Annotated in this window: 107 protein-coding genes and 1 pseudogene (2 of these 108 running past the window's edge); 68 read left to right on the top strand and 40 right to left on the bottom strand. The window is 62.8% G+C overall.

The window, feature by feature from the left end:
* From AC1Q5W_RS01585 to AC1Q5W_RS01605, 5 genes are all read left to right on the top strand, one after another.
* Nucleotides 1-88, top strand: the 3' end of a protein-coding gene (locus AC1Q5W_RS01585) for an adenylosuccinate synthase (RefSeq protein WP_492645971.1). The gene continues 1,289 nt to the left of window position 1, outside the view; 88 of the gene's 1,377 nt are visible here — the last part of the coding sequence; the start codon falls outside the window, past its left edge; it ends in the stop codon at nt 86-88.
* A gap of 79 nt (nt 89-167) precedes the next feature.
* Entirely contained in the window at nt 168-692 is a 525-nt protein-coding gene (locus AC1Q5W_RS01590; RefSeq protein ID WP_492645972.1) for a phosphoribosyltransferase, read from the top strand.
* A 15-nt stretch (nt 693-707) separates the two neighbouring features.
* Complete coding sequence (locus AC1Q5W_RS01595) at nt 708-1,916, top strand: aminotransferase class V-fold PLP-dependent enzyme (RefSeq protein WP_492645973.1); 1,209 nt, start codon at nt 708-710, stop codon at nt 1,914-1,916.
* A 48-nt stretch (nt 1,917-1,964) separates the two neighbouring features.
* Nucleotides 1,965-2,792, top strand: coding sequence for a DUF2189 domain-containing protein (locus AC1Q5W_RS01600; protein WP_492645974.1), 828 nt, complete (start codon nt 1,965-1,967; stop codon nt 2,790-2,792).
* 35 nt (nt 2,793-2,827) lie between these two features.
* The gene (locus AC1Q5W_RS01605; protein WP_492645975.1) at nt 2,828-3,016 is read left to right on the top strand and encodes a hypothetical protein; all 189 of its coding nucleotides are present in this window, start codon (nt 2,828-2,830) and stop codon (nt 3,014-3,016) included.
* 21 nt (nt 3,017-3,037) lie between these two features.
* On the opposite strand, the gene mnmH is transcribed toward AC1Q5W_RS01605, so the two are convergent.
* Both mnmH and AC1Q5W_RS01615 read right to left on the bottom strand, forming a co-directional pair.
* Nucleotides 3,038-4,096 (bottom strand): tRNA 2-selenouridine(34) synthase MnmH, encoded by a 1,059-nt coding sequence (mnmH, locus tag AC1Q5W_RS01610; RefSeq protein WP_492645976.1) that lies wholly within the window; start codon nt 4,094-4,096, stop codon nt 3,038-3,040.
* The gene (locus tag AC1Q5W_RS01615; RefSeq protein ID WP_492645977.1) at nt 4,093-4,752 is read right to left on the bottom strand and encodes an arylesterase; all 660 of its coding nucleotides are present in this window, start codon (nt 4,750-4,752) and stop codon (nt 4,093-4,095) included. Before AC1Q5W_RS01615 ends, mnmH begins: the two co-directional genes overlap by 4 nt.
* Here AC1Q5W_RS01615 and AC1Q5W_RS01620 point away from each other — a divergent pair.
* The 3 genes from AC1Q5W_RS01620 to AC1Q5W_RS01630 are packed head-to-tail and all read left to right on the top strand — an operon-like array spanning nt 4,751 to nt 6,650.
* Nucleotides 4,751-5,425 carry an ABC transporter ATP-binding protein gene (locus AC1Q5W_RS01620; RefSeq protein WP_492645978.1) on the top strand — a complete coding sequence of 225 codons (675 nt, stop codon included), beginning with the start codon at nt 4,751-4,753 and terminating at the stop codon, nt 5,423-5,425. The genes AC1Q5W_RS01615 and AC1Q5W_RS01620 overlap by 2 nt on opposite strands.
* A 48-nt stretch (nt 5,426-5,473) precedes the next feature.
* The gene (gene rlmB / locus AC1Q5W_RS01625) at nt 5,474-6,247 is read left to right on the top strand and encodes a 23S rRNA (guanosine(2251)-2'-O)-methyltransferase RlmB (protein ID WP_492645979.1); all 774 of its coding nucleotides are present in this window, start codon (nt 5,474-5,476) and stop codon (nt 6,245-6,247) included.
* Between the two features lie 22 nt (nt 6,248-6,269).
* Nucleotides 6,270-6,650: a DUF8785 domain-containing protein gene (locus tag AC1Q5W_RS01630; RefSeq protein ID WP_492645980.1), complete on the top strand. Its 381-nt coding sequence runs from the start codon at nt 6,270-6,272 to the stop codon at nt 6,648-6,650.
* A 2-nt stretch (nt 6,651-6,652) separates the two neighbouring features.
* Here AC1Q5W_RS01630 and AC1Q5W_RS01635 read toward each other — a convergent pair whose 3' ends face one another.
* The 8 genes from AC1Q5W_RS01635 to AC1Q5W_RS01670 all read right to left on the bottom strand — a co-directional run bounded on the left by AC1Q5W_RS01635 (nt 6,653) and on the right by AC1Q5W_RS01670 (nt 14,940).
* Nucleotides 6,653-7,249 carry a chromate transporter gene (locus AC1Q5W_RS01635; protein ID WP_492645981.1) on the bottom strand — a complete coding sequence of 199 codons (597 nt, stop codon included), beginning with the start codon at nt 7,247-7,249 and terminating at the stop codon, nt 6,653-6,655.
* Nucleotides 7,246-7,851, bottom strand: coding sequence for a chromate transporter (locus AC1Q5W_RS01640; protein WP_492645982.1), 606 nt, complete (start codon nt 7,849-7,851; stop codon nt 7,246-7,248). Before AC1Q5W_RS01640 ends, AC1Q5W_RS01635 begins: the two co-directional genes overlap by 4 nt.
* Nucleotides 7,852-7,854: 3 nt before the next feature.
* The gene (locus AC1Q5W_RS01645; RefSeq protein ID WP_492645983.1) at nt 7,855-9,291 is read right to left on the bottom strand and encodes a WS/DGAT/MGAT family O-acyltransferase; all 1,437 of its coding nucleotides are present in this window, start codon (nt 9,289-9,291) and stop codon (nt 7,855-7,857) included.
* A gap of 16 nt (nt 9,292-9,307) precedes the next feature.
* Entirely contained in the window at nt 9,308-10,198 is an 891-nt protein-coding gene (locus tag AC1Q5W_RS01650) for a lipase family alpha/beta hydrolase (RefSeq protein WP_492645984.1), read from the bottom strand.
* A 13-nt stretch (nt 10,199-10,211) separates the two neighbouring features.
* On the bottom strand, nt 10,212-10,775 hold the full coding sequence (locus AC1Q5W_RS01655; RefSeq protein WP_492645985.1) for a DUF1254 domain-containing protein: 564 nt from the start codon (nt 10,773-10,775) through the stop codon (nt 10,212-10,214).
* Nucleotides 10,772-11,386, bottom strand: a complete 615-nt coding sequence (locus AC1Q5W_RS01660; protein WP_492645986.1) for a DUF1214 domain-containing protein — start codon at nt 11,384-11,386, stop codon at nt 10,772-10,774. Before AC1Q5W_RS01660 ends, AC1Q5W_RS01655 begins: the two co-directional genes overlap by 4 nt.
* A gap of 121 nt (nt 11,387-11,507) precedes the next feature.
* Nucleotides 11,508-13,667 (bottom strand): 3-hydroxyacyl-CoA dehydrogenase NAD-binding domain-containing protein, encoded by a 2,160-nt coding sequence (locus AC1Q5W_RS01665; protein ID WP_492645987.1) that lies wholly within the window; start codon nt 13,665-13,667, stop codon nt 11,508-11,510.
* A 67-nt stretch (nt 13,668-13,734) separates the two neighbouring features.
* On the bottom strand, nt 13,735-14,940 hold the full coding sequence (locus tag AC1Q5W_RS01670) for an acetyl-CoA C-acetyltransferase (RefSeq protein WP_492645988.1): 1,206 nt from the start codon (nt 14,938-14,940) through the stop codon (nt 13,735-13,737).
* A 134-nt stretch (nt 14,941-15,074) separates the two neighbouring features.
* Here AC1Q5W_RS01670 and AC1Q5W_RS01675 point away from each other — a divergent pair, with 134 nt between their 5' ends.
* Nucleotides 15,075-16,238 carry an acyl-CoA dehydrogenase family protein gene (locus AC1Q5W_RS01675; protein ID WP_492645989.1) on the top strand — a complete coding sequence of 388 codons (1,164 nt, stop codon included), beginning with the start codon at nt 15,075-15,077 and terminating at the stop codon, nt 16,236-16,238.
* A gap of 51 nt (nt 16,239-16,289) precedes the next feature.
* Here AC1Q5W_RS01675 and AC1Q5W_RS01680 read toward each other — a convergent pair whose 3' ends face one another.
* The gene (locus tag AC1Q5W_RS01680) at nt 16,290-16,760 is read right to left on the bottom strand and encodes a bacteriohemerythrin (protein WP_492645990.1); all 471 of its coding nucleotides are present in this window, start codon (nt 16,758-16,760) and stop codon (nt 16,290-16,292) included.
* A gap of 250 nt (nt 16,761-17,010) precedes the next feature.
* Nucleotides 17,011-17,553: an RNA 2',3'-cyclic phosphodiesterase gene (gene thpR, locus AC1Q5W_RS01685; protein WP_492645991.1), complete on the bottom strand. Its 543-nt coding sequence runs from the start codon at nt 17,551-17,553 to the stop codon at nt 17,011-17,013.
* Between the two features lie 145 nt (nt 17,554-17,698).
* Between thpR and AC1Q5W_RS01690 the strand changes: the two genes are divergently transcribed.
* From AC1Q5W_RS01690 to AC1Q5W_RS01700, 3 genes are all read left to right on the top strand, one after another.
* The gene (locus AC1Q5W_RS01690; RefSeq protein WP_492645992.1) at nt 17,699-18,853 is read left to right on the top strand and encodes an aminotransferase class V-fold PLP-dependent enzyme; all 1,155 of its coding nucleotides are present in this window, start codon (nt 17,699-17,701) and stop codon (nt 18,851-18,853) included.
* Nucleotides 18,854-19,051: 198 nt separating this feature from the next.
* Nucleotides 19,052-19,765, top strand: a complete 714-nt coding sequence (locus tag AC1Q5W_RS01695) for a YebC/PmpR family DNA-binding transcriptional regulator (protein WP_492645993.1) — start codon at nt 19,052-19,054, stop codon at nt 19,763-19,765.
* A 129-nt stretch (nt 19,766-19,894) separates the two neighbouring features.
* Nucleotides 19,895-20,215: a hypothetical protein gene (locus AC1Q5W_RS01700; protein ID WP_492645994.1), complete on the top strand. Its 321-nt coding sequence runs from the start codon at nt 19,895-19,897 to the stop codon at nt 20,213-20,215.
* A 76-nt stretch (nt 20,216-20,291) separates the two neighbouring features.
* Here AC1Q5W_RS01700 and AC1Q5W_RS01705 read toward each other — a convergent pair whose 3' ends face one another.
* From AC1Q5W_RS01705 to AC1Q5W_RS01735, 7 genes are all read right to left on the bottom strand, one after another.
* Nucleotides 20,292-21,224 (bottom strand): DMT family transporter, encoded by a 933-nt coding sequence (locus tag AC1Q5W_RS01705; protein ID WP_492645995.1) that lies wholly within the window; start codon nt 21,222-21,224, stop codon nt 20,292-20,294.
* An 18-nt stretch (nt 21,225-21,242) separates the two neighbouring features.
* Complete coding sequence (yihG, locus tag AC1Q5W_RS01710) at nt 21,243-22,163, bottom strand: 1-acylglycerol-3-phosphate O-acyltransferase, YihG family (protein WP_492645996.1); 921 nt, start codon at nt 22,161-22,163, stop codon at nt 21,243-21,245.
* A 96-nt stretch (nt 22,164-22,259) separates the two neighbouring features.
* Complete coding sequence (locus AC1Q5W_RS01715; RefSeq protein ID WP_492645997.1) at nt 22,260-23,036, bottom strand: ABC transporter ATP-binding protein; 777 nt, start codon at nt 23,034-23,036, stop codon at nt 22,260-22,262.
* A gap of 39 nt (nt 23,037-23,075) precedes the next feature.
* Nucleotides 23,076-24,206 carry a M14 family metallopeptidase gene (locus AC1Q5W_RS01720; RefSeq protein ID WP_492645998.1) on the bottom strand — a complete coding sequence of 377 codons (1,131 nt, stop codon included), beginning with the start codon at nt 24,204-24,206 and terminating at the stop codon, nt 23,076-23,078.
* A 7-nt stretch (nt 24,207-24,213) separates the two neighbouring features.
* Nucleotides 24,214-24,927: an ABC transporter permease gene (locus tag AC1Q5W_RS01725; RefSeq protein ID WP_492645999.1), complete on the bottom strand. Its 714-nt coding sequence runs from the start codon at nt 24,925-24,927 to the stop codon at nt 24,214-24,216.
* Complete coding sequence (locus AC1Q5W_RS01730; RefSeq protein WP_492646000.1) at nt 24,928-25,614, bottom strand: ABC transporter permease; 687 nt, start codon at nt 25,612-25,614, stop codon at nt 24,928-24,930.
* A gap of 75 nt (nt 25,615-25,689) precedes the next feature.
* Nucleotides 25,690-26,457: a lysine/arginine/ornithine ABC transporter substrate-binding protein gene (locus AC1Q5W_RS01735; protein WP_492646001.1), complete on the bottom strand. Its 768-nt coding sequence runs from the start codon at nt 26,455-26,457 to the stop codon at nt 25,690-25,692.
* 164 nt (nt 26,458-26,621) lie between these two features.
* Here AC1Q5W_RS01735 and AC1Q5W_RS01740 point away from each other — a divergent pair, with 164 nt between their 5' ends.
* Genes AC1Q5W_RS01740 through AC1Q5W_RS01750 form a run of 3 tightly spaced genes read left to right on the top strand, consistent with a single transcriptional unit; the run spans nt 26,622 to nt 31,179 of the window.
* Nucleotides 26,622-27,746, top strand: a complete 1,125-nt coding sequence (locus tag AC1Q5W_RS01740; protein ID WP_492646002.1) for an oxidoreductase — start codon at nt 26,622-26,624, stop codon at nt 27,744-27,746.
* A gap of 51 nt (nt 27,747-27,797) precedes the next feature.
* Nucleotides 27,798-30,179: a YgiQ family radical SAM protein gene (locus tag AC1Q5W_RS01745; RefSeq protein ID WP_492646003.1), complete on the top strand. Its 2,382-nt coding sequence runs from the start codon at nt 27,798-27,800 to the stop codon at nt 30,177-30,179.
* A 52-nt stretch (nt 30,180-30,231) separates the two neighbouring features.
* Nucleotides 30,232-31,179: a TraB/GumN family protein gene (locus tag AC1Q5W_RS01750; protein WP_492646004.1), complete on the top strand. Its 948-nt coding sequence runs from the start codon at nt 30,232-30,234 to the stop codon at nt 31,177-31,179.
* 73 nt (nt 31,180-31,252) lie between these two features.
* Here AC1Q5W_RS01750 and AC1Q5W_RS01755 read toward each other — a convergent pair whose 3' ends face one another.
* Complete coding sequence (locus tag AC1Q5W_RS01755; protein ID WP_492646005.1) at nt 31,253-32,173, bottom strand: CoA transferase; 921 nt, start codon at nt 32,171-32,173, stop codon at nt 31,253-31,255.
* A gap of 91 nt (nt 32,174-32,264) precedes the next feature.
* Between AC1Q5W_RS01755 and AC1Q5W_RS01760 the strand changes: the two genes are divergently transcribed.
* Nucleotides 32,265-33,293, top strand: a complete 1,029-nt coding sequence (locus tag AC1Q5W_RS01760) for a 3'-5' exonuclease (RefSeq protein ID WP_492646006.1) — start codon at nt 32,265-32,267, stop codon at nt 33,291-33,293.
* Between the two features lie 11 nt (nt 33,294-33,304).
* Nucleotides 33,305-33,895 (top strand): MOSC domain-containing protein, encoded by a 591-nt coding sequence (locus tag AC1Q5W_RS01765; protein WP_492646007.1) that lies wholly within the window; start codon nt 33,305-33,307, stop codon nt 33,893-33,895.
* On the opposite strand, the gene AC1Q5W_RS01770 is transcribed toward AC1Q5W_RS01765, so the two are convergent.
* The 9 genes from AC1Q5W_RS01770 to AC1Q5W_RS01810 all read right to left on the bottom strand — a co-directional run bounded on the left by AC1Q5W_RS01770 (nt 33,879) and on the right by AC1Q5W_RS01810 (nt 42,787).
* Nucleotides 33,879-34,619: a YoaK family protein gene (locus tag AC1Q5W_RS01770; RefSeq protein WP_492646008.1), complete on the bottom strand. Its 741-nt coding sequence runs from the start codon at nt 34,617-34,619 to the stop codon at nt 33,879-33,881. The two genes, AC1Q5W_RS01765 and AC1Q5W_RS01770, sit on opposite strands and share 17 nt — an antisense overlap.
* A 41-nt stretch (nt 34,620-34,660) precedes the next feature.
* Nucleotides 34,661-36,679, bottom strand: a complete 2,019-nt coding sequence (locus tag AC1Q5W_RS01775) for a peptidase U32 family protein (RefSeq protein ID WP_492646009.1) — start codon at nt 36,677-36,679, stop codon at nt 34,661-34,663.
* A 32-nt stretch (nt 36,680-36,711) separates the two neighbouring features.
* On the bottom strand, nt 36,712-38,313 hold the full coding sequence (locus AC1Q5W_RS01780) for a flagellar assembly protein A (protein ID WP_492646010.1): 1,602 nt from the start codon (nt 38,311-38,313) through the stop codon (nt 36,712-36,714).
* 133 nt (nt 38,314-38,446) lie between these two features.
* Complete coding sequence (locus AC1Q5W_RS01785; RefSeq protein ID WP_492646011.1) at nt 38,447-39,232, bottom strand: peptidylprolyl isomerase; 786 nt, start codon at nt 39,230-39,232, stop codon at nt 38,447-38,449.
* Nucleotides 39,233-39,261: 29 nt separating this feature from the next.
* Complete coding sequence (locus AC1Q5W_RS01790) at nt 39,262-39,555, bottom strand: BolA family protein (protein ID WP_492646012.1); 294 nt, start codon at nt 39,553-39,555, stop codon at nt 39,262-39,264.
* Nucleotides 39,552-40,106, bottom strand: a complete 555-nt coding sequence (locus AC1Q5W_RS01795) for a septation protein A (RefSeq protein ID WP_492646013.1) — start codon at nt 40,104-40,106, stop codon at nt 39,552-39,554. Before AC1Q5W_RS01795 ends, AC1Q5W_RS01790 begins: the two co-directional genes overlap by 4 nt.
* Nucleotides 40,103-40,510 (bottom strand): peptide-methionine (R)-S-oxide reductase MsrB, encoded by a 408-nt coding sequence (msrB, locus tag AC1Q5W_RS01800; RefSeq protein WP_492646014.1) that lies wholly within the window; start codon nt 40,508-40,510, stop codon nt 40,103-40,105. Before msrB ends, AC1Q5W_RS01795 begins: the two co-directional genes overlap by 4 nt.
* A gap of 23 nt (nt 40,511-40,533) precedes the next feature.
* The gene (locus AC1Q5W_RS01805) at nt 40,534-42,042 is read right to left on the bottom strand and encodes a protein adenylyltransferase SelO (RefSeq protein WP_492646015.1); all 1,509 of its coding nucleotides are present in this window, start codon (nt 42,040-42,042) and stop codon (nt 40,534-40,536) included.
* Between the two features lie 58 nt (nt 42,043-42,100).
* Nucleotides 42,101-42,787 carry a Crp/Fnr family transcriptional regulator gene (locus AC1Q5W_RS01810; protein ID WP_492646016.1) on the bottom strand — a complete coding sequence of 229 codons (687 nt, stop codon included), beginning with the start codon at nt 42,785-42,787 and terminating at the stop codon, nt 42,101-42,103.
* 114 nt (nt 42,788-42,901) lie between these two features.
* On the opposite strand from AC1Q5W_RS01810, the gene AC1Q5W_RS01815 reads away from it, so the two are divergent.
* The 9 genes from AC1Q5W_RS01815 to AC1Q5W_RS01855 all read left to right on the top strand — a co-directional run bounded on the left by AC1Q5W_RS01815 (nt 42,902) and on the right by AC1Q5W_RS01855 (nt 54,418).
* Complete coding sequence (locus AC1Q5W_RS01815; protein WP_492646017.1) at nt 42,902-44,053, top strand: ABC transporter substrate-binding protein; 1,152 nt, start codon at nt 42,902-42,904, stop codon at nt 44,051-44,053.
* A gap of 71 nt (nt 44,054-44,124) precedes the next feature.
* Nucleotides 44,125-45,753, top strand: coding sequence for a 3-(methylthio)propionyl-CoA ligase (locus AC1Q5W_RS01820; protein WP_492646018.1), 1,629 nt, complete (start codon nt 44,125-44,127; stop codon nt 45,751-45,753).
* Nucleotides 45,754-45,862: 109 nt separating this feature from the next.
* Nucleotides 45,863-47,098: a branched-chain amino acid ABC transporter substrate-binding protein gene (locus tag AC1Q5W_RS01825; protein ID WP_492646019.1), complete on the top strand. Its 1,236-nt coding sequence runs from the start codon at nt 45,863-45,865 to the stop codon at nt 47,096-47,098.
* A gap of 83 nt (nt 47,099-47,181) precedes the next feature.
* Entirely contained in the window at nt 47,182-48,216 is a 1,035-nt protein-coding gene (locus AC1Q5W_RS01830; protein ID WP_492646020.1) for a branched-chain amino acid ABC transporter permease, read from the top strand.
* A gap of 3 nt (nt 48,217-48,219) precedes the next feature.
* A complete protein-coding gene (locus AC1Q5W_RS01835) occupies nt 48,220-49,509 on the top strand; it encodes a branched-chain amino acid ABC transporter permease (protein ID WP_492646021.1) in 1,290 nt (429 codons plus the stop codon).
* Nucleotides 49,506-50,288, top strand: coding sequence for an ABC transporter ATP-binding protein (locus AC1Q5W_RS01840; RefSeq protein ID WP_492646022.1), 783 nt, complete (start codon nt 49,506-49,508; stop codon nt 50,286-50,288). The genes AC1Q5W_RS01835 and AC1Q5W_RS01840 overlap by 4 nt, the downstream gene beginning before the upstream one ends.
* Nucleotides 50,289-50,290: 2 nt before the next feature.
* A complete protein-coding gene (locus AC1Q5W_RS01845) occupies nt 50,291-50,986 on the top strand; it encodes an ABC transporter ATP-binding protein (RefSeq protein ID WP_492646023.1) in 696 nt (231 codons plus the stop codon).
* A 123-nt stretch (nt 50,987-51,109) separates the two neighbouring features.
* Nucleotides 51,110-53,209: a 3-hydroxyacyl-CoA dehydrogenase NAD-binding domain-containing protein gene (locus AC1Q5W_RS01850; protein ID WP_492646024.1), complete on the top strand. Its 2,100-nt coding sequence runs from the start codon at nt 51,110-51,112 to the stop codon at nt 53,207-53,209.
* Nucleotides 53,210-53,242: 33 nt separating this feature from the next.
* Complete coding sequence (locus AC1Q5W_RS01855) at nt 53,243-54,418, top strand: acetyl-CoA C-acyltransferase (protein ID WP_492646025.1); 1,176 nt, start codon at nt 53,243-53,245, stop codon at nt 54,416-54,418.
* A 394-nt stretch (nt 54,419-54,812) separates the two neighbouring features.
* Here the strand turns inward: AC1Q5W_RS01855 and AC1Q5W_RS01860 are convergent, their stop codons facing one another.
* Nucleotides 54,813-55,211 carry a hypothetical protein gene (locus AC1Q5W_RS01860; RefSeq protein WP_492646026.1) on the bottom strand — a complete coding sequence of 133 codons (399 nt, stop codon included), beginning with the start codon at nt 55,209-55,211 and terminating at the stop codon, nt 54,813-54,815.
* 438 nt (nt 55,212-55,649) lie between these two features.
* On the opposite strand from AC1Q5W_RS01860, the gene AC1Q5W_RS01865 reads away from it, so the two are divergent.
* The 6 genes from AC1Q5W_RS01865 to AC1Q5W_RS01890 all read left to right on the top strand — a co-directional run bounded on the left by AC1Q5W_RS01865 (nt 55,650) and on the right by AC1Q5W_RS01890 (nt 61,865).
* Nucleotides 55,650-57,515 carry an acyl-CoA dehydrogenase gene (locus AC1Q5W_RS01865; protein ID WP_492646027.1) on the top strand — a complete coding sequence of 622 codons (1,866 nt, stop codon included), beginning with the start codon at nt 55,650-55,652 and terminating at the stop codon, nt 57,513-57,515.
* A 98-nt stretch (nt 57,516-57,613) separates the two neighbouring features.
* Nucleotides 57,614-58,408, top strand: a complete 795-nt coding sequence (locus AC1Q5W_RS01870) for an SDR family oxidoreductase (protein WP_492646028.1) — start codon at nt 57,614-57,616, stop codon at nt 58,406-58,408.
* A 4-nt stretch (nt 58,409-58,412) separates the two neighbouring features.
* On the top strand, nt 58,413-58,868 hold the full coding sequence (locus AC1Q5W_RS01875; protein WP_492646029.1) for a PaaI family thioesterase: 456 nt from the start codon (nt 58,413-58,415) through the stop codon (nt 58,866-58,868).
* Nucleotides 58,869-58,966: 98 nt separating this feature from the next.
* Entirely contained in the window at nt 58,967-59,983 is a 1,017-nt protein-coding gene (locus AC1Q5W_RS01880; protein ID WP_492646030.1) for an NADP-dependent oxidoreductase, read from the top strand.
* A gap of 8 nt (nt 59,984-59,991) precedes the next feature.
* Nucleotides 59,992-60,930, top strand: coding sequence for a glutathione S-transferase family protein (locus AC1Q5W_RS01885; protein WP_492646031.1), 939 nt, complete (start codon nt 59,992-59,994; stop codon nt 60,928-60,930).
* Nucleotides 60,931-60,959: 29 nt separating this feature from the next.
* Nucleotides 60,960-61,865 (top strand): SDR family oxidoreductase, encoded by a 906-nt coding sequence (locus AC1Q5W_RS01890; protein WP_492646032.1) that lies wholly within the window; start codon nt 60,960-60,962, stop codon nt 61,863-61,865.
* Here the strand turns inward: AC1Q5W_RS01890 and AC1Q5W_RS01895 are convergent, their stop codons facing one another.
* Nucleotides 61,866-63,053 carry a GGDEF domain-containing protein gene (locus AC1Q5W_RS01895; RefSeq protein WP_492646033.1) on the bottom strand — a complete coding sequence of 396 codons (1,188 nt, stop codon included), beginning with the start codon at nt 63,051-63,053 and terminating at the stop codon, nt 61,866-61,868. It abuts the gene before it with no gap.
* Nucleotides 63,054-63,122: 69 nt separating this feature from the next.
* Nucleotides 63,123-64,292, bottom strand: a complete 1,170-nt coding sequence (locus tag AC1Q5W_RS01900) for a GGDEF domain-containing protein (RefSeq protein WP_492646034.1) — start codon at nt 64,290-64,292, stop codon at nt 63,123-63,125.
* Between the two features lie 252 nt (nt 64,293-64,544).
* On the opposite strand from AC1Q5W_RS01900, the gene AC1Q5W_RS01905 reads away from it, so the two are divergent.
* The 4 genes from AC1Q5W_RS01905 to AC1Q5W_RS01920 all read left to right on the top strand — a co-directional run bounded on the left by AC1Q5W_RS01905 (nt 64,545) and on the right by AC1Q5W_RS01920 (nt 70,034).
* Nucleotides 64,545-66,938 carry a Tex family protein gene (locus AC1Q5W_RS01905; RefSeq protein ID WP_492646035.1) on the top strand — a complete coding sequence of 798 codons (2,394 nt, stop codon included), beginning with the start codon at nt 64,545-64,547 and terminating at the stop codon, nt 66,936-66,938.
* A gap of 95 nt (nt 66,939-67,033) precedes the next feature.
* On the top strand, nt 67,034-67,840 hold the full coding sequence (locus AC1Q5W_RS01910; protein WP_492646036.1) for an HDOD domain-containing protein: 807 nt from the start codon (nt 67,034-67,036) through the stop codon (nt 67,838-67,840).
* A gap of 23 nt (nt 67,841-67,863) precedes the next feature.
* Nucleotides 67,864-69,018 carry a patatin-like phospholipase family protein gene (locus tag AC1Q5W_RS01915; protein ID WP_492646037.1) on the top strand — a complete coding sequence of 385 codons (1,155 nt, stop codon included), beginning with the start codon at nt 67,864-67,866 and terminating at the stop codon, nt 69,016-69,018.
* A 20-nt stretch (nt 69,019-69,038) separates the two neighbouring features.
* Nucleotides 69,039-70,034 carry an alpha/beta hydrolase gene (locus tag AC1Q5W_RS01920; RefSeq protein WP_492646038.1) on the top strand — a complete coding sequence of 332 codons (996 nt, stop codon included), beginning with the start codon at nt 69,039-69,041 and terminating at the stop codon, nt 70,032-70,034.
* A 9-nt stretch (nt 70,035-70,043) separates the two neighbouring features.
* Here AC1Q5W_RS01920 and gbd read toward each other — a convergent pair whose 3' ends face one another.
* Nucleotides 70,044-71,180 carry a 4-hydroxybutyrate dehydrogenase gene (gene gbd, locus AC1Q5W_RS01925; protein WP_492646039.1) on the bottom strand — a complete coding sequence of 379 codons (1,137 nt, stop codon included), beginning with the start codon at nt 71,178-71,180 and terminating at the stop codon, nt 70,044-70,046.
* A 55-nt stretch (nt 71,181-71,235) separates the two neighbouring features.
* Between gbd and AC1Q5W_RS01930 the strand changes: the two genes are divergently transcribed.
* Both AC1Q5W_RS01930 and AC1Q5W_RS01935 read left to right on the top strand, forming a co-directional pair.
* Entirely contained in the window at nt 71,236-72,213 is a 978-nt protein-coding gene (locus AC1Q5W_RS01930) for an alpha/beta hydrolase (RefSeq protein WP_492646040.1), read from the top strand.
* 2 nt (nt 72,214-72,215) lie between these two features.
* Nucleotides 72,216-73,073 (top strand): YbgC/FadM family acyl-CoA thioesterase, encoded by an 858-nt coding sequence (locus AC1Q5W_RS01935; protein WP_492646193.1) that lies wholly within the window; start codon nt 72,216-72,218, stop codon nt 73,071-73,073.
* A gap of 30 nt (nt 73,074-73,103) precedes the next feature.
* Here AC1Q5W_RS01935 and ygfZ read toward each other — a convergent pair whose 3' ends face one another.
* Nucleotides 73,104-74,060 carry a CAF17-like 4Fe-4S cluster assembly/insertion protein YgfZ gene (gene ygfZ / locus AC1Q5W_RS01940; RefSeq protein ID WP_492646041.1) on the bottom strand — a complete coding sequence of 319 codons (957 nt, stop codon included), beginning with the start codon at nt 74,058-74,060 and terminating at the stop codon, nt 73,104-73,106.
* A 68-nt stretch (nt 74,061-74,128) separates the two neighbouring features.
* On the opposite strand from ygfZ, the gene mltG reads away from it, so the two are divergent.
* Genes mltG through AC1Q5W_RS01970 form a run of 6 tightly spaced genes read left to right on the top strand, consistent with a single transcriptional unit; the run spans nt 74,129 to nt 78,651 of the window.
* Nucleotides 74,129-75,091 carry an endolytic transglycosylase MltG gene (gene mltG, locus AC1Q5W_RS01945; RefSeq protein ID WP_492646194.1) on the top strand — a complete coding sequence of 321 codons (963 nt, stop codon included), beginning with the start codon at nt 74,129-74,131 and terminating at the stop codon, nt 75,089-75,091.
* An 18-nt stretch (nt 75,092-75,109) separates the two neighbouring features.
* Nucleotides 75,110-75,766 carry a dTMP kinase gene (gene tmk / locus AC1Q5W_RS01950; protein ID WP_492646042.1) on the top strand — a complete coding sequence of 219 codons (657 nt, stop codon included), beginning with the start codon at nt 75,110-75,112 and terminating at the stop codon, nt 75,764-75,766.
* Complete coding sequence (locus AC1Q5W_RS01955; RefSeq protein ID WP_492646043.1) at nt 75,760-76,773, top strand: DNA polymerase III delta subunit-related protein; 1,014 nt, start codon at nt 75,760-75,762, stop codon at nt 76,771-76,773. Before tmk ends, AC1Q5W_RS01955 begins: the two co-directional genes overlap by 7 nt.
* A gap of 11 nt (nt 76,774-76,784) precedes the next feature.
* Nucleotides 76,785-77,153: a PilZ domain-containing protein gene (locus AC1Q5W_RS01960; RefSeq protein ID WP_492646044.1), complete on the top strand. Its 369-nt coding sequence runs from the start codon at nt 76,785-76,787 to the stop codon at nt 77,151-77,153.
* Between the two features lie 47 nt (nt 77,154-77,200).
* Complete coding sequence (locus tag AC1Q5W_RS01965; RefSeq protein ID WP_492646045.1) at nt 77,201-77,995, top strand: TatD family hydrolase; 795 nt, start codon at nt 77,201-77,203, stop codon at nt 77,993-77,995.
* On the top strand, nt 77,992-78,651 hold the full coding sequence (locus tag AC1Q5W_RS01970) for an ankyrin repeat domain-containing protein (protein ID WP_492646046.1): 660 nt from the start codon (nt 77,992-77,994) through the stop codon (nt 78,649-78,651). Before AC1Q5W_RS01965 ends, AC1Q5W_RS01970 begins: the two co-directional genes overlap by 4 nt.
* Nucleotides 78,652-78,980: 329 nt before the next feature.
* Here the strand turns inward: AC1Q5W_RS01970 and AC1Q5W_RS01975 are convergent, their stop codons facing one another.
* Nucleotides 78,981-80,120 (bottom strand): SH3 domain-containing protein, encoded by a 1,140-nt coding sequence (locus tag AC1Q5W_RS01975; RefSeq protein WP_492646047.1) that lies wholly within the window; start codon nt 80,118-80,120, stop codon nt 78,981-78,983.
* Nucleotides 80,121-80,774: 654 nt separating this feature from the next.
* Here AC1Q5W_RS01975 and AC1Q5W_RS01980 point away from each other — a divergent pair.
* A complete protein-coding gene (locus tag AC1Q5W_RS01980) occupies nt 80,775-83,705 on the top strand; it encodes a Tn3 family transposase (RefSeq protein ID WP_492646048.1) in 2,931 nt (976 codons plus the stop codon).
* Here the strand turns inward: AC1Q5W_RS01980 and AC1Q5W_RS01985 are convergent.
* Nucleotides 83,702-84,247: an HNH endonuclease gene (locus AC1Q5W_RS01985; RefSeq protein ID WP_492646049.1), complete on the bottom strand. Its 546-nt coding sequence runs from the start codon at nt 84,245-84,247 to the stop codon at nt 83,702-83,704. The two genes, AC1Q5W_RS01980 and AC1Q5W_RS01985, sit on opposite strands and share 4 nt — an antisense overlap.
* A complete protein-coding gene (locus AC1Q5W_RS01990) occupies nt 84,244-85,299 on the bottom strand; it encodes a site-specific integrase (protein WP_492646050.1) in 1,056 nt (351 codons plus the stop codon). The genes AC1Q5W_RS01985 and AC1Q5W_RS01990 overlap by 4 nt, the downstream gene beginning before the upstream one ends.
* A gap of 169 nt (nt 85,300-85,468) precedes the next feature.
* Between AC1Q5W_RS01990 and AC1Q5W_RS01995 the strand changes: the two genes are divergently transcribed.
* The 5 genes from AC1Q5W_RS01995 (at nt 85,469) to AC1Q5W_RS02015 (ending at nt 92,342) form a co-directional block, all read left to right on the top strand.
* A complete protein-coding gene (locus AC1Q5W_RS01995) occupies nt 85,469-85,942 on the top strand; it encodes a hypothetical protein (protein ID WP_492704014.1) in 474 nt (157 codons plus the stop codon).
* Nucleotides 85,943-86,028: 86 nt separating this feature from the next.
* Complete coding sequence (locus AC1Q5W_RS02000) at nt 86,029-87,309, top strand: TolC family protein (protein ID WP_492646052.1); 1,281 nt, start codon at nt 86,029-86,031, stop codon at nt 87,307-87,309.
* Nucleotides 87,306-88,805, top strand: coding sequence for an efflux RND transporter periplasmic adaptor subunit (locus AC1Q5W_RS02005; protein ID WP_492646053.1), 1,500 nt, complete (start codon nt 87,306-87,308; stop codon nt 88,803-88,805). The genes AC1Q5W_RS02000 and AC1Q5W_RS02005 overlap by 4 nt, the downstream gene beginning before the upstream one ends.
* Nucleotides 88,802-91,942, top strand: a complete 3,141-nt coding sequence (locus AC1Q5W_RS02010) for an efflux RND transporter permease subunit (RefSeq protein WP_492646054.1) — start codon at nt 88,802-88,804, stop codon at nt 91,940-91,942. Before AC1Q5W_RS02005 ends, AC1Q5W_RS02010 begins: the two co-directional genes overlap by 4 nt.
* A 55-nt stretch (nt 91,943-91,997) precedes the next feature.
* Nucleotides 91,998-92,342 (top strand): copper-binding protein, encoded by a 345-nt coding sequence (locus AC1Q5W_RS02015; protein WP_492646055.1) that lies wholly within the window; start codon nt 91,998-92,000, stop codon nt 92,340-92,342.
* 39 nt (nt 92,343-92,381) lie between these two features.
* Here AC1Q5W_RS02015 and AC1Q5W_RS02020 read toward each other — a convergent pair whose 3' ends face one another.
* Both AC1Q5W_RS02020 and AC1Q5W_RS02025 read right to left on the bottom strand, forming a co-directional pair.
* Nucleotides 92,382-93,812 carry a heavy metal sensor histidine kinase gene (locus tag AC1Q5W_RS02020; RefSeq protein WP_492646056.1) on the bottom strand — a complete coding sequence of 477 codons (1,431 nt, stop codon included), beginning with the start codon at nt 93,810-93,812 and terminating at the stop codon, nt 92,382-92,384.
* Nucleotides 93,809-94,492: a heavy metal response regulator transcription factor gene (locus tag AC1Q5W_RS02025; protein WP_492646057.1), complete on the bottom strand. Its 684-nt coding sequence runs from the start codon at nt 94,490-94,492 to the stop codon at nt 93,809-93,811. The genes AC1Q5W_RS02020 and AC1Q5W_RS02025 overlap by 4 nt, the downstream gene beginning before the upstream one ends.
* Nucleotides 94,493-94,647: 155 nt before the next feature.
* On the opposite strand from AC1Q5W_RS02025, the gene AC1Q5W_RS02030 reads away from it, so the two are divergent.
* The 6 genes and pseudogenes from AC1Q5W_RS02030 to AC1Q5W_RS02055 form a co-directional block, all read left to right on the top strand.
* On the top strand, nt 94,648-95,850 hold the full coding sequence (locus tag AC1Q5W_RS02030) for a TolC family protein (RefSeq protein WP_492704016.1): 1,203 nt from the start codon (nt 94,648-94,650) through the stop codon (nt 95,848-95,850).
* A gap of 8 nt (nt 95,851-95,858) precedes the next feature.
* A complete protein-coding gene (locus AC1Q5W_RS02035; protein ID WP_492646059.1) occupies nt 95,859-96,425 on the top strand; it encodes a hypothetical protein in 567 nt (188 codons plus the stop codon).
* A gap of 67 nt (nt 96,426-96,492) precedes the next feature.
* Entirely contained in the window at nt 96,493-97,641 is a 1,149-nt protein-coding gene (locus AC1Q5W_RS02040) for an efflux RND transporter periplasmic adaptor subunit (RefSeq protein WP_492646060.1), read from the top strand.
* A gap of 15 nt (nt 97,642-97,656) precedes the next feature.
* On the top strand, nt 97,657-100,773 hold the full coding sequence (locus AC1Q5W_RS02045) for an efflux RND transporter permease subunit (protein ID WP_492646061.1): 3,117 nt from the start codon (nt 97,657-97,659) through the stop codon (nt 100,771-100,773).
* 20 nt (nt 100,774-100,793) lie between these two features.
* Nucleotides 100,794-101,249 (top strand): hypothetical protein, encoded by a 456-nt coding sequence (locus AC1Q5W_RS02050; protein ID WP_492646062.1) that lies wholly within the window; start codon nt 100,794-100,796, stop codon nt 101,247-101,249.
* 26 nt (nt 101,250-101,275) lie between these two features.
* Nucleotides 101,276-101,667: pseudogene (locus AC1Q5W_RS02055) on the top strand (MotA/TolQ/ExbB proton channel family protein); the annotation flags it as partial.
* A gap of 230 nt (nt 101,668-101,897) precedes the next feature.
* On the opposite strand, the gene AC1Q5W_RS02060 reads toward AC1Q5W_RS02055, so the two are convergent.
* Nucleotides 101,898-102,185 carry a CopK family periplasmic copper-binding protein gene (locus tag AC1Q5W_RS02060; protein ID WP_492646063.1) on the bottom strand — a complete coding sequence of 96 codons (288 nt, stop codon included), beginning with the start codon at nt 102,183-102,185 and terminating at the stop codon, nt 101,898-101,900.
* Between the two features lie 715 nt (nt 102,186-102,900).
* Between AC1Q5W_RS02060 and AC1Q5W_RS02065 the strand changes: the two genes are divergently transcribed.
* The 12 genes from AC1Q5W_RS02065 to AC1Q5W_RS02120 all read left to right on the top strand — a co-directional run.
* Nucleotides 102,901-104,007, top strand: a complete 1,107-nt coding sequence (locus tag AC1Q5W_RS02065) for a TolC family protein (protein WP_492646064.1) — start codon at nt 102,901-102,903, stop codon at nt 104,005-104,007.
* Between the two features lie 13 nt (nt 104,008-104,020).
* Nucleotides 104,021-105,406, top strand: a complete 1,386-nt coding sequence (locus AC1Q5W_RS02070) for a multicopper oxidase family protein (protein WP_492646065.1) — start codon at nt 104,021-104,023, stop codon at nt 105,404-105,406.
* Between the two features lie 52 nt (nt 105,407-105,458).
* The gene (locus tag AC1Q5W_RS02075) at nt 105,459-105,950 is read left to right on the top strand and encodes a cupredoxin domain-containing protein (protein WP_492646066.1); all 492 of its coding nucleotides are present in this window, start codon (nt 105,459-105,461) and stop codon (nt 105,948-105,950) included.
* A 34-nt stretch (nt 105,951-105,984) separates the two neighbouring features.
* Nucleotides 105,985-106,320, top strand: a complete 336-nt coding sequence (locus tag AC1Q5W_RS02080) for a copper-binding protein (protein WP_492646067.1) — start codon at nt 105,985-105,987, stop codon at nt 106,318-106,320.
* 221 nt (nt 106,321-106,541) lie between these two features.
* Complete coding sequence (locus AC1Q5W_RS02085; RefSeq protein WP_492646068.1) at nt 106,542-107,009, top strand: DUF411 domain-containing protein; 468 nt, start codon at nt 106,542-106,544, stop codon at nt 107,007-107,009.
* A 10-nt stretch (nt 107,010-107,019) separates the two neighbouring features.
* Nucleotides 107,020-107,835, top strand: a complete 816-nt coding sequence (locus tag AC1Q5W_RS02090) for a cupredoxin domain-containing protein (protein WP_492646069.1) — start codon at nt 107,020-107,022, stop codon at nt 107,833-107,835.
* A 2-nt stretch (nt 107,836-107,837) separates the two neighbouring features.
* Nucleotides 107,838-109,499 carry a cbb3-type cytochrome c oxidase subunit I gene (locus AC1Q5W_RS02095; protein ID WP_492646070.1) on the top strand — a complete coding sequence of 554 codons (1,662 nt, stop codon included), beginning with the start codon at nt 107,838-107,840 and terminating at the stop codon, nt 109,497-109,499.
* Between the two features lie 22 nt (nt 109,500-109,521).
* Nucleotides 109,522-109,707: a hypothetical protein gene (locus AC1Q5W_RS02100; RefSeq protein WP_492646071.1), complete on the top strand. Its 186-nt coding sequence runs from the start codon at nt 109,522-109,524 to the stop codon at nt 109,705-109,707.
* Between the two features lie 80 nt (nt 109,708-109,787).
* Complete coding sequence (locus AC1Q5W_RS02105; RefSeq protein ID WP_492646072.1) at nt 109,788-110,381, top strand: hypothetical protein; 594 nt, start codon at nt 109,788-109,790, stop codon at nt 110,379-110,381.
* A gap of 10 nt (nt 110,382-110,391) precedes the next feature.
* Complete coding sequence (locus tag AC1Q5W_RS02110; RefSeq protein WP_492646073.1) at nt 110,392-110,667, top strand: DUF2933 domain-containing protein; 276 nt, start codon at nt 110,392-110,394, stop codon at nt 110,665-110,667.
* The gene (locus tag AC1Q5W_RS02115) at nt 110,664-111,314 is read left to right on the top strand and encodes a methyltransferase family protein (protein WP_492646074.1); all 651 of its coding nucleotides are present in this window, start codon (nt 110,664-110,666) and stop codon (nt 111,312-111,314) included. Before AC1Q5W_RS02110 ends, AC1Q5W_RS02115 begins: the two co-directional genes overlap by 4 nt.
* Nucleotides 111,315-111,371: 57 nt before the next feature.
* On the top strand, nt 111,372-111,610 hold the 5' portion of the coding sequence (locus AC1Q5W_RS02120) for a heavy-metal-associated domain-containing protein (RefSeq protein ID WP_492646075.1). The gene runs 55 nt beyond the window's last position; 239 of the gene's 294 nt are visible here — the first part of the coding sequence; the start codon lies at nt 111,372-111,374; its stop codon lies beyond the right edge, outside the window.

The raw sequence follows: 111,610 nt of genomic DNA on the forward strand, positions 1-111,610 counted from the left end.
GGTCACCGGCGTGCCGATCCATATGGTCTCCACCAGCCCGGATCGCGATCACACCATCCTGATGCGCCACCCGTACCTGGCAGATTGAATATCGGATTTTCAGTGAAGAATAGCACTCCAGCCACCGTAAGCGCTGCGTGCGTAGCTACAAATATAGGAGCACTTGAATGCTGACAGAAGACGGAAAACACCTGTATGTGAGCTACGACGAGTACCACAACCTGATTGAAAAACTGGCGATCAAGATTCACCAGTCCAACTGGGAGTTCGACACCATCCTGTGCCTGGCACGCGGTGGCATGCGGCCTGGCGACATCCTGTCGCGCGTGTTCGACAAGCCGCTGGCCATCATGTCCACCAGCTCCTACCGCTCCGATGCGGGTACGGTGCAGGGCAACCTCGACCTGGCACGCTACATCACCACGCCCAAGGGCGAGATCGCCGGCAAGGTCCTGCTGGTGGACGACCTGGCCGACTCCGGCCACACGCTGCACGCAGTGATGACCATGCTCAAGAACAACTACGCCCCCATCAGCGAGTTGCGCAGCGCCGTCATCTGGACCAAGGCGCTGTCCACGTTCACGCCCGACTATTCGGTGGAGTTCCTGCCCACCAACCCCTGGATCCACCAGCCGTTCGAGAGTTACGACGCTCTGCGCCCGCAACAGCTGATCCAGAAGTGGAGCGTTTGACACGTTCTGTTTGCCATGGCGCATCGCACGACCGAGCTGATTCACCACGCCTACACCCCGCCAGCGGGGTTTGAAGCACCGCAGCCCGGCGTTTTCAAGGCGTCCACGGTGTTCTTTCCGTCGGTGGCGGCCATGCGCAGCCGCGAGTGGAAAGACAAGACCGCCTACACCTACGGCCTTCACGGCACCCCCACCACCTACGCCCTGGAAGAGCGCCTGTGCACGCTGGAGGGTGGCGCCCAGTGCGTGCTGGTGCCCAGTGGCCTGGCCGCTCTGGCTCTGGTGGCGCTGTCGCTGCTCAAGTCGGGTGACGAGGTCCTGATCCCCGACAACGCCTATGGGCCCAGCAAGGCGCTGGCCGAAGGGGAACTGCGGGGCTGGGGCATCACGCACCAGTACTACGACCCGTTGGACCCGCAGGACCTGGAGGCCAAGCTCTCCAGCCGCACCCGTCTGGTGTGGGTGGAAGCGGCCGGTTCCGTGACACTCGAGTTTCCCGACGTGCCGACCCTGGTGCGCCTGTGCAAGCGCCGCGGGGTGCTGGTGGCGCTGGACAACACCTGGGGAGCCGGGCTGGCCTTTGCGCCGTTCGATTTGCTGCCGGACGCGGAACCCGGTCTGGGGGTGGACATTTCTGCCCACGCGCTGACCAAATACCCCAGCGGCGGCGGCGATGTGCTGATGGGCAGCGTCATCACGCGTGACGCCGGTTTGCACCTGCGCCTGAAGCTGACCCACATGCGCCTGGGGCTGGGTATTGGCGCCAACGACGCCGAGGCGGTCCTGCGGGCCTTGCCCAGCATGGCGCTGCGTTACCGTGCGCACGACGCGGCCGCGCGCACCCTGGCGCAGTGGTGTCAGGGCCGGCCGGAATTCGCGCAGGTGCTGCACCCCGCCTTGAACGACTCGCCCGGGCATGCCCACTGGAAGGCCCTGTGCGAAAACGGCTCCGGTGGCGCGGCTGGCCTGTTCAGCGTGGTGCTGAGTGCCCGGTACGACCAAAGCCAGGTGGACGCGTTCTGTGATGCCCTGCGCCTGTTCCGCCTGGGCTATAGCTGGGGCGGCCCCATCAGTCTGGTGGTTCCCTACGACCTGGCCTCCATGCGCAGCGGCTGGCCGGCCCATATCGCACCGGGCACGCTGGTGCGGTTTTCGGTCGGACTGGAGGCCCAGGACGACCTGCAGGCCGATCTGGCCCAGGCTTTGCAGGTGCTGCGCGGTTAGGGTGTTTCCTAGGTAGGCAGGGCAGAGGGCGGTGACTAGACTCTTGATATGAGTCAAATTCAACCTGCGCACGCCGAGCACCCTTACACGCCTCCGCCCACGGACGCCCCGCGCAAAACCATTGCGCCATTGCATGCGGGCGATGTCTTGCGCTGGCTGGCAGCCGGTGTGCGCGACCTGGTGGCACACCCCGGCATCGGTGCTTTTTATGGCGGCGCGTTCTGGCTGATGGCACTGGTGCTCGGTGCTGTCTTTCGCTCCAGTCCCCAGTACGCCATGTCTATGGCGTCGGGCTGCCTGCTGGTCGGCCCTTTCCTGGCCATGGGGCTGTACGACGTGAGTCGCCAGCGCGAGCAGGGCCTGCAGCCGGAACTGGGGGTGTCCCTGACGTGCTGGGACGCCAACCTGCGCAGCATGGGCATGCTGGTGCTGCTGCTCATCGTGCTGGAGCTCTTGTGGGGCCGGGCATCGCTGGTGGTGTTTGCCGTGTTCTTCAATACCGGCATGCCCTCTACCACCGGAGTGGTGCAGGCGGTGTTCAATCCGGACAACTGGGAATTCATTGCGGTCTATGCCTTGGTAGGCGGTGGCTTTGCCGGCCTGGTCTTCTCCATTGCAGTGGTGTCCATCCCCCTGATTCTGGACCGGGATGTCGATGCCATCACCGCAGCGATCACCAGCCTGGAGGTGGTCTACAGCAACCCCGGTGTCATGCTGCTGTGGGGGGCACTCATCACCCTGCTGGTGGGTGGGGCACTGCTTCTGCCCTGGGGGGCTGGCCTGTTGGTTGTGGGGCCCTTGCTGGGGCATGCCAGCTGGCACGCCTACCGTGGCGCCGTCCAGTGGCCTCTGCTGGAGCCGGGGGATGCGCCCTGAGGTGGTACAGTGTCGGCAACTACTGAAAGCACACCTTGGCAACACCCAATTACGGATACGAGAAACGTCAGAAAGAACTGGCGAAAAAGCGTAAAAAAGAAGAAAAACTCAAAGAGAAGAACGAGCGCAAGGCCCATGGCCACGGTGATGCCGGCCACTCCGATGAGCCGTTTGCACCAGCGCCGGAGAATGCGTCCGACAACCCCGCTCCGGATACCCCCTGACCCTGCGGGGCAATTCCCCAATCAAAGCGTGTTGAGCAGCTGCTGCGCCAGCTGATCCATGGCCTGCGTCGACCGGTCGGCCGGAGCGATGGGGCGGGCATGCGGGTACTGGCTGAAATTGCGCTGCATGGACTGCAGGTAGACCGGGTCGTAATGCTGGGTCAGCAGGTCCTGCACCACCGGCTCGAAATGGCCCTGCAGGACCTGGGCTTTCCACGCCTCCACCACGGCTTTGCCGCGGAAGGTTGCCAGCACGTCCAGACGCTCGCAGAAGTGCTGGCTGTCCTTGACAAAGAATGCGTAGTCTTCCAGCAGCAAGGCCACCCGCTCCTCTATGGGCAGGGTCAGGTCCAGACAGGGGCTGGCGCGCATGCGCTCCACCAGTGTGGTGGGCACCGCCACGTTGCCCACTTTCTTGCTTTCGCTCTCGACAAAAACCGGGCGCTCCGGATCAAACTGGCGCAGGGTGTCCCAGATCAGGGTGTCAAAACGCTTTTGCGTCGGCTGGGGCTGCCCGGGAATGGCGCCCAGCACCGAACTGCGGTGGTTGGCCAGTGCCTCCAGGTCCAGCACCTGCGCACCGGCCGCCGCCAGGGCGTGCAGCAGGCGGGTCTTGCCGGAGCCCGTGGTGCCGCACACGACCCGAAAATTCAATGCCGCGACCTTGGCCTGCATGTCCAGCAGCATGGCAGCCCGGAAAGCCTTGTAACCGCCTTCCACCAGCGTTACGCGAAAGCCGATCTGGTCCAGGATGAGGGACAGCGCACCGCTGCGCTTGCCGCCGCGCCAGCAATATGCCAGCGGCTTCCATTCCTTGGGTTTGTCCAGCACCTCGCGCTCGATGTGCATGGCAATGTTGCGCGCGGCAATGGCCGCCCCGCGTTTCTTGGCCTCGAACTGGTTGACCTGCACGTACAGCGTGCCGATCATCTTGCGTTCTTCGTTGTTGAGGGTCGGCCAATTTTCGGCACCGGGCAGGTGGTCTTCGGCGTATTCGCCCTCGCTGCGCGCGTCAATGACGGTGTCGAAGGTGTTCAGCCGGGCCACGGCCTCGGCTGCGTTCAGGATAGTCAGGCTCATGCAATCAGTTTCTTCACGGTGGGCCACACGTTGTTGAGGATGCGGGGGTGCGCCGCTTCCACGGGGTGGATGCGGTCGCTTTGGAACATGCGTGCTGCATCGGGGCCGTCGGCCACGCCCTTGAGCAGGAACGGTACCAGCGCCGCCTTGTTGACCTTGGCCACCTTGGCAAAGGTGGCGGCAAACTGCCGCGTGTAATCGGCCCCGTAGTTGGGCGGCACTTCCATGCCCAGCAGCAGCACCTTGGCGCCTGCAGCCTGTGCCGCCTGGGTCATGGCTTGCAGGTTGTCCTGCGTCATTTGCAGCGGCAGGCCGCGCAGGGCATCGTTGCCGCCCAGTTCAATGATCACCAGCGTAGGCTGGTGCTGCGCCAACAGGGCCGCCAGCCGGGAACGCCCGCCCGATGTGGTGTCGCCGCTGATGCTGGCGTTGACCACCTTGGCGGGGATTTTGTCGCGGGCCAGCTGCTGTTCCATCAGGGCCACCCAGCCGCTACCCCGCTTCAGGCCATACTCGGCGCTCAGGGAATCGCCCACCACCAGCAGGGTTGGGGTGCGTTTGCCCACTGGTGCTGCGGCATGGGCCGGGAAAAACCCCGCCATGCCGGCCAGGAGGCCAAGCGCGATACAGTGTCGTCTAAGCAAAGAGAGCCCCATGAGTGATTCAATTATTTCTGTTGAGCATGTATGCAAATCGGTGAGTGACTCCACCGGCACCTTGCAAATTCTGCGTGACATCGATTTTGCGCTAAAAGCGAAGGAGACCGCGGCCATTGTCGGAGCGTCCGGTTCCGGCAAAAGCACTTTGCTGTCCATCATTGCCGGACTGGATACTCCCACCAGCGGCACCGTGCGCCTGGCCGGGGTCGACCTGTTTGCCATGGACGAGGACGCCCGGGCCGGCCTGCGGGCCAGCCAGGTAGGCTTTGTGTTCCAGAGCTTTCAGTTGCTGGGCAACCTGACCGCGCTGGAAAACGTGATGCTGCCGCTGGAGCTGGCCGGGCGCAAGGATGCGCGCAAGGCCGCCTCGGACATGCTGCAGCGGGTAGGGCTGTCGGCGCGACTGACGGCGTACCCCAAGGTGCTCAGCGGCGGGGAACAGCAGCGCGTGGCGCTGGCCCGTGCCTTCGTGGTGCACCCGGCGGTGTTGCTGGCCGACGAGCCCACGGGCAGCCTGGACTTCGCGACCGGCGAGAAAATCATGGAACTGATGTTTGAACTCAACCGGGAACAGGGCACGACCCTGGTGCTGGTGACGCACGACCGGGGCATTGCCGAGCGCTGTCAGCGGCGCATCACCATTGAAGCGGGGCAGGTGGTGGAGGTCTGACATCCGGTATTTTCCGGACGCCACCGGCGAACCCGCGATAATTGCCGCATGTCTTCACCCAAAGTTCTCTTCGGCTTTCACGCCCTGGGCGTGCGCCTCAAAACGGCGCCCCAATCCATCATCGAAATCTATTTCGAACCGACCCGGCGCGATGCGCGCATGCGCCAGTTCCTGGACCGCGCCACGGAGGCGGGCGTCAAGCTGATCGAGTCCGATGGCCAGCGCCTGTCCAAGATGTGCGGCAGCCACGGGCACCAGGGTGTGGCGGCCCGCGTGCAGCCCGTCGCACAGGTGCATTCGCTGGACGAGTTGCTGGAAGACCTGGAAGCCGCCAACGCCGATTTGCCCCCGGAGCAGCGCACGCAACCCCTGATCCTGGTGCTCGACGGTGTGACCGACCCCCATAACCTGGGTGCCTGCCTGCGTGTGGCGGACGGCGCCGGCGCCCATGCCGTGATTGCCCCCAAGGACCATGCGGCCGGCATCAACGCCACGGTGGCCAAGGTAGCCAGTGGCGCGGCAGAGACCGTGCCGTATTTCATGGTGACCAACCTGGCGCGTACCCTGAACGAACTCAAAGAGCGCAACATCTGGGTCATCGGCACCAGTGATGCTGCGCCCGGCACGCTCTACCAGGCGGATCTGAAAGGCCCTGTGGCACTGGTGCTCGGCGCCGAGGGCGCAGGCATGCGGCAGCTGACGGCCAAGACCTGCGACCAGCTGGTGAGCATTCCCATGCGTGGCGCGGTGGAGAGCCTGAACGTATCGGTTGCCAGCGGTGTGTGTCTGTACGAGGCCTTGCGCCAGCGCACGGCTTCCTGAACGGAGCGAAGGACTGAAGACGATGGATGTATCCGCAAAGAAAAGCGTTGCCAGCTATGCCGCCGGCCTGGTGGTCGCGGTACTGGCCCTGGGTGCCCTGTATCTCTGGGGTGCCCTGAGCTGGAGCTACTCCAGCGGTGAGCGTGCCGGCTACTTGCAGAAAATGTCGAACAAAGGCTGGATCTGCAAGACCTGGGAAGGGGAGTTGTCCATGGTTTCCATGCCGGGTGCGACGCCGGAAAAATTCCTCTTCACGGTGCGGGATGCGGGCGTGGCCGAGCAAATCAACAAGACCATGGGTAAACGCGTGACCTTGCTGTACGAGCAGCACAAGGGCTTGCCCACCTCCTGCTTTGGTGAAACCGAATATTTTGTCGTGCAGGTGCGCGACGTGATGCCCTAGCGCTACACCCAGCCCAAGGCGCCCAGCAGTGCGCCCGCACCCAGCAGCCACAGCAGGTGCAATCGGGTGCGCCAGACCAGCACGGCCATGACGGCGGCAAGCAGCCACCCGCGCCAGTGTTCGGTCGGGCTGCCCAGGCTGGTGGCCAGAATCCAGCCAGTGGCAATGAGCAGGGCAATGATGATGGGCGCCATGCCCTGCTTGAAGGCCCGCACCGCGCGCAATTCCCGGTTCTGGTGGCCCCAGCGCGCGGCCAGGAACGTGAGCGTGGTGCTGGGCAGCAGAATGCCGACCATGGCCACCCCCACACCGGCCGCAGCCATGCCCCACGCGTGCGGGCCTGCCGCCATGCCACCGCCTGCGTTCATGCCCACGTTCCAGCCCAGCAAGGCGATGAAGAGCACGTTGGGGCCGGGGGCTGCCTGGGCCAGAGCAATGGATGACGTGAATTGGACGTCGGTCAGCCAGGCCTTGTCGTTGACGAGGTAGCCGTGCATGGCCGGCGCCGTGGTGATGGCGCCACCAATGGCCAGCAGCGACAGCGACAGGAAATGCGTGAACAACGCCAGCCAGTCGCCAGCGGAGAAAGGGGCGCTCATTCGGTGTCTCCCGTAGCAGACGGTCGCCCCAGTTGGCGATAGGCCCATACGCAGGCCAGTCCCCCCAGGACGAACAAGACGCCGGCCAGTGGCAGGCGCAACAGGGCAATGGCCACAAAACTCATGATGGCTAGGCTCCAGCAAACGACCAGACCCATGGCGTTGTGCTTGAGCGCAGCCATCAGCTTGAGGCCCGTGGCGGCAATCATGCCGGCGGATACGGCGCCCATGCCGCGCAGGGCACCCTGGGCGACCGGGTTGTCGGCGACGCCGCCAAACACGATGGCCAGCGCCAGCACGATGAGCAGCGGAAAAGTCAGCATCCCCGCCAGGGCGGCCAGGGCTCCGGGCACGCCGAAGTAGCGGTCCCCGATCATCAGCGAGATGTTGACCACGTTGGGTCCGGGCAGGATCTGGGCCACGGCCCAGTCATCCAGGAACTCCTCGCGGGTCAGCCATTTCTTGTTCTCCACCAGCTCACGCTGCACGATGGCCACCACTCCGCCAAAGCCCTGCAGGGCGAGCAGGGAAAACGACAGGAACAGGTCGGTTTTGGAGCGGGGGCGGGGTGTTGGGGGCGGGTTGCCTGCGGTTGCGGTCATAGCTCAGTCGGTTGCAACCCGGGATTTTAGGGGCTTGCGCTTGACCGCCGCGCGCTTGCGCAGGGGCGTGGCGTGCGCGCCGATGCCGAGTGCCGTTTCCAGCTCCACAATGGCATTGCGGGTGTAGTCCAGCATGCGCTGCAGGGCCGGCACCGAACGCCGGCAGGCGATGTAGCCGAAACCCAGGTGGTCCCCGTAGCCACTGATGGTGATGTTCAGCGCCAGGTAGTGGGTGGGTATGGACACCGGGTACATCTCGTCGAGCCGGGCGCCGTTGAGGTATAGCGTCTGCGCTGAACCCGGCACGTTGGAGATGACCAGGTTGAACAGCGGGTGCTGCTCGGCCGAACCTGTCACCATGCCGGCGCCCAGCGGGGCGATGGAGGTGATGCCATGCGCCAGTTTCTGCAGGCGGGGCATTGCCGTCAGGCGCTTCTTGGCCTGCGCGGTGGATTCGACAATGCGCTTGAGGCGCTTGACCGGGTCGGCAATGTGCGTGGCCAGGTTGGCCAGCAGCAGCGAGACCTGGTTGCCACCGGCGGTGGTTTCGCCGTGCAGGGATACCGGCACCATGGCCACCAGCGGCTTGCGGGGCAAGCGCCCTTGCGCCAGCAGGTACTCGCGCAGGGCGCCGGCGCAAATGGCCAGCGTGACGTCGTTCACGGTGGCGCCGGCGGCTTCGCCAATGTGCTTGAGTCGCGCCAGGGAATAGGACTGGGCCGCAAAGCGCCGGGAGCCGGAAATCTCCACATTGAAGGGTGAGGGCGGGGCCTGAAAGGGCAGGGCCGCCGCGTCGTCGGCATAGGCGGAGCGCACCATGTCCCACAGGCCGCTGCCGATGCCGGGCAGTATGTCCTTGCCCGCGCGCGCCATGCCGCTGATCTGCTGGAGCAGGCCCGGGGACGGCGTCGCGGGCTGGGCCGCCGGATGCACGTCAAAGTGCTGCGCCCACAGCGGCGGCTTGTGCTCCTGGGCGTTCTGGCACAGGCCCCGGGCGGTGATCTTGGCGCCGGTCACGCCGTCAACCAGCGCGTGGTGGATCTTGGTGTACGTGGCAAACCGGCCCCCTGGCAGACCTTCGATGACATAGGTTTCCCAGAGCGGGCGGTTGCGGTCCATCAGGTTGGCGTGCAACCGGGAGACCATGGCCAGCAACTCGCGGATGCGCCCCGGGTGTGGCAGCGCCAGGTGGCGCAGGTGGTAGTCCAGCTCGAACTCGGTGTCTTCTTCCCAGTACCACAGGCCCAGGCGCAGCACCGGACGCAGATTGAACGGGGCCACCGCGGCGGGGTACTTGCTCCAGTCGGCCAGCAGCTTGCTGACGTAGTCGGGCCCGCTGCCGGGCGGCGGTGTGTGGATGTTCAGGCCCGCCACGTGCATGGGCTGGTTGCGGGTCTCCATCCACAGGAAAGCCGAGTCGGTGGGACTGAGTGCGTGCATGGTCGGGTGTTTCGGGTCAGCGTGCGGGGAGGTCTGCGAGTTGGCCTGCAACCCAGCGGATGACCTGGGCGTCCAGGCACATCTGGAGGTGGCCTATGCCCTCAAAGACAGTGGGGGTGATGCCCTCCAGGCTTTGCGCACGTTGCGGGTACACGATGTTGTCCTGCAGGGTGATGGCAACGCGCAGCAGCGCCCGCACGGCATCGGACTCGCTGGCCGCCAGCTCCGCCAGCCACGGGCTGTGCCAGACCATCTGCCGGCCATTGGAGGTCTGGCTGTGGGCCGCAATGCGCGTTCCGGCGTGGGGCGTACCCAGGGTCAGGACGCGGGCCGCCCGCTGCGGACCATGGGCGCGCAGCCAGGCGCGGATCGCCAACCCGCCCATGCTGTGCCCGACCAGCGCCACCCGAGATGCCCCGGTTTGCTGGCACAACGCTGTGACGGCCGCTTCGACGATGGGGGCGTAGTCGTCGATGGAGCCAAACACGGGTTCCAGGTCCACGGTGAGCACGGCGTGCCCCTGGGTGCGCAGGGCCTGCGCCATGGTGTCCCAGATGCGGCCGTTGCACAGGTAGCCGTGCACCAGCACCACTGGAATCCGGGTGCTGCCGGCTGTGGATGGGCCGACTGACCGTGCAGCCGACCAGGGCTGGCGCAGGACAAAAATCCGCAGCGTGGCCAGGTATTCGCCCCACAGCGACCGCCACCACAGGCCCGTGCTGCCCCCGGCGCCGGACAGGACCGCGGTGCAGCCCACCACCGCCAGCACACAGATGGGGGGCAGCAGCAGCGCCAGGACGGTGACGTTCCCCGGGGACCAGTGGGCGTAGTGCCACAGCAGGTAAGCCAGTGCCAGGTCCAGCGACAGAAGGATCAACAGGATGCGTCGGAGATAGTGAGCCAGCATGGTGTGGGTGTGTTCAGGCAGGTTGACAGCTTAGCGTGCGCCGGGCGGGTTCCAGGACGGCCTTCTCGGCTTCGTAGTCGCCGGCCAGTACCCGCAGCACCAGCAAACCCGCGCGCGAGGGCGGCACGATGGTCTGCGCGCCGGGGGGAAGCGGGCGCCTGTTGGCACCGCTGTCTGCCGGCAGCAGCCACAAATCCACCGGCTTGCCAGCGGCCTGGCGGTCGTTCAGGGTAAAGAAATTGTCGCTGTTGGCGGCATAGAGGGCGATGGACCAGTAGGTGGGTAGCTGCGGGTTGGCCGTGACATGCACCGCGCCCTGCGACACGTCAAACACGCACACCGCGTAGAGCAGGTCGGGGCTGGGCATGACCACCGTGCGTGAGCGGGCGGTGACCGGAGGCACAAAAACCGCCCGGTTGCGCATGTCCATGGCCCGGGCTTCACGGCCGTTCATCACCACGTACATGGCGACACGGGGTACCGCCCACACGGTCAGCAGGTGTGCCAGCGCAGCCGTTGCCAGCAGCGCCATGCCGCGCAGAAGCATGGCTTTGCGGGTGCGGGGTAGGGCATTCATGCGCAGGCTCCCACCGCGGCAATGGATGGGGGCTGCAGCGATTGCGGCGCGGCCTGCAACGCCGGCTCCGGATTGAACACGCGCAAGGTCAGCACCAACCCGCGGTAGCCCGGAGTAGGCAGCCAGGGAATGCCCGGTTGCCGTTGCCCGCCCGTGGTGAGCACAAAGTGTCCCTGGGGGGCGAGCGTAGCCGTCTTGCTGTTGAGGCTGTAGGCCCCACCAGGGACGTCATCAAACAGGTACATGTCGTCGGTGTAGGCGGTCACGCTCCACCAGCGGGCCTGGGGCGGCACGCCTTCGACGCGGTAGCTGCAGGTAGAGCGCAGCGGCTTGCCGGCATCGTCGTGGTTGGCCACGAAGTACATGGTTTCGTTGCGATCCAGGGCCAGCAGGGCATGTACCGCAATGAGGGCCCGGGTGTACAGGCCGGCGCTGGTGCTGCCCGCCTGCACATCGGTCTGCCATGCACCGACCCGCACACCGGCCGTGAGTGCGGGCACTTTCTTCAGCACCCACAGGGCCGAGCCCACACCCAGGGCCAGCGCGCAGCCGTACAGTGCCACATTGCGCGCAATGGGCAGAAGGCGGTTGCGGTGCTGGGGTGTATGCATGGCTCCAGGTTCTCGAACTGCGGCTGAAACGCCAATGTAACCGCAGGCAGCGCACCGGTGGCGCAAAAAAAAAAGCGGCCTCGCTGGGCGAGACCGCTTGGGGGAGCCTACCGTATGGGGGTCAATACACCGGCTGGTACTTGCGGATGGCGGCCTTCACCTCGGCGCTCAGCTGGAAGCCGTTGCCGTACTGCTTGGCCAGCTCGTCCGCGCGGCGCTCAAAGGCTTCGATGCCCATGCCGTAGATGAACTGCATGGCGCCGCCGGTCCAGGCCGGAAAACCGATACCGAAGATGGAGCCGATGTTGGCATCGTGCACGGTGGTCAGCACGTTTTCCGACAGGCAGCGTGCGGTTTCCACTGCCTGGCGGTACAGGAGCCGGTCTTTCAGGTCGGTGATGTTCCACTGCACGTCGCTCTTTTCGAACAGGGACTTGAGTTGGGGCCACAGGAACTTCTTGACGCCCTTTTCGGCAGGGTATTCGTAGAAGCCACCGCCGCCCGCGCGACCCGGCCGGTTGTGCGTGCGCACCATCTTTTCCACCACCAGCTCGCCGGGCGTGGCCACATAGGTCTTGCCCTCGGCGGCGTAGTCGGCCTTGGTCTGCTCCATGACGTGCAGGGACAGGGTCAATGCGGTCTCGTCCAGCACGGCCAGGGGGCCGACCGGCATGCCGGCCTGAATGCCGGCGTTCTCGATGGCGGCGGCGGGAATGCCTTCGCCCAGCATGGCGGCACCTTCCATGACGAAGGTGCCGAACACGCGGCTGGTGAAGAAGCCACGCGCGTCGTTCACCACGATCGGGATCTTGCCGATGGCCTGCACGTAGTCAAAGGCGCGGGCCACGGTTTCGTCGTTGGTCTGCTTGCCGCGGATGATCTCCACCAGCTTCATCTTGTCCACCGGGCTGAAGAAGTGGATGCCGATGAATTTCTCGGGCGCCGCGCTGGCTGTGGCCAGGCCGCTGATGGGCAGGGTGGAGGTGTTGGAGGCAAAGAAGCCGCCGGCCGCCAGCATGGGCTCGGCTTCCTTGGTCACCCTGGCCTTGAGTTCGCGGTTTTCGAACACGGCTTCGATGATCAGGTCGCAGCCCTGCAGGTCGGACGCATTGGCGGTGGGCTGGATGCGGTCCAGGATGGTCTTCTGGGCGTCGGCCGTCATGCGGCCCTTGTCCACGCGCGCCTGGGTGATCCTGGCGCTGTAGCTCTTGCCCAGGTCGGCCTTCTCCTGGCTCACGTCTTTCAGCACCGTGGCAATGCCCTTGCTGGCCTGGGCGTAGGCGATGCCTGCGCCCATCATGCCAGCGCCCAGCAGGCCCACCTTGGCGGGCTTGAAGCGCGGGGCATTGCCCGGGCGGCTCTGGCCGCTCTTGATGGCGTTGAGGTTGAAGAAGAAGGTGTTGATCATGGCGTGGGCATTGAAGCCGGTCATGAGCTTGGCCAGGTAGCGGCTTTCGATGCGCAGGGCGGTTTCCATGTCCACCTGCAGGCCCTCCACCATGCAGGACATGATGGCTTCGGGGGCGGGGTACAGACCGCGCGTCTGCTTCTTGATCATGGCCGGGGCCACGGGCAGCATGCCGGCCACTGCCGGGCTGGAGGGCAGGCCGCCCGGCACCTTGTAGCCCTTGACTTCCCACGGGTGCTGGGCGCTGGGGTTGGCAGCGATCCATGCCAGTGCCTTGGCGCGCATCTCGGCTTGCGCGTTCTCACCAGGTGCCACCAGATCGTGCACCAGGCCCAGGCCCTTGGCTTCGGAGGGCGAGAAGGTCTTGCCTTCCACCAGGTAGGGCTGCGCGCCCATCAGGCCCAGGTGGCGGGTTATCTTGGTCACGCCGCTGGCGCCGGGCAGCAGGCCCAGGGTCACTTCGGGCAGGCCGAACTGGATCTTGCGGTCGTCGATGGCGATGCGGTGGTGGCCCATCAGCGCCACTTCCCAGCCGCCGCCCAGCGCGGTGCCGTTGATGCAGCTGACTACCGGCTTGCCCAGAGTCTCGATGGTGCGGAAGTTCTTCTTCATACGCTCCACCTCGGTGAAGACGGCGGGGGCATCCGAAGGCTTCATCCGCATGACGCCCTTGAGGTCAGCGCCGGCAAAGAAGGTGGTCTTGGCGGAGGCCAGGATGATGCCTTTGATGGCGTCCTTGTCCTTGAGCACCTGATCGGCCACGGCGGTCAGGTCCTGCTGCCACTGCAGGCACATGGTGTTGACGGGCGAGTTGGGCTCGTCAAAGGTGATGGTTGCAATGCCGTCCTGCAATGCGTATTGGATGGTTTTCATGGTGTGTATGCTATGAATTAAGGAGCTGCTTGCGCAATGGATACGGTGCTTGTAGGTCTTTTTTTACCTAAATTCGCTCGACGATGGTGGCAATGCCCATGCCGCCGCCGACGCACAGCGTGCACAGGCCGTAGCGCAGTTTGCGGCGGTGCAGCTCGTCGACCACGGTACCCAGGATCATGGCGCCCGTGGCGCCCAGCGGGTGGCCCATGGCAATGGCGCCGCCGTTGACGTTGACCTTGTCGTGCGGCACCTTCATTTCCTTCATGAAACGCATCACCACGGCGGCGAAGGCCTCATTCACTTCGAACAGGTCGATGTCGTTGATGCTGAGGCCGGCCTTGGCCAGCGCCTTGCGCGTGGCCGGCATGGGGCCGGTGAGCATGATGGTGGGGTCGGCGCCCGAGAGCGCGGTGGCCACGATGCGCGCGCGCGGCGTCAGGTTGTGGGCCTTGGCGGCAGCTTCGTTTCCGATCAGCACGGCGGCCGCGCCGTCCACGATGCCCGACGAGTTGCCGGCATGGTGCACGTGGTGGATGCGCTCTACCTGCGGGTAGCGGGTGAGGGCCACCTGGTCAAAGCCCATTCCGCCCATCTGCTCGAACGAGGCCTTGAGGCCCGCCAGACCTTCCAGGGTGGTGTTGGGCTTGATGAATTCGTCCTTGCCCAGGATGGTCTGGCCCAGGAAGTCTTTCACGGGCACGACGGAGTGGTCGAAATGACCGGCGGCCTGTGCGGCAGCGGCCCGTTTCTGGGACTCCAGCGCAAAAGCGTCCACATCGGCACGGGTGAAGCCTTCAATGGTGGCAATCAGGTCGGCGCCAATGCCCTGGGGCACGAAGACGGTCTGCGAATTGGTTTCGGGGTCCATGGCCCAGGCGCCGCCATCGGAGCCGATTGGCACGCGGCTCATGCTTTCCACGCCGCCGGCGACCACCAGGTCTTCCCAGCCGGAGCGCACTTTCTGTGCCGCCATGTTCACGGCTTCCAGGCCCGAGGCGCAGAAGCGGTTGACCTGCACACCGGCGGCCTGGAAATCCCAGCCGGCTTTGAGTGCGGCCACCTTGGGCAGCACGGCGCCCTGGTCGCCCACGGGGGACACGATGCCCATCACCACGTCGTCGACCCACGCCGTGTCGAACTGGTTGCGTTGCTGCAAATCGTTCAGCAGCCCCGCCAGCAGATTGACCGGCTTGACCTCGTACAGGCTGCCGTCCTTCTTGCCCTTGCCGCGGGGGGTGCGGATGGCATCAAATACAAATGCTTCGGTCATGTGGGTACTCCAGGGATGGGTTCAAACGGGGGAAAAGCGATTTCTTGCGAATTTCGAGTATATTGCTTTTTACCAAGCAAATGCTTTGTATAAATAAAACCATTCCAATTCATCTCCCTTAACAGGTGTCTCACATGATTGAACGAACCCTTTTCACCTCCGACCACGAATCCTTCCGCGACAGCTTCCGCCGCTTCATCGACAAGGAGATCGCACCCTTCCACGCTGAGTGGGAAGAGCAGGGCTACGTGGATCGCAAGGTGTGGAACAAGGCCGGCGAGAACGGCTTCCTGTGCATGAGCATGCCCGAGCAATACGGCGGCTCCGAGGCCGACAAGCTGTACTCGGTGATCCAGTTCGAGGAAGTGGCCCGTGCGGGCGTGAGCGGCATCGGCTTCAGCCTGCACAGCGAGATCGTGGCGCCCTACATCCTGCACTACGGCACAGAGGAGCAAAAGGCCAAGTACCTGCCCAAGCTGGCCAGTGGCGAGATGATTGGCGCCATAGCCATGAGCGAACCCGCCGCCGGTTCCGACCTGCAAGGCGTCAAGACCACGGCCCTGCAGCAGCCCGATGGCAGCTACCTGCTCAACGGCAGCAAGACCTTCATCACCAACGGCTGGCATGCCGACCTGGTGGTGGTGGTGGCCAAGACCAACCCCGCAGCCGGTGGCAAGGGCACCAGCCTGGTGCTGGTGGAGCGCGGCATGCCCGGCTTCTCGGTCGGCAAACGCCTGAAGAAGGTCGGCATGAAGGCCCAGGACACCTCCGAGCTGTTCTTTGACAACGTGAAGATCCCGGCCGAGAACCTGCTGGGCGGCAAGGCCATGGAAAACAAGGGCTTCATCTGCCTGATGGAGCAGCTTCCCTGGGAACGCCTGCAAATCGCCATCGGTGCGGTGGCTTCCGCGCAGGCCGCCATTGATTGGACGGTGGACTACGTGAAGGAGCGCAAGGTGTTTGGCCAGCCGGTGGCGGCCTTCCAGAACACCCGCTTCACCCTGGCCGAGCTGCAGACCGAGGTGCAGGTGGCCCGTGTGTTCGTGGACAAATGCTGCGAGCTGATCTGCCAGGACAAGCTCGACACCGCCACGGCCAGCATGGCGAAATATTGGACCACCGACCTGCAGTGCAAGGTGATGGACGAGTGCGTGCAGCTTTTCGGCGGCTACGGCTACATGTGGGAGTACCCCATTGCCCGCGCCTACGCCGACGCCCGCGTGCAGCGCATCTACGGCGGCACCAACGAGATCATGAAGGAAGTGATTACCCGGTCCATGGGCCTGGGCGGCAAGTAACCCGCGCGCAGCCGGCGCGGCACGCCAGCCCGGGTAACCGGGTTGGCTTTTTTATTTGAAGAACTTGCCCAGCGAGCGGCTCAGCCAGCCGCCTTCTTTCTTGTTGTCGACGATGCTGTTGATGCGGGGCCGCACGTCGCTGACATACGCCATGTCGTCCCGCTTGATGTGGTGCACCAGCCAAGTGCTGAGCATGGAGTGCAGCTGCAGCGCCACGTCCTCACCGGCGGAATGCTTTTCCTGGAACTTGGCCACGCGCTTGACGAACATTTCGTGCACCGCCTTGTGGGGCTTGGCGTACTGGTAGCCGCATTCTTCCTGCAGGCTTTCCTCGAAGGCGAAGTGGGAGATGGTGTAGTCCACCAGTTCGTCCAGAATCGGCCCGACCACGTCCCGCTTGCGCAGGCTGATGGCCAGCCCCAGCTGGTTGATGTAATCCACGATCCGCTTGTGCTGGTTATCGATGACGTCAATGCCGGTGTTCAGGTCCGGTGTCCATGCGATCGCCGTGTCGTTGCTCATAATGTCCCTGTTTGAATTGGCGGGGCCTGCGGCTGACGCGCGTAACCGGCACCCAATGCTGAACGATTCTGTTTACCGACTTAATCCAAGTCAATCCGGCGATCCCTACATTTGATGTGTGGCAAGGGTGATCGCGTGCATTCCCTGATCCATGTCAAAGTAATCAGGTGGTCGTTGTTGACCCGGCACCACGGGGCCGCACGGCCTGGGCAAACACCATCTTGATGCGAGTCAAGACTGCTGCCGGGATTCAGGGCGCGGCGCCGTACGACTGCAGCACGCGGTAACGCTGTGCGGTCTGCCCGGTGGACTCCACCAGGGCGTAGCTACTCACTGGCCAGGCAAACGCGGGCGGCGGTGCGGGGCACGCTGCGTCGTGGACCTTGCGGGCCAGTGTCACGTGGGCCCGGTACGGCCGTGTGTTGGTTTTCAGGCCCAGTTCGCGCAGCGCCTGGCCCAGACGGCCATGCAGCTGCACCAAGGCGTCGGGCACAGCGCTCGGGCACAGCACCGCCAGGCCGTTAGGCCAGCATGCGGGGTCCCCAAAGTGCAGATCAAACGGTGTGAAGGGCACCTGCAGTCCGGTGCACAACGCGGGGAGCCGTGCGCGCGCCACCGACCCAATGAAGTGCAGCGTGGCATGCCAGTCGGCGGGGGCGTACCGCACCGCGTCGGGGAGGAAGTGCCAGTGGTCGACATGGCGTGCCAAGGCCGCCCGGACTTGGGCATCGGGCAGCAGTGCCAGGAACAACCGGGCGCTGGCGGCGGGAGGCTCTTGAGGCAGATTCGGCATGGTTGAGCAGGGCGCTGTGTTGCGATTGTGCGGGTTGGGGGCCGAGTGGGTCACAAGCCCGCAGACGAACCGCGGTTCATGCGTTCATGCTAAGCTGATTTCCCACTCCGATTGACATTCTTTCACCCGCATTCAGGAACGCCCCATGCCCGGACTGTTGCCCCAAATCGACCCCGACGGGTTGCTCGAATTCTCGGTCGTCTACACCGACCGCGCCTTGAACCACATGTCCGCCCGTTTCCAGGGCGTGATGCGCGACATCTCCAGCATTCTGAAAGAGGTGTACCACGCCCGCTCGGCCGTTCTGGTTCCCGGCAGCGGCACCTTTGGCATGGAAGCGGTGGCGCGGCAGTTTGCCACCGGCAAGAAGACGCTGGTCTTGCGCAATGGCTGGTTCAGCTACCGCTGGACGCAGATTTTCGACATGGGCAACATCCCCGCCGAGTCCACTGTGCTCAAGGCCCGTCGGGTCGGCGACGGCCCGCAGGCACCCTGGGTTCCCTGCCCGGTGGACGAGGTGGTGGCTGCCATCCGCACGCAAAAGCCGGACGTGGTGTTTGCTCCGCATGTGGAAACTGCATCCGGCATGATCCTGCCGGACGACTACCTGCGCCAGGTGGCCGATGCCGTGCACGCCGTGGGGGGGCTGATGGTGCTGGACTGTATCGCCTCGGGTGCCATGTGGGTCGACATGCAGGCCACCGGTGTAGACGTGCTGGTCAGTGCCCCGCAAAAAGGCTGGAGCGGCTCGCCGTGCTGCGCCATGGTGATGCTCAGCGAGCGCGCACGTGCCGCCATCGACGGCACCAACAGCACCAGTTTTGCCTGCGACCTGAAGAAGTGGCTGCAGATCATGGAAGCCTACGAGGGCGGTGGCCACGCCTACCACGCCACCATGCCCACCGACGCGCTTACCCGCCTGCGCGAAGTGATGCAGGAAACCCGGGACTATGGTTTTGAAAAGGTCCGCGCCGAGCAGATCGAGCTGGGCCGCAAGGTGCGGACGCTGTTCGAGAGCCGGGGCATCCGCAGCGTGGCGGCCGCGGGCTTCCAGGCCCCGGGCGTGGTGGTGAGCTACACCACGGACGCCGGTATCCAGAACAGCAAGAAGTTCCTGGCCCTGGGGCTGCAGACGGCAGCGGGTGTGCCGCTGCAATGCGACGAGCCGGCGGACTTCATGTCCTTCCGTGTCGGGCTGTTTGGCCTGGAAAAACTGCACAACGCGGACCGCAGCGTGGCGCAGCTGGCCACTGCCCTGGATCAGATGGGTGTGGTGCAGGGTGTGCCGACCACTGCCTGAGCGCCCGCAGCCCGGTTGATCTGGGTCAGGGGACCGTGGCAGGCGGCACGCAGCACATGCCGGTGCCGCACCGGCTTGGGTGTATAACCGTGCCTTCGACCGGTCTTGTGCCCCGCTTTCTGCAGCGGGGAGCCTGCCGCGTTCTCCCCATTTTCAACATCCGGCGCATTCAGCGCTGCAACGCAAGGAACATTCGCCATGGGCGCACAGTGGAAAGCAAAGGGCAAGGAGCTGGTGGCCAACGCCAAGGGCAAGTTGTTCACCAAGCTGGTCAAGGACATCATGATTGCCGCGCGCAATGGCGCCGATCCGGCCCAGAATGCGCGCCTGCGCCTGGTGGTGGAGCAGGCCCGCAAGGTCTCCATGCCCAAGGACACCCTGGAGCGGGCAATCAAGAAGGGCGCCGGTCTGACCGATGAGGCGGTGAGCTTCGAGCGGGTCATCTACGAAGGTTTTGCGCCGCACCAGGTGCCGGTCATGGTCGAGTGCCTCACCGACAACGTCAAACGCACCGCACCGGAAATGCGCGTGCTGTTCCGCAAGGGCCAGTTGGGCACCTCGGGGTCGGTGGCCTGGGACTTCGACCATGTGGGCATGATCGAGGCCGCGCCCCTGGCCCCCGGTGCCGACGCCGAGATGGCCGCCATCGAGGCCGGAGCCCAGGACCTGGAGCCGGGCGACGAAGAGGGCACCACCCTGTTCCTGACCGATCCCGCGGACCTGGACTTGGTGAGCCGGGCCCTGCCGGCGCAGGGCTTCAATGTCCTGTCCGTCAAGCTAGGCTACAAGCCCAAGAACCCGATCGATCCGGCCAGCCTGAGCGCTGCAGATCTGGAAGAGGTGGAGGCTTTCCTGGCCGCCATCGATGCCAACGACGACGTGCAGGAAATCTACGTCGGCCTGGCCGGCTAAACCCGCCGGGCACCGCTATCAATTGCCCGCTGGAGGTTGCATTTTTCCAACCCCAACGGGCGGTTCCAGGCGTATGCTCGGGCCAGGGTACCGGGTGCTCCCACCCGCCAGGCTGAAAGGAACGAGACCATGCGCAACGTGCCAAAGACAGTGGGTGCCACCGCACCGGTAGACGAGGTCGCGGCGGACCTGGATGATGGGTCCGAGGAGGTTCTGGTCATTTCCCGGCCCGACGGCTACTACTGGGTTGCGCCGGACGGCCAGGAGATCGGCCCCTTCGAGAGCCGTGAACTGGCGCAGGCCGATGTGCCCAGCGCCGATGCAGACACGCCCGAGCCCGGTGAATCCCTGCAGGAGGCGGAGGACGAAATCGGTATTTCGGACTGGATCGACCCCGACACGGGCGAGCCCGCCGAAGGGCAGTCCAGCCCGCGGCGCTACTCCGAATAACCTGCGCGGCCGTCTGTGGTGTTGCGCAGTGCTATGAAATCCATAGCTTCCTGCGCCCGTTCCACGTGGTCTTTCTCTATTTTTCTTGTGTAACCCACCAGATTCCCAGGCACACCAGCGCCAGGGCTGCCAGGTTCTTCCAGGCCCAGATGCTCTCGCCCAGGAACAGGGCCGACAGACCGGCGCCAAACAGCGGCATGAGGAAAAAATACACCGACACGCTGCTCACGCGGTTGTACTTGAGCAGCACTCCCCACAGCGCAAAGGCCACTGCGGACAGCGCTGCCAGATAGGCCAGCAGCGCGCTGGACTGCAGCGTGAACGCGTGTAGCGTGCCGCCGGCAAGTCCGCCTAGGGCCAGCAGCACCAGCCCGCCTGCGCCTAGCTGGTAACCCGTCATGACCACCGGGTCCATGCCCTGCGATACCCGCTTGCCGTACATGGACGCGGCCGACAGCGTGAGCGAGGACAGCAGCAAGAAGCCCTCGCCCAGCAGGCTGAACTCGAAATGGCCGCTGCCCGGGCCGGCAGCGCCGACCAGGCCACCCAGGTTGACGAGCATCACCCCGGCAAAGCCTACCGTGCAACCGGCAATCTTGCGCCAGCTCAGGCGGTCGTTGTGGTACACGAAATGGGCCAGCAGCACGCTGAAAAACGCGCCCACGCCATTGAGAATGGACGCCTTGACGCCCGTGGTGTGTGCCAGACCGATATAGAAGAACACATACTGCAGCGTGGTCTGCGCCACGCCCAGCAGCGCCAGCTGCATGCCCGTGCGCGGGCTGATGGCCAGCCAGGGCTTGCCGCTGAGCGTCGCAAAGAGCAGCAGCAGGGCGCCCGCGCCCACAAACCGGTAACCGGCAAACACCAGTTGCGTGGCCACGTCGCCGGGGGCAATGGCAAACAGGCTGTAGCCGATCTTGATGGCCGGGTAGGCGCTGCCCCACAGCAGGCAGCACAGGCTGGCCAGCAGGAACACAACCCTGGGCCGGGCGAAAACGGCGGTCATGGGAGCGGCAGGGAACGCTTACGCAGCCGGGCTCTGGGGCCTGCGGGCGGCTTCCAGCAGCAGGCCGATCTGGGCATCCTTCTCGCGCCAGAGCTGCTGCACCCATTGCGCGAACGCTTCGCGAAACGCCGGGTCCTCGGCGTAATTGCCGGTCAGCAGATGCTGGGGCACGGGCAGGGAGCGCACCCGCACCACCACACGGTGCATCTTGCCCTTGAGAAAGTCCCAGAACGCGGGGGCGCCGTCGGGATACACGATGGTCACATCCAGAATGGCCCGGAACTTGTCGCCCATGGCGTTGAGCGCCAGCGCCATGCCGCCGGCCTTGGGCTTGAGCAGGTGCTGGTAGGGGGACTGCTGCCGGTCGTGCTTGGCCTGGGTGAAGCGGGTGCCTTCCAGGAAGTTCATCACGCTGGTGGGAATGAGGGCGTATTTCTCGCAGGCCTTGCGGGTGGTTTCCTGGTCCTTGCCGCGCATTTCGGGGTGCTTTTTGAGGTATTCCTCGCTGTGGCGGCGCATGAAGGGGAACTCCAACGCCCACCAGGCCAGGCCCATGATGGGTACCCAGATGAGCTCATGCTTGATGAAGAACTTGAGCAGCGGTATGCGCCGGTTCAGCAGGTGCTGCAACACCAGGATGTCGACCCACGACTGGTGGTTGCTGTTGACCAGGTACCAGCTGCGCGGGTTCAGGCCTTCGATGCCCTGCACGTCCCAGGTGGTACGCTGGGTCAGGTTCATCCACCCGCTGTTGCCGCTGATCCAGCGCTCGGCAATCCACAGCAGGATGGGGTCTATGAGCAGGCGCACCCGCTTGAACGGCAGGACCAGCTTGAGGGCGGCAAAGAACAGCAGTACGGGCACCCAGAACAGCACATTGAGCACCATGAGCAGCGAGGCGATCAGGCCGACCAGCGGGCCAGGTAAAAATTTCAGCATGACGGGTGGCTTTCTGCGTGCCCGGGGCACGCATGGTGAAAATGGATGCTATTGATTTAATAGCTGTCTGCGCAGTTTCTGCGGTGCTCTACGCCGTTATTTGAGGTTGCCGGAGAGGAATTGTGCCAGACGCTCGCTCTTGGGTGCGGCCAGCACCTGGGCCGGATTGCCTTCTTCTTCGATCAGGCCCTTGTGCAGGAAGATCAGGTGGTTGGAGACCTCGCGGGCAAAGCCCATCTCGTGGGTCACCACTACCATGGTGCGGCCCTCCTGCGCCAGGTTTTTCATAACCTTGAGCACTTCGGAGACCAGCTCGGGATCCAGGGCACTGGTGGGTTCGTCAAACAGCATGACCTCGGGCTCGATAGCCAAGGCGCGGGCGATGGCCACGCGCTGCTGCTGACCGCCGCTGAGGTGGGCCGGGTAGGCGTCTTCCTTGCCTTCCAGGCCGACCTGGACCAGGTACTTGCGTGCGGTCGCAATGGCCTGCTCGCGCTCGATGCCCAGCACGTGCACGGGGGCCTCGATGATGTTCTGCAGCACCGTCATGTGCGCCCACAGGTTGAAATGCTGGAACACCATGGCCAGTTTGGTGCGGATGCGCGCCAGCTGTTTGGGGTCCACCGCGCCGAGTTCACCGTTGCGCTGGGGCGCCAGCAGGAGCTCCTCGCCGGCCACCACGATGCGGCCCTCGTGGGGTTTCTCCAGCAGGTTGATGCAGCGCAGAAAGGTGCTTTTGCCGGACCCGGAGCTGCCAATGATGCTGATCACGTCGCCGGCGTAGGCCGACAGGGACACGCCCTTGAGCACTTCGTTGCTGCCAAAGCGCTTGTGGATGTTGTCGACCTGGAGTTTGAGGGGCTTGGAAGTCATGGAGCAAGGCGGAAAAAAAGGGGGCGGGAGACGCCGGGCTTACGCGCCCAGCAGCTCCCCGGTTCGAAACGGTGTGGCGCCAGCAATCTTGCCCAGCTCGCCGCCACGGGTGACGTAGCGTTCGCGGATGCGGGCGTAGAGCGTGCCGCCCACGCCTGCCACCACGCGGTGCGCCTGGCCGGAAAGGGGGTCGATCACCTCGGCCACAAGGTCGCCGGCGCGCAGCTGCTGGCCCACCTGGGCAGCAAAAACCACCACGCCGGGCGCCGGTGCGTTCAGGGTTTCTGAACCGGCCAGCGGGGTGGGCTGGCAGGGCAAGGGGGGTAGCTGGGGCCGCTCGGCACAGGCCAGGACGCCGGTGTGCTGCAGGTAGGCGCAAATCGCCTGGGCATCGGCCTGCGCCAGATCGTGGGCCACGTCGGCCTCTCCGCGCAACTCAATGGTGGTGCTGCAGCAGCCTTGCGGCAGGGGGGCGCTGCTGTTTGATGCCTGGAGTGCATCGGCCAGCTGCCACCAGACGCCAGATAGGCATTCGTCAAACGGGCTGCCGCCTGACTGGCGGGCCAGCAAGACGGCCTGGCTGCCCAGAAAGCGCGCCAGTGGCTCCAGGCGCGGCCAGCAGGGCTCCTCGGTGTAGAAGTGCATCACGGCTTCGCAGTCGCAGTGCAGGTCCAGCACGCAGTCGGCGTCGTGGGCCAGCGTCAGCAGCGTGTGGCGCAGGCTTTGCAGCTCGGTGGCAGGTTGCCATTGGCGCAGGTGCTCGCCCATGGCGCGGCGCACCGCGGCTACGTTGGCCTGCGCATCGTTGCCCAGGGTGGCCAGAACTGCGGGCAGCAGGGCCTTGGCGAAGTCGGGGTAATGGCGGTTGAAGTTCTCGGAGGTGTCCAGTTCGAAGCGGCCCATGGGCTTGTGGTCGACGCGCTGCGCCAGCCCGATCGGGTTGGCCACCGGCACTAGGATGATTTCTCCCCGGATGTCGCCGGCGGCAGCGGCTGCCTCGAGCCGGGCGCGCAAATGGTGCGCCACCAGCATGCCCGGCAGTTCTTCGGCGTGCAGGCTGGCCTGGATATAGATTTTGGGCCCCTGGCCCGGTGTGCCGAAGTGAAAACTGGTGAGCGTTTTCTGGCTGCCCAGGCTGGGGGTGAGCAGGGGGTGGTCAATGCGGCGCATGGCAGTGTCAGTGCTTTCTCGGCGCCAGATAGGCCAGCAGGCGCCGTTCGCTGAGCTTGAAGACACCAATCAGGCAAAACGATGCCGTGAGGTAGATCGAGGCCGCGGCCAAATAGGCCTCGAAGGGCAGATAGTAGTCCGAATAGATGCGGCTGGCAGCGGCCGTGACATCCAGCATGGCCGGCACGGCGCTGGCCAGGCTGGTGCTGTGCAGCATCATGACGACCTCGTTGCTGTAGGCGGGCAGGGTGCGCCGCAGGGCGCTGGGCAACACGATGCGCACCATGGCCTGCAGGCGGCTCATGCCGAAGGACTGCGCGGCCTCGATTTCACCGGCGCTGGTTTCGCGGATCGCGCCGGCCAGCATCTCGGCGGTGTAGCCCGCGGTGTTCAGGCTGAAGGCCAGCAGGGCGCAGAAGAAGGGCTCCTTGAAATGGGTCCAGGGCCATACCGTGTCCCAGCGGGCCTGGATCCACTCCAGCTGGCCCAGGCCGTAATAGATCATGTAGACCTGAATCAGCAGCGGCGTGCCCCGGATGACGTAGGTATAGGCCCCCACCACCCAGCGCAGGGGGGCCCAGGGGCCGGTCAGGAGCAAGGCGAACACCAGTGCCATGACGGCGCCCACGGCCAGGGACGAAAACAGCAGGCTCAGCGTGGTGACGATGCCGCTGGCGTACAGCGCCAGGTTTTGCGGCTCGAGTATGACAGACCAGTTCATTTACAGCTGCCCCCGCTTGGTGCCCAGGCTGTAACGCGCGTTGATCCGGCGCAGCGCGTACAGCGACACCGTGGTGTAGATCAGGAACAGGGCCGCCGTGAAGAGGAAGAACGTAAAGGGCGAGCGCGTGGCGGCGCTGGCCTGCTTGGCGATGTAGGTCATCTCCTGCAGGCCGATCAGGCTCACCAGGGCGGTGGCCTTGATCAGCACCAGCCAGTTGTTGGTGAAGCCGGGCAGGGCGTAGCGCACCATCTGCGGGGCGGTGATGCGCAGGAAGGTCTGGGTGCGGCCCATGCCAAAGGCCCAGGCGGCTTCCATCTGTCCCTTGGGAATGGACAGGATGGCGCCGCGGAAGGTTTCCGTCATGTAGGCGCCATAGATGAAGCCGATGGTCAGCACCCCGGCCACGAAGGGGTTGATGTCCACCGTGTCCTCGCTGCCCATCCATTCCAGCAGGTTGTTCAACCCGATCGTGCCGCCGTAGAAGACCAGCAGCATCAGCACCAGTTCGGGGATGCCGCGGATGATGGTGGTGTACACGGTGGCCAGCGCCACCAGCACCCGGTGCCCCGAAAGCTTGGCGCCGGCGCCCAGCAGGCCCAGGATGATCGAAACCAGCAGCGCGCACAGGGATACGCCCACCGTCAGCACGGCGCCTTGCAGGATGGCGGTGAAATAACCGTTCATGAAAATGTCAGACCCAACAAAAAGAAACGTCGACGCGGGGCAACCCCCTGCGTCGACGCCAGGATTAGGGCCTGATTATTTACCGTAAACGTCGAACTTGAAGTATTTGTCGTTGATCTTCTTGTAGGTACCGTTGGCGCGGATGGCCTTGATGGCTGCGTTCAGCTCAGTCTTCAGGGCGCCCTGGCCCTTGCGCAGACCAATGCCCACGCCTTCGCCAAAGTACTTCTTGGTGTAGAGCTCTTCGCCCTTCAACTCGTAGTCCTTGCCTTCGGGCTTGCTCAGGAAGCCACCGGTGACTTCCACGTAATCCGCCACCGTGCCGTCCAGACGGCCGGCCTTGATGTCCAGGTAGACCTGGTCCTGGGCTTCGTAGGGCACCACGTCGGCGCCGACGGTCTTGAGTTCACCCATGGCGTATTTTTCCTGGGTGCTGCCCTTGAGCACGCCGATCTTCTTGCCCTTGGTGGAGGCCGGGCCGGTGTACTTCACGTCCTTCTTCAGCACCACGCGGCTGGGCGTGTTGTAGTACTTGTCGGTGAAGTCGATGACCTTCAGGCGGTCTTCGGTGATGGACATCGAGCTGATGATCACGTCGTATTTCTTGGCTTGCAGGCCGGGAATCATGCTGTCCCAGACCTGTTCCACGAACACGCATTTGCGCTTGACCTGCTCGCACAGGGCGCTGGCGATGTCCACGTCAAAGCCGGTGGGCTTGCCGTCGGCCGTCTTGAACGTGAAGGGCTCGTAGGTGGGGTCAATGGCGACCTTGAGGTCTTTGCCCTGTGCAAACGACGCGGCGCAGAGCGATCCCAGCGCAACAGCCAGCAAAAGTTTCTTCATGGAAGGGTCCTTTGAGAAACCGGGGTGCAACCCCGGCAGGTTGAAAAAGAAAAAAATCATTCTACGGGCTAAGCCACGCAAATTGGATGCCAGGAGCCGGCCGGGCATTGGGGTTTCTACGGGCATGGAGGGTGCAACCGGCCCTTCGGTGGGATGATGGACCCATGGCACATCCCCCATCCCCCCCGCATTTGCCGGCGCCTGTGCGCGTGGCCCTCATCGGCTACGGCAACGCCGCCCGCATCTTCCACGCCCCGCTGATCAGCGGGGTGCCAGGGCTGCAGCTGGCGTGTGTGTGCTCCTCCAAGCCGCAGCAGGTGCTGGCGGACTGGCCGCAGGTGGCCGTGGTGGCCACGCCCGAGGATGCCTTCGCCGACCCGCACACCGATCTGGTGGTGATTGCCACCGGCAACGAAAGCCACTACCTCCTGGCCCGCGCCGCCCTGCTGGCGGGCAAGCATGTGGTGTTGGACAAGCCCTGCACCGTGACCCTGGAGCAGACGCAGGACCTGCTGCAGACGGCCCAGGCCGTGGGCCGCGTGCTGACGGTGTTCCAGAACCGGCGCTGGGACGCCGATTTCCTGGCCCTGCGCCAGGTGCTAGCCAGCGGGGTGCTGGGCCGCATCGTGCACTTCGAGTCGCATTTCGACCGCTACCGCCCGGTGGTGCCGGACCGCTGGCGCGAGCAGAACCTGCCGGGCTCCGGGCTGTGGTTTGACCTGGGCGCCCACCTGGTGGACCAGTGTCTGCAGCTGTTCGGCTCGCCCGACGACCTGCTGGTGGACCTGGCTTGCCAGCGTGACGGTGCGCAGGTGAATGACTATTTCCATGCTCAGCTGCGCTACACCACCCGCCACCCCGGCCTGCGCGTGCTGCTGCACGGCAGCGCGCTGGTGCCGGCAGTGGGCCCGCGTTTTGTGGTGCACGGTACCCGGGGTTCCTTCGTCAAATACGGTCTGGACGTGCAGGAAGATGCGCTCAAGGTCGGCGGCCGCCCCCATTGGGACGCCAGCGGCCAGGGCCCCACCGGCTGGGGCCGCGACCCGCAGGTAGGCTCCGTCACCGTGCAGACCGGCAGCGGGCCGGTGGTGACGCCGGCACCGGACCTGCCGGGCAACTACCCCGCCTACTACGCCCAGCTGTGTGCGCATTTGCAGGGGCGGGCGCCCGAGCCGGCCGTGACGCCGGCGCAGGTGGAGCTGGCCATGCGGTTGCTGGTGCTGGGGGAGCGCAGCGCCGCGCTGGGGCAGTTTGTGGCCGTGGACGCGCCAGCCCGAGTACCCCTTTAGGGTGCATTGCCCAGCGTGGGACTTTAAAATGCGGGGTTACCCGAAAGTCCCATGAACGCCTTTGTTGACGTCTCCCATTTTCCGCGCGCCGCCAAGCCGCTGACCAGTTACCGCAAATACTGGGCCGCGCGCTTCGGCACGTCCCGCTTCTTGCCCATGAGCCGCGCCGAGATGGAGCAGCTGGGCTGGGACAGCTGCGACATCGTGCTGGTCACCGGCGACGCCTATGTGGACCACCCCAGCTTCGGCATGGCGGTGATCGGCCGGCTGCTGGAGGCACAGGGCTTTCGCGTGGGCATCATCGCCCAGCCCGACTGGCAGAGCGCCGCCCCCTTCAAGGTGCTGGGCAAGCCCAACCTGTTCTGGGCCGTGACGGCGGGCAACATGGATTCCATGATCAACCGCTACACGGCGGACCGCAAGATCCGCAGCGACGACGCCTACACCCCCGGTGCCGAGGGCAACAAGCGCCCCGACCACGCGGCCATTGTCTACAGCCAGCGCTGCCGCGAGGCCTTCAAGGACGTGCCCATCGTGCTAGGCGGCATCGAAGGCAGCCTGCGCCGTATCGCCCACTACGACTACTGGTCGGACAAGGTGCGCCGCTCCATCGTGGTAGACGCCAAGTGCGACCTGCTGCTGTTCGGCAATGCCGACCGCGCCATTGTGGAAATTGCCCACCGCCTGGCTGCCCGCGAGCCGGTGCAGCGCATCACCGACGTGCGCGGCACCGCTTTTGTGCGCCGCCCCGACGACGAGACCGGCAAGGGCTGGTTCGAGATCGACTCCACCAGCGTGGACACCCCCGGACGTGTGGAAGACCACATCAACCCCTACCAGACCACCAGCGAGCAGGCCGCCGGGCAGGGCAGCAGCTGCGCCAAGGAGGAAAACGAGTCGAAAGGCGTGCCGGGCGCTAGCAATTCAGGAGCGCCTGACGCAGCAGCTACGGCCTCTGTGGCCGAAAAACCCTTGAATTTTGTGCCCAATGCGGCACTGCAGGGCAAAGGCAGCCAAAAGCTGCCGCCGCGGGATCGTTCCGTCATCCGCCTGCCCAGTTTTGAAGCGGTCAAGAGCGACCCGGTGCTGTACGCCCACGCCAGCCGCATCCTGCACCTGGAAACCAACCCCGGCAACGCCCGCGCCCTGGTGCAGGCCCACGGCGAGGGTGTGACCGCGCGCGACGTCTGGATCAACCCACCGCCCATCCCGCTGACCACGGCCGAGATGGACTACGTGTTCGACCTGCCGTATGCGCGCAGCCCGCACCCGGCCTATGCCGACGAGAACGGCAGCCACGACCACGCCACCAAGATTCCGGCGTGGGAGATGATCCGCTTCTCCATCAACATCATGCGCGGCTGCTTTGGCGGCTGTACCTTCTGCTCCATCACCGAGCACGAGGGTCGCATCATCCAGAGCCGCTCCGAGGAGTCGGTGATCCGCGAGATCGAAGACATCCGCGACAAGGTCAAGGGCTTCACCGGCACCATCTCCGACCTGGGCGGCCCCACGGCCAACATGTACCGCCTGGGCTGCCGCAGCCCCGAGATCGAGGCCGCCTGCCGCAAGCCCAGCTGCGTCTACCCCGGCATCTGCCAGAACCTGACCACCAACCACGACCCGCTGATTTCCATCTACCGTCGCGGCCGCGCGCTCAAGGGCGTGAAGAAGATCCTGATCGGCTCCGGCCTGCGCTACGACCTGGCCATCCAGAGCCCCGAATACGTGAAGGAGCTGGTCACCCACCACGTGGGCGGCTACCTGAAGATCGCCCCCGAGCACACCGAAAGCGGGCCGCTGACCAAGATGATGAAGCCGGGTATCGGCAACTACGACAAGTTCAAGACGCTGTTTGACAAGTTCACCCTGGAAGCGGGCAAGAAGCAGTTCCTGATTCCCTACTTCATCGCCGCCCACCCGGGCACCAGCGACGAGGACATGATGAACCTGGCCATCTGGCTGAAGAAGCATGGTTTCCGCGCCGACCAGGTGCAGACCTTCTACCCCAGCACCATGGCCACGGCCACGGCCATGTACCACACCGGCATCAACACCCTCAAGGGCGTGCACCGCGACGAGCGGGGCGAAAAGGTGGACGTGGTGCGCGGCGAAAAGCGCCGCCGCCTGCACAAGGCCTTTCTGCGCTACCACGACCCCAAGAACTGGCCACTGCTGCGCGATGCGCTGAAGGCCATGGGCCGCGCCGACCTGATCGGCAACGGCAAGCACCACCTGATTCCGACCTACCAGCCTATGGGCACCGGCGACGGCGGCTGCGGCTCGCGCAAGAAGGACAACTTCCTCACCATTCCCACCATGGTCACGGAAAAGCCCAAGCCGGGGCGCGTGCTGACCCAGCACACCGGGCTGCCGCCGCGTGACACGGGCGCCAAGCGCGCAGGCGGCAAGCCGGCACGCAAACCGCGTTGACCGGGGCGTCGCTGGCGCCTTTACACTGCCTGTTCACAACAGGGAGGTTCGCGTGAAAGTACTCTGGTCTCTTGGCCTGGCATGGCTGCTGTGCGTTGCCGCACCGGTGGGCGCCGCGCAGGACGCGCCGCAATGCCCCCCGGCTGCCCAGCCGTTTACCCCGGAACTGTTCCAGGCCGCAGCGGCGCAGGCTCGCGACCGCGGCCTGCTGTGGCGCGTCACCAAGGGCGGTCATGCCTCCTATCTGTACGGCACGCTGCACGTGGGGCGGGCCGAGTGGATGGCGCCCGGGCCCTCGGTGCAGCGGGCGCTGCAGGAAACCGACACCGTGGCGCTGGAGCTCGACCCGCTGGACGAGACCGTGCAGCGCGAAATGGCCGCCGGCATGGCCCGCGCCAAGGCGCACCCGCTGCCCGCTGCGCTGCAAAGCCGCCTGCTGCGGGCGCTGCAGGCGCAGTGTCTGCCGGCAGACGCCACCAGCCAGGTGGCGCCAGAAATGCTGGTCTACACCCTGTCTACGCTGGTGGGGCGCCCAGATGGGCTGGAGCCCAGCTATGGCTCGGAAATCCTGCTGTCTATCCTGGCGCACGGCAGCGGGCGGCCCGTGGTGTCGCTGGAAACGGTCGCCCTGCAGCTCAAGACCCTGCTGGCGCGCAATGCCGCCGAGGCCGAAACGGTGGTGCGCGAAGGGCTGGACGACCTGGATTCCGACCGCGTGCACACGGTGTTGCTCAAGTCGGCCCAGGTGTGGGAAAACGGGGAGCTGGCGGAACTGGAACGCTACAGCCAGTGGTGCCAGTGCGCCAACACCCCGCTGGACAAGAAGCTGATGCGCCGCCTGCTGGACGACCGCAACCCCGGCTTGGCCCAGCGCATCGACCAGCTGCACGCCCAGGGGCACAAGCTCTTTGTGGCGGTAGGTGCCATGCACATGACCGGCACCATCGGCATTCCCGCCTTGCTGGCGCGGCGGGGCTACCAGGTCGAGCGGGTTTTTTAGGGCAATTCAGGCTTCCAGGCGCCGTAGAACCTGCGTAGACAGCTATTGAATTTATAGCATCCGTGCGCCGGAATCAGGCCAGCGTGTGCAGCGGAATGTCTTTTGCCGCGGCCAGCTGGTCCAGCTGCTTGCGTGTCTGCGTGAGCAGGAACGCGGCAATCGCCTGGTGGGTTTCCGGTGCGAACATGGCCATGATGTGGGAGGCCTTCAGCCCCACCGCCGCGGCCAGCGACGCTGCAAAGTGCGGCTCCAGCGCCGCCACGGCCACACGCCCGTCCTTGCAGGGGTAGACGCGGTAGCCGGCGTGGCCGCCGCCCACGGCCGAGCCGGGTTTGGTCAGACCCCAGCTGCGGGGCAGGGCCAGATACCCGGCCGCATCCGACAGGGCAATGTCAAAGCGTGCCCCCTTGCCCTTTTGCAGCTGGTGCAGGCGGGCCTGGAGCACCGCCTCGGAGGCCATGAGCGAGCCGCCCATGTCCGCGTACAGCGTGGGGGGCAGGTCCAGGCTGCCAATCAAGTCGTTTTCCGCCAGGTAGGTCAGGTCATGGCCAGGTTCCTCCGCCCGCGCGCCCGGCGCGCCCACGATGGCTACCAGCGACAGGTTGGGGTACTGCTTGTGCAGCGTTTTCCATTCCAGACCCAGCTTGCTCAGGGCCGAGGGCCGAAAAGACGTGAGCAGCACGTCGGTCTTGGCCAGCTCGCGGTGCAGGGCCTTCTGGCCTTTTTCGGACTTGAGATCGGCGGTGGCCACGCGCACACCCCGGTGCAGCACGTCGTAGGCTGCGCGGTTGTACAGGCCCATGGGGTCGCCCGAGGTGCCCTTGGGCGCGCTGGGGTGGGCCGGGGGTTCCAGCTTGACGCAGGTGGCGCCCATTTGCGCGCAGCGCATCAACGCCGCCGGGCCGGGCAGGTTCAGCGCCAGACTGAGGACGCGCACGCCCTTGAGGGGACGGACCGGTTTGGGAGCAGCAGCGGGAGTGGATGTCGTGGCCATAAATACGGATGGGTTGGAGGGATGGGGCGTGTGTGGACGATGATAATGGCAGTTTTCGCACCCGCATTTTCCCGTTCCCCAAGGTGGACCATTGAACAACAACCAGCTCGACTTTGCCTTTGTGGCGGAGCTTCCCACGGTATCTGTCCCGCCCAAGAAGCGGGCTCCACGCAAGACCATGCCCGCGGCCACCCCAGCGGCGTCCGCGGCACCGGCGCAGGACGCCGAATCCCTGGCCCGCGTGCTGGAAACCCACCCCGACTACCGCGTGCTGCGCCGCCTGCAATCGCGTCTGCGGTGGCCGCCGGCCGCCGACGGGCAGGACGTGTGCCGCGTGGTGGTGCTCGACACCGAGACCACGGGCCTGGACCAGTCCAAGGAAAAAATCATCGAGCTGGCCCTGTTGCGGGTCGATGTGGACCGGACCACCGGTTTGCCCGTGGGCGAAGTGCAGGTCTACGATGGCCTGGAGGACCCCGGCATGCCCATTCCCAAGGAGATCGAGGGCATCACCGGCATCAGCAACGCCATGGTGAAAGGCCAGCGCCTGGACGAGGCGAGGGTGGCACAGTTGCTGGACGGCGCCGATCTGGTGATTGCACACAATGCCGGGTTTGACCGTCCGTTTGCCGAGGCCCGCCTGTCCCGCTTCCGCGAACTGGCCTGGGCCTGCTCGTTTGCCGACATCGGCTGGAAGGACTACGGGCGCGGCTCGGCCAAGCTGGAAAACCTGGCGCTGGAGATGGGCTGGTTCTACGACGCCCACCGCGCCGAGATGGACTGCCACGCACTGCTGGCGGTACTGGCCGCCCCCTTGCCGGGACAAGCCCATACCGGCTTGGCCCAGCTGGTGGAGCAGGGCCGCAAGCCCAGCTACCGCCTGCAGGCCACCGCAGCCCCGTTTGACGCCAAGGACCTGCTCAAGGCCCGCGGCTACCGCTGGAACGCGGAGCAGAAGGTCTGGCACACCCGGCTGGGTGACGCGGAGGCACTGCAAGCCGAGTGCGACTGGCTTAGGGCCCAGGTGTACCGGCGCGCCGCCACGGTGCAGGTCGAGACGCTGGACGCCACCGTGCGCTACTCCAGCCGCGCCGGCACGGTGGTCCAGCAGCCGTTGTAGGAGCGCAAACCATGTCTGCATCTGCACGGTCGGTGCTGGGCGTCCAGGTCGCCCAGGCCCGCAAGATCACCATCTCCGGGCGCTCCATTCTCTCGGCTATCCACAAGACGGCGGCGCCGGGGCCGGTGGGTGTGGGCGCGCTGGGCCTGCATGGCGACGAGCAGGCCGACCTCTCGGTCCACGGCGGGCTCGACAAGGCGGTGTATGCCTACCCGGTGGAACATTACGATTTCTGGCGCAACGCCCGCCAAGATGCCGGCGTGGCCGGCATCGACCCCCAGCTGCCGCACGGCTCCATGGGCGAGAACCTCACCCTGCAAGGGCTGCTGGAAAGCGAGGTCTGGGTGGGGGACGTGCTGCGCTTTGCCCACTGCGCCCTGCGGGTGACGCAGCCCCGGGAACCCTGCTACAAGTTCAACGCCGCCATGGGCTTCAACATGGCGGTCAAGATGATGGCGCAGAGCGGCTTTTGCGGTTTCTACCTGGCAGTGGACGTGCCCGGTACCGTGGGCGCGGGAGAGCCGTTCGAGTTGCTACCCGGCCCGCGCAGCATGCGCATTTCCGAGCGCATTGCGTCCAAGATGTTCAAACATCTTCGGTAATGTCTTTCCACAGCGGCGGACTGGCCAGCACCATCAGCAGGGCGGCAATGGGGACCGTGGCGTAAAACCCGATGGCCTTGAAGGCGATGGCCCCCACAATGCCGCCGCAGAAGAACAGCGCCAGAATCGTGGCATGGATGGCCAGCCGGTCGCGGTCGGCGCGGACGAAGTGGGTGGCGTTGGCGCTGTGCGAGCGGTTCCAGTAGAACAGCCGCCCGATCTCAATGCCCAGGTCCGTCACGATGCCGGTCATGTGGGTGGTGCGGATCTCGGCCCGGGAGATCTTGGTGACGATGGCGTTCTGCAAGCCCATGATGAAACACAGGATCAGCACCGTGGTGGGAACGAACACGTCAATCCACACATCCAGGTTGGCGCCCAGCAGGCCAAACGCCAGCAGGAACACCGCTTCCCACATCAGCGGCAGCGCGTATTCGCCGTACATTTGCCGCCGGCGTGCCCAGTTGATCATCATGGCCGTGGTGGCGGCCCCCGCCATGAAGGCCATCAGGAACATCAGGCCCGTCAGGGCCAGCGTCAGTTCGCCCAGCACCAGATCGTCCGCCACTTCGGACACGATGCCCGTCATGTGCGAGGTGTAGCGCTTGACGGCCAGGAAGCCTCCGGCGTTGACGGCCCCGGCCACAAAGGCCAGCACAGCGCCCAGTTGGCGGTTGGTACGTTGGGTCCGCACCTTGGAAACCAGTCGGTTGAAGAAATTCATGGGTGGATAGGCAGGGTGTTCGCAGGTATTGACAAGGCAGCTCAGTGGCCGAACGCGTCAGTGGGTCGGGTGCGGTGAAAGGTCAGGGGGACGCCGTCGGCCGCAGCCGCCAGGTCCTTGCGGGCCTGGTTCAGAACCGACGTCTTCATCTTGCCCACCACGTGCATCTCGCAGGGCTTGCAGTCAAAGCGCAGGGTGAGTTTTTCCTTGCCGTTGATGAGTTGCAAGGGCTCGGCCCGGACCTGGCCCTGCACGCCCACCACGCCCTTGGCCTGCTTGGGGCACAGGCTCAGGGAGAAACGCACGCAGTGCTTGGTGATCATCAGACTGACTTCACCGAGCTCCTCGTTGGCTTCGAAAGCGGCGTCGATGACCCGCACGCCGTGGCGAGCGTAGAAGTTGTGGGCGGAGGTGTTGTACACATTGCCCAGGTAGCTCAGCGTGTCTTCCGGGTAGGGAACCGGTGGCTGCACGGGCGTGGCGCGTTCCAGGCGCTGCCAGGCCTGGGCGCGTGAGGCTTCCAGGGCCTCGATCGCCCCGCGGCGCAGGGCATTGAGTACCGACGCGGGCACAAACAGGCCGCTGGCGCCTGTGACATCTGCGTCAAGTGCTTCAAAAATAGTAGCGCCCAGTTTGCCGATCTGGGCGCGGTTGCTGGCGTCGGCGGCGGCAGCGTCCTTGGCGGGTTCGGGAGGCAGATCGGTCTGGGCCTCGCCCACGCAGCCGTCCTCGTCGGTGTAAGACAGGGCCATGCCATCCGATGTGGCGGACAGGGCGGCCCAGACGCCTATGCGCCGGTCGCTGGACTTCTTGTCCAGCACGCGCACCCAGTCCACGTCGCGGTTGCGGTTGACCTCCAGGCCCTTGCGCAGGTCCTTCAGGCCCGCCACGGCGTCCTTGGGGAACACGCGCCAGCGGCCCTTGGCCGCGTTCACCGCCTCGGCCCGGTTGATGGCCATGCCCACCAGTTCCTTCTGCAGGTCGTAGTAGCACAGGCCGTCGCCGTTGTGCAGCGCCATGGCGGTATCGCCGAGTTCCAGCTCGACCCAGTTGGGGCCGACCTGGGTCACGTAGCCAATGGGCTGACCCGGGTTCTTGGGGCTGTCGAAGGCGCCAATGTCCATCTGGCGGCCCTGGACGAAGTAGTCGGTGAACTCGCGGTTGAAGTTCTGGTCGGGGTCGGGCGTGAAGGTGAAAGTGGTGCGCCCGCTGCTGGCACGGGCCAGGGGCGCGTCGGAGCCTTCGCGGGCTTCAATGAGTTCGTCCAGCAGCGTGCGGTAGTGGGCGGTGATGTTCTTCACGTAGCCCATGTCCTTGTAGCGGCCCTCGATCTTGAAGCTGCGCACGCCCGCATCCACCAGCGCAGCCAGGTTGGCGCTCTGGTTGTTGTCCTTCATGGAGAGCACGTGCTTGTCGTGCGCCACGAAACGGCCCTTGGCATCCACCACCTGGTAGGGCAGGCGGCAGGCCTGGCTGCATTCGCCGCGGTTGGCGCTGCGCCCGGTATGGGCGTGGCTGATGTAGCACTGGCCGCTGTAGGCCACGCACAGGGCGCCGTGCACAAAGAATTCCAGGGTGCAACGGGCAGGGTCGGTCGCGGCGCGGATGGCGGCAATCTGCTCCAGTGTCAGTTCGCGCGCCAGCACGATCTGCGACAGGCCCACGTCCTGCAGGAAGCGCGCCTTTTCGGGCGTGCGGATGTCGGTCTGGGTGCTGGCATGCAGCTGGATGGGCGGCAGGTCCAGCTCCAGCAAGCCCATGTCCTGGATGATGAGGGCGTCCACCCCCGCGTCATGCAGCTGCCAGGCCAGCTTGCGGGCCGGCTCCAGTTCCTCGTCACGCAGGATGGTGTTGAGGGTGACGAAGATGCGGCTGTTGAAACGGTGGGCGTGGCGCACCAGGCGCGCAATGTCGGAGACGCTGTTGTCGGCGCTGGAGCGGGCGCCAAAGCCGGGGCCGCCGATGTAGACGGCGTCGGCACCGTGGTTGACGGCTTCGATGCCGATGTCGGCATCACGCGCCGGGGCCAAGAGTTCAAGCTGGTAATCGGGCAGGGACATGCTGCGATTATCCCAGTCCGGCCCGGGTCCAGTCAGGCAACGGGCTTGGCGTTTCCCGAGCGGTCGGTAAAGAGGATGTGAGCCTCGGCGTCGATCGAAAAGACGCCGGCGTCGAATTCCGTGCGCAGGTGGGCCACTTTCTGGCCAAATGCCAGGTCCACGGCCCCCGCCACGCTTACCCCAATCTCCACCTCGGCACCCTGCGTGAGGGCCAGCTGTTTTTCCAGCTCCTCGCGTTCAACCAGGGACTGGGCCCAGGCCTGGACCGCCTGCTGCCAGGCGCCCTTGACCCGCTCCAGCATGCCCTTGGGGTCGCCGGCCGTGCTCAGGTGGTGGACCAGCTTCTTGAGGTTCTCCTCGTTGGTCTTTTCCTTTTCGAGGCGCTCTTCCAGCGCCTTGCGCTGGGTTTCCAGTTCCGGGTTGGTTCCCACCAGCACCCGGGTGACGCCGCCCTGGTTGGAGCCCAGGACGGGCACGCGCAGCAGCATCATGGTCGTGGCGGAACCTCCGGCCAGGCGCCCGCGTTGGGGGGATTTGACGCCAATGATGATCTGGTTGAGGGCCTGCAGATCGCATTGCAGGGCCGCGTCGTCCAGCGCAATCACGGTGCCCGCACGGATGCTGGCGCCCTCGGCAAAGCGCGCGTTCACCGAGCCGGCTGCCCGCACGTCGGCCTGGGCAATGATGCCACCACCGATCTGGATGTTGCCGCCGGCTTCGAGCAGGGCACCGTCCACCGTGCCGCCCACCAGAATGTCGCCGCTGGCGCGGACTTTCATGCCCTGGATCACTTCGCCGTCAATCTGCACAGTGCCTTCGAACTGGATGTTGCCGGTGTTGAGGTTGACTTCCTTGACATGCAAAATGGGCTCGACCATGACGCCGTTGGGAACCAGCACGGGTTGCCCGGACACTTGCGCCTGCAGCAGGTTGGGGTCTTGCAGGGCCACTTGTGCGCCGGACAGCTGGGGTGCAAAGGGCTCGTCCCGCCCGGCATGGGACGGCAGCACGCGGCCCCGCACGGTGTGGCCGTCCACCCCCGCCGTCGGGGGAATGCGGCGCATGAGTTCGGCACCGGCATGTACCACGCAGATGTCGCCACGCTCGCGGTAATCGATGAACCCGTCCGCATCCACCTTGGGGGCGCGGTCTGCGGTCTGCGGAATCAGCGCCTCGAAAATGGTGGGGTTGCCGTTGACGGGCGGCGCACCGTGGGCAACGGGGACATGGCTGGCGTGACCCTGGGCGCAGATCTGGCGCACGGCGGCTTCGTCGATGCCGAACACCACGCCGGCAGCTTCCAGCAGGTGGATCACATCTTCGGCGCAGGCGGTTTTGCCGCCGTGCGCGGGCGTGAGAGTCAACTCGGCGGACATCTCATCGGCCGCAATCCGGACGCCAACGGTGGCGTCCAGCCGGTCTGCCAGGTGGGCGGTAAATGGAGTGGTGTGGGTGTTGCAGTCGCTGGCGGCCGTGGCGATGGCGGCTTCGTGGAGGAGGCATCCGCCAAACCCGTTCTGCTCCAGCAGGGCGTGCAGCAATTCCGAGTCGACCACGGTGCGTCCGGCCGTTGGCTGGCTGTGCAACAGCACTTGGCCGTTCTCTTCGGTCAGGGTGATCCCGGCTACGTCCATGGCGTGTGTGTCCTCGTTCTTCTGGCTATTCCATACGGCCCATAGGGTAATAGTAATCGCATCGCGCAGGGAGAGGCATAAAAAAACGCGGCCAGGGCCGCGTTTTGCATCGGGGACCAGCTGCCCGGAAGGTTTATTCGACCTTGGCCTTGCTGCGCAGGTCTTCCTGGAACTTGACCATGCGCTGTTGCTGCAACTGCTGGGCAATTTGGGGCTTCACTTCCTCGAACTTGGGCAACTGGGCTTCACGCACGTCGTCCAGGCGAATGATGTGGTAACCGAACTGGGTCTTGACCGGTGTTTCGGTGATCTTGCCCTTGGACAGGGCCACCAGCGCGTCGGAGAATTCCTTCACGTAGTTGCTGGGGCTGGCCCAGTCCAGCGCGCCGCCGTTGGCGCCGGAGCCGGGGTCCTTGGAGGATTTCTTGGCAATGGCTTCAAACTTGCCGCCTTTTTTCAGCTGCGCAATGATGGCCTTGGCCTGGTCTTCCGTTTCCACCAGGATGTGGTGGGCGCTGTATTCCTTGCCGCTGTTGGCGGCGACAAACTTGTCGTATTCGGCCTTGACTTCGGCATCGGACACCGGGTTCTTCTTCTGGTAATCCGTGAACAGCTCACGGATCAGGATGGCCTGGCGGGCCAGATCCATCTGGTTCTTGAAGTCTTCCGTGGCGTCCAGTCCGCGGGCCTGGGCTTCCTGCATGAAGATTTCACGGGCAATGACTTCGTCCTTGATCTGTCCCTGCATTTCCGGCGTGACTTGGCGGCCCGAGCGGGCCATTTGTTGTGTCAGCACCTCCACGCGCGACAGCGGCACGGCCTTGCCGTTGACGATGGCGACGTTTTGGGCCCAGGCTGCGGGCGCTGCCGCCGCCAGCAGGGCGGTCAGAGTGAGGGCGGACAGAATTTGCTTCTTCATGCGTTTTCCTTCAGGGATGCGAGATCGTACTAAGCGCTGGTATGGGGGTGTGTTTCTTCGGCTTCAATGGCCAGGGCGTGCAGGCCCTGATCAATGAAATCTTGCAGTGCATCATACACAAGGCGATGGCGTGCAACCCGGTTCTTGCCGGCAAAAAGTTCCGAAGCGATGCGAACCCGGAAATGGGTCCCGAAACCCGTGCCGTTGGCCCCGGCGTGGCCGTTGTGCTGGAAGCTTTCGTCCAGCACCTCCAGCCGGGTGGGTGCCAGGCGCGCGCGCAGGCGCTCTTCGAGCCGGGCGGCGGTGGGTGCGGAAGTGGTCATGGTGTGGGTCCTCTGTCAGAAGAGTCGTTGGCCCGGAGATGGGGCGCGATGTACAGCCCCTGTCCGATGATGAAAACAAGCGGAAAGACGTAGCCCCAGAGTTTGAAGCTCACCCAGGCTTCGGTGCTGTAGTAAACCACCACGTAGGCGTTGCTCAGCGCCATGAAAGCGCAGTACACCACCCAGGCCACGTTGAGCCGGTGCCAGACCGGTTCTGGCAGCGCCAGCTGGCTGCCCAGCAGCAGCTTGAGGAAGTTCTTGTGCATCACCCAGACGGCAACCGCCAGCGCGATGGCCATGGCGGTGTACAGCACGGTGGGCTTCCACTTGATGAAGCGGTCGTCGTGCAGGACCAGCGTCAGGGTTCCAAACAGCAGCACCAGCGCCAGCGTGACCTTGTGCATGGCCTGGAGTTTGCGGTCAATGCCGTAAATCAGCGCCATCTGCAACGTCGTGGCTGCCATCAGCACCGCGGTTCCGACGTAGATGTCGAACAGCTTGTAGGCGCCAAAGAAGAGCAGGAGGGGAAAAAAGTCGATCAGTATCTTCATGCAGGTACGAAGTGTAGCGAGGCCGAGTTCATGCAGTAGCGCAGGCCCGTGGGGGCCGGGCCGTCTTCGAACACATGGCCCAGGTGCGCGCCGCACTGGCTGCACACCGTTTCCACACGCACCATGCCGTGGCTGCGGTCGGTGATTTCCGTAATGGCCCCCGCCTTGGCCTGCGAAAAGCTGGGCCAGCCGCAGCCGGCGTCGAACTTGGTATCGGCGTCGAACAAGGTGTTGCCGCAGCAGATGCAGTGGTAGCTGCCATCCGCCCAAAGGGCCTCGTACTTGCCGGTGAAGGGGCGCTCGGTGGCGGCGTGACGGGTAACCTCGAACGCACGGGGCTCAGCCCCTTTGGCCTGCAGCTCGGCCTGCCACTGGGCTTCGGTTTTCTGGATGGGGTAGGTCATGGTTCAGGGGTCCGGTGAGGGGGTCAGGAACTGCAGCTGATGGCGATGCTGCCGGCCCAGTCGGGTGGGAAGTCGGCATACGCTTCAAACGCAGGGTGTTCATCAAAAGGGCGCTCCAGCACATCCAGCAATTGCGCGACCACGGAAAAATCCTTGGCCCTGGCCGCTTGGATGGCCAACTCGCCCAAATGGTTCCGCAACACGAACTTGGGGTTGCTTTTGAGCATCAAATCGGCAGAAAACCCGCTTGTAGGCTGCGCAATGCGCTCTGAAAACTGTAGCAACCAGCGGTCGATGCCGGCGCTGTCCAGAAACAGGTCGCGAACCGAGGTATCGGCCGGCGAGGGCTGGCGTGCCCAGTGGCTCAGGCGGCGCCAGAAGATGGTGTAGTCCACCCGGTCGGCAGCCATCAGGCGCAGCACTTCGTCCACCAGCGCCTGCAGGCCGTCGGGTACCTGGGCAAAACCCAGCTTGGCCGCCATGCGGGCCGCAAAGGCCTGGGGATACAGGGTCTTGTAGGTCTCCAGGGCGGCGATGGCCTGCTCCTGTTCGCCAATCAGGGGCAGTAGTGCCTGCCCCAGGCAATACAGGTTCCAGTACGCCACGCCGGGCTGCTTGTGAAAGGCATAGCGGCCCTGGTGGTCCGAGTGGTTGCAAATGTGGCCGGGGTCGTAGGCGTCCAGGAACTGGAAGGGGCCGTAGTCGATGGTCAGGCCCAGAATGCTCATGTTGTCGGTGTTCATGACGCCATGGCAGAACCCGATGGCCTGCCACTGTGCCATCAACTGCGCCGTGCGCCCGGTCACGGCCTGCAGCAAGGCGGCATAGGCGTTGCCGCCAAAGCGGTTGTCGGTCCGGCAGGCGGGGTAGAAGCGGTCTACCACGTAGTCGGCCAGCTGGCGCAGTTGCGCGTGCTGGCCGGTATGGCAAAAGTGTTCGAAATGCCCGAACCGGATGAAGCTTGGCGCCATGCGGGCGACGACGGCGGCTGTCTCCGGCTGTTCCCGGTAGACCGGCTGGTCGGAACCCATGATGCACAGGGCCCGTGTGGTGGGCACTTCCAGGGCGTGCATGGCTTCGCTGCACAGGAACTCCCGAATGCTGGAGCGCAGCACGGCGCGGCCGTCGCCCATGCGCGAGAAGGGCGTCAACCCGGAGCCCTTGAGCTGGAGCTCCTGCGCCACACCGGGCTGGCCGGGCTGCGGCGCCAGTTCGCCGAGCAGGATGGCGCGCCCGTCGCCCAGCTGGCCCGCCCACACGCCAAACTGGTGGCCGCTGTAGACGCTGGCCAGCGGCTGTCCCCCCACGGGAAGCTGGTTGCCCGCCAGAATGTCCTGCCAGACGGGGGTTTGCAGGGCGGCGGGCGTCAGGTCAATCAGCCGGGCTGCCGCGGCGCTGTGCCCCACCAGATAGGGCTGGGGCAGGGGCTGCGGCGCCAGGGGGGCGTAGAAATCGGGCCCCAGTTCGGCAAAGCTGTTGCGCCAGTGCCAGCCGGGTTGTGGAAGGTCGTGGCCTGGGGGAGGGGTGTTCATGCCCGTATTGTGTTGGAGGCCGCACAAACCCACCCGGCCCAGGGTCAAAACGCCGGATTCAGGCAGGCGGTGTGAGCAGGAGTCTGGACAGCCCGGTGTCGTCGAGCACCGTGATGCGGCTCATGGACAGGCTGATCAGCCCCTGCTGCTGCAGGGTGTTGAGGGCCCGGTTGGCCGTTTGCCGGGACATGCCGGCGAGGCTGGCGAGTTCGTCCTGCGACAGGTCCAGCTGGCGCGTGCGGCTCCAGAACAGCCGGCTGAGCGACAGGGCAATGCGCTGTTCCGGGCTGCGGGTGCGTCCGGCGTCAATGATGGCCATGGCCTGGCCCAAGCGCTGGTTCAAATGGGCGACGAGAAACTGGTTGAACCCCATGCTGCTGGCGTGCAGGGCATGGAATATGGCGTTGGGCAGGCACAGCAATTCGGTGTCGCGCAGGGCAATGACATCGTAGCGGCGCGGTTCGTCCTTCAGGGTGGAGCCCTCGCCGAACCACTCGCCGGCCGATACGCCCAGATACGTGGCGTTGCGTCCGGTCCCCGAGCGGCGTTCGATGGTGACCAGACCTGAGAGCACCGCGTACCAGCCCAGCACCGGTTCGTTGGCCTGCAGGACCACCTCGCCCTTGCGCGCCTGCACGGTCAACACCTGCTGCTCAATGTCCTGCCGGCGTGGCAGTGGCAACTCTGCAAACCAGGAGTGCACCATGAGAAAGCGGTGGATGGGGTCGGTAGCGTTGGGAAACATGGGCTTTCGGGTTGTCGTCCGGACGACATGGGTTGCACGCGGGAGGTGGCACGGGCAGACTCCCGTGCGTCGCTGGAAGCCCTGCGCACACATTCAATAATAAAGGAGACCGCCATGGGGCAGTATTCACGTTTACTGGGGTGCCTGCTCGCGCTGGCCCTGCATCTGGGCGCATTGCCCGCGCACGCCGCCGAGGCCGGGGTCACCGACAAGGAGATCGTGATCGGTCAGGTGCTGGATTTGTCCGGTCCGCTGGGCGAGCTGGCGCCGGACATCGTCAACGGCGCCACGGTGGCATTTGGCCGCATCAACGAAAAAGGCGGCATCAACGGGCGCAAGATCCGCCTGGTCACCCTGGATGACGGCTACGTGCCGGCCAATACCGTCAAGGCGGTCACCCAGATGATCGAAAAGGAGCAGGTGTTCGCCCTGATGAACATGACCGGCACGTCCAACACGGCGGCCGCATTGCCCCTGCTGGAGAAGGAAAAGCCACCGGTTCCCCTGATCGCCCCCTTCACGGGCGCGGCGCTGGTGCGAACCCCGCCCATCAACCACGTGTTCAATGTGCGCGCCAGCTATGCCGATGAAGCCGAAAAAATCGTGCAGCATCTGGCCACGCTGGGTGTGCAGCGCATCGCGGTGCTGTGGAGCAACAACGGCTTTGGCAAGGATGGGTTGGCCGGCGTGCAGAAGGCCATGGAAAAACGGGGGCTGAAGATCCACTCCAGCGCACCGATTGAGCAGAATGCCTCCGACACCGAGCAGGCCGTTGCCGCGCTGTCGGCGAGCCAGCCGGAAGTGATCATCATGATCACGGCGGGCGCCCCCACGGTGAGCTTCATCAAGAGCTACAGCAAGGTGCGCAAGGGCATGCAGTTCTACACGCTGTCGGTCATGGGCACGCAGGCCACGCTGCGGGCCCTGGGGCCGGCCGGTGTGGGCGTGGTGATCACCTCGGTGGTGCCGTTCCCCTGGGACTTCAGCCACCCGCTGGCCCGCGAATACCGCGCAGCCATGGAGAAGGCCGGCTACAGCAACCTGTCGTTCCTGGGCTTTGAGAGCTACATCAATGCCAAGGTAATTGGCGAAGGCCTGCGGCTCGCCGGCAAAGACCTCAACCGCCCACGCTTCATTTCGGCCCTGGAAAACATGAAGCAACTGAATCTGGGTGGGTTCGAGGTGGGCTTCAGCCGGGACTCGCGCCAGGGCTCCCGGTTCGTGCAGCTCGTCATCGTCAGTCCCGGCGAGAAATTCAACCGGTAGTTTCACGCCTCGCGCGTGTGAACCACTATGATCAAGTATCGAAATACACACCCAAACCTAAAGGAGTACACATGTTAGGGTTGATGCAAAGCCAGCAATTGCTGATTTCCTCGTTGATTGATTTTGCCGAACGGCACCATGGCGAGGGTGAGGTGGTATCCCGCCGCGTCGAGGGCGACATCCACCGCTACACCTACAAGGACGTGGCGCAGCGCGCGCGCAAAGTGGCGAACGCGCTGGACCAGATGAACCTGGCCTTCAGCGACCGCGTGGCCACGCTGGCCTGGAACGGTTACCGCCATCTGGAGCTGTATTTCGGCGTGAGCGGTTCGGGCCGCGTGTTGCACACCCTGAACCCGCGCCTGCACCCCGACCAGATCGTCTGGATTGCCAACCATGCCGAGGACCAGGTGCTGTGCTTCGACATGTCGTTCCTGCCTATCGTGCAGGCCGTGCACAGCCGTTGCACCACCATCAAGCACTTCATTGCCCTGTGCGACGCGGACAAGCTGCCCGCGGACAGCGGCATTCCGGGCTTGCAGAGCTACGAAGCGTGGATTGGCGCGCAAGCTGCCGAGTACACCTGGCCGGTGTTCGACGAAAACTCCGCTTCCAGCATGTGCTACACCAGCGGCACCACCGGCAACCCCAAGGCGGCCCTGTACAGCCACCGCTCCACCATCCTGCACGCGTTCTCCGGAGCCCTGCCAGATGCTTTGAGCATGAGCGCGCGGGACTCCGTGTTGCCCGTGGTTCCCATGTTCCACGTCAATGCCTGGGGCCTGCCGTATTCGGCCGCCATGACCGGTGCCAAGCTGGTGTTTCCGGGGCCGGCGATGGACGGCAAGTCCATCTTCGAACTCATCGAACTGGAGAAGGTCAGCTTCGCCGCCGGTGTCCCCACCGTGTGGCAGATGATGCTGGCACACATGCAGTCCGGCAACCTGCGTTTCTCCACGCTCAAGCGCACCGTCATCGGTGGCTCTGCGTGCCCGCCGGCCATGATCACCGCCTTTAACGACCAGTATGGCGTCGAGGTGCTGCATGCCTGGGGCATGACGGAGATGTCGCCACTGGGAACGGTCTGCACGCTCAAGAACAAGCACCTGACCATGAGCGCCGAGGACAAGATGAAAGTGCGGCTCAAGCAGGGCCGCGGCATTTACGGCGTGGACATGAAGATCGTCGACGACGAAGGGAAAGAGCTGCCCTGGGACGGCAAGGCGTACGGCGACCTGCTGGTCAAGGGCCCGTGGATCATCAGCGAGTACTACAAAGGCGAAGGCGCCTCGCCGCTGGTCGATGGCTGGTTTCCCACAGGCGATGTCGCCACCATCGATCCCGATGGCTACATGCAGATCACCGACCGCAGCAAGGACGTGATCAAGTCCGGCGGCGAATGGATCAGCTCGATTGACGTCGAAAACATTGCCATGGCACACCCGGCCGTGGCCATGGCCGCCTGCATCGGCATGAAGCACCCCAAGTGGGATGAGCGCCCCATTGTTGCCGTCGTCAAGAAGCCCGGCGCCGAGGTTACCCGCGAGGAATTGCTGGCGTTCTACGAAGGCAAGACCGCCAAGTGGCAGATCCCCGACGACGTGATTTTCGTGGACGCAATCCCCCTGGGTGGAACCGGCAAGATGCAGAAAATCAAGCTGCGTGAAATGCTGCGCGACTACAAGTTGCCGACGGCCTGAAGGAGACCGGTTGGGAGTCGCCTTGGTGATAGCGTGTAGGGGAAACCCCATGTGTTGCACTGCACAAATCCCTGTACTCTCAACCTGTCTTTTCTAAGGAGCCACTCGTATGAAATTTGCAATGAAATTTGTCGCCGCTTCGGCTGCGTTGCTGTGTGCTGGTGCTGTGTTTGCCCAAAAAGGCGAAGTTGTCAAAATGGTGCGTATTGACGCCCAGACCGGATTGCTGGGCCCAGTGGGTGTCAACCAGCTGAAGAGCTACCAATTCTTTGCCGACAAATTCAGTGGCGCCGGCAACCCCGCTGGCGTGAAGTTCGAAGTAACAGGCATTGACAACAAGCTCAGCCCCACAGAAAGCCTGAACGCCTTGAAGGCGGCCATTGACCAGGGCGCACGCTACATCCTGCAAGGCAACGGCTCGTCGGTAGCCCTGGCGTTGTCCGATGCGATCACCAAGTACAACGAACGCAACCCTGGCAAAGAGGTGCTGTACCTCAACGACTCGGCGGTGGACCCAGACCTGACCAACAGCAAGTGCAGCTACTGGCATTTCCGCTTTGACGCTGACACTTCCATGAAGATGGAAGCCATGTCCAGTTTCATGGCCGAGCAGAAGGACATCAAGAAGGTCTACATCCTGGGTCAGAACTATTCGCACGGCGTGCAGGTTGCCAAGTTCACCAAGGAAACGCTGGCCCGCAAGCGGCCTGACATCCAGATCGTGGGCGAAGACTTGCACCCGCTCGCCCAGGTGCGCGATTTCGCTCCCTACATCGCCAAGATCAAGGCTTCCGGTGCCGACACCGTCGTGACCGGCAACTGGGGCTCTGACCTGTCCCTGCTGATCAAGGCTGCCAACGAGAACGGCTACAACGGCAGGTTCTTCACCTACTATGCCGGCGTAACCGGTACGCCATCGGCCATTGGAACCAATGGTGCTGGCCGCGTGTACCAGATCGGCTACAGCCACTACAACATGGGTGGCCAGATGGACAAGTGGATGCACGAGTTCAAGACCAAGTACAACGACGACTTCTACACCGGCTCCATCATCCGCATCTACGAAACCTTGGGCGCGGCCATGGCCAAGGCCAAGTCTACGGACCCCGTCAAGGTGGCCGCAGCCCTGGAAGGCATCAAGGTCAAGAGCTTCAACGGCGAAGTGGAAATGCGCAAGGCAGACCACCAGCTGCAGCAGCCCCTGTACATGACGGTGTGGCAGAAGGCCGGTGGCAAGTACCCCTACAGCCCGGAAAACACCGGCATGACCCTGGTGCCGCTGAAGGAGTACCCCAACTACGTTTCCAGCACGCCAACAAGCTGCCAGATGAAACGACCCTCCTGATCCCGGGCGCTTGAGCCAAGAGCCCGAACGGGTGAACCGTCTCGGGCTCTTTTATTTTTAACGAAGAAAAAGGTCAGTTGGCAATGGAGTTTTTCATCATCTCGATGCTCAATGGGCTGAGCTATGGCCTGTTGTTGTTCATGTTGAGCTCGGGTCTCACGCTGATTTTCAGCATGATGGGCGTTCTGAATTTCGCCCATGCTTCCTTCTACATGCTGGGCGCGTATGTGGGCTACAGCGTGTCCCGGCTGGTTGGTTTCTGGCCCGCCCTGGTGCTGGCCCCGCTGGTCGTGGGGGCGCTGGGCGCATTCTTCGAACGCGCGTGCCTGCGCAAGGTGCACAAATACGGGCACGTTGCCGAACTGCTGATTACCTTCGGGCTTTCCTACGTGGTGCTGGAGCTGGTGCAGCTCATCTGGGGCCGCATTGCCATCGAATTCCACCCGCCGGAGTCGCTGCAGGGGCCTGCGTTCACCCTGATCAACCATTCCATCCAGGGGCTCAGCCTGCTGTGGGGAGCGGCACCGGCCGAAATGTGCTCGGCGGCCGACGAGGCGGTGCGCATTGTCTGCTCGCCATTCCCGGCCACCCGCGGCTTCATGATGCTGGTGGCGATCATCATGCTGGTGGCGGTCTGGCTGCTGCTGACCCGCACCCGCATCGGGCTGGTCATCCAGTCGGCGTTGACCCACCCCGATGCAGTCGAATCGCTGGGTCACAACGTGCCGCGCATCTTCATGATGGTGTTTGGTGCCGGCTGCGGCCTGGCTGGTCTGGCCGGCGTGATTGGCGGCAGCACCTTCCTGACCGAACCCGCCATGGCGGCCACCGTCGGGTCCGTCATCTTCGTGGTGGTGGTGGTGGGCGGCATGGGTTCGCTTTCCGGCGCGTTTCTCGCATCGGTGCTGATCGGCGTGATCCAGACTTTTGCCGTGGCGTTCGACTACTCGGTCGCCACACTGGCCCAGCAGTTGGGCCTGCACCTCGGCAATGCCGCACTCAACAACTCCTTTGTCAAACTGACTTTGTCGCAGGTAGCGCCCATCTTGCCCTACCTGTTCCTGGTGCTCATCCTGATCTTCCGGCCCAAAGGGCTGCTCGGAAAGCGGGAGGGCTGAAACATGCAGAACACTTTCCAATACAAACCTCTCAACACCGGACGCTGGATCATCTGGAGCCTTTTTGCGCTGCTGCTGCTGGTGGCACCACTGGTCTTCAACAGCGGCCTGGGCCTGACCGTGCTCTCCCAGATGGGCATCGCCATCATTGCCTGCCTGTCCTACAACATGCTGCTGGGCCAGGGCGGCATGCTGAGTTTCGGGCATGCCGTGTACACCGGCCTGGGGTCTTACCTGGCGATCCATGCGCTCAACAGCATTTCCGATGGCTCGCTGCCCATTCCCGTCTCCACCGTACCGCTCGTGGGGGGGCTTGCCGGCATGGGCTTTGCGATCCTGTTCGGCTATGTGACCACGCGCAAGGCCGGCACGACCTTCGCCATGATCACCTTGGGCATGTCCGAGCTGGTGTTTGCCATGTCATTGATGATTCCCGAGTTTTTTGGCGGGGAGGGTGGTGTTTCCGGCAACCGGGTGACCGGCCAGGCGTTTGCGGGCATTACCTACGGTCCGGCCATCCAGGTGTACTACCTGATCGCGGTCTATACCTTCGTCGCGGTAGTGGCCATGTTCGCCTTCACGGGAACCCCCCTGGGCCGCATGCTCAATGCCGTGCGCGACAACCCGGAGCGGGTGGAGTTCGTGGGCTACAACACCCAGCGCATCCGCTACACCGCGTTCATCATTGCCGGTTTTTTTGCCGGCATCTCGGGCGGACTGGGCGCCTTGAATTTCGAGATCGTGACGGCCGAAGTGGTGGGGGCCGCGCGGTCGGGCGCCTATCTGCTGTTCACCTTCCTGGGCGGTGCAACCTTCTTCTTCGGGCCCATCATCGGCGCGATCCTGATGGTGCTGGCCTTTGTGCTGTTCAGCGAGTTCACCAAGGCCTGGCTGCTGTATCTGGGGCTGATCTTCCTCTTCATGGTGATGTACGCACCCGGTGGTGTGGCCAGCCTGATCATGATGAACCTGCGCGTGGCGTCGTTTGGCAAGCTGCGCACCCTGTGGGTGAGCTACCTGGGGCTGGCGGTGACCGGGCTCGTGGCGCTGACCGGCGCGGCCGCCATGGTGGAAATGACCTACCACCTGCAACTCAATGCCGCCCAGGGTTCCACCCTGACGTTCATGGGCATCCCGCTGGACGCCAATGGGCTGGACAGCTGGTTTGGTGCGGGTTTCGTCCTGCTGACCGGGTTGGGGCTGTTTGAGCTGGTGCGACGCCAGTTCGCACGCGACTGGGGTGCCATCCAGGAATTCATCGAGAAGCAAACCAGTCAGGGAGAGTCCGCATGAGCGCACCGGCAAATTACGCGCTTGAATTGAAAGATCTGCGCAAGAGCTTTGGCAAGACCGAAATCATCCGGGGCGTCAACCTCGCGATCAAACCCGGCGAGCGGGTGGCCGTCATCGGCCCCAACGGCGCCGGCAAGTCGACCCTGTTCAATCTGATCAGCGGCCGGTTTGAGGCCAGCAGCGGCGATGTGCTGCTCAACGGTACCCGGATCAACGGCAAGAAACCGTATGAAATCAACCGTCTGGGCCTGTCCCGCAGCTTCCAGATCACCAACATCTTCCCCAAGCTCAGCGTGTTCGAGAACCTGCGCTGCAGCGTGCTGTGGAGCCTGGGGTACCGCTACACCTTCCTGAAGTTCCTCTCGGGCCTGCACGACGCCAACCAGCGGGCGCAGGAGCTCATGGAGATGATCAAGCTCGACAAGAAGCGCGATGTGCTGGCCATGAACCTGACGTACGCCGAACAGCGTGCGCTGGAAATCGGCATCACCATCGGCGGCGGTGCCGGCGTGATTCTGCTGGACGAACCGACGGCCGGCATGAGCAAGAGCGAGACCTCGCGCTTTATTACCCTCATCAAGGAAGTCACCGAAGGCAAGACCCTGCTCACCGTGGAGCACGACATGGGCGTGGTGTTCGGACTGGCCGACAAGATTGCGGTCGTGGTGTATGGCGAAGTCCTGGCGTTTGACACCCCGGATGCGGTCCGGGCCAACGCGCGGGTGCAGGAGGCCTATCTGGGGTCTTCTGTGGCAGAGCAACAGGCGGGGGGACATTGACCATGCTGCAAGTATCGAATCTGCATGCCTACTACGGCAAAAGCCACGTGCTGCATGGCGTGGACATGCACGTCAAGGGCGGCGAAATCGTCGCTCTGCTGGGCCGCAACGGCTCGGGGCGCTCCACCACGGCCAAGGCCATCATGGGGCTGGTCAACTGCGAGGGCTCCGTGCTGTGGAAGGGCAAGGAAGCGCTGGGCCACAAGACCTACGAAATTGCCCACCTGGGACTGGGCTATGTGCCCGAAAGCCGCGACATCTTCCCCAAGCTCACGGTCTACCAGAACCTGCTGCTCGGCCAGAAACGGGGCAAGAAGAACGCCCGCTGGTCGTTTGACGACATGTACCGCATGTTCCCGCGCCTGAAAGAGCGCGAGCACACCGAAGCCGGCGTGCTGTCGGGCGGCGAGCAGCAGATGCTGACCCTGTGCCGCACGCTCATGGGAGACCCGGACCTGGTCATCATCGACGAGCCCACCGAGGGCCTGGCGCCCAAGATTGTGGAGCTGGTGGCCGAGTACCTGAAAGAGCTGCGCAAGCGGGGCATTTCGGTGCTGTTGATCGAGCAGAAGCTCACCATTGCCATGAACATTTCCGACCGCTGCCTGGTCATGGGCCACGGCAGCATCGTGTTCGAAGGCACGCCCGACGAACTGCGCAACGCCAGCGACATCCGCAAGGAGTGGCTGGAGGTCTGACGGTTTTGTCTCTGCTGTGACAAAGCCCGCTCGGGAATTCACCCAAACCGTTCTACAATCTTAAAAAAGAACGGTCGTTCTATTTTTTTGATTGTTCCCTATCTATTAACGAGGAAAGCAAGCATGACCGCCCAATACCAAGTCCACGGCGACGTCGCCGTAATCACGCTGAACAACCCGCCCGTCAACGGCCTGGGCCACGCCACACGCCAAGGCATTGCCGACGGCATGGCCAAAGCCAATGCGGACGCGGCCGTGAAAGCGATCGTCATCACCGGCGCCGGCAAGGCGTTTTCGGGCGGTGCCGACATCAAGGAATTCGGTTCCCCCAAGGCCATGCAGGAGCCGAACCTCAACAGCGTCATCTCGGTGCTGGAGAACTCGACCAAGCCCGTCATTGCCGCCATCCACACCGTGGTCATGGGCGGTGGCCTGGAACTGGCCCTGGGTTGCCACTACCGCGTTGCCGCCCCCGGCACCAGCGTGGCGCTGCCCGAAGTGAAGCTGGGCCTGCTGCCCGGCGCCGGTGGCACCCAACGCCTGCCCCGCGTGCTGGGCGTGGAACCCGCCCTGAACATGATCGTCAGCGGCGAAGCCATCAAGAGCGAAATGCTGGCCATGCTCCCCGGCCAGAAGCTGTTTGACAAGCTGGCTGCATCCGCCGAATCGCTGGCCGAAGAAGCCCTGGCATTTGCCCGCTCGGTGGCCGCGACCCGTCCCTTGCCGCTGGTGCGCAACCTGCCGTGCAAGCACCCGGAAGGCGACGCCTATTTCGCTTTTGCCCGCAACATGGTCAAGGGCATGTCCAAGAACTTCCCTGCGCCTGCCAAGTGCGTCGACGCCGTGCAAGCTGCCACCAAGGGCAAGTTTGACGCCGGCATGGCCGTCGAGCGCGACATCTTCATCACCCTGATGAACACGGCCGAAAGCCGTTCGCTGCGCCACCTGTTCCTGTCCGAGCGCGCTGCGTCCAAGATTCCCGATGTGCCTTCGGACACCCCCGTGCGCGAGATCAAGTCGATCGCCGTCATCGGCGCCGGCACCATGGGCGGCGGCATTGCCATGAACTTCCTCAACGCCGGCATCCCCGTCAAGATGCTCGAAATGAAGCAGGAAGCGTTGGACCGCGGCGTGGCCACCATCCGCAAAAACTACGAAGCGCAAGTTGCCAAGAAGAAACTCAAGCAGGACAAGTACGAGCAGCGCATGGCCTTGCTGACCACCACGCTGAGCTACGACGACCTGGCCGGCACCGACATGGTGATCGAGGCCGTGTTTGAAGAGATCGGCGTCAAGGAAGCCGTCTTCAAGGAACTCGACCGCGTCATGAAGCCCGGTGCCATCCTGGCCTCCAACACCTCCACGCTGGACGTGAACAAGATTGCCTCCTTCACCAAGCGTCCGCAAGACGTGGTGGGCCTGCACTTCTTCAGCCCGGCCAACGTGATGAAGCTGCTCGAAGTGGTGCGCGGTGCCAAGACCGCCAAGGACGTCATGGCCACCGTCATGGGCGTTGCCAAGAAGATCCGCAAGACGGCCGTGGTATCGGGCGTGTGCGACGGCTTCATCGGCAACCGCATGATCGAACAGTACGGCCGCCAGGGCGGTTTCCTGCTGGACGAAGGCTGCACCCCCGCGCAAGTGGACAAGGCCATCGAGAAGTTCGGTTTTGCCATGGGACCGTTCCGCATGGGCGATCTGGCCGGCAACGACATCGGCTGGGCCATCCGCAAGCGCCGCTACCAGGAAAAGCCCGACATGAAGTACAGCAAGACCGCTGACCTGCTGTGCGAAAAAGGCCGCTTTGGCCAGAAGACGGGCGCCGGCTGGTACGACTATGTGGCGGGCAAACGCGACGCCATCCCCAACGCCGAAGTGGTGAGCATGATCGAAGAGCACCGCAAGGCCCTGGGCATCACGCCGCGCAAGATTTCGGACGAAGAAATCGTCCAGCGCCTGGTGTTCAGCCTGGTGAACGAAGCCGCCCACATCCTGGAAGAAGGCATTGCCAACAAGGCCAGCGACATCGACATCGTCTACATCTTCGGCTACGGCTTCCCCGCACACCGCGGCGGCCCCATGAACTACGCCGACGAAGTGGGCCTGTTCAACGTGGTGCAAGCCATGAACCGTTTTGCGCAAAACCCGCTGGACGATGCCAAGTTCTGGCAACCCGCGCCCCTGTTGGCCAAGTTGGCTGCTGAAGGCAAGACCTTCAACTAAGCGCCCAGCCTCTATATCGAACAAGGAAACAACATGACTTCAGCAGTAATCGTATCGACCGCTCGCACCCCCCTGACCAAGAGCTGGAAGGGCGCCTTCAACATGACACACGGCGCCACGCTGGGTGGCCACGTGGTTGAGCACGCCATCAAACGCGCCGGCATTGACGCCGCCGAAGTGGACGACGTCATCATGGGCTGCGGCACCCCCGAAGGTGCCAGCGGCGCCAACATCGCCCGCCAGGCCGCTCTGCGTGCCGGCTGCCCCATCACCGTGTCGGGCATGACGGTGAACCGCTTCTGCTCGTCCGGCCTGCAGACCATTGCTCTGGCCGCACAGCGCATCATCGCCAACGAAGGCGACATCTACGTGGCCGGCGGCCTGGAAACCATCTCCTGCACCGCGCAGGAAATGAACCAGCACATGCTGGAGGAAACCTGGCTGATGAAGAACAAGCCCGAGGTCTACTGGCCCATGCTGCAAACGGCCGAGCAGGTCGCAAAGCGTTACAACATCAGCCGTGAAGCCATGGACGAGTACGGTGCCGCCAGCCAGCAAAAAGCGGCTGCCGCGCTGGAGAAGGGCCTGTTCAAGGACGAAATCGCCCCCATCACCGTGACCATGGGCGTGGCCGACAAGGTCATGGGCCTGATGACCAAGCAGGTCACCGTCAGCGACGACGAAGGCATCCGTGCCGGCACCACGTATGACGGCATCAAGGGCCTGCGTTCCGCCTTGCCGGGCGGTCTGATGACTGCTGGCAATTCGAGCCAGCTGTCTGACGGCGCCGGTGCCGTGGTCGTCATGCACGAAGACCTGGCCGCCAAGAAGGGCCTGAAGCCCCTGGGCCGCTTCCTGGGCTTTGCCGTGGCCGGTTGCGAACCCGACGAAATGGGCATCGGCCCCGTGTTCGCCATCCCCAAGGTCCTGAAACGCCTGGGCCTGACGATGAACGACATCGACCTGTGGGAGCTGAACGAAGCCTTCGCCGTGCAGGTGCTCTACTGCCGCGACAAGCTGGGCATTCCCGCCGACAAGCTCAACGTGAACGGTGGCGCCATCGCCGTGGGCCACCCCTTCGGCATGAGCGGCCAGCGCCTGACCGGCCACGCCCTCATCGAAGGCAAGCGCCGCGGTGCCAAGCGCGTCTGCGTCACCATGTGCATTGGTGGCGGCATGGGTGCAGCCGGCATTTTCGAAGTGCTGTAACCTTTTCAGCGGGTCAAGCACCCGCTACATGCTATTGATTCAATAGCTGGCCGCGCAGATTCCGAAAGGGCTGCGCGGCTTTTTTGTACCTAAAAGGTAGCCAGCCTTGCCGGTGCTGACGGCCCGCTCAATCCTTGAGGATCACCCCCAGGGCATTCAGCTTCTTTGCATAAGAATCCCGGCGCTTTGCAGCCTTTGCCGCGGTTTCTACGGCCGCCTGAATGGCAATTCAGCGGCTCATAGCGACTGGAGCATCGGTGACGAGGATTCCATATCGGCACGGACCACAATAGAGTCCACTTTAGATGTCGAATATACGACTGCAGGCGCTTCCTACAAAGCCAAACTATCGGTCAGTTTCTTGCGCTTGTGTGGGGGAGTCCATATACGAGAGTTAGCCATCTTTAAGCGAGCAGTTAAAGAATGCATACATAAGCGCCAAGGCGTCCTTGGCATCACATTCCAAAATTGATCTCGGGTGAACTCGTTCCTCTAGAAAGCGGTTACCGAACGAGTGCCTGTGATCTTGGCTCTTTCGGTGGGTAAACGGATTTCGAATCTCGCGCAGGTGATCAGCGCCAGACAAGATCTCGGGCGAAAAAAGACCAGCCTCTTTAGACAAGCGAATTGCATCAACAAACGAAACACCGTACTTGGCGAGACCATACTTGACGAGTTCATCCGTAATGGTGTGCTCGATGAAGGCTACTGAAAGCAATAGCGATGCTAGTGCAATAAACCATGCGATTGAACCAATGAATGCAAGTGCGGATAAAACCTTGATGATCAGCATACGCGGGGTCCTGATGCATAACGTAACGTATATCGCAAACCCTGCGGGTTATTGTGGAGTCTGCGGGATAAACGGAACATAGAAATTGATCCAAAGTGGCGCCACCATTGGCTTTTCGAGTAGGTGACCATAAGTTGATACCGGTATAAAAAACCGACAAAACCGGCAACGACCTGCGTCGAGTCTACGTGCCCAATGAGGCACTGCACATCCCCCAAACGGGGGATTCCAGTCGAATTTGCAGTACGAATGTCCGCTGTGATACCAATGTGTAAATGACAGCGCGTGTGCGTGCCCATGTGCATTGGCGGCGGCATGGGTGCAGTGGGCATTTTCGCAGTGCTGTAACCAAGCGGACAGTTCTCGCTCCCCACAAGGCCGGGACTGCGCAAGAATGTGCAATTCGGCTTTTTTCGATTCCCTGTTTCTGGAAACACCATGAATCTGCGTCCCACCATCGATTTCCTGCTCAACGACTGGCTCAACACCACGGCGCTCACCGCACGCGAACGGTTTGCCGACCACTCGCGCGACACCTTCGACGCCGTGCTCGACACCTGCGAGCGCATTGCCCGCGAGAAGTACGCGCCGTTCAACCGCCTGGCCGATGTGGAAGAGCCGCGCACCGTGACCGAGCCCGACGGCAGTCTGCGGGTGGTGTTGCCGCAGGCCACACATGAAGCGCAGAAGGCCTATGCCGAGTCCGGCATGCTCAGTGCCGCGCAAGACTACGAGATGGGTGGCATGCAGCTGCCCTACAGCGTGGAGGCGGCAGCCAACGCCTTCTTTGCCTGTGCCTCGGTCAGCATCGGAACCGGCATGCTGACGACCGGCAATGCCAACCTGCTGATGACCCACGGCACCGCCCTGCAGAAAGAGGTGTTTGCGAAGAACGAGTTTTCGGGCCGCTGGGCCGGCACCATGTGCCTGTCCGAGCCGCAGGCGGGCTCTTCCCTCAGTGACGTGGCAACCCGTGCGGTGCCCGATGGGGTGGACTTCGAGAAGGACCCCCTGGGCGCGCGTTACCGGCTCAAGGGCAACAAGATGTGGATCTCCAGCGGCGAGCATGAGATCAACGAGAACATCATCCACCTGGTGCTGGCCAAGATTCCCGATGCCGACGGCAAGCTGGTGCCCGGCACGCGCGGCATTTCGCTGTTCATCGTGCCCAAGAAGCTGGTGGATACCCAGGGCGCGCTGACCGGCGTGCGCAACGATGTGGCCCTGGCTGGCCTGAACCACAAGCTGGGCTGGCGCGGCACCACCAACACACTGCTGAACTTTGGTGAAGGCAAGTTCCCGGTGGGGCAGGGCGGCTACGACGGCAAGGGCGCCGGGGCCGTGGGTTACCTGGTGGGCCAGCCCGGCAAAGGCCTGCAGTGCATGTTCCACATGATGAACGAAGCCCGCATTGGCGTGGGCATTGCGGCCACCATGCTGGGCATGGCGGGCTATTACGCCTCGCTGGACTACGCGAAAAACCGCCCGCAGGGCCGCCCCATGGGTGTGGGCGGCAAGGACGCCGCCCAGCCTCAGGTGGCCATCATTGAACACGCCGACGTCAAGCGGATGCTGCTGGCCCAGAAGGCCTATTGCGAAGGCGCCCTGGCGCTGGAGCTGTACTGCGCCCGCCTGGTGGACGAGCACCACACGGCCGGCGGCGCCGTGGCCGATGACGCGCGCCTGCTGCTGGAAGTGCTGACCCCCATCGCCAAGAGCTGGCCCAGCGAGTGGTGCCTGGAGGCCAACTCCCTGGCCATCCAGATCCACGGCGGCTACGGTTACACGCGCGACTTCCCGGTGGAGCAGTACTGGCGCGACAACCGCCTGAACATGATCCACGAAGGCACCCACGGCATCCAGGCCACCGACCTGCTCGGACGCAAGGTGCTGATGGAAGAGGGCCGTGGCCTGAAGCTGCTGGCCGAGCGCATGACCGCGTCCATCAGGCGCGCAGCCGCCGTGCCCGCGCTGGCCGACCATGCCGCCGCGCTGGGCAAGGCCCTGCAGCAGGTTGCCGCAGCCACTCAGAAAGCCTGGGCCACCGGCAACCCAACCGAGGCGCTGGCCAACGCCGTGCCCTACATGCAGGCCTTCGGCCACACCGTGCTGGCCTGGATCTGGCTGGACGTGGCCACCAAGGCCCTGGAACACGACGCGGCTCAGAGCCGCCCCGGCACCCAGGGGCGCCTGGGGGCCACGCACTTCTTCTTCCACTACGAGCTGCCCAAGATCGGGGCCTGGCTGTCGGTGGTGGAGTCGCGCAACACCACCTGCGCCGACCTGCCGCAAGAGGCGTTCTAAACCCCACGCCTTGACCCATATCACGCCGGAGACATGCGCCAGCAGGTTCCCGGCGGCACAATCATCTTTTCCCCTATTTCTGCAGGAGACATTTCCCCATGACCGCACGCACCGTTCAGAAACTGTTTGACCTCACTGGCAAGACCGCCCTGGTAACCGGCGGCTCGCGCGGCCTGGGTCTGCAAATGGCCCACGCCCTGGGTGAAGCCGGCGCCAAGATCATGCTGAGCTCGCGCAAGGCCGAGGACCTGGAGCAGGCCGCCGCCGAACTGCAGGCCGCCGGCATCGACGCCCGCTGGATTGCCGCCGACTGCGCCAAGGACGCCGACATCACCCGCCTGGCCGACGAGACCCTGCAGCGCATGGGCGACGTGGACATTCTGGTCAACAACGCCGGCGCCTCCTGGGGTGCAGCGGCCGAAGACCACCCCGTTGCGGCCTGGGACAAGGTCATGAACCTCAACGTGCGCGGCTACTTCCTGCTGAGCCAGGCCATTGCCAAGAAGAGCATGATTGCGCGCCGTTCGGGCCGCATCATCAACATCGCCTCCATCGCCGGACTGGGCGGCAACCCGGTCGAGATGAAGACCATTGCCTACAACACCTCCAAGGGCGCCGTCATCAACTTCACCCGCGCCCTGGCGGGCGAGTGGGGGCAGTACGGCATCAACGTCAATGCGATCTGCCCCGGATTCTTCAAGACCAAGATGGCCATCGGCCTGATCGAAAGCCTGGGCGAGGACAAGATGGCTGCCCACGCGCCCCTGCGCCGTCTGGGCGATGACGAAGACCTGAAGGGCCTGAGCCTGCTGTTCGCCTCCGATGCCGGCAAGCACATCACTGGCCAGTGGATGGCGGTGGACGGTGGCGTCAGCGCCATCGTGGCGGGCTGACCCGATGTGGGACAAGGCCGTGGGCTTCGGGGTGGAAATCCCGTTTGTGAAGCACCTGGGCTTCGAGCTGACGCAGTTCGAAGGCGGGCACTCAGAGATTCTCTACACCGCCCAGCCGGAGCACCTCAACTCGTTCTCGGTCACCCACGGCGGCGCGATCATGACGCTGATGGACGTGTCCATGGCCACGGCGGCCCGCAGCCAGTGGCCGGAAATGGGCGTGGTCACCATCGAGATGAAGACCAGCTTCATGCAGCCCGCCGTGGGTCCGCTGGTGGCCAAGGGCGAGCTGCTGCACCGCACGGCCACCATGGCCTTCACGCAGGCCACCGTGTTCGACGCCGAGGGGCGCAAATGTGCGCATGCCACCGGCACCTTCAAGTTCGTCAAGCGCCTGCCCACCGGCGCCCGCAGTGTCAACACGCTCAACGTGGCTAACGGCACCATTTCCACCGACTGAGCGCCGCGCCACCATAATTTGTGCGAAATGGGCAGCAGGCCCTTTTGTTTATTGCGTACACAGCTATTGATTTGATAGCGCACACCAGGAGATTTTCCATGCCAACCAACCACCAGATCCACCTCGACAACCGCCCCACGGGCGAAGCCGTTGCCAGCAACTTCAAGATGGTCACCGCAGAAACGCCGGCCCTGCAGGACGGCCAGGTGCTGGTGCGCCACCACTTCCTAAGCCTGGACCCCTACATGCGCGGGCGCATGAACGACGCCAAGAGCTACGCCCAGCCGCAGCCCCTGGGCCAGACCATGGGTGGCGGCACGGTGGGCGAGGTGGTGGAATCGCGCAACCCGCGCTTTGCCGTCGGCGACAAGGTGGTGGGCATGGGCGGCTGGCAGGAATACAGCGTGGTCGACGCCAACCAGCCCGGCGCCCTGCGCAAGGTGGACACCACCCACGTTCCCCTGAGTGCCTACCTGGGCGCCGTGGGCATGCCCGGCGTGACGGCTTGGTATGGCCTGGTCAAGATCTGCGCGCCCAAGGCCGGCGAGACCATGGTGGTCAGCGCGGCCACCGGCGCCGTAGGCAGTGCCTTTGCTGCACTGTCCAAGGCACGCGGCTGCCGCACCGTGGGCATTGCCGGCGGACCGGAAAAATGCCAGTACGCCGTGCAGGAGCTGGGTTTTGACGCCTGCATCGACTACAAGCTGCACAAGGACGCCGCTTCGCTGGGCCGGGCCATCAGGGAAGCGTGCCCCAACGGCATCGACGGGTATTTCGAGAATGTGGGCGGCATGGTGCTGGACGCCGTCCTGCCCAACATGAATGCCTTTGGTCGCATTGCCGTGTGCGGCATGATTGCTGGCTACGACGGCCAGCCCCTGCCCCTGAGCTACCCGGCGCTCATCCTGACCCAGCGCCTCACGGTGCAGGGTTTCATCGTCAGCGAGCACATGGAGGTTTGGCCCGAAGCCCTGAATGAACTGGGCACGCTGGTTGGCACCGGCAAGCTCAAGCCGCGCGAGTCCATTGCGCAGGGCCTGGCTGCGGCGCCCGAGGCCTTCCTGGGTCTGCTCAAGGGCAAGAACTTCGGCAAGCAGCTGGTCAAGCTGATCTGAGCACCGCCATGGCTGACCTCATCCTGCACCATTACCCCACCTCGCCCTTTTCGGAAAAGATCCGGCTGGTGCTGGGGTACAAGAACCTGGCCTGGAAGTCCGTCACTATCCCGGCCATCCTGCCCAAGCCGGATGTGCTGGCCCTGACCGGCGGCTACCGCAAGACTCCGTTCCTGCAGATTGGCGCCGACGTGTACTGCGACAGCGCCCTGATCTGCGACGTGCTGGAGCAGCACCAACCCCTGCCCACGCTGTACCCACCATCCCAGCAGGGCCTGGCACGCGTGCTGGCACAGTGGGCCGACACCACGCTGTTCTGGGCGGCCATGGCCTACAACCTGCAGCCCAAGGGGGCAGCGGCCATGTTCGACGGCGCGCCGGTTGAGGCCGCCAAGGCCTTTGGTGCCGACCGCGCCGCCATGTCCGCGGGCATGACGCGCCTGCGCCCGGCCGACGCCACGGCGGCCTACAAGTCGTACCTGCGCCGCCTGGCCAGCATGCTCGAAGGGCAAGACTTCCTGCTGGGCAGCGCCCCGTGCGTGGCCGACTTTGCCGCCTACCACCCGCTGTGGTTCAGCCGCGTGCGCGTGCCGGTAATGGCCGGCATTCTGGATGCCACGCCCGCGGTCCTGGCCTGGATGGACCGCATGGCGGCGCTGGGCCACGGCCGCATGGAAAAACTATCTGCTACAGAATCCATAGCTGTCTGCGCAGCATCTGCGGCATCTCTGGCCCCGATTGACCCTACATTTCAGGACGAGCACAGCATTCCCCTGGGCAGCCGCGTCACCGTGGCAGCGGAAACCTTTGGCCAGGAGCCCACCGAAGGCGAGCTGCTGGCGGCCACCCGCACCCGCTACACCCTGCGCCGCACCGATGCACGTGCCGGCACCGTGCACGTGCACTTTCCCCGCATCGGCTACGTGCTGCGCAAGGCCGAAGCCTGAGTTGTCTACTTTCAGAAATCTTCACCACCATGATCACTGACTTCAAGAACAAGACTGCCGTATTAACCGGCGCCGGCTCCGGCTTCGGCCTGGAATGCGCCCGCATCGGCGCCCGGCTGGGCATGAACCTGGTGCTGGCCGACGTGCAGCAGGACGCGCTGGACAAGACGGTGGCCGAAATGCAGGCGGCCGGCGCCCCGGTGCTGGCCATGCGCGTGGACGTGTCCAAGGCCGACCAGATGCAGGCGCTGGCCGACGCGGCCTTTGCCCGCTTTGGCGCACCGCATTTCGTGTTCAACAACGCCGGGGTGGGGGCAGGGGGCCTGATCTGGGAAAACAGCCTGCAGGACTGGGAGTGGGTCCTGGGCGTGAACCTGATGGGCGTGGTGCATGGCGTACGCCTGTTCACCCCCATGATGCTGGCGGCGGCCGAGGCCGACCCCGCCTACCGGGGGCACATCGTCAACACGGCCAGCATGGCCGGCCTGCTCAACGCCCCCAACATGGGTGTCTACAACGTCAGCAAGCATGCCGTGGTGAGCCTGACTGAAACGCTGTACCAGGACCTGTCGCTGGTGTCCGACCAGGTCAGCGCCAGCGTGCTGTGCCCGTATTTTGTGGCCACCGGCATCAACGACAGCCAGCGCAACCGCCCGGACGGACTGCAGCCGGACAAACCCACCCGCAGCCAGCTGATCGGTCAGGCCATGATCGGCAAGGCCGTCAGCTCGGGCAAGGTCACCGCCGCCGAGGTGGCGCAGAAGGTGTTTGACGCCGTCGGATCAGGCCAGTTCTACATCTACAGCCACCCCAAGTCCATCGGTTCGGTGCAGACGCGGATGGAAGACGTGCTGCAGGCGCGCAATCCGACCGATCCGTTCGCACAGAAACCCGAGCTGGGTGTGGAACTGAAAAAAGCCCTGCGCGGGGCCTGATCAGGCTCCGGGGGCTGCCACCACCCGGTTGCGGCCCTGCTGCTTGGCCGCGTACAGCGCCTGGTCGGCGTCGTGGTACAGGCTGTCGAAGTCCCGCTTCTGGCTGGCCGTGGTGCCTGTCACTCCGATGCTGACCGTCACCGGAATGCTCAGGCCGTTCCAGCGCGCCGGGTTGGCCTCCATGCGGCGGCGCACCGTTTCGGCCGCCCGGCGGGCACCCTCCAGCGAGGTGGCCGGCAGCAGCACCATGAACTCTTCGCCACCCAGTCGCCCCACCAGGTCGGTGCTGCGCACCGAGCTGCTGGTCACCAGCGCAGCATGCCGGAGCACGGTGTCGCCAGCCGGGTGCCCCCAGGTGTCGTTGATGCGCTTGAAGTAGTCCAGGTCCATCAGCAGGATGGCGGTGGCCGTTCCCTGGCGCTGGGCCCGGTTGAGTTCGTTTTCGGCCAGTTCCACGAAGGTGTTGCGGTTGAACAGCCCGGTGAGACCATCGGAGCGGGTCAGGCGCTCCAGCTCCCGCTGCTTGTCCTGCAACTGCAGGTTGGACGCCTCCAGCTGCATCTGCTGCAGCTTGATGGTGGTGAACTTGCGCCACAGCATCACCGACAGGGCCCAGCCCATGATGCAGGCAGCGACGCCATTGAGGCGGTTGGAGAGCAACAGGGTGGCATTGGCCTGCGTCCAGCCCATGGCCACAAAAAAAGCCGCATACGACGCCAGGTATATATACAGGGCAATCAGGGGCCGTATGTAGATGGCCACGCTGATGACCGTGCAGCCAATGAGAAAGGGCGTGATGTTGGGGGTGACCCACTGGTCAATGACCGCCACCGCAATGGAAAACAGCATGCCCAGGGCCACCACCAGCCGGGGCAGAACGTACCCCCAGCGCGTGCGGCTGGCATGGCGAAAGCGGTGGCTGGCAACGCCACAGGCCACCATGGCCAGGCCCATGCCGGCGTGGGCCAGCAACAGGGCCACCTGCCACCGGTGGGTCTGCGCGTTGGCAGGGGAGACCGACAATTGCGCCGCCATGACCAGCACCACCAGCCCGTTGAGGGCGGCAATGACGGCACTCAGCCAGCGGACCCGCTCCAGGTTGGAGACGGCGGCGGCATCCACGACACGGGCATGTTCGCTTCGCCAAAGGTCCAGCAGGCGACGCAATTGGTGAAATCGGGCAAGCATGGACACAGTGTAACTTTGCACTGTGACAACTCGGCGCCCGCCCCGGGCAAGCCCGAGCGGGCCGAGAGGCTACTCTTCGCCCTCGGTGCACACCACCTGGTTGCGTCCGCCCTGTTTGGCCAGATACATGCGCCGGTCGGCCAGATCCACCAGCATTTTCCAGTTGAAGACCTGGTCGGCCGCACGCTCGGCGATGCCCACGCTGGCCGTCAGCGGCGTGTTGTCCGGGCGCTTGCCAAAACCCACGCTGCGCATGCGCTGCAGTGCCGCCTGGGCCTGCTCCAGGTTGGTGTTGGGCATGATCAGCAGGAATTCCTCGCCGCCCCAGCGCGCCAGCATGTCGCCCTGACGCAGGTTTTCGTGGACGAAGGCTGCCATGTCCACCAGCGCCTTGTCGCCGGCCTCGTGCCCGAACTGGTCGTTGATGCTCTTGAAATGGTCCAGATCGATAAAGGCCAGTGACAGGGCCGAGTCGCTGCGGGTAGCAATGGTGAACTGCAACTCCAGCACCTCCTGCGCGCTGTTGCGCGAAAAGGCCCCGGTGAGCGTGTCGCGGATGGCCTGGCGCACCAGCGCAATCATGAAGGCCAGCTGGCTCATGCCGGCCAGCGTGGCCACTCCAGTGATCAGCACCAGCAGCCAGAACGCACCGGCGAAGGACGGCCAGTCCAGCGTGCTCCAGCGCAGGGACCCGGCCAGGGCCTGGGCAATCAGGATCGGGCTGGCGATGGCCAGGTTTTCCAGCAAGGTCAGCGGGAAGACGGACAGGCCGGCCAGCAGCACGAACGGCAGAAAGGCATAACCGGCGCCGATAGCCGCCGAGATGCCGGACAGCTGGTAGTGGCTGAGCACCGTGAAGGACGCGACGTAGAAGACCGTGGGAATGGCAAACAGCAGCGCCATGGCCCGGTAGGCGTCAAAGAGTTCGCCGCTGGGCCGGTAATTGAGCAGCAGGCTGGCAAAGGTGCCGGCCGCGATCAGCCGCATCAACGCCAGGTTGAACCACAGCGGAAAGGGGAACACCACCAGGTCGACCAGGCTCCACAGCGGCGTCAGGATGGCGAACAGCAGGGCAAACAGACGCACCCGGTTGACGATCATGATGGCGCGCCGGCGCGTCAGCAGCGCCATGTGCCGGTGCGGCGAGGCCAGCCAGACCAATTCGGATTGGTTCAGCTCCCCCGACAGCAGTTTGGCTACTCTCTTCCAGACGTGGTCTGCCAGATGCGTGATATTCATGGGTAGGCTGGACTGGTTACCGGGAGCAACCGGGGGCGCTGCCGGATGGGCAACAGGACCGCCGCGCTTGCAAAAACTGACTTTAGTCAAATTCTGGTTCATTCTATCGTTGGATATAGGCTGCCAAAGACCTGTTTACGGTATGACAGAGGCACGGCTTTGACCTGTGGCAAACTTCCGCCTTCGAATTTCCCACCGGGGTGCTGTTTTGCGGCATCCCTTCCTTTATTTCGTTAGCGGTAGCCCTTTCCCATGCAGAAAATCATCGCGCAAATTGCGCAGGAACTCCGGGTTCGCCCCCAGCAGGTCGAAGCCACCGTGCAACTGCTCGACGGCGGCGCCACGGTTCCCTTCATTGCCCGCTACCGCAAGGAAGTGACCGACGGACTCGATGACATCCAGCTGCGCGAACTGGAAGCCCGTCTGGCCTACCTGCGCGAGCTGCGTGACCGCCGGGACGCCGTGCTCAAGAGCATCGACGAGCAGGGCAAGCTCACGCCGCAGCTGCGCGCGGCCATCGAACTGGCCGCCACCAAGCAGGAACTGGAAGACCTGTACCTGCCCTTCAAGCCCAAGCGGCGCACCAAGGGCATGATTGCCCGCGAGGCTGGCATCGAACCGCTGGCCGACGCGCTGTTTGCCAACCCCGCGCTGGTGCCGGCCGACGAGGCCGCCGCCTATGTCCTGAAAGACAAGACCGAGGCCGGCGACGACTTCACCACCGTGCAGGCCGTGCTCGATGGCGTGCGCGACATCCTCTCCGAGCGCTGGGCCGAGAACCCGGCGCTGGTGCAGGACCTGCGCGAGTGGCTGTGGCAGGAGGGCCTGCTGAAGTCCAAACTGATGGACGGCAAGGACGAGACCAACGCCGACGTGGCCAAGTTCCGCGATTATTTCGATTACGACGAGCCCATTGGCCGCGTGCCCTCGCACCGTGCGCTGGCCGTGTTCCGGGGGCGGGCGCTGGACATCCTGGATGCCAAACTCGTTCTTCCCGAGCCAGATATGCCTGCAGCCCCCGTATCTGCTGCGCAGACAGCTACAAAAACAAGAGCGACGCCGGCGGTGTCACTGGCCGAAGGACGCATTGCCCTGCGCCTGGGCTGGAGCCACCAGGGCCGCCCCGCGGACGACCTGATCCGCAAGTGCGTGGCCTGGACCTGGAAGGTCAAGCTCAGCATGTCCACCGAACGCGACCTGTTCACCCGGCTGCGGGAAGAGGCCGAAAAGGTGGCCATCAAGGTGTTTGCCGACAACCTGCGCGACCTGCTGCTGGCCGCCCCCGCGGGCCCCCGTGTGGTGATGGGCCTGGACCCCGGCATCCGCACCGGTGTGAAGGTGGCCGTGGTGGACGCCACCGGCAAGCTGGTGGAAACCGCCACCGTCTACCCGCACGAGCCGCGCAAGGACTGGGAGGGCTCCCTGCACACCCTGGGCGCCCTGTGCATGCGCCACGGCGTGAACCTGATCGCCATCGGCAACGGCACGGCCAGCCGCGAGACCGACAAGCTGGCGGCCGACCTGATCAAGCTGATGGCCAAGGGCGGCGGCAAGCCCATCGACAAGGTGGTGGTGAGCGAGGCCGGCGCCTCGGTCTATTCGGCCAGCGAATTCGCCAGCCAGGAAATGCCCGACGTGGACGTGAGCCTGCGCGGCGCCGCCAGCATTGCCCGGCGCCTGCAGGACCCGCTGGCTGAGCTGGTCAAGATCGACCCCAAGAGCATTGGCGTAGGCCAGTACCAGCACGACGTCAACCAGAGCGAGCTGGCCAAGACGCTGGACGCCGTGGTGGAAGACTGTGTGAACTCGGTGGGCGTGGACCTGAACACGGCCAGCGTGCCGCTGCTGTCCAAGGTGTCGGGCCTGTCGGGCACCGTGGCCAAGGCCGTGGTGCGCTGGCGCGAGAGCAATGGCGCCTTTGCCAGCCGCCAGGACTTGCTCAAGGTCACCGGGCTGGGCGCCAAGACCTTCGAGCAGGCGGCGGGCTTTCTGCGCATCCGCGGGGGCAGCAACCCGCTGGACATGACCGGCGTGCACCCCGAGACCTACCCGGTGGTCGAAGAAATCATCGCCAAGACCGGCAAGCCGGTGGCCGAGCTCATGGGCCGCGCCGACATGCTCAAGACCCTGAAGCCCGAGCTGTTTGCCAACGCGCAGTTTGGCGTCATCACCGTCAAGGACATCCTGGGCGAGTTGGAAAAGCCGGGCCGTGACCCGCGCCCGGACTTCAAGGTGGCCCGCTTCAACGACGGCGTGGAAGACATCAAGGACCTGAAGGAAGGCATGGTGCTGGAGGGCACCGTGAGCAACGTGGCCCAGTTCGGCGCCTTTGTGGACTTGGGCGTGCACCAGGACGGCCTGGTCCACGTGAGCCAGCTGGCGCACAAGTTCGTCAACGACGCGCGCGAGGTCGTCAAGACCGGCGACATCGTCAAGGTCCAGGTGCAGGAAGTGGACGTGGCGCGCAAGCGCATCAGCCTGACCATGAAGATCGGCGCGGCTCCGGCCGGCAGCCGTGAACGCGGTGCAGGGGACAACCGCTACCAGGGACCAGCCCGCGGCGAGCGCCAGCAGGGCAGTCGCCAGGACAGCGGCTTTGCCGGCAATTCCGCCATGGCCTCCGCCTTTGCCAAGCTCAAGCGCTAGCAAATTGCTAGCACCACGGCCGGGCCGATTCATAATGCAGCCTGCGAGACCGGGTTGCGGCCTGGCGCTCACCCGTTAAGTGGAGGCGGTATTTCATGAAACTCAATGCGCTGCTGGCCCTGCAGTTCAATTTGCCCAGCATCCCCAAAGTGGTGGCCCTGTTGCTCACCGAGTTGGACCGCAAGGAAGTCGATCTGCGCAAGGTCACCCAGCTGATCAGCACCGATCCCGCGCTCACCACCCGGCTGTTGCAGATGGCCAACTCCAGCTTCTTCAAGCTCAGCGGCCAGATCAGCAGCGTCTCGGAAGCCTTGGCGGTGCTGGACCTGACCCACGTGCAGTCCATGGCCCAGGTTGCCGCCAGCGGCGCCTCGCTCAAGGCGGTTCCCGGCATGAACCTGCAGCGCTTCTGGGACTACAGCCTCAACGTGGCCAAGGTCTCGCGCTCGCTGGCCGGCCTGGTGCGGCAAAACCAGCAGGCGGCCTTCACCTGCGGACTGATCCACGCCATTGGCGAGCTGGCCCTGCACCTGGCCATGCCAGAAGAGATGGCGCGGCTGGACGGTGAAATACCGCCGCTGGACCTGCGCCGCGCCCGCTTCGAGCGCCAGGAACTGGGTTATTGCTACGCCAACGTGGGCGCCGGCTACGCCCACATGTGGATGTTCCCGCAGCCCATGGTGGACGCGCTGGAGCACCAGTACGCGCCGTTTGAGAACAATGTGTACGAGCCGCTGGCCGGCGTCATCCACCTGGCCACCTGGCGCGCCCGCGCCAAGGAAGCGGGCCTGGGCGAGCGGGAAATGGCCGTGACGTTCCCGGACGCCGTGGGCATGGCACTGGAGCTCGACATCGACATGGTGCTGCAGCAGGACCCTTTTGACTGGTCGGCGCACCACTGAGTCGCCTTCGACGCCACCCGTTCATGCACGCACTCCACATCCATGCGGGGCCGCTGGCCCGCCAGGCCATTGCCCAGGGCGGGCTGCAGCCGGCCGACATTGGCACCATTCCCGGCGCCGCCGGCGGACCCAAGGGATTGATCCTGGGGCCGCTGGACCGCTTCCTGTTCGGCGACTGGTTGCCGCGTTCCACCCAGCCCGTGGATCTGGTGGGAGCTTCCATTGGCGCATGGCGCATGGCCACTGCCTGCCTGAACCAGCCGGTTGCGGCCTTTGAACGGCTGGAACACGACTACGTGCGCCAGCACTTTGCACTCAAACCCGGCCAGAAGCGCCACAACGCGGCAGACGTCAGCGCCTTGTTCGGCCAGAACCTGCAGGCGTTTTATGGCGGTCGCGTGGCCGAAGTGCTGAGCCACCCGCGCTACCGCCTGCATGTGGTTACCTCGCACGGGCGCCACCTGCTGCAGACCGAACACGGATGGCGCACCCCGCTGGGTTACCTGGGGGCCTTTGTGACCAACGCCGTGCGCCGCAAAGCGCTGGGCGCCTGGCTGGAGCGCGTGGTGTTTTCCGGCCCCGATGCCGCAGCCCCCCACGCCGCCTGCGCCGCCTTGCCCTTTGGCACCGACGACTACCGCACCCGCCAGGTGCCCCTGAGCGCCGCCAACTTCACGCCGGCGCTGCAGGCCAGTTGCTCCATTCCCTTTGTGCTGCAGGCCGTCCACAACATCCCCGGCGCCCCGCGCGGCGCCTACTGGGATGGCGGCATCACCGACTACCACCTGCACCTGAACTACCTGAAGGGTCCCGCCACCGCTACCAAATTCATAGCTGTCGACGCATTGAATACGGAGGCTACAGGCCCAAAACGCCTGGTTTTATACCCCCACTTCCAGAAAGCGGTGGTGCCCGGCTGGCTGGACAAGCACCTCGCCTGGCGCCACGGCGCCACCCGGCACCTGGACACCATGGTGCTGCTGGTGCCCAACCCCGAGTGGGTCAAGACCCTGCCCAACGGCAAGCTGCCCGACCGGACCGACTTCACCCACTACGGCAACGATCTGGCAGGCCGCGTCAAGGCCTGGACAGCGGCCTGCAGCGCCAGCACCCAGCTGGCCGACGAGTTTGCCGCCTGGCTGGAACGCCCGGACATGGGGCGGGTGCAGCCGCTGTGAGGCCAAGGAGGGATGCACGCATGAAACAGCGTCTGCTGCTCGGCTTGCTGGCGGCCAGCCTGTACGCGGGTTTCCTGCCGGCGTGGGCCGGCCCGCTGCGCGAGCGCATCCTGGAACGCCTGCAGGAGCGCCGATTGGAATCCAGCGACGAACAGGCGCTGCTGGAATCCGGTGGCACAGAAAAAGCCCACACGCCCGCTGCGGCACGGGTGCTGCGGGATGTGGCGTACGGCAGCGATCCGCGCCAGCGCATGGACGTGTACCTGCCACCCCAGACCTCCCGTGCGCCGCAGGAGGGCAAAGCGAGCGAACGCGCGCCGGTGGTCTTCATGGTGCACGGCGGCGGCTGGCGCCACGGCGACAAAGGCGCGGGCGCCGTAGTCAACAACAAGGTGGCCCGCTGGGTGGCACAGGGCTTTGTCTTCATCTCCGTCAACAACCGGCTGCTGCCCGACGCCGACCCGCTGGAGCAGGCCCGCGATGTGGCACGGGCGCTGGCCACGGCACAGGGCAGGGCGGCCAGCTGGGGCGCCGATCCCACCCGCTTCATCCTGATGGGCCACTCCGCCGGAGCGCATCTGGTGGCCCTGCTGAATGCCGCGCCCAGCCTGGCAGCTGCGGCAGGCGCCTCGGCGTGGCTGGGCACCGTAGCGCTGGACAGTGCGGCCCTGGACGTGGCGCCCATCATGCAGGCCCGGCACTACCGCCTGTACGACCCGGCGTTCGGCACCGATCCAGCGTACTGGCGCGCCGTCTCGCCGCTGCAGCAGCTGGAAGCCACGGCCCGGTCCGTGCTGCTGGTGTGCTCGTCCCGGCGGGACGATTCCTGTGCGCAGGCCGATGGCTTCGCCGCGCGCGCCGCCACGCTGGGCGTGCACGCCCAGGTGCTGCGTCAGGACCTGTCACACCGCGATATCAACCAGACACTGGGCCAGCCGGGCGCCTACACGCAGGCGGTGGAAGCCTTCATGGCCACGCTGGACCCGGCGGTGGCACGGCGCCTGGCGCCGCGCTAGGCGGGTGCCTTACATCGACTGCACCAGCATGGCGCGGTAATCGTCCGCCGTGGCCAGGCGCGGACCGGTCTTGTGACAATGGTCGGCCAGGGCACCGGTGATGATCTGGTCGAACTGCGACGCCTGCACGCCCATTTCGGCCAGACCGCTGGGCAGGCCCAGGCGGGCGTTCATGGCCTTGATGGCCGGGCCGATATCGTCGGCCGATGCCAAGCCCATGGCGTGGGCCATGCGCTGCAGGCGCTGGTCTTTGACCATGGATTCGGCGCTGGCGTTGAAGGCAATGACCGCAGGCAGAAACATGGCGTTGAGGGTGCCGTGGTGCAGACGCGGGTCCACGCCGCCCAGGCTATGGCTCAGGCTGTGCACGCAGCCCAAGCCCTTCTGGAAGGCCATGGCGCCCTGCATGGAGGCGCTCATCATGTTCAGGCGGGCTTCGCTGTCGAGCCCGTTCTTGGTCGCTTTTTCAATATGGGCCCAGCCGCGCATCAGGCCATCCAGCGCAATGCCGTCGGCCGGGGGGTTGAAGGCCGGCGCCATGAAGGTCTCCATGCAGTGGGCAATGGCGTCCATGCCGGTAGCCGCGGTGAGCCGGGGCGGCAGGCCAAAGGTCAGCTCGGGGTCGCAGATGGCAGTCTTGGGCACCAGGTGCCAGGAGTGGAAACCCAGCTTGCGGTGGTCGTCCACGATGATGATGGCGCCACGCGCCACCTCGCTGCCTGTGCCGCTGGTGGTGGGCACGGCAATGATGGGCGCCACCCGCTCGGTAATGCGGGGCGAGCCGCCCAGAATGGTGGCGTAGTGCGTGAGCGGCCCTTCGTGCGTGGCGCCAATGGCCACGCCCTTGGCGCAATCGATGGCCGAACCACCGCCCACGGCAATCAGCCCGTCGCACTGGTGGGCGGCATACACGGCCACGGCGTCGCGCACGGCGGCTTCCGTGGGGTTGGAGGGTGTCTGGTCAAACACGGCCACGGGCAGGCCGGGCAGGGCATCCAGCGCTTTTTGCAGCACACCCGCGGCCTTGACGCCGGCATCGGTCACGATCAGGGGCCGGCGGATGCCCACCCGTTCACACTCCTGCTGGAGCAGTTTGACGGCACCCAACTCGAACTGAACCTGTGTCACGTAGTAGATTAAAGCCATGGCGTTCTGCGGTGTAGGATGAAAAAAATGCACTCTAACAAGAAAACCCCGTTCCATGAGTCACCACCGTAACCCCAAAGCCCTGCTGACCCCGGTCATGCACGGCGTGCTGGAGCGCATGGCCCGTGCCGGCCACATGCCGCTGCACGCGCTGACGCCCCAGCAGGCCCGTGCCGCGTACGCCGCGGGCGCCGACGTACTGGAACTGCCGACGCCCCCGCTGGCGCGGGTGGAGGACTTCACCATCACCGCCCGTGACGGTTTTGCCGTGCCGGTGCGGCTGTATGCACCGTCGCACGCGGTATTGCCGGTGCTGGTGTACTTCCACGGCGGCGGCTTCACCATCGGCAGCGTTGCCACGCACGACGGCCTGTGTCGCCGGCTCAGCCACCACGCGGGGTGCGCCGTGCTGTCTGTGGACTACCGGCTGGCGCCCGAACACAAATTTCCCACCGCCGCCCACGATGCCTGGGACGTGGTGCAGTGGGTGGCCCAGCAGGGTGCCACGCGGGCGCTGGATGGCACGCGGGTAGCCGTGGGTGGCGACAGCGCCGGCGGTACGCTGTCAGCGGTGTGCGCCATCTGGGCCCGCGATGCGGGCTTGCCCCTGGCCCTGCAGCTGCTGTTCTACCCGGGTACGGCCGCACACCAGGACACCGAATCGCACCGCACGTTCGCCCATGGCTTCGTGCTGGAAGAGCCCCACATCACTTATTTCTTCAACCACTACATCCGCACGCCCGCCGACCGCGACGACTGGCGTTTTGCGCCGCTGGACGGGCGCACCGACTCCGGGCAACTGGCCGAGCTGGAAGGGGTGGCCCCCGCTTGGCTGGGCCTGGCCGAATGCGACCCACTGGTGGACGAGGGCGTGCAGTACGCCGACCGCCTGCGCATGGCCGGCGTGCCAGTAGACCTGGAAATCTACCGCGGCGTGGTGCACGAATTCATCAAGATGGGGCGCGCCCTACCCCAGGCCACACAGGCCCATACCGACGCAGCGCGGGCGCTGCAGAAAGCCTTTGCACCATGAGTCTGCCCCGTTCGAACTTCCGTTTTTCCCATCGCCTGCGGGTGCGCTGGGTCGAGGTGGACATGCAGAAAATCGTGTTCAACGCCCATTACCTGATGTATTTCGACACCGCCATGGGCGACTACTGGCGGGCGCTGGCCCTGCCGTACGAGGCCGCCATGGAGCAGCTCGGCGGCGACATGTACGTGAAGAAGGCGAGCGTGGAATACCACGCATCGGCCCGCTACGACGACCAGCTGGAGGTGTGCCTGCGCTGCGCGCGGATCGGCACCTCGTCGCTGGTATTTGAAGGCGCCATCTTCTGCGCCGATGCGCTGCTGGTGACTTGCGAGCTGATCTACGTGTTTGCCAACCCCGCCACCCAGGTGTCCCAGCCGGTGCCGGACATCCTGCGCGGCATCCTGGAAGGCTATGAAGCGGGTGCGCCCCTGATCGATCTCCAGGTGGGCGACTGGCAGGCGCTGGACACAGCCAGCTCAGCGCTGCGCACCGCGGTCTTTGTGCAGGAGCAGGGCATTGACCCGCAGCTGGTGTGGGATGCCGCCGACGCTGGGGCCGTCCATGTCCTGGCCTGCAACCTGCTGGGGCAGCCCATTGCAGGCGGACGCCTGCTGCAGCATGCTCCGGGGGTTGGCCGCATCGGCCGCATGGCCGTCAACCGCGTATTGCGCGGTGGCCGGCTGGGGGCTACGGTATTGCAGGCGTTGGTGGAAGCGGCGCGGGAGCAGGGCGACCAGCTGGTGGTGTTGCACGCCCAGCACAGCGCCGTGGGCTTCTACAGCCGCCACGGTTTTGTGCCGCGCGGCGAGGTTTTCATGGAAGCCGGCATTGCCCACCAGGAAATGGTGCTGGCCCTGTAGCGCCGGGAAGACCCGGCGGCCCGCCGCGCCCTACACGTCGGCGAGCAGGGCGTAGGGCAGGGGCAAAACCTGCAGGGTCGGGCCACCGACCGCGCCCAGGTGCAAGGTTCCGGCCTCGACAGCCGAGAGCTGCGCGGAGATGATGGCATCAAACCCGCCCTGCGGCGCGGGCGCCGCCTGCACCACCGTGGCCACCGGCTGGCTGTCGTCATCGGCAGCAAACACTTCGTCGCCCGCGGCCAGGGCCGCATCGGCGTGCACCACAAATGCCCGGCGCTTGAGCGTTCCGCGGTACTGGCTGCGCGCCACCACCTCTTGCCCGGGGTAGCAGCCCTTCTTGAAATTGACGCCACCGACGGACTCGTAGTTGAGCATCTGGGGCACAAAGGCCTCCACTACGGGGGCGGTCACGGTGGCCACGCCGCTGCGCACCTCGCCCCAGGCCCAGGCGTCTGTGCTCAGCGGGGCGCCGGCGGGTGCCGGCGAACCTTCGGGGGCGACATACAGCTGGCGCGGGGTGGCGTCCGCCGGGTAGAGGTTGATCACGGTTGCGGCATCAAAATCGGCTCTGGACCAGGCAGAATGCGCGTCACCAGCTATGGTTTTGGTAGCATCTCCGGCCAGGCCGTACAGGGCGAAGGCATCGGTGGCATCGCTCAGGCGGGCCTTGGCGCGCATCACGAACATGGACAGCCGCTTGAGCGTGGGCGCCAGGATGTCGCGGCTGCATACCAGCAGGATTTCGTCCGTCCCGCGCTTGAAACCAATGAAGCTGGCCTGCATACGGCCCTTGGCGGAGCAAAAGGCCGCCAGGCGTGCCGTGTCCTGACCCAGCAGCGAAAAATCCTGGGTCAGCTGCCCGTGGATGAACTTGGCGGCGTCTTCGCCCACCACCTGGATGACGCCCAGATGCGTCAGGGGGGTGACTCCGTTCAGGGAGGAAACAGGGGCGTGCGCGGTTGCAGAAGAGGTCGTTGCGGTAGTCATGCGCTGAATTATCATTCCTCTCTTGTATTCACAAGGGTAGTAGGGCTGTGCGCTTATTCATTTTTGTCATGGTGGCCGTCGTTCTGGGGACGGCCGGCGCCGGCTACCGCTGGTTGAACCAGCCGTTTGACCTACCCACGCCCACCGTGGATCTGTCCATCGAACCCGGCACCAGCGCGCGCGACGTTGCCATGGCCGTCGCCGATGCCGGCGTGCCCGTGCGCCCGGCGCTGCTGTACTGGTGGTTCCGGCTGTCGGGGCAGTCGCGCCAGATCAAGGCCGGCAGCTACGAGCTCGACGGCGCCACCACGCCGCGCAGCCTGTTGCGCAAACTGGTGCGGGGGGAGGAGTCCCTGCGCAGCATCACGCTGGTGGAGGGGTGGACCTTCAGGCAGGTACGCGAAGCCTTGCGCAAGGCCGAGCAGCTCAAGCCCGTTTCGCAGGGCCTCAGCGCCGAGGACCTGATGGCGCAACTGGGCAGGCCCGGCGTGGCCCCGGAAGGGCGGTTTTTCCCGGACACCTACACCTACAGCAAGGGCTCCAGCGATCTGGCGGTATTGCAGCGCGCCCTACGGGCCATGGACCACAAGCTGGAGTCGGCCTGGGCGCAGCGTGACCCGGGCTCGCCTCTGGAAACACCGGAGCAGGCCCTGATATTGGCCAGCATTGTGGAAAAGGAAACCGGCGCCGCCGGCGACCGGGCCCAGATTGCGGCCGTCTTCAGCAACCGGCTGCGCATCGGCATGCGCCTGCAGACCGACCCCACGGTGATCTACGGCATGGGCGAGGCGTTTGACGGCAACCTGCGCAAGGCGGATCTGCTGACCGACACCCCGTGGAACACCTACACCCGCACCGGCCTGCCGCCCACGCCCATTGCCATGCCCGGCAAAGCCTCCTTGCTCGCTGCCGTGCAACCGGCCCCTTCCAAAGCCCTGTACTTTGTCGCCAAGGGCGACGGCAGCAGCCACTTCAGCGCCACGCTGGACGAGCACAATAGGGCGGTCAACAAATACCAGCGCGGTCAATAAGACCCACGAAACCCAGCCATGAGCGGACTCTTTATCAGTTTTGAAGGCATAGACGGCGCCGGCAAGTCCACCCACATCGACGCCCTGGCCCAGGCGTTCCAGGCCCAGGGGCGGGCGGTCACGCTCACCCGCGAGCCCGGCGGCACGCCGCTGGCCGAGCGCCTGCGCCAGATGGTCCTGAACGATCCCATGGACGCCATGACCGAGGCCCTGCTGGTGTTTGCTGCCCGGCGCGACCACCTGCAGCACGTCATTGGCCCGGCCCTGGCCCGGGGCGACGTGGTGCTCTGCGACCGCTTCACCGACGCCACCTTTGCCTACCAGGGCGGCGGGCGCGGTTTTGACTGGCAGATCCTGTCGACACTGGAGCAGTGGGTGCAGGGAACGCCGCTGGCGGGGGAAACGGCTGAACCGCTGCGTCTGGTCCAGCCGGACCTGACCATATGGTTCGACCTTGCGCCCACCATCGCCGCCCAGCGACTGGCCGGTGCCCGCGTGCCGGACAAGTTCGAATCCCAGCCACTGGCATTCTTTGAAAAGGTCGCCGACGGCTATGCCCAGCGCCATGCTGCCGACCCGGGGCGTTTTGCCCGTATCGATGCCGACCAGACGCCCGCGGCCGTATGGGCCGATGTAGACCGCGCCGTGCGCACCAGGGGCTTGCTGCCATGCTGAACGCCACTGGCTCCACGAGCCCTTCGCCCTGGATTGCGGAGCAAACCCGCCAACTGTTGGCCCAGCGCGGACATGCCTGGCTGCTGCATGGGCCGTCCGGCCTGGGCCAGTACAGCTTGGCCATGGAACTGGCCCGCGCCTGGCTGTGCGAACAGCCTGGCAGCCAGGGTGCCTGTGGCACCTGCGGCAGCTGCCACGCCATCGACGTACGCACCCACGCCGACCTGTGCGTGCTGATGCCCGAAACCACCATGCTGGAGCTGGGCTGGCCACTGGGTGAAAAGACGCAGGCCGACATTGACGACAAGAAGCGCAAGCCCAGCAAAGAAATCCGGGTGGATGCCATGCGCGATGCCGTGGAGTTTTCCCAGCGCACCAGCGCACGGGGCCGCGGCAAGGTCATCCTGGTCTTTCCCGCTGAGCAGATGAACGCCATCACCGCCAACGCCCTGCTGAAGACGCTGGAGGAGCCGCCCGGGGACGTGAAATTTGTGCTGGCCAGCGAATCGGCCCACCAGCTGCTGCCCACCATCCGCAGCCGCTGCCTGGGGCATACCATGCGCTGGCCCGATGTGCCGTCCAGCCTGGACTGGCTGCAGTCCCAGGGAGTGGACGCCGCGCAGGCGCCTTTGCTGCTGCAGGCCACCGGCGGGCGCCCCGACGATGCCTTGGCCTTTGCCCGTTCTGGCCAGAATCCGGAGAGCTGGGCGGCCCTGCCCAAGGCCATGGCCCGCGGCGACGTGGGGTTTGTCAAGGACTGGACCGCTGCGCAGACGATCGACGCGCTGCAGAAAATCTGCCATGACCTGATGGCGCGCCAGGCGGGCGCCGCGCCGCGGTTTTTTCATGCCAGTGACCTGGGCATGGCGGCATCCGTGGCCGCCCTGAGTGACTGGAGCAAGGCCTTGTCCCGCGCCCGCCAGACCATGGAGCACCCCTTCAACGCCGGGCTCATGCAGGAAGCGCTTGTGGCGCAGGCCCAATCCGCCCTAAACTCCCGACATTGAGTACCCCCGACATGACGACCACTCCGCAGCCCGCATCCACACCACGCCCCAGCGTCATCCAGCTGTCCATCAAGGAGAAGTCGGCGCTGTACGCGGCCTACATTCGGGCGTTCACCGAGGGGGGCGTGTTCATTCCCACCGCACGCGAGTACCAGTTGGGTGACGATGTGTACGTCTTGCTCACGCTGCCCGATGACATTCAACGCTATCCGGTGGCCGGCAAGGTGGCCTGGATCACCCCCGCCCGGGCAGCCGGCGGCCGCACGCAGGGCGTGGGCATCCAGTTCCCCAAGGACGAAAAGTCGCGCGCACTCAAACTCAAGATCGAAGAGATTCTGGGCGCCCACATCGCTTCCGACCGTTCCACGCAAACCATCTGAGCACCGTCCGCCCCGGCGCGGATCCGGTGCGACTGCAGGCGCGAACCATGTTTACCGACTCCCATTGCCATTTGACCTTTCCCGAGCTGGCGGCCTCGCTGCCGAACATTCGCCAGTCCATGGCGCAAGCGCAGGTGACCCGCGCCTTGTGCATCTGCACGACGCTGGAGGAGTTTCCTGGCGTACACCAGCTGGCAACGCAATACGACAATTTCTGGGCCAGTGTGGGCGTGCACCCGGACAACGAAGACGTTGCCGAGCCCACGCTGGACGACCTGCTGCAACGCGGCGCCCTGCCGCGGGTGGTGGCCGTGGGGGAAACCGGGCTGGACTACTACCGCTTGGGCGAGCGCACGCTGGCTGACATGGAATGGCAGCGTGAACGCTTCCGGGTCCACATCCGGGCGGCACGCCAACTGCAAAAACCGCTCGTGATCCATACGCGCAGCGCCTCGGACGACACCTTATCCATTTTGCGGGAGGAGGGCGAAGACGGCTCGCCCGGGTGCGCTGGCGGGGTGTTCCACTGCTTTACCGAAAGCCATGCCGTGGCCCGGCAAGCGCTGGACTTGGGTTTCTACATCTCGTTTTCCGGCATTCTGACGTTCAAGACCGCGCAGGACCTGCGGGATGTTGCGGCATGGGTCCCCCTGGATCGCCTGCTGATCGAAACCGACAGCCCCTACCTGGCCCCGGTTCCGTTTCGCGGCAAGACCAATAATCCGTCGTATGTGCCCTATGTGGCTCAGCAGCTCGCCAACCTGCGCGGCATCAGCGTAGAGGTCGTGGGCGAGGCCACCAGCCAGAATTTCACCCGCCTGTTTTCTGGCATTTCATTGTGAGAAACTACATTAAATATGCAGTTTATCTAGTTGTATTAATTGGATTTTCTGCTGTTCGCGCCGGTTCCTACGACGACTTTTTTGTGGCCATCAAGCGCGACAGCGCCGCCATGGTCAGCGCCTTGCTGGATCGGGGATTTGACCCCAATACCCTGAACCCCGAGGGCGAATACGGTCTGATCCTGGCCTTGCGTGAACGATCGCTCCATGTGGCGGAGGTCCTGATCGCCAATCCGGCCACCCGTGTCGAGGTACGCACCGCCGAAGATGAGAGTCCGTTGATGCTGGCGGCCATACGCGGCTACGCAGCAGTCTGCCAACAGTTGATCGAGCGCGACGCCGATGTCAACAAGCCCGGCTGGACGCCGTTGCATTACGCCGCCACCGGGGGGCACGAAGACATCATGCAGCTCCTGCTGGACAACAACGCCTATGTGGACGCCGCATCGCCCAACGGCAGCACGCCCTTGATGATGGCGGCCATGTATGGCACGGCGGCTGCCGTTCGGTTGCTCCTGGAAGCCGGTGCCGATCCATCGCTGAAAAACGACCTCGGGCTGACCGCCATTGATTTTGCCGCCAAGGTCCAGAAGACCGATTCCGTGGCCATCATTGCCGAATTCATTCGGGCCCAGCGCCCCAAGGGGAGCTGGTAATTCAGGGATCCGGGAGTGAAGAAACCCGGTGTTTCTTGCATTATTTACTTTATACGATGTATATTATGTTAAGTAAATAAGGCGCATCAGACCATCTGCGTAATAAGCAGCCTTAGGAAACCTCTTGACGTTTGTGTAACGAAGTCTGGTACGGTCTCTGGCCGACTGCCGAGACTTAGGCGGCCTATCCAAAGTGACAACGTTGGCTCAGGAGTTCACCGATATCAGGGTTCCCGTGCGAGTCCTGCAGATTTTGGCGTTAGCAAAAACAAATCAAAATAATTTCTTTTAAAACAAGCACTTACGCTTATTCTTGGAGGTGAACTTGCTCAGTTGAACTTGCCAAGATATCGAGAAAACACCCAGCCCTGGATTTCTGCCCCACTATCAATGTCGGTCCACACGACGAAAGCAAAGTCTTTCTCTCTCTTCAGCAGCCTCACAGCTTTACCCAAAGTCAGACGCCCGATTTCCGGTGAACGTGCCCTCGGGTTCTGCCGAACAATAAGCAAATCATTGCTTACGTATCTGAACTCGGACAGCAGTTCCGATGCTCCAATTGCGGTACGAACAGTTTCTTCCAAGGTCTTTTTGGCTGCCTGTGGGCTCTTGTCAAGCAAAGTTGGCGCGTAGTACCCCATGACTGCCCCAATCGCACCTGCAATTAGCCAGTCCATCACCTTTCGAAAAATCAGCCACAAAATCAGTTGTACCGTTGGCTCCTTCTGGGCCTGGATTGCACTGATGATTTTGTCGACAGATTCCTGGAGTGAGTCTTGCGGTGTGACTGACTGTGCGATGGCGTCGGACGCATGCATGGTCGTCAGTTCATCGCTTTCGAGCTTGGCAAAGTCACTGAGGTCAATGTTGCGAAGCGCTGGCAACAATCTATCCAGAGACTTCCTTGCTGTTTCCATTGCCTGGAATACTGGGCTAGTCATCGCCATATGGCGTGCAAAGTCGCTAACTGCGGCTCCACCTATCGCTTGGCGTTGAAGATTGGCCAACATCACCTGATGCAAAAAGCTTGGCTTCAGGAGTTGCTCATACTGCTTGTGAAGATTGCCTACGGTGTCTAGACCTAATGACCGGTGCATTGCCCCTAGTCTGGTGGCCATTTCTGCCGCTTGACGTACTGTGTCGTTGTACACGCCGAACCCCGCCAGCGAATTTTTGGGCATGTACTGTTCCATTAATTGCTTTGCATGCCTGAGGTTTGACTGTCCTTCAATGATGTCTCGAACGTAACTGGGCGTCACTGATACGTGTTTGAGCACTTCAAGAGCCTGACGCTGCTGCTCAAACTCTCCCACCAATTCCTTGACCTGATAGCCCGGCCTATAAATCTTTGCCCAGTCCTGCATCTCTTGAGCTTGGCGCAAGATGGGCAACTGCTGCCGCAGCTGTTCTTGAAATCCCTGCACTGTCTCCCTGCTGGGGCTGCTTGAATGGCCTTCAGTGGTTGTCATAAAGCAAATATTGTCTAGGTATTTACCCTAATAAATGGGAGCTACAGCCTTTGAATACCCTTTAAACGTAGTTTAAAGGGTATTCAAAGGTTTTCAAAGAAAAACACTACAGGTAGTGCTTGAAAGTGCAATTTACGCTAGGTATAGTGTTGACACCAGAAAGCAAAAAGCCGAGGTATCCGCCTCGGCCTTTGCATCCCAACCCGTTTTGGCCGGACTGGGAGTCGAATTACAAAGTAATCACATAACCGAGTTATTTTGCCCGATTCGAGTAACGGTGTCCGGTCATTTTTCAATGCTCATTGAGCAGAAAGACCGTCATCATGGCTAAACCAAGCCCCTCTCGTTCCCCGGCCCCCGGTAGTCGCGCTCGCGATGCAGGTACAGGACAGTACGTACCACTGGAACGTGCCCGGACTGCACCTACCAGGACGGTTGTAGAAGCACCGCCCAAGAAAAAATAATCCGTAAGGAGAGCTTCACCATGAAGGCCGAGCGCTAACCACGCCCGGCCTTTTTGCGAATCAATGTCGTGTCGCGGTGAAATCAGTCCGGCTGTTGAACAAACTTCCAGCTCGTTGATTTGGGGTCAATACGCGTTGACCGAGTTCGTTTCCCAGGGGTAAATTCCCTCTTCAATTTTTGGGAGGCCTTATGCAGCAAGTCCACCGGTGGCAATACCAGTACATCGGAACCACCACGCTTCCCAAAACCATCTCGGTCGTAGAGCTATCGGCCTTCTTCACCTACACCGAACAGGAACTCGCGGAGATTGCCAAGAAACGCAAGGACGCGTTGCGAATTGCGGCAGCCGTGCAGTTGGGCTTTCTCAAAATGGCTGGCTGCTCACTGGACGACCTCAACACCATACCGCTGCGCCTTTTGCGGCATGTCGCAACGCAAATCGGGGTACCTGCGGTGGGGATCGCAACTTTGCGGTCAATTTACGACCGCCAAAAGACCCGGTACGACCATCAGTGGTGGGCCATGGAGTTACTGGGATTCCGAAAGGCTGATGAGCAGGATTTGGCCCCTTTGCCCAGTTTTCTGGAAAACGAGGCCCGCCAGACCTCGGACAGGGATTTGCTGTCGCAACGGGCCAAGCTATGGCTGTACCAGCGCAAGTACCTGAGTCTGGGTGAGCGCGATCTCGACTCCATAGTCGCGAAGGTCACCATCACCTCGGAAGATGCTTTTTTAACCTATATCCGCAGTACTGTCCCAGATACCACCATCCAGCAATGGACCAAGGAGGTGTCAAAAATTGAGCCAACCAGCCAGCGTTCTTATCTGGAGTGGCTGCAGCAGCCCGCACGCAAGAATTCCATCAACGCCATCCGGGAGCAGACAGCACGGGTCAGCTACCTCAAGCGCCTCGGGATTGACAAGCTGAATCTGGACTCAGTTCCACTGGAAAAAATTCGATCCTACGCCGAGCAGCTCAAAAATATCCGGCCAGCCCGCTTCAAAGAACTCAAAGATCCGCTTCGAACCATTCGTTTGGTGTGTTTCCTCAAATGGACATTGATGGAAACAACCGATACGGCGATTTTGTTGGGTGGTCGCAGCGTGACCAAGATCATGGCGAAGGCATACCATGATGCGCAGGCATTGGAAGGTAAATCCGCACTTTCGTACCATGACACGGTGCTGGCCCTGGCCGAAAAAGTAAATGAGCCCGAGTTGTCTGATCCAGAGTTCCGGCAGTTTGCACGGGAAGTGATCGCGCAGTATCAACCACCCCAGTTTCCAACCAGGGCATCGGCTGCCCGATGGCTGCTCAGTGAGCCCAACCCACAGATTCGTTCGCTTTTGTCCGAGTTGCGCAAACTGGATCTCCAGGCGGAACCCGGTAACAAAAGCCTGGAGTTGGTGCATTACCTGCAGGGTGTCTATGAGCGTGGCCACAAAGAACTTGCGCAAGCGCATGGGCAAAGTTACCCACGCCCCTGGCGTGACTTGATCGAGGGGGAAGACAGGGAGCGAGCATTGCGCGCGATGGAGGCAATGACCCTGGTAGGCCTGCGCAAGGCTTTACGCAGTGGTGCCGTGTATGTGGACCACAGCGAAAAATTCCGTGGTCGGCATCGCCTGATGATCAATGAAAAGGAATGGGAGCGGGATCGTGTCAACCGGTACGCCCAACTCAATCTGCCCTTGAACCCACACCAGTTCCTGGAAGGTCTTGTGGCCGAGCTCAACGCCAAGCTACTGGAGTTGGAAAAGGCACGAGCACGGGGCGATTTTCAGGTGCTTGAGGGCAAGTTCCGCATCCCCCGGTACAAACCAATTACCGTCGCGCCCGAGGTCGAGCAAAAGAAGAATGCCCTCGTCAACCAGATCGACATAGTCCAATTCCCGGATCTGATTTTGCAGATGGACAGCCAAACGGGCTTCAGCAAAATCATTCTTGGGCGTCCGGCCGCCAACAGCACGGAATTGCTTCAGGTCTACACCGGCATGCTGGCCCATGGTTGCGCCCTCGATGCTTCGGATGTCAGCCACATGGTGCCGCAGCTCACCACCAACCAGGTTCTGGCCGGGATGCGCTACTTCGAGAACAAAGCACAGGTGCGTGCTGCTAACGATGCCGTGGTTGGATTCCAGCGTCGTCTGCCCATTTGTGCAGCCTGGGGTGATGGTTCGCTAGCGTCGTCAGACATGATGAGCATCGATGTCTCCAAGCAGGTATGGCGGGCACGGATGGATTACCGACGAAAGGTCGCATCGGTCGGCACCTACACGGCAGTCTCCGACTTCTGGAGTGTGATCTATGATTTGCCGATTGTTTTGAATGAACGCCAGGCGGGTCCCGCCATCGACTGCGTTTTGAACCAACGGGAGTTTGACGTCGAACGCCTGGCGGTCGATACCCATGGCTATACGGAATTCGCCATGGCCATCGCCAAATTGCTGGGGTTTTCCTTGTGTCCGCGCTTGGCCAAGATTACCGAACGCAAACTGTACGTCCCCAAATCGGTCAAGGTTCCGCAAGGGTTGAATGACATGGTGGTGACCACTGTTTCCCTCAAATCGATCACAGATGAATGGGATAACCTGGTGAGACTGGCGGCCTCCATCGAAACGGGCCACACCTCGGCCACTGTCGCCTTGGCCCGCTATGGGTCAGCGTCATCTGACAGCCCGACCTACCGTGCCGGTGTTCACCTCGGGCGCCTGATTCGCAGCATTTACCTCTGTGACTACATCAGCAGCGAGGAGTTGCGCCGTACCATCCACCGTATCCTGGTCCACGGAGAGTCAGTTCATACCCTGCAGCGAGCCATTTACAGCGGGAGTTTTTCCAAGCCGCGTGGGCAGCATGAAAAGGAGCTTCATGCGGCTTCGGGATCGCTGACCCTGATGACCAACCTGTGCCTGGGATGGACATCCAATCGCATGCAGGACATCCTTTTTGGTGATTCCACTACCCTTTTGCCGACTGAAGGTATGGAGTGGCTGTCGCACGTCAGTCCAGCACACATCTCCAATATCAATTTCCGGGGGATATTCACTTTCTCCGTGGAGAAATACGCAGAGTGGCTTTTCACGTCGAAGGAACAGCCGTTGGCAGCATCGGCCTAAGGTTTTAGTTGCCGACGTTTGGGTGGCCCATGTACCACCGGCTTCGGGTACAGCGTGCGCAGGACTTGCTCGTCAAAAGCCAGTTCGGCTCGGGTCGTCACCAGTCGTTGCTGTTTGGGCCCAGGCTTGAACTCCTCGGGCGTGCGACCCAGCTTTTGCAGGTACGCTGTGCGGGCAATGGCTTGGTTGTTTTCGGGTAGCTTCTCCAGCCAGTCGGAAAACAACTGCCGACCTTTTGCCATATTGCACTTCGCACAGGCGCAAATGGCGTTGCGAAAGGACTCTTCACCTCCGCGCGACAGTGGATTCATGTGATCGATGTGGCGGACAGCGTTTGCAAACACCGGTGAATCAGCCGTCATTTGCAGTACTGTTGAACAGTATGGACATGCCTCGAACTCGGCATAGAGTGTCCATTTCAACTCATGTGGCAAAGCGTAATGGGACCACCAGCGGCCGTAAAGAATTTGGAACTTGCGGATCAGAACCTGCTCCGCACCCAGCCGCACCTGCAGCTCCTGTTGAGAAATTCCGGCAATCACTCGGTCGGGCGCCTGCGCAAGGCCACCACATTCGATGACCGAATCTGAGGCGCGGAGCCCATGCGTCGGTTTCGCGGCTCTAACTGTGCTGAACCTTCCAGTTCACGACGTTGTGTCAGGCTGTTATCCAAGGCAGATGCGAACCGGCTACTCAGGTCCTCATCTGAAATGTCCAGGTAACGCAGAGCCGAGTTGAAGTCCCGCCAGCCGATATAGGTCATGAGCTCTTTGATATCCCATCCATTGAATTTGGCCCAATTGGCAAAACCACGGCGCAGCGAGTGGCTGCTGTAACTGCCTGCATCTGGGACACCTGCATCCTGGAAAAGCTTTTGCAGCCAAGGCACCACGCTGCCACTGGCCAGGCCCTGGCTTGAGACATGGCCCCAACGGTCGATTCGTCGGAAAACTGGTCCGCTGTTGTGCCCAAGTGCCTTTTGCCATTGTTCAAGAGCTGTCACAGGACAAAGTTTGGACAAGGCCGGGCAGAAAAAGCTCAGGCCCGAAGACTCTCGATCCCCTTTTGAATAGGGAAGAAAACACTGCATCCCCACCCCCTCTTGGATGGAGATGTGCTCGAACTGAAGCCGCGTCAGTTCATCGGACCGGAATCCACGCCAGAACCCGATCAGCAGCATGGCCTGGTCACGCATGCATCGCAGGTACTGTGGGTCCGATGGCGCCAAATGGTCTGCCTCGGATTTCAGCCAGTCTGAAACCTGGGCCAGCCGTTCAAAATCGAAAGGACGAGCCCGTTTTTCTGGGACGTTATGGGCGGTGCGGATGCCTTTGAGAACTTGTGAAACTAGCGCTGATTTGGTCGGGTCGATGAATCCATGGTCCCGGTGCCATTTAGACAGTCCCGATAGCCTGGATCGCAAGGTGTTGATCGACAGCAACTCGGCATAGTGGGCCAGATAACCAGCAATAGCCTCGGGCGTCGCCGGAAGAGCCCCTCGACCCTCCACTTCAAAATGCTGCACTGCAGATGCATAGCTGCGTTGGGTGTTGGGGCGATTTGCCAGTTTGACGTAGGTTTCAACGGTGTCCATATATGGATTTTCCAGTATCGATCACCCCTTGCCTAGGCTCAGCCATGAACAAGCGCCAATGAAAGTCCATTCATCGAAGGCAGCGCACAACAACTCCACTGTCCAGATGCAACTGCACAGCCGCTGTCTACTCCACTCTCACACAACTTCTTCCGTTATCTGATGACAGATGGCATGCTTGCTTTCGTGCTCCGAGAAGGCACAAAAGAGCAAAAAAAGAGAGTGGTACTGCCTTCACAGGCATGATCAGGCGATCAATGTGTTTCTGGTGTTTAATTGCGCCGTGCGCACCATCCGTCTGCTTTTATTGATCCTGTTGAGCTTTGCGATCCCCATGATGGGCTATGCTGGCTTGGGTGTGCCAAAGATACCCTGCCCGATGGATGCGGCAACGATGGGAGGGCAATCCATGTCCAGCATGGACCAGGACACAATGCAAGCCGATTGCTGCAATGACATCGAAACCATGGTCAAAACCGGCAAGCCTTGCAAAGTAGGCCAGGAGTGCAAGGTCGGTACGCTGGGTCTTTCAGTTCAGTCACCGAATTTCACGGAAGATTTCCAAAAATCCCCCCGCATTGCCGGGCTCAAAGATCGCGCCATTGCGATGCGATGGGTCAACATCTGGCGTCCGCCAGCCTGATTCCAATTTCTTGAAAACGTGCCTTGCTGCCTTTGGCGCGGCAAGACTGTCTGTGCCATTGCGCACCGCATTTCAGGAGTTGGAACATGTATTGTTCACTTCAGGCTTCCAGGTACACCAACCACTACTGGTTGGCAGCATGGGCCATTTCTCTCGTCGCCGCATTTCCGCAGCAGGCGGAGGCACTTTCTTTCGAACAGGCCTTGCACCTGTCCACCCAGGGGGCGCCGACATTGGCCGCGTCGCAAGCCAAGGTGGACGGGGTACGCACAGCCGCCATCTCCGCCGGAGAACTGCCGGACCCCAAGCTGGCCGTTGGCGTGGAGAACTTCCCTATTGGAGGTCCGGATCGTTACAGCCTGACCAACGATTTCATGACCATGCAGCGTATCGCCTACATGCAGGACGTTCCCAATCGCAGCAAACGGGATGCCCGCATTGCCGTGGCCCTGGCCAAGGTCCAGCAAGCCGAATCCGCCCAAAAAGTCAGCGTACTGTTCGCACGACGCGAAACTGCCCTCGCCTGGATTCGTCGCTACGTACTAGAGCAGCAAATAGCGCTGTTCGACAGTCTGTTCCAGCAAAACAAGCTCTTGGAGTCCGCCGTGCAGGCGCAATTGGCCAGCGGTCGAGGCTCCATCACCGATGCCCTTATCCCCAGGCAGGAAGCAGCGATGCTGGCCGAGCGCCAGGATGAACTGCAGGCACAGCGTACCCAGGCTATCGCTGCACTGCAGCGTTGGGTCGGTGCTGTGGCCACAGAGCCCCTGGAAGGAACACCACCAACCTGGCCTCTCAGCCGGGAGGCGTTGGCCCATGGCATTCAAAACCACCCGGATGTGAGTCTGCTCGATGACAACGGGCGATTACTGGATGCCGAACTGCAAGAAGCCCAGGCGATGAAGAAAACCGACTGGGGTGTGGAACTTGCCTACCAGCGTCGTGGAGAGCAGTTTGGCGACATGGTCTCGGTCAAGTTCACCTTCGACCTGCCCACCTCACCCACAAAGCGCCAAGACCCGCAGATTGCGGCCAAACAACTGGAACGGCTGGAACTGGATGCCGAGCGCGAACTCCTGCGGCGGGAACATTTACAGGAACTCGACACCCAGTGGGCTGAGCTGGAGCGTCTGGATCGCGCACTGGAGCGTAGCCAGACCATTCTGCAACCACTGGTGCAAGACAAAGTCGCTTTGACTTTGGCCGCCTACCAGGCTGGCAAAGGCAGTCTTCTGGAGCACCTGGGCGCACGCCGGGAACTACTGGAAACCCAACTCCGTTTTCTGGCCTTGCAAGGTGAGCGGCAAGCGATCATCGCTCGTTTGCATTGGACCAACGATAAGCCCTTGATGGGAGGTGCCCAATGAACAATTCCTCAGTCCTGAAAATTCGTCTGCTTCAGTGCGCAATGGGCCTGCTGATCCTGGCTGTCGGTGTTGCCAGCGGCGTTTGGTGGGCCCAGCGCAGCCCCACCAGAGAGTCTGCCATCGCACAAACCCCCAAGGCTGAACGCAAAGTTCTGTACTGGTACGACCCCATGAAGCCGGACGCCCAGTTCGACAAACCAGGGCCGTCTCCGTTCATGGACATGCAGCTCGTGCCGCGCTATGCCGACGAAGAAGGTACAGACACTTCCACGCTGGCGATTTCCACACGTGCCAGCCAAAGCCTGGGCATGCGCCTGGCCACCGTTGTGCAACAGACCCTCTCCAGCACGGTCGAGGTCGCCGGTACGCTCCAACTCAGTGAACGCGATGTCAGTATCGTGCAGGCACGTACCAGTGGCTTTGTAGAGCGGGTCTACGCCCGTGCGCCCGGGGATGTCGTCGCGGCAGGCAGCCCCCTGGTCGATGTTCTCGCCCCGGAGTGGATCGGTGCACAGCAGGAGTTTCTGGCCGTCAAGGCCATGGGAGATGTTGGCTTGACCCAGGCCGCACGCCAGAGGCTGGTTTTGCTGGGCATGCCCCCTGCAGTGATCCAGCGCGTGGAGGACAGCAACCGCACCATGGCCGTGACCACCATCACCGCACCGACGTCGGGTGTGCTCTCCGAACTGATGGTGCGCCAGGGCATGAGCCTGATCCCTGGCATGAGTTTGGCACGCATCACCGGCTTGGGAACAGTCTGGCTGGAACTGGCCTTGCCACAGGCCCAGGCCAGCACCTTGGCGATCGGGCAATCGGTGCAGGCGCGCCTCAGCGTTGCGCCGGAGGTGGTATTTCAAGGCAAGGTGAGCTCCATCTTGGCGGAAACCAACCCCGACACCCGGACTTTGCGTGTCCGGGTTGAACTGCCCAATCCGGGCCAAAGGCTGCGTGCGGGCATGCTGGTCGCAGCCACCTTGCACGGTCCCTCGGAATCGGTGCTGCTGGTGCCTTCGGACGCAGTGATTCGCACCGGCAAGCGCGCCTTGGTCTATCTGGCCGAAGAGGGCGGCCGGTTCCAGCCGGTGGAGGTGCAGATCGGTGCCGAGCACGATGGGCAGTTGGTCATACACCAGGGTCTCAGCGCGGGCCAGCAAGTGGTGGCATCCGGCCAATTCCTACTGGATTCCGAAGCCCGCATGCGCGGCCTTGTCTCGCGTTCGGACAAGCCTTCGGCGTCGATGGGTACGCCTGACGCCAATAAACATACCGCCACGTCCTACGCAACACGGGGGGTGATTGAAGCGCTAGATGCTTCCAACATCACGTTGCGGCATGAAGCTGTGCCAGCCCTCCAGTGGCCCGCCATGACCATGGGCTTCCGGCGTGCCAAGAACCTTCAATCCTCCGGCTTCAAAGTTGGCGACACTGTGCAGTTCCAGTTCAGGGCCACGGGTAATGGATACGAGGTGCTAACGCTCCAGGGAGTCAATCCATGATCGCCAGCATCATCCGCTGGTCGGTAACGAACCGCTTTCTGCTGCTGCTCGCCACGGTGTTCCTGGTCGGTGCAGGCTTGTGGGCCGTACGCTCCACGCCCATCGATGCCTTGCCAGACCTCTCCGACGTGCAGGTCATCATCCGCACCAATTTTCCTGGACAGGCCCCGCAGATTGTGGAAAACCAGGTGACCTATCCCTTGGCTACCACCATGCTGTCCGTGCCGGGTGCCAAGACCGTGCGGGGTTTCTCATTCTTTGGGGACTCTTTCGTTTACATCTTGTTTGACGATGCCACCGACCCTTACTGGGCGCGCTCCCGCGTCCTGGAATACCTCAACCAGGTGCAAGGACGCCTGCCTGCGGGCGCCAAATCGGCGTTGGGGCCTGATGCCACCGGTGTAGGCTGGATTTACCAGTACGCCCTGGTGGACCGCACGGGCAGGCACGACCTGTCGCAGTTGCGTGCCTTGCAGGACTGGTTCCTGAAGTTCGAGCTCAAGACCCTGCCCAATGTGGCCGAAGTGGCCAGCGTGGGCGGCATGGTCAAGCAGTACCAGGTCGTACTGGACCCGCTCAAACTCAATGGCTATGGCATCACTTTTGAGCAGGTACGCCAGGCCCTGGTGAATGGCAACCAGGAAACCGGTGGCTCGGTGCTGGAGCTGGCCGAAGCCGAATACATGGTGCGGGTCAATGGCTACCTGCGAACCTTGGAGGATTTCCGGGCCATTGTGCTTTCCAGCCGCGGCGGTATTGCCGTTCGGCTGGGCGATGTCGCTACCGTGCAGATCGGGCCGGAAATGCGCCGTGGCGTGGCCGAACTCGATGGTCAGGGCGAAGTGGCCGGTGGCGTGGTCTTGCTGCGCTCCGGCAAGAATGCCCAGGAAACCATCCGTGCCGTCAAAACCAAGCTGGCCGAACTGCAAAAGAGCCTGCCACCCGGGGTGGAGGTGGTCAGCACCTACGACCGCAGTGCCCTGATCGAGCGGGCCATAGCCAACCTCTCCGCCAAGCTGCTGGAAGAGTTCATCGTGGTGGCAGTGGTGTGCGTGCTGTTTCTGGGCCACCTGCGCTCCGCCCTGGTCGCCATCATTTCTTTGCCCTTGGGCATCCTGGCGGCTTTTGTGGTGATGCGCTACCAAGGCATCAACGCCAACATCATGTCCCTGGGTGGTATTGCCATTGCCATCGGCGCCATGGTGGATGCGGCCGTGGTGATGATCGAGAACGCCCACAAGAAGCTGGAGGCCTGGCAGCATGCCCACCCGGAGCAGACACTGGAAGGTCTGGCGCGGTGGAATGTCATGACAGAGGCCGCCGTCGAGGTCGGCCCAGCGCTGTTTTTCTCCCTGCTGATCATCACCATGTCATTCATCCCGGTGTTCACGCTGGAAGCGCAGGAGGGGCGCCTGTTCGGCCCCTTGGCCTTTACCAAAACCTATGCCATGGCGGCGGCCGCAGGCCTTTCTGTCACCTTGGTTCCCATCCTGATGGGGTACTGGATTCGGGGGCGCATCCCGGATGAGCAGCGCAACCCCATCACATGGGCCTTGATTGCGGTGTACCGTCCCGCGCTGGAATGGGTGCTGCAATGCCCCAAAGCCACAATGGCCTTGGCTGTTCTGGTTTTCATTTCCACCTTGTGGCCCGTGAGCCAACTGGGTGGGGAGTTCCTGCCACCGCTGGACGAAGGGGATTTGCTCTACATGCCCTCGGCCCTGCCGGGGCTGTCGGCACAGAAAGCGTCAGAGTTGCTGCAGATCACCAACCGCATGATCAAGACCGTGCCCGAGGTGGAGCGTGTTTTTGGCAAGGCGGGGCGTGCCGAGACTGCGACCGACCCGGCGCCCATGGAAATGTTCGAGACCACGGTACAACTCAAGCCACGGGAGCAATGGCGTGTCGGCATGACGCCGGAGAAACTGGTCGAGGCGCTGGACCAGGCCGTCAAGGTACCGGGGCTGTCCAATATCTGGATCCCGCCGATTCGCAACCGCATCGACATGCTCGCCACCGGCATCAAAAGCCCCATCGGTATCAAAGTCAACGGAACCGATCTGGCCACCATCGACCGCATTGCCAGCCAGATCGAACAGGTAGCCAAAGGCGTTCCTGGTGTGTCCAGTGCCCTGGCCGAGCGCCTGACCGGGGGCCGCTACGTCGATGTCCAGATCGACCGGGTGGCGGCCGGGCGTTATGGGCTGAACATCAATGACGTGCAGGCCCTGGTGTCGGGCGCCATTGGTGGCGAGAATGTGGCCGAGACCATCGAAGGGCTGGCGCGCTTCCCCATCAATGTGCGTTACCCGAAGGAATGGCGCGATACCCCCGAAAAGTTGATCCAACTCCCCATCCTGACGCCATCGGGGCAGCAGATTACGCTGGGCACGGTCGCCAAAATCCGGATCACCGATGGCCCACCCATGCTCAAGACGGAAAATGCGCGCCCCTCCAATTGGGTTTATGTGGATGTGCGCGGGCGTGACCTGGCCTCCGTCGCCAACGATCTTAGTCAGGCTGTCAGCCAGCAAATCAAGCTGGAGCCGGGAGTCAGCATCACCTACTCGGGCCAGTTCGAATTTCTGGAGCGTGCCAACGCACGGCTCAAGGTCGTGGTGCCTGCCACCTTGCTCATCATTCTGGTGCTGCTGTACCTGACCTTCAACCGGCTCAGTGAGGCCGTATTGATCATGGCCACATTGCCCTTTGCCTTGACGGGCGGGGTATGGTTCTTGTACCTGATGGGCTACCACCTGTCGGTGGCCACCGGCGTGGGATTCATCGCACTGGCCGGTGTGGCGGCCGAGTTCGGGGTGTTGATGCTGTTGTATCTGAAGCAGGCTTTGGCCGATCGGATTCACCGGGGTGAAACGCTCGGAATTGCCGTGGTGCTCGATGCCATTCGCGAAGGTGCCGTGCTGCGGGTGCGACCCAAGGCCATGACGGTGGCGGTGATTCTGGCGGGACTGGTTCCCATCGTCTGGGGCGGTGGAACCGGCTCGGAGGTGATGAGCCGCATTGCAGCCCCGATGCTGGGCGGGATGATTACAGCGCCACTGCTTTCAATGTTCGTGATCCCGGCGGCCTACCTGTTGATGCATTCCTTGCGCACACGTCCAGGAAAGGCACAGTGAGATTCACATCTATCGCGCCCCCTATTTCTTTAACCACGTTGAAACGGAGAATTCCATGAAAAAAATAGCTGCCCCCCTGATCCTTGCCGCCGCGTTGGCGGCTTCTGCAGTATTTGCACAGCAGCAAGTCGATGCCAATAAGGCCCAGAGCAAGGCACAAAAGCCCGCCACCGAACTCCAGATGACCCACAAGGCCGTTGGTGTCGTGCGCAAAATCAATGCCCAGGCGGGAGTAGTCACACTGGAGCATGAAGCCATCAATAGCCTCAATTGGCCACCCATGACCATGGGCTTCCTGGTTCAGGACAAGGCCATGCTGGACAAGCTCGTCGTAGGGCAGAAGGTGAGTTTTGAGTTCATCCAGGGGGCGAAAGGCTATGTCGTGACAGCCATCAAGTAAGCCAACCGTCCTTGGTTCTCCAAGGATAGCGCCGCTGCGCTATTCCAGGGACAGGGGCTCAGATGTGTCAGGGGCATGGGGTAGTTGTATTGTGAAGCAGGTTCTTTCTGCTTGCGATGCGACGGAAACCTGGCCCTGATGTGCCCTTACGATGGCTTGCGTGATGGCAAGGCCAAGTCCAGTGCCTTCGCCAGTTGCCTGCTGGCGCGACGGATCAGCTCGGTAGAAGCGCTCAAACAGGCGCACCAGATGCTGCTCTGGGATGGTGGGACCCGGGTTTTCAACGGTCAGTCGACACTGTCCGTCTGAATCTACCAAGGACACTTTGACAGTCCCATCCACCGGGGTGTACCGTAATGCGTTTGACAGCAGATTGCTGATTGCACGGCGCAACATCAAACGGTCGCCCCAGACGTCGCAGTCGCCGATCAATGCCAAGTGCACGCCTTTTTCCTCGGCCAAGGCTTCGTAAAAATCGAACAACTCGCGTACCTCCTGCTCCAGGTGCACAGTCTCGCCGTGCTGCGCAATCCAGTCCGCCATCTGGCCGTATTCGGCCTTGGCAAGAAGCAACATGTCGGAAATCATGCGCGCCAGCCGTTCGTACTCTTCGGCGTTGGACTCCAGCGTGGCGCGGTAGCTGTCGGCATCGCGCACACGGGATAGCGCCACCTGGGTTTCGGTCATCAAATTGCTGACCGGTGTACGCAATTCGTGGGCAATATCGGAAGAAAAGTCCGACAGGCGTCGAAAGGCATCCTCCAATCGATCCAACATTTCGTTGAGGGATGTTGCCAACTCAGCCAATTCTGGCGGTACCGCATCGACGGGCAGGCGCTGATCCAGCTTGTGCGCTGTGACAGCAGTGGCACGCTCGCGCATGGCGCGAAGGGGGGCCAGACTCCGGCTGGCTGCCAGCCACCCTAAAAACCCGGTTGCCAATGCTGCCAAAGCCACAAACACCCACAGTGCGCGCATCAAACTGCGCATGAACATGTTGTGGTGCTCCATGTCCACGGCCACCGCGACCACCAAGGGCTGCCAATGCGGTATACCGGAGCGGATGGCCTGGGCCACACCTCGGAAACTACGCTCCCCCTGTGTCCATTGAAACAGCTTCCTGGTGTGCCCTGAAGGAGCTGTTGCCAGCCAATTCCGGGGGAAGTCAGCTCCTTCCGACGCCAACAACAACTCGCCAGTAGGGCCCAGTACCTGCACCACCAATTCTTGGTGACCAATCAGTGCATCGTTCAACTGGGATTGCAAGGCATCAAAGTCCTGCGGCGTAGCCATGCGCTCGATGGCGTGCCGAGCCAATTGCATCTTGCCGCTCAGTGCGTCGAGATCCTGTTGCTCAAAATGGCGGTCAATGGCCACGTTGGTCAGCCAGCCCAGCACCAGCAACACGGTGCTGGAACCTATGGCAAAGAGCAGCGTCAGCCGGGCTGTCAGAGATAGTCGTTGAATCATTCGTTTGGCGGAACCTCCAGCACATAGCCCATGCCACGTGCCGTACGGATCAATTTGGGCTCATACGGGTCGTCCACCTTGGCACGCAGGCGCCGGATGGCGACTTCGATGACATTGGTGTCGCTGTCAAAGTTCATGTCCCAGACCTGCGATGCGATCATGGAGCGCGGCAGCACCTCACCCTGGCGGCGCAGCAGAAGTTCCAGCAAGGCAAACTCCTTGGCCGTGAGTTCGATGCGGTCTCCGGCCCGCACCACGCGCCGGCGCAGAAGATCCAGCTCCAAGTTGGCAGCGCGCAAGGTGCTGGGCTCCAGGCCATTCTTGCCCCGGCGCAGCAGTGTGCGTACACGTGCCAGTAGTTCTGAAAACGCAAACGGCTTGACCAGGTAATCGTCAGCCCCCAGTTCCAGCCCTTTGACGCGGTCCTCCACCTGGTCTCTGGCAGTGAGGAACAGGACCGGCAAGTCTTTCTCGCTTTGCCGCAGTCGCTCCATGACTTGCCAGCCGTTCAGCCCTGGCAGCATCACATCCAGCACCAACAAATCGAAATCACCGGTCAAGGCCAGGTGCAGTCCATCAATGCCATTGGCGGCCAACTCGGTCACGAAACCTGCCTCAGTCAGGCCTTGTTTCAGGTAGTCCCCAGTCTTTTGCTCGTCTTCGACGATCAGAATTTTCATGGTCAACCTCCAGTGCAATGGGACATCAGGGCGTGATTGTGCCTACACGGGGTGCTGCCAAACCAACATGACAAAACTGTAATGTCGCCGTCAGTAAATTGACGGGGACGGATTTGCATCATCCCCGGCTTTCGCAACTCCCCGAAAAGGCATTGATGTTCACAAAAATAGCTGCTCCTCTCTTGGGGACCTGCTTACTCATCGGCTTGCCCGTGCAGGCACAGACCGTGGGCCAAGCGCTGGAGCAGGCCTGGAGCCGCCATCCCTTGGCAGCATCCAGCAAGCTCGGCCAGTTAGCCGCCCAGGCCCGCACCGATATTGCCAATGGTCTGACACCCGGACCCGCATCGCTTTCCCTGTCCACGCTGGACGATCAGCTCGGCGCCAAGCGCGGCAAACAGGAATGGGAGCTGGAAGTCGAAACGCCTTTGTGGTTGCCGGGCCAGCGCAACGCGGCCCAGGCCGAAGCCCAGGCAGCGAAAAAGGAGTTTGATGCCCAGCAACTGGCGTTGCGATTGCAGCTTGCCGGTGAAGTGCGCGAGGCTTGGTGGGCTGTTGCCGAGTCCCGGGGCAACTTCGTACTGATAGAGGCACGCAACCAGGCAGCTCAAGCACTATTGCTGGACGTGGAGCGCCGCGTACGTGTGGGTGAGCTTGCACGGGTGGACTTCAATCTGGCTCAGGTAGAGCAGCTTTCAAGCCAGTCCGAACGGGATGAGGCACATTCCACCTTGCAACAGGCAGAACAGAACTTTCTTCTGTTGACTGGAGAAACCCCTCCGCAGGAACTGCCGCCCGAAGTCCTAACCCGTGCCGAATCGACGGCCGATGCACACCCCCAAGTGCAAGCTGCCGCCGCGGGCAAGGATCTTGCCCAAGCCAAATTGGAACTGGCACAAAAAAGCCAGCGCGATGCCCCCACCCTGGCGTTTCGGATGGTGCGGGATCGCGCGGACTTTGCGGACACGTATGCCGACGCCTTTGGGGTCAAGCTCACCATTCCGTTCTCTTTGGGGGCCCGAGTGCGCCAGGATCTGGACAGCAACCGTGCCCAGCTGGTGCAGGCTGAAACCGAGTACGACCAGGCTCTGCGCCGCACCGCGCTGGCCAAGGAAACCGGTCAGCGTCTGCTTCAGACAAGCCAACGCCAACTGGAACTGGCTACCCGTCGCGCTGCCCTGACGCAGGACAACCTCGCCTTGATCGAAAAATCCTTTGCGCTGGGTGAGTCGGATTTGCCCAGCCTGTTGCGGGCGCGTGCCGCCCATTTCGATGCACAGGCCCTGCTGCAACGCCAGCAGATCAACGCCCATGCGGCGGTGTCCCGCATCCACCAATCCCTCGGAGTCCTGCCTTGAATACCGCCATGCTGTTTCCCACCGTGCGAGCGCACAGGTTGATCCCCTCCGCCATCTTGTCCGTGGTGCTCGCCTTCGCCACGGGGGCTGCCGCGGCCCATGGCGGGGAAGACCATGGAACCGATGCCCCGGCAGCACTCAGCAGTCCCATCGCGCCACGGGCGTACGCCCAGACCGAGGATTTTGAGCTGGTGGCACAGCTCCAAGGCTCCAACCTGAACATCACCCTCGATAACTTTGCGACCAATGCCCCGGTGGCCGACGCCCAGATCGAAGTGGAAAGCGGCACGGCGTTCAAAGCGCAGGCGCAGCAGACCGCACCTGGCGTGTACACGGTAAAGGCCGATGCCTTGGCAACGCCAGGCAAATACGCGCTGAGCTTTTCTGTGCAGACCGACGATGCTGCCGACCTGCTGGCGACCACGCTGGACATTAGCGCCCCCCCACAAGCACTGGCCCATGTGCACAGCTGGAGAGAGTGGACGACCTGGGCCTTGTCGGGCGTGGTGCTGGCCGCAGGCCTGGCACTGGTGGTCGTGCGCCGCCGACGCTGGGCACGTAAACACCCGCATTGAATCCGATGGTGAAGCCCCTGACGCCTGGGGCAGTACCAGCACTTCCCTCCTAAAAATTGAATTCACCATGAAGAAAACGACAACATTGGGCATCGTGGCGCTCGCCACCATGGGCTTATGGGGACAGTCCTTTGCCCACGGGGACGAAGACCACAGCAACGACAACAAGAAACCAGGTGCAGCCCAGACCGCCCCGGCCACCGCATCCAATGGAATCGAGGTTGTGGCAGCACAACGCCTGGCCGATGGCAGCTTGTTTGTACCCAAGGCCATCCAACACCAGTTGGGTTTGCGCACTGCCCAGGTGCAAATGCAGGAAACCGCTGCGACCGTGGAATTCAGTGGCAAGGTCGTTGTCGACGCCAATGCCTCCGGGGTCGTACAAGCCAGCCAGGCCGGACGCATTGAACCCGGCCCCAAAGGACTTCCCACCCTGGGCCAAAAAGTGGTCAAGGGTCAACCTTTTGCCTATGTGCGCCCCCAGCTCAGCAGCCTGGAGCGCAGTGCCAATCTGGCCCAACTGGCAGAACTGGATTCGCAGCTGAAGATCTCCGAGCGCAAAGTGCAGCGCTATGAGCAGCTGCAAGGCTCTGTGCCGCAATCCGCCATGGAGTCCGCACGCATCGAATTGGAGTCTTTGAAAAAGCGCCGCCAGGCCGTGGCTGCAGGCCTGCAGGCGTCAGAAGTGCTGCTGGCGCCAGTCACCGGCACGGTCAGTGCCGTGCGGGCCGTGATCGGCCAGGTGGTGGATGCCAAGGACGTGCTCTTTGAAGTCGTGGACACCGGGCGTCTGGGGGTGGAGGCCTTGGCCTACGACGCCCAGGTCCTGAAAGGTTTGGCGGTCGCCAGTGCCGTGATTCCTGGCGGTTCCCTGGAGTTGCAGTATGTCGGCGGTGGTCAGCAATTGCGCGAGCAGGCCATACCGCTGCTGTTCCGGGTCAAGAATGCCAAGGCTCCGGTAGCAGTTGGACAGCCTGTCAAGGTCATTGCACAAACATCTCAAAAGATCCAGGGTGCTCCGGTGGCACTGGCCGCCCTGGTCAAAGGCAGTGCCAACCAGGCATCGGTGTGGGTGCATACCGCGCCCGAGCGCTTCGTATTGCGCAAGGTCAGCTCACAGGCTCTGGATGCGGGTCAGGTGGTTGTGACCTCCGGCCTGGCTTCGGGCGAGCGGGTGGTGGTGGAAGGTGCTGGCTTGCTGGCCCAGGTGAAGTGATGAAGGTGACACAGCATGTTTGACTTCATCATCCACACCAGCCTGCGCCAGCGCTTGATCGTGCTGGGAATTTCCTTGTTGCTGGTGATCTACGGGGTCATGACGGTGCAGAAAATGCCCGTCGATGTGTTCCCCGACCTGAACAAGCCCACCGTCACCCTTATGACCGAAGCCGGGGGCATGGCCCCGGAAGAAGTCGAGCAGTTGGTCACCTTTCCGGTCGAATCGAGCATGAACGGCATGCCCGGCGTGACGCGTGTGCGCTCGGTCTCCGGCATTGGCCTGTCCATCATTTACGTGGAATTCGAGTGGGGTTCGGACATCTACCGTAATCGCCAGCAGATCAGCGAGCGGCTGAATCTGGTGCGTGAGCAGCTGCCACCTGGCGTGGTACCCCAGCTGGGGCCCATTTCGTCCATTATGGGAGAAATCCTGCTGCTGGCACTGCCCGCAGATCCAGCCCTGGTCAGCCCGATGCAGGTGCGCGAATACGCCGACTGGGTCATGCGGCCACGCCTGTTGACAATCCCCGGAGTGGCGCAGGTCACCCCCATTGGTGGCGAAGTGCGGCAGTACCGTGTGGAGATCAAGCCAACCCAATTGCAAGCGCTCAATGTCGAGCGTGAGAAGTTGGAGTCCGCTTTGCAGGACTTTGGTGCCAACACCAGCGGTGGTTTTCTGGAATCCCAGGGCCGCGAATACCTGATTCGCCAGATCGGTCGCACCAGTCGCCTGGAAGACCTGCAAAACGTCGTCGTCGCAGTCAAGAATGGGCAGGCTGTTCTGTTGAAACAGGTCGCCGATGTTCAACTGGCGCCCGCACTTAAGCGCGGCGATGCCGGCTACAACGGCAAACCCGCCGTCATCCTGTCGGTGCAAAAGCAGCCCAGCGCCGACAGTGTCACGGTGACCCGCGACGTGGAGCGCGCCATTGCGGAGCTGGGTAAAAGCCTGCCGCCCGGCGTTGAGGCGCCGCAGTTCCTGTTCAAGCAGGCCGACTTCATCGAGCACTCGGTCACCAACGTCCAAGAAGCGCTGCGCGATGGCGCGGTGTTGGTGGCGGTGATCCTGTTCCTGTTCCTGCTCAATGTGCGCACCACGCTCATTTCCCTGACCGCGATTCCCGTGTCCCTGTTGGTCACGGCCCTGGTGTTCCACTATTTCGGACTGTCCATCAACACCATGACGTTGGGCGGCCTGGCCATTGCCATTGGCGAACTGGTGGACGATGCCGTGGTGGGGGTGGAAAACGTGCTGCGCCGCCTCAAGCTCAACAGTGCGCTCAAAGAGCCTCGCCCGGTGCAGGAAGTCATCGCCAGTGCGACCCTGGAAGTTCGTTCGGCGATTGTCTATGCCACCGTCATCATCGTGCTGGTGTTTGTGCCGCTGTTCGTGCTGCCGGGTATCGAGGGGCGTCTGTTCACTCCGCTGGGCATTGCCTACATTGTCTCCATCCTGGTGAGCATGATCGTGTCCGTCACCATCACACCGGTGATGGCGTTGTATCTGCTGCCCAAAATGAAGCAGATGGGACATGGCGACAGCCCGCTCGTGATTCGGCTCAAACGCTGGGACGCAGCCTTGTTGCACTGGTCTTTCGCTCACACCCGTGCACTGCTCATCACCGCCCTGATTGCGGTAGTGGCTGCCGCGGCCACCATTCCCTTCTTTCCCAAGGCTTTCCTGCCACCCTTCAACGAAGGAACCTTGACCGTCAATGTGGTGTTGAATCCGGGGACTTCCTTGGCCGAATCCAACCGCATTGGAGCCTTGGCGGAACAGATTGTGACCAGTGTCCCCGAAGTCACCCAAGTGGGGCGGCGTACTGGGCGCGCCGAACTGGATGAGCATGCCGAAGGGGTGCACTACACCGAGATGGACGTGGACCTGAAGGCCTCGGAGCGCAGCCGCGAGGAGATCATCAATGACTTGCGCACCCGTCTGGCGGTTCTGCCAGCAGTCAGCAACGTCGGGCAACCGATCTCGCACCGGCTGGACCACTTGCTGTCGGGTGTGCGTGCCCAAATTGCACTCAAAATCTACGGCGACGATCTGGACACCTTGCGCAGTCTGGCGGGTGACGTACGCAACCGCCTGTCCAAGATCCCAGGCATCACCGATCTGGCCGTGGAGAAGCAGGTCCTGATTCCGCAGATCAAGATCCATGTGGACTACGAACAGGTGGCTCAGTACGGGGTGGCACCAGGGGCCTTGCTGCGCTCGCTGGAGCAGATGATCGAGGGGGAACGCGTTACGCAAATCGTCGAGGGCAACCGGCGCTTTGACCTGGTGGTGCGTTTGCCGGAGCATGGCCGCAGTCTGCAGGAACTATCGAATCTGTTGATTGAGACTCCGACCGGATCGGTACCCCTGTCCAAGCTGGCGCGAATAGAAGACGGCGATGGCCCCAACCAGGTCAGTCGGGAAAACTCGCGTCGGCGCATCGTGATCTCGGCCAACACCGACGGCAGCGACATGTCGCGCGTGATTGCCGACATTCGCGCCGAACTGGCGGCAAAACCCTTGCCGGAAGGCTACTTCACGGCCCTGGAAGGACAGTTCCAGGCCCAAGAGCAGGCGGCCCAGCTGATCGCCTTGCTGGCAGCCATCTCGCTGACCATGATCTTCCTGGTGCTGTACAGCCGCTACCGCTCCACCGCGTTGACGCTCATCATCATGGGCAATATCCCCTTGGCATTGGTGGGCAGTGTGATTGCGCTGTGGGTTTCCGGGCAACCGTTGTCGGTGGCCGCCCTGGTGGGCTTCATTACGCTGACCGGTATTTCCACCCGCAACGGCATCCTGAAGATCAGCCACTACATCAACCTGTGCGCCTTCGAAGGAGAGACCTTTGGCCAGAAGATGATCGTGCGCGGCTCGCTGGAGCGCTTGACGCCCGTGCTGATGACGGCGCTGGTCGCAGCCTTTGCCCTGGTGCCGCTGCTGGTGTCGGCCGATGCCCCCGGCAAGGAAGTGCTGCACCCGGTGGCAGTGGTGATCTTTGGCGGGCTGGTGAGCTCCACCTTGCTCGACACCTTGCTGACCCCGCTGATGTTCTGGCGCTGGGGGCGCCAACCTCTGGAGCGTTTGTTGAGCACCAAGGCCGACGAGCACTCGCCTGAAAGTTTCTGATTTTGTTAAAGGAGAACCTTATGAAAAAGATTGGTGTATTGGCCGCAGTGACCGTGGGCCTTTTGTGGGGCAGCGGACATGTCTACGCAGATGGGAACGGTGTACATGCCGAGGCCCTGAAGCCCGCCAATGGCGGGCAGGTGCAAGCTGCGGGTCTGAACATTCTGGAATTGGTCGTGGCCAAGAACAGCAAAGAGGCCAGCGACAACCCGGTCGTGGTGTTCATTACCGATGGCCATGGCAAAAAGCTCTCCAGTGCCGGGGCGACGGGCACGGCAACGCTGCTGAGTGGGAAAGACAAAACGGTGGTCACACTGACACCCGATGGAGACAACCGCATGAAGGGCACGGGCAAATATGCCTCCAACCCGACCATGAAGGCCATTGTCGCGGTCACCCTGTCTGGGAAAGCAACAGACCAGGCGCGCTTCACCCCCTTGGCCGCGGATGACGGTCACACCGATCACAAGCATTGAGCTTCATCTTTCCTAGAAAGGTACCTGACTTCAACGCCCTCGAAATCGAGTCCCTGATGGACAGCGAAATCGAAACTCACCACCACGAAGAACACGCCGCCGTCGCCGCGCTGCAGCGTATCGCGGGCGGTCTGTCGGCCTTCGGTATCGTGGCTGCGGTGCTGGGCGGGGCATGATCGGTTTGGCCCTGGTCGGTATACCTTCCTGGGCATTTTGCTGGCCTACGCCTTTGCCAAACCGCTCGCAGGCCTGCCGGAACAGAAAGTGGAAGAAGGCAGCAAGGAACTCCAGTGCATCAAGACCACGCATGCATGGCCTGCATGCAGGGCTACAACCCATTGAATTCGGCCGCAAGGTGCTTTATTCCACCGAGCGCCCCACCTTCCAGGAACTGGACGCGGATGTCAAAAGGAAATAACTTTGGTAGTTGACGCGCTACTGAAGTGCAGCCTGTCTGCTGGTATGAAATAGAGCCAACAGCGAGCTCAAAAGATGGTGCCACCATACAACTGATCTTTGTGATTCAGTCGCAACTCACAACCGACTACGAAAAAAGCCCAGACATCTGTCTGGGCTCTCTGGAAACAGCGCCACTACAGAGTGGCTCCGTGTACTTCGTACTGGCCGAAGGAATTCTTCGCGATAAGCTTATTTGATTGTGCGGCCGTTGTGGTCGCGAATTACCGTTGTAAGCAATGCTACTTCATCACTGTTCATTTTGATGATTGTTCCATCTGCTGCAGTCATAGATTCACCAACGTTCATGCGAGTTGGACGTCCATACATGTCCTCCATGGCCATCTTGCCATTTTTGAATTGATGGACGGTCGAGCCGTCCTTCAACGGAATCGACTTGTCGATGGCTGTGTCCATGGCGAAAGCAGATGCAAAAGGAACGGCCAGAGTCAAAGCGATGACAGATTTGCGGATAAACATGAGTGGAACTCTTTCAATGTAAGTGAAGCCCCACGAGGTATTTCGTGGGAACGGTGCACTCGCTGCACCGTTGACTTCAATGTAGAAAGTTTTCCCCTACAGCGGCATGACCAGTCCGTTACAAAGACGTCATGTGGCAGCTCTTAATGCCGAATCGCTGAAGCGTAGTTCGTGCGCGTTTTGCGCCAAGCAAGTTTGATTCGTCCGTCAACTTGGCTTCCGGGATAAATAGGTGCGCCCGGCCGCACCCGACCGAGGGTAACCATCCCCCAGCAAAGCCGGGGGCATTCGGAATGTGAGCCGCTCAAAGCGGCTGTCAGGGGGCGCTGACGCAGCCCCTCATTTCATGGGCCGCCTACTGGTGGCTACTCACCTCCACAGACCGACCTGATCCAGCCTCCCTTGGTAGCTAGACGTCGGCATAGCGCCCTCCCCCTTGTCAAACGCTCGACCAAGGCGCTGGACACACCGGGCACGCCTTTGGCCATCTTTTCGATCTGGTTGGCGATGCGGTCGACGGTGGTGAAGTCGGTGCAGATGACTTTGACGCCTACCAGTTCAGACGAACGCTACTCATCTCAGGATGGACTCTTGCTCCACCACTGCTGACGGTAGATCAAAACTGACCAATTTGTAATTTGAGGGACAGGGAATTGACGAACTACCACAAGCAAAATCAAGTTCCCCTGATTTACATCAATAAGGAGCTTATTTAGTGGGAACCCCATTCAACCGCAACGCCACCAACGGGATATTGGCTGCGAGCCTCATCGCGCTACCGTTTTCACTACTCGCACAAACAACCGAAATCGCGCTGGAAACCGATTGGCGACGCGCCAATGAAGCAGTGGGAACCTTCCAGCGGGGGCACGCCGATGTTGTTAAATGGGAGCGAACCAATCTACCGGAGACAAGTAGCGAATCGTCAACATCCGGGACTCCCATCCCATCGGCGGAAGCAGCGGTACGCATTATCTGGCAAGCCCACCCTGATCTTGCTGTGCCACTTGCTCAACTGGGTGCACCCAACGTTAATCGTATTGCGGAAGGGAAGTGGAATGAGCTGGATCAAAGTCTACAACGCCGAGTTGAAGGTGCTGGTGAGGTCCTGGAAATTGCCACACGCGGACGTAATGCCTGGATGGAAGCGGTGGCAGCTCAGCAGACGCTGAAACATCGCCGTGACATGGCAGCCGCAACAGCTGCGGCCAAGGATCTGGGACAGCGCATGGTCGCCATCGGCAATTGGAGCAAAGTCCAATTGGCCCCGGTTGAGCTGACAGCGGCCAACGCACGGATGGATCTGCGACGTGCGCAATACGCCGTGGATCGAGCACAAAGCAACCTTATCAAGACACTGGGGCTAACAGGTCTTGTTGCGAAACTCTCGCTCCCACAGGAACTGCCTGCTATTCCATCCCAACCGATGTCCGAGATCGAATTGCAGCATCGTGCTGACGCCATAGGTGCCCAACTGCCAATGGCTGAACGGATGCGTAATCGGGCACTTTTTGGAGACGCATTAAAGGCCTATCAGTCCGCACACGCACTGGCACTGGAGAGCACGGAAGTTGTCCTCAAAACCCGCGAATTTGTTACGGAGGAAACACTGCTTCACTACAACGGGATGCTCAAAAGCGTCTGGGAACTCTTGGATGAAGTCCGTAACCAATCCCAGGCCACCTTGGATGTGATCAATGCCCAGCGCGACTTCTGGACCGCGGAGACAGACTTGCAGTGGGTCTTGCAGGGCGGTGAGCCTAGCAGCCTCGTCTCACTCAATGGCACAGGTGGCGATGCCCCTGCTGCCACAACCCATTAAGAGAAACACTTCCATGAACAACAACTCCCGACGACAATTTTTTGCCGGTGCTGCTGCGTCCGTGGCCGGACTTGCTGTGGCCCGCTCTGCGCTGGCTGGTTTGCCAGAGCCTGTCATACAGACCTCCGTCAACACTGCACCACCGCTGGCCCCATCTACTGGTCGCCCCTATAACCCAGTGGTCACACTCAATGGCTGGACCTTACCTTGGCGTATGAACAATGGGGTCAAGGAGTTTCATCTGGTGGCTGAGCCGGTAGTGCGCGAAGTCGCTCCGGGCTTTAAGGTGAACATGTGGGGTTACAACGGCCAAAGTCCGGGACCAACCATTGAAGTGGTTGAAGGTGATCGCGTTCGCATTTTTGTCACCAACAAACTGCCTGAACACACGACGATCCACTGGCACGGACAACGACTTCCGAGCGGCATGGATGGCGTGGGGGGGCTAAATCAACGTGCAATTCCCGTGGGAAAGACCTTTGTTTACGAGTTCGAGGCGCGCCGACCTGGAACCTTCATGTACCACCCGCATGCCGATGAAATGGTGCAAATGGCCATGGGCATGATGGGAATGTGGATCACTCACCCCAAAGAGAAACACCCGCATATCAGCGACGTGGATCGTGACTTCTGCTTCCTGCTCAATGCCTTCGACGTGGAGCCCGGCAGTAAGACACCCAAAGTCAACACCATGACCGACTTCAACATCTGGTGCTGGAACAGCCGGGTGTTTCCTGCCATCGACAGCTTGAACGTGCGCCTGAACGACCGCGTCCGCATCCGTGTGGGTAATCTCACCATGACCAACCACCCCATCCATCTGCACGGACACGAGTTTCAGATTACCGGCACCGACGGTGGACCCACACCACCTGGTACACGTTGGTACGAGGTCACCACGGATCTGGCCGTGGGTCAGATGCGCCAGATTGAATTGATTGCCGACGAAGAGGGTGATTGGGCCATGCACTGTCACAAAAGCCACCACACCATGAATGCCATGGGTCACACAGTGCCGACCATGATCGGCGTAGACCACCGGGGCTTGATCCAAAAAATTCAGAAAGTCGCGCCCGACTACATGCTCATGGGTGAGCGAGGTATGGCCGACATGGGCGAGATGCAGATGCCCATTCCCGACAACACAGCCCCCATGATGACGGGTACCGGCCAGTTTGGACCTTTGGAGATGGGCGGAATGTTTACGGTTTTCAAAGTCCGAAAAGACCAAAAACCCGGTGATTACAAAGACCCTGGGGCGTACAAATTTCCGGAAGGAACGGTGGCCTACGAATGGAGCGGAACGCTGCCACCTGCACAGCGCCCAGCATCCGCCACCAACCTCACACCGGCCACAGCAAAAGCCATCAAACCCAAAATGAATGGCATGGCGCATTGAAACTCACTCAGCTTCGTATAACAAAAACCCCCACTTTTTTAAAAGACATTACATGAAACACAGCACATCCACCGTTCTCTCTCGCCCCACCATTTTCCTGGCGGCCACAGCTTTTATGGCGACTACTGCATTGGCCGGCGGCAAACATAGTGGCGGCCACGATGAATACGCGTATGGTGAACCCGGTTTTACAGAAAAGGTTTCTCGCACCATTGAAGTGGATGCAGCCGACAACATGCGCTTTACGCCGTCCAACATATCAGTAAAGAAAGGTGAAACCATCCGTTTTCTTATCAAAAACACTGGCGTGGTAGCCCATGAATTCAGTCTCGGTACAGAAAAGGAACTCAAAGAGCATTACGAAGTCATGAAGAAGTTCCCCAACATGGAGCACGAAGAGCCCAACAAAATATCGCTCAAACCCAACGCGCAGGGCGATGTAATCTGGCACTTCACGAAGACGGGGGTCGTAAATTTTGCGTGCCTACATATCGGCCACTATGAGGCAGGGATGAAGGGGCAGGTCAACGTGACCGCCAAGTAGTCCGATCAGCTATCACAGAAATCAAGGAAATTCGATGAAATTCACCCTTTTGATAAACGCTTCCATGCTGGCGGCAATAAGCTTGACCAGTGTGTCCGCATTGGCTCAATCCACCATTGAACCTGGCAAAACGGCATCCGTTGCACCACCTACCATGACCGATGGGGAGGTTCGCAGAATTGACAAAGAAACCGGCAAGATCACTATCAAGCATGGTGAGATAAAACACATGGAAATGCCCGGCATGACCATGATTTTTGTGGTTAAGGACAAGGCCTTACTCGACAAAACCACTGTCGGCGCCAAAATTCAGTTCATGGTCACCAATGAGAATGGTCAACTGACCATTACAGACCTCCAGCCAACGTAATAGTGCTGCGTTAAGCATAGAGAAGGGGTATCCATTGCTGGTGCCCCTTCTTTTTAGGGAGCGTGGCTGTATTCGGCCAGTCGCAGATCTCCAGCTCGTCGGCATCAACCTCGCTCGCAATTTTCAAAGATGACAAAAACGTAATGTTTTCGTCATCTTGGCGGCGGAATTCGGCTCATAAACTGCAAACATCGCGTTATTCAGATGCAGGAGAGCCCAAGATGCCAGTACCCGTATCCCTGATTCGCCGCCAGTTGCTGGCAGCTTCGCTTTTGTTGCCGATTGCCGGCATGGCAGCCCAGCCCGCCCTGCCTTTGGTCGAAGTCTGGAAAGACCCCAGTTGCGGCTGCTGCAAGGACTGGGTAGCCATCCTGGAGCAAGCGGGTTTTCCGGTGCGCGTCTACGAGACCGGGAACAACGCCATGCGCGCCCAATTGGGCATCTCCACCAAGCTCGGCTCCTGCCATACCGCCCGTGTCGGTGGCTACGCCATCGAGGGGCATGTGCCGGTGCGTGAGATCCAGCGCCTGCTGCGCGAAAAGCCCAAGGCCATCGGACTGACGGTGCCTGGCATGGTGGTGGGCTCGCCCGGCATGGATGGCTCGGCTTACCAAGGCCGCAAAGACCCTTATTCGGTCTTGCTGGTTCTTCCCAATGGGGAGACCTCGGTCTACCAGAAGTACGCCTGAGGAGCGCCACATGGACAAGAAAAACCACTTCACGACCCGGCGCGGCTTCATTGCGGCCAGTGGCTTCGGGGGCATCAGCCTGTATGGCCTGTGGGCCGCTTACGGTGCTGCACCGAGCCCCTTGGCGTTGCTGGGTCTGGAGCATCCGCAAGCGCCCACCTCCAGTAATGGTGGGGGACACTCGGAACATGGCGCCGCAGCAGCACCCGAAGCCCCAGCAGCAGGCGCTGGAGGCCACGCAGGCCATGGTGCTGCCGCTGAAGGGTCTTCTGCAGAGGAATTCAGCCGTCTGACAGCTGAATTTGCAGAGCGTTATCGCATGCCCGATGGCAGTGTCTATCCACGCCGGATGAGCGATCAGAAGATGGCCGCCATGGACCCACATGCCGGGCACGACATGTCGGCCGGAATACCTGCAGACCATGTCATGCCAAGCACGGAGTCTGACCCCCATGCAGGGCATGGTGGAGCATCGGTAGCACCCCCTGTTGCCGCGGATGCGCACGCTGGCCATGCTGGCAGTGACATGCCAGTCGACAAAGACCAGCCCATCGACGTGCTGATGACTGCGGGCAAGTGGTATTACCTGCCCAACGTGTTGCGCCTGGACGCCGGCCAGGCCTACCGCTTCAAGATGATGTCAGTGGACATTGCCCACGGTGCCTCTATTCAGTTGGGTAAAGCCGGGCGAATGATGCGACTGCAGCCCGGACGGGTTACGGAAGCCGCGATCACCTTCCAGAAGCCAGGACGCTACCTGATGTATTGCACGGTCTACTGCGGTGAAGCACACCAATTGATGCAAGCAACGATAGAGGTGGTCTGAACATGGCACACGTACAAACCTATCCCCAGCGTCTGGCCGGATTGCCTGACGCAGATCGCACGCTTCTGAAATCCATGGCCGCAGTGGCCCTGCTGGCTTTGTTCATCGGGGTCCTGGCCGGGGTGGCCACTGCCCTGGTGCGCGGTGGCGTTTTGAACGTCACCATGGCCGATGGCTACCGCTTCCTCACGGTCCACGGCGTAGGCATCTTCTTCTACTGGCTGTTCACCACTCAGACCGCTTTGCTGCTGGGCCTGGCCGCATGTGAACATGGAAAGGGACTGGCCCTGCGTCCGCTGGCCTGGGCGGCCTTTGCCCTGATGCTGCTGGGTCTGGCTCTGAGCATGGTGGGTTCGGTGTCGGGTACGCCCTTGCTCTATAACGGTTCACCCGAACTGGTGCGCGATAACCCACGCGATCTGCTGCTGTTCAACCTGGGGTACAGCCTGTTGGGACTGGGGCTGCTGTTGCTGCCTGTGAGCGCCATTGTGACCCTGCTGCGTCCGCGCTGGCAGGGGCAGCAAGAAAAGCTCAGCGCCGTGGGTTTTGCCCTGTTCGCCTGGGGTGGATTCCTGGTCGTCACGGGCTTTGCCGCGCTCTACACCTTCGTTCCCGGCGTGCTGTGGGCGCTGGGCGCCGGGCCGTTTCCACTGAGCCACGGCACGCGTTGGCACATCGTGTTCCACAACATGCACTACCTGCCGCTGATGGCCACCGTGATCCTGTGGTACGTGCTGGTGCAGGCACTCACTGGCGTCAAGTCGGTGTTTGGTGAGCGTTTCTCGAAGATCGTTTTCTCGATGTACCTGGTGTTCGTGCCGCCCACTTCGCTGTACCACATGTTCCTGGAGCCGGACCTGCCCAAGGTGGTCCAGGTGGCGGGTTCCATGCTGTCGCTGTTCGTCAGCGTGCCCACGCTGACCGCCTTCCTGATCATCGTGGCCTCGCTGGAAGTGCATGCCCGCGCCCAGGGCGGACGCGGCTTGTTCGGCTGGATTCGGCTGCTGCCCTGGCGCAACCCGGCCATGTCGGCCATCGGGGTCGCCGTGCTGAGCATGGCCTTCGGCCTGGTGTTCGCCTTTGTGTTGATCCAGGGGCAACTGGCGCCGCTGCTGTCGGACACCTTCTTCGTGCCTGGCTACTTTCACTTCTTTACGTTAGGCACGGTCAGCATGACCCTGCTGGCCGCCTTGTCGGTGGTCTTGCCCGCCATTGGCGGCCGCGACCTGTGGAAACCCCATGTCCTGCGCTGGATGCCTTGGTTGGCCCTGGCGGGCCTGCTGGTGTTTGGCGCCGCCGGCATCACGGCGGGCTACATGGGCGTACCGCGCCGGGTCATGGACGTGGGCTACCAACAGCAAGCGCCAGCGCTGTGGCACAGCCTGATGCTGGCAGTGGCTCTGGGTGGAAGCGTTATGGCAGCAGCATTGCTGGTGTTTGCTGGTGGCATTGCCGCAAGCCTGCTACCAAAACGCCAGGCTGGAAATTCTGTCACAGGGATGGTCGTCTCCTGGGGCGGCACGGCCGTGAAGCCCGGCACCGCGGCCTGGGTCGGTCCCGTGTCCATCCTGGTCATCGTGGCCGCCATGTACGCGTTTTCTGCGGTGGGGTTCGAGTTGATGCAGTCCTTGCCCATCAGTGCAGCGGGTGGCGGTGGACATTGAACAGGAACGGAAGGAGTTTTCCATGAACGAAGATTTTTGGCTCATCGTCCCCGTGGCCGTGGTCTGGGCGGTGCTCGGTGTGCTGTATGCGCTGGCCCCCTGGGGCGACATGATTGGCTACGCCTGGGTATGGGGTTTTGGCTCCGTGCTTTTTATGGGTTTGGGTGGCTTGCTGTTGCGTCGTACTGCCGTTCAAGGCAAGACATAGCGCAAGACTTCGCAGAAGTTAGGGCCCCATTCACCTTGGTTGCTCCGGGGCGGCAACACGACACTGAAAGGAAGTTCATCATGCAATCCCGTACTGTTGGTTTTGCCGCATCACGCCTGGTCATGGCGCTGTCACTCGCACTCGCAGGTGCTGGGGTGTGGGCGCAGGACAGCAAGGCCGAAGACCACACGGCCCACCATCCTGCAGAAGCAGCTTCCGCTCCCAAACAGGCACCGAAGCCTGCCGCACCGAAAGCTGTTGCTCCCAAGCCAGCTGCAAAGCCCGCACCCGCCAAGGGCCAACCTGCCGCCATGGACAAGGGCACCATGGAAAAAATGGGACAGATGGATGCCAAGATGAAGGCCATGCAGGAGATGCACCAGAAATTCATGGCGGCCAAGACGCCGGAAGAACGCATGGCATTGATGCCCGAAAACATGAAGGCCATGCAGGACGCCATGACCATGATGGACGACATGCGCGGCGGTGGAATGGGGATGATGGGTGACAAGGGCGGCATGGGCATGATGGGTGGTGCCGACAAGGCTTCCATGATGGACAAGATGCCCATGGAAATGATGGCCAAATGCCAGATGATGGAAAAGCGCATGGACATGATGCAGTCCATGATGCAGATGATGATGGACCGCATGCAGGCACCAGCCACCAAGTAAGGGGGCAACCATGGACCATGACCATTCAGGGCACGAAACGCCACCGAGCTTTTGGCGTTCCCGTTACGCGATCGGCCTGGTCGTTATCGGAGCGATTGCAGGCTATTTCCTTCTGACCGAGCACTTGGCGCACGTCGTGGGCGCATTGCCTTATCTCTTTTTGCTGGCCTGTCCCTTGATGCACGTGTTCATGCACGGCGGACATGGTGGTCATGGGCATCACCACGGGGGTTCCGGCTCCAACACGGGGCCTCAAACCCCACCTAAACCGGGAGATCCGTCATGAACCATGAACAGTCTGCCTACGGCTTGTGGAGTCTGGTCGTCTTCAATTCGGCCATCTTCATCATGTTCGCCTACAGCTTTTTCAAACCCGCCACGGCGCGGGATTGGCGCAGTTTTGGGGCGTTTTCCGCCTTCATCGTGGCCCTGTTTGTGGAGATGTACGGCTTTCCCCTGACCATTTACCTGTTGTCGGGCTGGCTACAAACCCGCTATCCCGGCCTCGACATCCTGAGCCACAACGCCGGGCACTTGTGGTCGACTATGCTGGGCGAAAAAGGTGACCCACATTTCGGCCCGCTGCATATCGCCAGCTACGTCTTTCTGGGTTATGGCTTTTACCTTCTGTCCACGGCCTGGAACGTCCTGTATCACGCCCAGCGCAGGCATACCCTGGCCACCGCTGGCCCCTATGCCCGCATCCGCCACCCCCAGTACGTAGCCTTTGTCTTGATCTTGCTAGGCTTCCTGTTGCAGTGGCCCACGGTGCTGACCCTGGTCATGTTCCCAGTCTTGCTGCTGATGTACGGCCGATTGGCAATGACCGAGGAGGCTGAGATGCTGGCGCAATTCGGTGCAGATTTTGAGCGGTACGCTCAAAAGACCCCGCGGTTTATTCCACGCTTTGGTCAAGATTCGCCAGCCTCCTGAGCCCTTCATGGCGCAGGCTGGTGCAGCTACACACATTTGAAATTAAGGATTTATGCAATGCAAACCATCGAACTCAACGTGCAAGGCATGACCTGTGGCGGATGCGTCAAGCATGTCACCAAGGCGTTGCAAGCTGTCCCTGGAGTGAACCAGGTCAGCGTCGATTTGGCCAGCGGGCGGGCCCGCGTGGACAGTGATCTGCCCTTGGGGGCGGAATCATTGATTGCGGCCTTGGCCAAGGAGGACTACCCCGCCACGGTCGCCCTCGGAATGGGTTCCTCGGGTACAAAAAAAGA

Source organism: Rhodoferax sp. MLSD5-FHT05B10, from assembly GCF_058793415.1.

Coding starts and splice junctions, on each gene's coding strand:
- AC1Q5W_RS01590 (WP_492645972.1), top strand. CDS start 168: ATGCTGACAGAAGACGGAAAACACCTGTATGTGAGCTACGACGAGTAC.
- AC1Q5W_RS01595 (WP_492645973.1), top strand. CDS start 708: ATGGCGCATCGCACGACCGAGCTGATTCACCACGCCTACACCCCGCCA.
- AC1Q5W_RS01600 (WP_492645974.1), top strand. CDS start 1,965: ATGAGTCAAATTCAACCTGCGCACGCCGAGCACCCTTACACGCCTCCG.
- mnmH (WP_492645976.1), bottom strand. CDS start 4,096: ATGAGCCTGACTATCCTGAACGCAGCCGAGGCCGTGGCCCGGCTGAAC.
- AC1Q5W_RS01620 (WP_492645978.1), top strand. CDS start 4,751: ATGAGTGATTCAATTATTTCTGTTGAGCATGTATGCAAATCGGTGAGT.
- AC1Q5W_RS01615 (WP_492645977.1), bottom strand. CDS start 4,752: ATGGGGCTCTCTTTGCTTAGACGACACTGTATCGCGCTTGGCCTCCTG.
- rlmB (WP_492645979.1), top strand. CDS start 5,474: ATGTCTTCACCCAAAGTTCTCTTCGGCTTTCACGCCCTGGGCGTGCGC.
- AC1Q5W_RS01630 (WP_492645980.1), top strand. CDS start 6,270: ATGGATGTATCCGCAAAGAAAAGCGTTGCCAGCTATGCCGCCGGCCTG.
- AC1Q5W_RS01635 (WP_492645981.1), bottom strand. CDS start 7,249: ATGAGCGCCCCTTTCTCCGCTGGCGACTGGCTGGCGTTGTTCACGCAT.
- AC1Q5W_RS01640 (WP_492645982.1), bottom strand. CDS start 7,851: ATGACCGCAACCGCAGGCAACCCGCCCCCAACACCCCGCCCCCGCTCC.
- AC1Q5W_RS01645 (WP_492645983.1), bottom strand. CDS start 9,291: ATGCACGCACTCAGTCCCACCGACTCGGCTTTCCTGTGGATGGAGACC.
- AC1Q5W_RS01650 (WP_492645984.1), bottom strand. CDS start 10,198: ATGCTGGCTCACTATCTCCGACGCATCCTGTTGATCCTTCTGTCGCTG.
- AC1Q5W_RS01655 (WP_492645985.1), bottom strand. CDS start 10,775: ATGAATGCCCTACCCCGCACCCGCAAAGCCATGCTTCTGCGCGGCATG.
- AC1Q5W_RS01660 (WP_492645986.1), bottom strand. CDS start 11,386: ATGCATACACCCCAGCACCGCAACCGCCTTCTGCCCATTGCGCGCAAT.
- AC1Q5W_RS01665 (WP_492645987.1), bottom strand. CDS start 13,667: ATGAAAACCATCCAATACGCATTGCAGGACGGCATTGCAACCATCACC.
- AC1Q5W_RS01670 (WP_492645988.1), bottom strand. CDS start 14,940: ATGACCGAAGCATTTGTATTTGATGCCATCCGCACCCCCCGCGGCAAG.
- AC1Q5W_RS01675 (WP_492645989.1), top strand. CDS start 15,075: ATGATTGAACGAACCCTTTTCACCTCCGACCACGAATCCTTCCGCGAC.
- AC1Q5W_RS01680 (WP_492645990.1), bottom strand. CDS start 16,760: ATGAGCAACGACACGGCGATCGCATGGACACCGGACCTGAACACCGGC.
- thpR (WP_492645991.1), bottom strand. CDS start 17,553: ATGCCGAATCTGCCTCAAGAGCCTCCCGCCGCCAGCGCCCGGTTGTTC.
- AC1Q5W_RS01690 (WP_492645992.1), top strand. CDS start 17,699: ATGCCCGGACTGTTGCCCCAAATCGACCCCGACGGGTTGCTCGAATTC.
- AC1Q5W_RS01695 (WP_492645993.1), top strand. CDS start 19,052: ATGGGCGCACAGTGGAAAGCAAAGGGCAAGGAGCTGGTGGCCAACGCC.
- AC1Q5W_RS01700 (WP_492645994.1), top strand. CDS start 19,895: ATGCGCAACGTGCCAAAGACAGTGGGTGCCACCGCACCGGTAGACGAG.
- AC1Q5W_RS01705 (WP_492645995.1), bottom strand. CDS start 21,224: ATGACCGCCGTTTTCGCCCGGCCCAGGGTTGTGTTCCTGCTGGCCAGC.
- yihG (WP_492645996.1), bottom strand. CDS start 22,163: ATGCTGAAATTTTTACCTGGCCCGCTGGTCGGCCTGATCGCCTCGCTG.
- AC1Q5W_RS01715 (WP_492645997.1), bottom strand. CDS start 23,036: ATGACTTCCAAGCCCCTCAAACTCCAGGTCGACAACATCCACAAGCGC.
- AC1Q5W_RS01720 (WP_492645998.1), bottom strand. CDS start 24,206: ATGCGCCGCATTGACCACCCCCTGCTCACCCCCAGCCTGGGCAGCCAG.
- AC1Q5W_RS01725 (WP_492645999.1), bottom strand. CDS start 24,927: ATGAACTGGTCTGTCATACTCGAGCCGCAAAACCTGGCGCTGTACGCC.
- AC1Q5W_RS01730 (WP_492646000.1), bottom strand. CDS start 25,614: ATGAACGGTTATTTCACCGCCATCCTGCAAGGCGCCGTGCTGACGGTG.
- AC1Q5W_RS01735 (WP_492646001.1), bottom strand. CDS start 26,457: ATGAAGAAACTTTTGCTGGCTGTTGCGCTGGGATCGCTCTGCGCCGCG.
- AC1Q5W_RS01740 (WP_492646002.1), top strand. CDS start 26,622: ATGGCACATCCCCCATCCCCCCCGCATTTGCCGGCGCCTGTGCGCGTG.
- AC1Q5W_RS01745 (WP_492646003.1), top strand. CDS start 27,798: ATGAACGCCTTTGTTGACGTCTCCCATTTTCCGCGCGCCGCCAAGCCG.
- AC1Q5W_RS01755 (WP_492646005.1), bottom strand. CDS start 32,173: ATGGCCACGACATCCACTCCCGCTGCTGCTCCCAAACCGGTCCGTCCC.
- AC1Q5W_RS01765 (WP_492646007.1), top strand. CDS start 33,305: ATGTCTGCATCTGCACGGTCGGTGCTGGGCGTCCAGGTCGCCCAGGCC.
- AC1Q5W_RS01770 (WP_492646008.1), bottom strand. CDS start 34,619: ATGAATTTCTTCAACCGACTGGTTTCCAAGGTGCGGACCCAACGTACC.
- AC1Q5W_RS01775 (WP_492646009.1), bottom strand. CDS start 36,679: ATGTCCCTGCCCGATTACCAGCTTGAACTCTTGGCCCCGGCGCGTGAT.
- AC1Q5W_RS01780 (WP_492646010.1), bottom strand. CDS start 38,313: ATGGACGTAGCCGGGATCACCCTGACCGAAGAGAACGGCCAAGTGCTG.
- AC1Q5W_RS01785 (WP_492646011.1), bottom strand. CDS start 39,232: ATGAAGAAGCAAATTCTGTCCGCCCTCACTCTGACCGCCCTGCTGGCG.
- AC1Q5W_RS01790 (WP_492646012.1), bottom strand. CDS start 39,555: ATGACCACTTCCGCACCCACCGCCGCCCGGCTCGAAGAGCGCCTGCGC.
- AC1Q5W_RS01795 (WP_492646013.1), bottom strand. CDS start 40,106: ATGAAGATACTGATCGACTTTTTTCCCCTCCTGCTCTTCTTTGGCGCC.
- msrB (WP_492646014.1), bottom strand. CDS start 40,510: ATGACCTACCCCATCCAGAAAACCGAAGCCCAGTGGCAGGCCGAGCTG.
- AC1Q5W_RS01805 (WP_492646015.1), bottom strand. CDS start 42,042: ATGAACACCCCTCCCCCAGGCCACGACCTTCCACAACCCGGCTGGCAC.
- AC1Q5W_RS01810 (WP_492646016.1), bottom strand. CDS start 42,787: ATGTTTCCCAACGCTACCGACCCCATCCACCGCTTTCTCATGGTGCAC.
- AC1Q5W_RS01815 (WP_492646017.1), top strand. CDS start 42,902: ATGGGGCAGTATTCACGTTTACTGGGGTGCCTGCTCGCGCTGGCCCTG.
- AC1Q5W_RS01820 (WP_492646018.1), top strand. CDS start 44,125: ATGTTAGGGTTGATGCAAAGCCAGCAATTGCTGATTTCCTCGTTGATT.
- AC1Q5W_RS01825 (WP_492646019.1), top strand. CDS start 45,863: ATGAAATTTGCAATGAAATTTGTCGCCGCTTCGGCTGCGTTGCTGTGT.
- AC1Q5W_RS01830 (WP_492646020.1), top strand. CDS start 47,182: ATGGAGTTTTTCATCATCTCGATGCTCAATGGGCTGAGCTATGGCCTG.
- AC1Q5W_RS01835 (WP_492646021.1), top strand. CDS start 48,220: ATGCAGAACACTTTCCAATACAAACCTCTCAACACCGGACGCTGGATC.
- AC1Q5W_RS01840 (WP_492646022.1), top strand. CDS start 49,506: ATGAGCGCACCGGCAAATTACGCGCTTGAATTGAAAGATCTGCGCAAG.
- AC1Q5W_RS01845 (WP_492646023.1), top strand. CDS start 50,291: ATGCTGCAAGTATCGAATCTGCATGCCTACTACGGCAAAAGCCACGTG.
- AC1Q5W_RS01850 (WP_492646024.1), top strand. CDS start 51,110: ATGACCGCCCAATACCAAGTCCACGGCGACGTCGCCGTAATCACGCTG.
- AC1Q5W_RS01855 (WP_492646025.1), top strand. CDS start 53,243: ATGACTTCAGCAGTAATCGTATCGACCGCTCGCACCCCCCTGACCAAG.
- AC1Q5W_RS01860 (WP_492646026.1), bottom strand. CDS start 55,211: ATGCTGATCATCAAGGTTTTATCCGCACTTGCATTCATTGGTTCAATC.
- AC1Q5W_RS01865 (WP_492646027.1), top strand. CDS start 55,650: ATGAATCTGCGTCCCACCATCGATTTCCTGCTCAACGACTGGCTCAAC.
- AC1Q5W_RS01870 (WP_492646028.1), top strand. CDS start 57,614: ATGACCGCACGCACCGTTCAGAAACTGTTTGACCTCACTGGCAAGACC.
- AC1Q5W_RS01875 (WP_492646029.1), top strand. CDS start 58,413: ATGTGGGACAAGGCCGTGGGCTTCGGGGTGGAAATCCCGTTTGTGAAG.
- AC1Q5W_RS01880 (WP_492646030.1), top strand. CDS start 58,967: ATGCCAACCAACCACCAGATCCACCTCGACAACCGCCCCACGGGCGAA.
- AC1Q5W_RS01885 (WP_492646031.1), top strand. CDS start 59,992: ATGGCTGACCTCATCCTGCACCATTACCCCACCTCGCCCTTTTCGGAA.
- AC1Q5W_RS01890 (WP_492646032.1), top strand. CDS start 60,960: ATGATCACTGACTTCAAGAACAAGACTGCCGTATTAACCGGCGCCGGC.
- AC1Q5W_RS01895 (WP_492646033.1), bottom strand. CDS start 63,053: ATGCTTGCCCGATTTCACCAATTGCGTCGCCTGCTGGACCTTTGGCGA.
- AC1Q5W_RS01900 (WP_492646034.1), bottom strand. CDS start 64,292: ATGAATATCACGCATCTGGCAGACCACGTCTGGAAGAGAGTAGCCAAA.
- AC1Q5W_RS01905 (WP_492646035.1), top strand. CDS start 64,545: ATGCAGAAAATCATCGCGCAAATTGCGCAGGAACTCCGGGTTCGCCCC.
- AC1Q5W_RS01910 (WP_492646036.1), top strand. CDS start 67,034: ATGAAACTCAATGCGCTGCTGGCCCTGCAGTTCAATTTGCCCAGCATC.
- AC1Q5W_RS01915 (WP_492646037.1), top strand. CDS start 67,864: ATGCACGCACTCCACATCCATGCGGGGCCGCTGGCCCGCCAGGCCATT.
- AC1Q5W_RS01920 (WP_492646038.1), top strand. CDS start 69,039: ATGAAACAGCGTCTGCTGCTCGGCTTGCTGGCGGCCAGCCTGTACGCG.
- gbd (WP_492646039.1), bottom strand. CDS start 71,180: ATGGCTTTAATCTACTACGTGACACAGGTTCAGTTCGAGTTGGGTGCC.
- AC1Q5W_RS01930 (WP_492646040.1), top strand. CDS start 71,236: ATGAGTCACCACCGTAACCCCAAAGCCCTGCTGACCCCGGTCATGCAC.
- ygfZ (WP_492646041.1), bottom strand. CDS start 74,060: ATGACTACCGCAACGACCTCTTCTGCAACCGCGCACGCCCCTGTTTCC.
- mltG (WP_492646194.1), top strand. CDS start 74,129: ATGGTGGCCGTCGTTCTGGGGACGGCCGGCGCCGGCTACCGCTGGTTG.
- tmk (WP_492646042.1), top strand. CDS start 75,110: ATGAGCGGACTCTTTATCAGTTTTGAAGGCATAGACGGCGCCGGCAAG.
- AC1Q5W_RS01955 (WP_492646043.1), top strand. CDS start 75,760: ATGCTGAACGCCACTGGCTCCACGAGCCCTTCGCCCTGGATTGCGGAG.
- AC1Q5W_RS01960 (WP_492646044.1), top strand. CDS start 76,785: ATGACGACCACTCCGCAGCCCGCATCCACACCACGCCCCAGCGTCATC.
- AC1Q5W_RS01965 (WP_492646045.1), top strand. CDS start 77,201: ATGTTTACCGACTCCCATTGCCATTTGACCTTTCCCGAGCTGGCGGCC.
- AC1Q5W_RS01975 (WP_492646047.1), bottom strand. CDS start 80,120: ATGACAACCACTGAAGGCCATTCAAGCAGCCCCAGCAGGGAGACAGTG.
- AC1Q5W_RS01980 (WP_492646048.1), top strand. CDS start 80,775: ATGCAGCAAGTCCACCGGTGGCAATACCAGTACATCGGAACCACCACG.
- AC1Q5W_RS01990 (WP_492646050.1), bottom strand. CDS start 85,299: ATGGACACCGTTGAAACCTACGTCAAACTGGCAAATCGCCCCAACACC.
- AC1Q5W_RS01995 (WP_492704014.1), top strand. CDS start 85,469: ATGGCATGCTTGCTTTCGTGCTCCGAGAAGGCACAAAAGAGCAAAAAA.
- AC1Q5W_RS02000 (WP_492646052.1), top strand. CDS start 86,029: ATGTATTGTTCACTTCAGGCTTCCAGGTACACCAACCACTACTGGTTG.
- AC1Q5W_RS02005 (WP_492646053.1), top strand. CDS start 87,306: ATGAACAATTCCTCAGTCCTGAAAATTCGTCTGCTTCAGTGCGCAATG.
- AC1Q5W_RS02010 (WP_492646054.1), top strand. CDS start 88,802: ATGATCGCCAGCATCATCCGCTGGTCGGTAACGAACCGCTTTCTGCTG.
- AC1Q5W_RS02015 (WP_492646055.1), top strand. CDS start 91,998: ATGAAAAAAATAGCTGCCCCCCTGATCCTTGCCGCCGCGTTGGCGGCT.
- AC1Q5W_RS02020 (WP_492646056.1), bottom strand. CDS start 93,812: ATGATTCAACGACTATCTCTGACAGCCCGGCTGACGCTGCTCTTTGCC.
- AC1Q5W_RS02025 (WP_492646057.1), bottom strand. CDS start 94,492: ATGAAAATTCTGATCGTCGAAGACGAGCAAAAGACTGGGGACTACCTG.
- AC1Q5W_RS02030 (WP_492704016.1), top strand. CDS start 94,648: ATGTTCACAAAAATAGCTGCTCCTCTCTTGGGGACCTGCTTACTCATC.
- AC1Q5W_RS02035 (WP_492646059.1), top strand. CDS start 95,859: ATGCTGTTTCCCACCGTGCGAGCGCACAGGTTGATCCCCTCCGCCATC.
- AC1Q5W_RS02040 (WP_492646060.1), top strand. CDS start 96,493: ATGAAGAAAACGACAACATTGGGCATCGTGGCGCTCGCCACCATGGGC.
- AC1Q5W_RS02045 (WP_492646061.1), top strand. CDS start 97,657: ATGTTTGACTTCATCATCCACACCAGCCTGCGCCAGCGCTTGATCGTG.
- AC1Q5W_RS02050 (WP_492646062.1), top strand. CDS start 100,794: ATGAAAAAGATTGGTGTATTGGCCGCAGTGACCGTGGGCCTTTTGTGG.
- AC1Q5W_RS02060 (WP_492646063.1), bottom strand. CDS start 102,185: ATGTTTATCCGCAAATCTGTCATCGCTTTGACTCTGGCCGTTCCTTTT.
- AC1Q5W_RS02070 (WP_492646065.1), top strand. CDS start 104,021: ATGAACAACAACTCCCGACGACAATTTTTTGCCGGTGCTGCTGCGTCC.
- AC1Q5W_RS02075 (WP_492646066.1), top strand. CDS start 105,459: ATGAAACACAGCACATCCACCGTTCTCTCTCGCCCCACCATTTTCCTG.
- AC1Q5W_RS02080 (WP_492646067.1), top strand. CDS start 105,985: ATGAAATTCACCCTTTTGATAAACGCTTCCATGCTGGCGGCAATAAGC.
- AC1Q5W_RS02085 (WP_492646068.1), top strand. CDS start 106,542: ATGCCAGTACCCGTATCCCTGATTCGCCGCCAGTTGCTGGCAGCTTCG.
- AC1Q5W_RS02090 (WP_492646069.1), top strand. CDS start 107,020: ATGGACAAGAAAAACCACTTCACGACCCGGCGCGGCTTCATTGCGGCC.
- AC1Q5W_RS02095 (WP_492646070.1), top strand. CDS start 107,838: ATGGCACACGTACAAACCTATCCCCAGCGTCTGGCCGGATTGCCTGAC.
- AC1Q5W_RS02100 (WP_492646071.1), top strand. CDS start 109,522: ATGAACGAAGATTTTTGGCTCATCGTCCCCGTGGCCGTGGTCTGGGCG.
- AC1Q5W_RS02105 (WP_492646072.1), top strand. CDS start 109,788: ATGCAATCCCGTACTGTTGGTTTTGCCGCATCACGCCTGGTCATGGCG.
- AC1Q5W_RS02110 (WP_492646073.1), top strand. CDS start 110,392: ATGGACCATGACCATTCAGGGCACGAAACGCCACCGAGCTTTTGGCGT.
- AC1Q5W_RS02115 (WP_492646074.1), top strand. CDS start 110,664: ATGAACCATGAACAGTCTGCCTACGGCTTGTGGAGTCTGGTCGTCTTC.